Origin of the sequence: Exobacillus caeni (genome assembly GCF_005747095.1) — a bacterium.
GTDB lineage: Bacteria > Bacillota > Bacilli > Bacillales > Guptibacillaceae > Exobacillus > Exobacillus caeni.
Map to the genome: position 1 here is coordinate 344573 of NZ_SWLG01000001.1, position 115343 is coordinate 459915.

At 40.5% G+C, this 115343-nt stretch carries 110 protein-coding genes and 3 other annotated features (2 of these 113 running past the window's edge); of the genes, 88 read left to right on the top strand and 22 right to left on the bottom strand.

Annotated features, from left to right (window positions below):
• The 5 genes from FCL54_RS01740 to FCL54_RS01760 all read left to right on the top strand — a co-directional run.
• Positions 1–319 carry the 3' portion of a CidA/LrgA family protein gene (locus tag FCL54_RS01740; RefSeq protein WP_138122524.1) on the top strand. Its footprint begins 71 nt before the window's first position, so 319 of the gene's 390 nt are visible here — the last part of the coding sequence; its start codon lies off the left edge, out of view; it ends in the stop codon at positions 317–319.
• Positions 312–1001: an LrgB family protein gene (locus FCL54_RS01745; RefSeq protein ID WP_138122526.1), complete on the top strand. Its 690-nt coding sequence runs from the start codon at positions 312–314 to the stop codon at positions 999–1001. Before FCL54_RS01740 ends, FCL54_RS01745 begins: the two co-directional genes overlap by 8 nt.
• Before the next feature lie 44 nt (positions 1002–1045).
• Complete coding sequence (locus tag FCL54_RS01750; RefSeq protein WP_171016633.1) at positions 1046–1975, top strand: diacylglycerol/lipid kinase family protein; 930 nt, start codon at positions 1046–1048, stop codon at positions 1973–1975.
• Between the two features lie 116 nt (positions 1976–2091).
• Positions 2092–4278, top strand: coding sequence for a type I pullulanase (gene pulA, locus FCL54_RS01755; RefSeq protein ID WP_138122530.1), 2187 nt, complete (start codon positions 2092–2094; stop codon positions 4276–4278).
• A 179-nt stretch (positions 4279–4457) separates the two neighbouring features.
• A complete protein-coding gene (locus FCL54_RS01760; RefSeq protein WP_138122532.1) occupies positions 4458–5243 on the top strand; it encodes a phosphotransferase family protein in 786 nt (261 codons plus the stop codon).
• Between the two features lie 59 nt (positions 5244–5302).
• Here FCL54_RS01760 and FCL54_RS01765 read toward each other — a convergent pair whose 3' ends face one another.
• The 3 genes from FCL54_RS01765 to FCL54_RS23770 all read right to left on the bottom strand — a co-directional run bounded on the left by FCL54_RS01765 (position 5303) and on the right by FCL54_RS23770 (position 6184).
• On the bottom strand, positions 5303–5581 hold the full coding sequence (locus tag FCL54_RS01765; RefSeq protein WP_138122534.1) for a YtzH-like family protein: 279 nt from the start codon (positions 5579–5581) through the stop codon (positions 5303–5305).
• Positions 5582–5819: 238 nt separating this feature from the next.
• Positions 5820–5915, bottom strand: a complete 96-nt coding sequence (gene cydS / locus FCL54_RS24790; RefSeq protein WP_425467085.1) for a cytochrome bd oxidase small subunit CydS family protein — start codon at positions 5913–5915, stop codon at positions 5820–5822.
• A 101-nt stretch (positions 5916–6016) separates the two neighbouring features.
• On the bottom strand, positions 6017–6184 hold the full coding sequence (locus FCL54_RS23770; RefSeq protein ID WP_171016634.1) for a hypothetical protein: 168 nt from the start codon (positions 6182–6184) through the stop codon (positions 6017–6019).
• A gap of 266 nt (positions 6185–6450) precedes the next feature.
• On the opposite strand from FCL54_RS23770, the gene trmB reads away from it, so the two are divergent.
• The 7 genes from trmB to FCL54_RS01800 all read left to right on the top strand — a co-directional run bounded on the left by trmB (position 6451) and on the right by FCL54_RS01800 (position 14169).
• On the top strand, positions 6451–7101 hold the full coding sequence (trmB, locus tag FCL54_RS01770; protein WP_138122536.1) for a tRNA (guanosine(46)-N7)-methyltransferase TrmB: 651 nt from the start codon (positions 6451–6453) through the stop codon (positions 7099–7101).
• Between the two features lie 249 nt (positions 7102–7350).
• On the top strand, positions 7351–8199 hold the full coding sequence (locus FCL54_RS01775) for a YtnP family quorum-quenching lactonase (protein ID WP_138122538.1): 849 nt from the start codon (positions 7351–7353) through the stop codon (positions 8197–8199).
• 460 nt (positions 8200–8659) lie between these two features.
• Positions 8660–9412 (top strand): DeoR/GlpR family DNA-binding transcription regulator, encoded by a 753-nt coding sequence (locus FCL54_RS01780; protein ID WP_138123225.1) that lies wholly within the window; start codon positions 8660–8662, stop codon positions 9410–9412.
• Positions 9409–10320, top strand: coding sequence for a 1-phosphofructokinase (pfkB, locus tag FCL54_RS01785; protein WP_138122540.1), 912 nt, complete (start codon positions 9409–9411; stop codon positions 10318–10320). The genes FCL54_RS01780 and pfkB overlap by 4 nt, the downstream gene beginning before the upstream one ends.
• A 13-nt stretch (positions 10321–10333) precedes the next feature.
• Positions 10334–12217 (top strand): PTS fructose transporter subunit IIABC, encoded by a 1884-nt coding sequence (locus FCL54_RS01790; protein WP_138122543.1) that lies wholly within the window; start codon positions 10334–10336, stop codon positions 12215–12217.
• A 273-nt stretch (positions 12218–12490) separates the two neighbouring features.
• A complete protein-coding gene (gene proC, locus FCL54_RS01795) occupies positions 12491–13333 on the top strand; it encodes a pyrroline-5-carboxylate reductase (protein WP_138122545.1) in 843 nt (280 codons plus the stop codon).
• A 299-nt stretch (positions 13334–13632) separates the two neighbouring features.
• Positions 13633–14169, top strand: coding sequence for a hypothetical protein (locus FCL54_RS01800; protein ID WP_138122547.1), 537 nt, complete (start codon positions 13633–13635; stop codon positions 14167–14169).
• A 54-nt stretch (positions 14170–14223) separates the two neighbouring features.
• Here the strand turns inward: FCL54_RS01800 and FCL54_RS01805 are convergent, their stop codons facing one another.
• Positions 14224–14535, bottom strand: coding sequence for a PepSY domain-containing protein (locus tag FCL54_RS01805; RefSeq protein WP_138122549.1), 312 nt, complete (start codon positions 14533–14535; stop codon positions 14224–14226).
• Positions 14536–14758: 223 nt separating this feature from the next.
• Between FCL54_RS01805 and FCL54_RS01810 the strand changes: the two genes are divergently transcribed.
• Together FCL54_RS01810 and FCL54_RS01815 are read left to right on the top strand one after the other, a co-directional pair.
• Positions 14759–15832, top strand: a complete 1074-nt coding sequence (locus tag FCL54_RS01810; RefSeq protein WP_138122550.1) for a M42 family metallopeptidase — start codon at positions 14759–14761, stop codon at positions 15830–15832.
• 71 nt (positions 15833–15903) lie between these two features.
• Positions 15904–16416, top strand: a complete 513-nt coding sequence (locus FCL54_RS01815; RefSeq protein ID WP_138123227.1) for a DUF84 family protein — start codon at positions 15904–15906, stop codon at positions 16414–16416.
• Here FCL54_RS01815 and FCL54_RS01820 read toward each other — a convergent pair.
• Positions 16413–16859 (bottom strand): YtoQ family protein, encoded by a 447-nt coding sequence (locus tag FCL54_RS01820; protein WP_138122552.1) that lies wholly within the window; start codon positions 16857–16859, stop codon positions 16413–16415. The genes FCL54_RS01815 and FCL54_RS01820 overlap by 4 nt on opposite strands.
• A 131-nt stretch (positions 16860–16990) precedes the next feature.
• Between FCL54_RS01820 and FCL54_RS01825 the strand changes: the two genes are divergently transcribed.
• The 4 genes from FCL54_RS01825 to ytpR all read left to right on the top strand — a co-directional run bounded on the left by FCL54_RS01825 (position 16991) and on the right by ytpR (position 19909).
• Positions 16991–18025, top strand: a complete 1035-nt coding sequence (locus FCL54_RS01825) for a PTS sugar transporter subunit IIC (protein ID WP_138122554.1) — start codon at positions 16991–16993, stop codon at positions 18023–18025.
• A gap of 27 nt (positions 18026–18052) precedes the next feature.
• A complete protein-coding gene (locus FCL54_RS01830; protein WP_138122556.1) occupies positions 18053–18373 on the top strand; it encodes a thioredoxin family protein in 321 nt (106 codons plus the stop codon).
• 110 nt (positions 18374–18483) lie between these two features.
• Positions 18484–19284 (top strand): DUF1444 domain-containing protein, encoded by an 801-nt coding sequence (locus FCL54_RS01835; protein WP_138122558.1) that lies wholly within the window; start codon positions 18484–18486, stop codon positions 19282–19284.
• 16 nt (positions 19285–19300) lie between these two features.
• Entirely contained in the window at positions 19301–19909 is a 609-nt protein-coding gene (gene ytpR, locus FCL54_RS01840; RefSeq protein WP_138122560.1) for a YtpR family tRNA-binding protein, read from the top strand.
• Positions 19910–19915: 6 nt separating this feature from the next.
• Here the strand turns inward: ytpR and FCL54_RS23775 are convergent, their stop codons facing one another.
• Entirely contained in the window at positions 19916–20080 is a 165-nt protein-coding gene (locus tag FCL54_RS23775; RefSeq protein ID WP_171016635.1) for a hypothetical protein, read from the bottom strand.
• Between the two features lie 494 nt (positions 20081–20574).
• Between FCL54_RS23775 and FCL54_RS01845 the strand changes: the two genes are divergently transcribed.
• From FCL54_RS01845 to ccpA, 9 genes are all read left to right on the top strand, one after another.
• Positions 20575–23220: a DNA translocase FtsK gene (locus FCL54_RS01845; RefSeq protein WP_138122562.1), complete on the top strand. Its 2646-nt coding sequence runs from the start codon at positions 20575–20577 to the stop codon at positions 23218–23220.
• A gap of 219 nt (positions 23221–23439) precedes the next feature.
• Positions 23440–24537, top strand: coding sequence for a nicotinate phosphoribosyltransferase (locus FCL54_RS01850; RefSeq protein WP_138122564.1), 1098 nt, complete (start codon positions 23440–23442; stop codon positions 24535–24537).
• Between the two features lie 37 nt (positions 24538–24574).
• Positions 24575–25240 carry a hypothetical protein gene (locus FCL54_RS01855; protein WP_138122566.1) on the top strand — a complete coding sequence of 222 codons (666 nt, stop codon included), beginning with the start codon at positions 24575–24577 and terminating at the stop codon, positions 25238–25240.
• Positions 25241–25588: 348 nt separating this feature from the next.
• The gene (gene murC / locus FCL54_RS01860; RefSeq protein WP_138122568.1) at positions 25589–26893 is read left to right on the top strand and encodes a UDP-N-acetylmuramate--L-alanine ligase; all 1305 of its coding nucleotides are present in this window, start codon (positions 25589–25591) and stop codon (positions 26891–26893) included.
• A gap of 339 nt (positions 26894–27232) precedes the next feature.
• Positions 27233–27667, top strand: a complete 435-nt coding sequence (locus tag FCL54_RS01865) for a DUF948 domain-containing protein (protein WP_138122570.1) — start codon at positions 27233–27235, stop codon at positions 27665–27667.
• 19 nt (positions 27668–27686) lie between these two features.
• Positions 27687–28130 (top strand): YtxH domain-containing protein, encoded by a 444-nt coding sequence (locus tag FCL54_RS01870; protein WP_138122572.1) that lies wholly within the window; start codon positions 27687–27689, stop codon positions 28128–28130.
• Between the two features lie 117 nt (positions 28131–28247).
• The gene (gene ytxJ / locus FCL54_RS01875; RefSeq protein ID WP_138122574.1) at positions 28248–28580 is read left to right on the top strand and encodes a bacillithiol system redox-active protein YtxJ; all 333 of its coding nucleotides are present in this window, start codon (positions 28248–28250) and stop codon (positions 28578–28580) included.
• A gap of 188 nt (positions 28581–28768) precedes the next feature.
• Positions 28769–29875 (top strand): bifunctional 3-deoxy-7-phosphoheptulonate synthase/chorismate mutase, encoded by a 1107-nt coding sequence (locus FCL54_RS01880; protein ID WP_138122576.1) that lies wholly within the window; start codon positions 28769–28771, stop codon positions 29873–29875.
• A 306-nt stretch (positions 29876–30181) separates the two neighbouring features.
• The gene (gene ccpA / locus FCL54_RS01885; protein WP_138122578.1) at positions 30182–31183 is read left to right on the top strand and encodes a catabolite control protein A; all 1002 of its coding nucleotides are present in this window, start codon (positions 30182–30184) and stop codon (positions 31181–31183) included.
• Between the two features lie 135 nt (positions 31184–31318).
• Here ccpA and FCL54_RS01890 read toward each other — a convergent pair whose 3' ends face one another.
• From FCL54_RS01890 to FCL54_RS01900, 3 genes are read right to left on the bottom strand one after another with little or no spacing between them, the layout of a single operon-like run.
• The gene (locus FCL54_RS01890) at positions 31319–32491 is read right to left on the bottom strand and encodes an acetoin utilization protein AcuC (RefSeq protein WP_246055106.1); all 1173 of its coding nucleotides are present in this window, start codon (positions 32489–32491) and stop codon (positions 31319–31321) included.
• Positions 32488–33132 (bottom strand): acetoin utilization AcuB family protein, encoded by a 645-nt coding sequence (locus FCL54_RS01895; protein WP_138122582.1) that lies wholly within the window; start codon positions 33130–33132, stop codon positions 32488–32490. The genes FCL54_RS01890 and FCL54_RS01895 overlap by 4 nt, the downstream gene beginning before the upstream one ends.
• 36 nt (positions 33133–33168) lie before the next feature.
• A complete protein-coding gene (locus FCL54_RS01900) occupies positions 33169–33801 on the bottom strand; it encodes a GNAT family N-acetyltransferase (RefSeq protein WP_138122584.1) in 633 nt (210 codons plus the stop codon).
• 164 nt (positions 33802–33965) lie between these two features.
• Here FCL54_RS01900 and acsA point away from each other — a divergent pair, with 164 nt between their 5' ends.
• Positions 33966–35681, top strand: coding sequence for an acetate--CoA ligase (gene acsA, locus FCL54_RS01905; RefSeq protein WP_138122586.1), 1716 nt, complete (start codon positions 33966–33968; stop codon positions 35679–35681).
• Between the two features lie 140 nt (positions 35682–35821).
• On the opposite strand, the gene FCL54_RS01910 is transcribed toward acsA, so the two are convergent.
• Positions 35822–38836, bottom strand: coding sequence for a transglycosylase domain-containing protein (locus tag FCL54_RS01910; RefSeq protein WP_138122588.1), 3015 nt, complete (start codon positions 38834–38836; stop codon positions 35822–35824).
• A gap of 130 nt (positions 38837–38966) precedes the next feature.
• Positions 38967–39191 (top strand) — a binding site (T-box leader).
• A gap of 74 nt (positions 39192–39265) precedes the next feature.
• On the opposite strand from FCL54_RS01910, the gene tyrS reads away from it, so the two are divergent.
• Positions 39266–40525, top strand: a complete 1260-nt coding sequence (gene tyrS, locus FCL54_RS01915) for a tyrosine--tRNA ligase (RefSeq protein ID WP_138122590.1) — start codon at positions 39266–39268, stop codon at positions 40523–40525.
• A 433-nt stretch (positions 40526–40958) separates the two neighbouring features.
• Here the strand turns inward: tyrS and rpsD are convergent, their stop codons facing one another.
• On the bottom strand, positions 40959–41561 hold the full coding sequence (rpsD, locus tag FCL54_RS01920) for a 30S ribosomal protein S4 (protein ID WP_138122592.1): 603 nt from the start codon (positions 41559–41561) through the stop codon (positions 40959–40961).
• A 475-nt stretch (positions 41562–42036) separates the two neighbouring features.
• Between rpsD and megL the strand changes: the two genes are divergently transcribed.
• Positions 42037–43224, top strand: coding sequence for a methionine gamma-lyase (megL, locus tag FCL54_RS01925; protein ID WP_138122594.1), 1188 nt, complete (start codon positions 42037–42039; stop codon positions 43222–43224).
• A gap of 162 nt (positions 43225–43386) precedes the next feature.
• Here megL and FCL54_RS01930 read toward each other — a convergent pair whose 3' ends face one another.
• Positions 43387–43872, bottom strand: a complete 486-nt coding sequence (locus FCL54_RS01930; protein WP_138122596.1) for a GAF domain-containing protein — start codon at positions 43870–43872, stop codon at positions 43387–43389.
• Between the two features lie 149 nt (positions 43873–44021).
• Here FCL54_RS01930 and refZ point away from each other — a divergent pair, with 149 nt between their 5' ends.
• Positions 44022–44678 (top strand): forespore capture DNA-binding protein RefZ, encoded by a 657-nt coding sequence (gene refZ, locus FCL54_RS01935; RefSeq protein ID WP_138122598.1) that lies wholly within the window; start codon positions 44022–44024, stop codon positions 44676–44678.
• Here the strand turns inward: refZ and hisJ are convergent.
• Entirely contained in the window at positions 44668–45495 is an 828-nt protein-coding gene (gene hisJ, locus FCL54_RS01940; protein WP_171016636.1) for a histidinol-phosphatase HisJ, read from the bottom strand. The genes refZ and hisJ overlap by 11 nt on opposite strands.
• A 201-nt stretch (positions 45496–45696) precedes the next feature.
• On the opposite strand from hisJ, the gene ezrA reads away from it, so the two are divergent.
• Positions 45697–47394 carry a septation ring formation regulator EzrA gene (gene ezrA, locus FCL54_RS01945; protein ID WP_171016637.1) on the top strand — a complete coding sequence of 566 codons (1698 nt, stop codon included), beginning with the start codon at positions 45697–45699 and terminating at the stop codon, positions 47392–47394.
• A 196-nt stretch (positions 47395–47590) separates the two neighbouring features.
• Here the strand turns inward: ezrA and brnQ are convergent, their stop codons facing one another.
• Complete coding sequence (brnQ, locus tag FCL54_RS01950; RefSeq protein ID WP_138122604.1) at positions 47591–48934, bottom strand: branched-chain amino acid transport system II carrier protein; 1344 nt, start codon at positions 48932–48934, stop codon at positions 47591–47593.
• 339 nt (positions 48935–49273) lie between these two features.
• Between brnQ and FCL54_RS01955 the strand changes: the two genes are divergently transcribed.
• The 5 genes from FCL54_RS01955 (at position 49274) to FCL54_RS01975 (ending at position 56158) form a co-directional block, all read left to right on the top strand.
• The gene (locus tag FCL54_RS01955; RefSeq protein WP_138122606.1) at positions 49274–50416 is read left to right on the top strand and encodes a cysteine desulfurase family protein; all 1143 of its coding nucleotides are present in this window, start codon (positions 49274–49276) and stop codon (positions 50414–50416) included.
• A gap of 6 nt (positions 50417–50422) precedes the next feature.
• Positions 50423–51628 (top strand): tRNA uracil 4-sulfurtransferase ThiI, encoded by a 1206-nt coding sequence (gene thiI, locus FCL54_RS01960; RefSeq protein ID WP_138122608.1) that lies wholly within the window; start codon positions 50423–50425, stop codon positions 51626–51628.
• 138 nt (positions 51629–51766) lie between these two features.
• Positions 51767–51967 (top strand): alpha/beta-type small acid-soluble spore protein, encoded by a 201-nt coding sequence (locus FCL54_RS01965; RefSeq protein WP_138122610.1) that lies wholly within the window; start codon positions 51767–51769, stop codon positions 51965–51967.
• A gap of 211 nt (positions 51968–52178) precedes the next feature.
• Positions 52179–53768 (top strand): acyl-CoA synthetase MbcS, encoded by a 1590-nt coding sequence (mbcS, locus tag FCL54_RS01970; protein WP_138122612.1) that lies wholly within the window; start codon positions 52179–52181, stop codon positions 53766–53768.
• Between the two features lie 797 nt (positions 53769–54565).
• Positions 54566–56158, top strand: a complete 1593-nt coding sequence (locus FCL54_RS01975) for an amidohydrolase (protein ID WP_138122614.1) — start codon at positions 54566–54568, stop codon at positions 56156–56158.
• 61 nt (positions 56159–56219) lie between these two features.
• On the opposite strand, the gene FCL54_RS01980 is transcribed toward FCL54_RS01975, so the two are convergent.
• Positions 56220–57014, bottom strand: coding sequence for an NAD kinase (locus FCL54_RS01980; RefSeq protein ID WP_138122616.1), 795 nt, complete (start codon positions 57012–57014; stop codon positions 56220–56222).
• Positions 57015–57221: 207 nt separating this feature from the next.
• Here FCL54_RS01980 and sppA point away from each other — a divergent pair, with 207 nt between their 5' ends.
• The 9 genes from sppA (at position 57222) to FCL54_RS02025 (ending at position 64917) form a co-directional block, all read left to right on the top strand.
• Positions 57222–58226, top strand: a complete 1005-nt coding sequence (gene sppA / locus FCL54_RS01985; protein ID WP_138122618.1) for a signal peptide peptidase SppA — start codon at positions 57222–57224, stop codon at positions 58224–58226.
• A gap of 13 nt (positions 58227–58239) precedes the next feature.
• Complete coding sequence (locus FCL54_RS01990; RefSeq protein WP_138122620.1) at positions 58240–58764, top strand: RDD family protein; 525 nt, start codon at positions 58240–58242, stop codon at positions 58762–58764.
• A 57-nt stretch (positions 58765–58821) separates the two neighbouring features.
• Positions 58822–59445 (top strand): DUF2953 domain-containing protein, encoded by a 624-nt coding sequence (locus tag FCL54_RS01995; RefSeq protein WP_138122622.1) that lies wholly within the window; start codon positions 58822–58824, stop codon positions 59443–59445.
• Positions 59446–59471: 26 nt separating this feature from the next.
• Positions 59472–60005 carry a GerW family sporulation protein gene (gene ytfJ, locus FCL54_RS02000; protein ID WP_138122624.1) on the top strand — a complete coding sequence of 178 codons (534 nt, stop codon included), beginning with the start codon at positions 59472–59474 and terminating at the stop codon, positions 60003–60005.
• A gap of 182 nt (positions 60006–60187) precedes the next feature.
• Positions 60188–60682 carry a thiol peroxidase gene (gene tpx, locus FCL54_RS02005; RefSeq protein WP_138122626.1) on the top strand — a complete coding sequence of 165 codons (495 nt, stop codon included), beginning with the start codon at positions 60188–60190 and terminating at the stop codon, positions 60680–60682.
• 248 nt (positions 60683–60930) lie between these two features.
• Complete coding sequence (locus tag FCL54_RS02010) at positions 60931–61914, top strand: class I SAM-dependent methyltransferase (protein WP_138122628.1); 984 nt, start codon at positions 60931–60933, stop codon at positions 61912–61914.
• A 319-nt stretch (positions 61915–62233) separates the two neighbouring features.
• Positions 62234–63421, top strand: a complete 1188-nt coding sequence (locus tag FCL54_RS02015; protein WP_138122630.1) for an acetate kinase — start codon at positions 62234–62236, stop codon at positions 63419–63421.
• Between the two features lie 130 nt (positions 63422–63551).
• Positions 63552–64388, top strand: coding sequence for an EcsC family protein (locus FCL54_RS02020; protein ID WP_138122632.1), 837 nt, complete (start codon positions 63552–63554; stop codon positions 64386–64388).
• Between the two features lie 22 nt (positions 64389–64410).
• On the top strand, positions 64411–64917 hold the full coding sequence (locus tag FCL54_RS02025) for a MogA/MoaB family molybdenum cofactor biosynthesis protein (RefSeq protein ID WP_138122634.1): 507 nt from the start codon (positions 64411–64413) through the stop codon (positions 64915–64917).
• A 12-nt stretch (positions 64918–64929) separates the two neighbouring features.
• On the opposite strand, the gene FCL54_RS02030 is transcribed toward FCL54_RS02025, so the two are convergent.
• Both FCL54_RS02030 and FCL54_RS02035 read right to left on the bottom strand, forming a co-directional pair.
• A complete protein-coding gene (locus FCL54_RS02030) occupies positions 64930–65247 on the bottom strand; it encodes a hypothetical protein (RefSeq protein ID WP_138122636.1) in 318 nt (105 codons plus the stop codon).
• A gap of 179 nt (positions 65248–65426) precedes the next feature.
• A complete protein-coding gene (locus FCL54_RS02035; protein WP_138122638.1) occupies positions 65427–66758 on the bottom strand; it encodes a purine-cytosine permease family protein in 1332 nt (443 codons plus the stop codon).
• A gap of 158 nt (positions 66759–66916) precedes the next feature.
• Between FCL54_RS02035 and FCL54_RS02040 the strand changes: the two genes are divergently transcribed.
• The 11 genes from FCL54_RS02040 (at position 66917) to FCL54_RS02090 (ending at position 75951) form a co-directional block, all read left to right on the top strand.
• Positions 66917–67297: a hypothetical protein gene (locus FCL54_RS02040; protein WP_138122640.1), complete on the top strand. Its 381-nt coding sequence runs from the start codon at positions 66917–66919 to the stop codon at positions 67295–67297.
• Positions 67298–67610: 313 nt separating this feature from the next.
• Positions 67611–68726, top strand: a complete 1116-nt coding sequence (ald, locus tag FCL54_RS02045) for an alanine dehydrogenase (RefSeq protein WP_138122642.1) — start codon at positions 67611–67613, stop codon at positions 68724–68726.
• Between the two features lie 135 nt (positions 68727–68861).
• Positions 68862–69329, top strand: a complete 468-nt coding sequence (locus tag FCL54_RS02050; protein WP_138122644.1) for a DUF3939 domain-containing protein — start codon at positions 68862–68864, stop codon at positions 69327–69329.
• Positions 69330–69442: 113 nt separating this feature from the next.
• Positions 69443–69949, top strand: coding sequence for a DUF4178 domain-containing protein (locus FCL54_RS02055; RefSeq protein ID WP_138122646.1), 507 nt, complete (start codon positions 69443–69445; stop codon positions 69947–69949).
• A 61-nt stretch (positions 69950–70010) separates the two neighbouring features.
• Complete coding sequence (locus FCL54_RS02060; RefSeq protein WP_138122648.1) at positions 70011–70682, top strand: PspA/IM30 family protein; 672 nt, start codon at positions 70011–70013, stop codon at positions 70680–70682.
• Between the two features lie 27 nt (positions 70683–70709).
• On the top strand, positions 70710–71288 hold the full coding sequence (locus FCL54_RS02065; protein WP_138122650.1) for a DUF4247 domain-containing protein: 579 nt from the start codon (positions 70710–70712) through the stop codon (positions 71286–71288).
• 36 nt (positions 71289–71324) lie between these two features.
• Positions 71325–71720, top strand: coding sequence for a DUF350 domain-containing protein (locus tag FCL54_RS02070; RefSeq protein ID WP_138122652.1), 396 nt, complete (start codon positions 71325–71327; stop codon positions 71718–71720).
• An 82-nt stretch (positions 71721–71802) separates the two neighbouring features.
• Positions 71803–73356 carry a polyamine aminopropyltransferase gene (locus FCL54_RS02075; protein WP_138122654.1) on the top strand — a complete coding sequence of 518 codons (1554 nt, stop codon included), beginning with the start codon at positions 71803–71805 and terminating at the stop codon, positions 73354–73356.
• 79 nt (positions 73357–73435) lie between these two features.
• Complete coding sequence (locus FCL54_RS02080) at positions 73436–74119, top strand: metal-dependent hydrolase (protein ID WP_171016660.1); 684 nt, start codon at positions 73436–73438, stop codon at positions 74117–74119.
• Positions 74120–74292: 173 nt separating this feature from the next.
• A complete protein-coding gene (locus FCL54_RS02085; protein WP_138122658.1) occupies positions 74293–74532 on the top strand; it encodes a hypothetical protein in 240 nt (79 codons plus the stop codon).
• A gap of 108 nt (positions 74533–74640) precedes the next feature.
• Positions 74641–75951, top strand: coding sequence for a CBS domain-containing protein (locus FCL54_RS02090; protein ID WP_138122660.1), 1311 nt, complete (start codon positions 74641–74643; stop codon positions 75949–75951).
• A gap of 169 nt (positions 75952–76120) precedes the next feature.
• Here the strand turns inward: FCL54_RS02090 and FCL54_RS02095 are convergent, their stop codons facing one another.
• The gene (locus FCL54_RS02095; protein WP_138122662.1) at positions 76121–76423 is read right to left on the bottom strand and encodes a YtpI family protein; all 303 of its coding nucleotides are present in this window, start codon (positions 76421–76423) and stop codon (positions 76121–76123) included.
• A gap of 156 nt (positions 76424–76579) precedes the next feature.
• Between FCL54_RS02095 and FCL54_RS02100 the strand changes: the two genes are divergently transcribed.
• Positions 76580–77521, top strand: coding sequence for a DHH family phosphoesterase (locus FCL54_RS02100; protein ID WP_138122664.1), 942 nt, complete (start codon positions 76580–76582; stop codon positions 77519–77521).
• Positions 77522–77590: 69 nt separating this feature from the next.
• On the opposite strand, the gene FCL54_RS02105 is transcribed toward FCL54_RS02100, so the two are convergent.
• The 3 genes from FCL54_RS02105 to FCL54_RS02115 all read right to left on the bottom strand — a co-directional run bounded on the left by FCL54_RS02105 (position 77591) and on the right by FCL54_RS02115 (position 78728).
• Positions 77591–77782 (bottom strand): YtzJ family protein, encoded by a 192-nt coding sequence (locus tag FCL54_RS02105; RefSeq protein ID WP_138122666.1) that lies wholly within the window; start codon positions 77780–77782, stop codon positions 77591–77593.
• A 102-nt stretch (positions 77783–77884) separates the two neighbouring features.
• A complete protein-coding gene (ytrI, locus tag FCL54_RS02110; RefSeq protein ID WP_171016638.1) occupies positions 77885–78394 on the bottom strand; it encodes a sporulation membrane protein YtrI in 510 nt (169 codons plus the stop codon).
• Between the two features lies 1 nt (position 78395).
• Complete coding sequence (locus FCL54_RS02115; protein WP_138122670.1) at positions 78396–78728, bottom strand: YtrH family sporulation protein; 333 nt, start codon at positions 78726–78728, stop codon at positions 78396–78398.
• Positions 78729–78957: 229 nt separating this feature from the next.
• On the opposite strand from FCL54_RS02115, the gene FCL54_RS02120 reads away from it, so the two are divergent.
• The 9 genes from FCL54_RS02120 to FCL54_RS02160 all read left to right on the top strand — a co-directional run bounded on the left by FCL54_RS02120 (position 78958) and on the right by FCL54_RS02160 (position 90109).
• Entirely contained in the window at positions 78958–82347 is a 3390-nt protein-coding gene (locus FCL54_RS02120) for a DNA polymerase III subunit alpha (RefSeq protein ID WP_138123229.1), read from the top strand.
• A gap of 138 nt (positions 82348–82485) precedes the next feature.
• The gene (gene ystJ / locus FCL54_RS02125) at positions 82486–83730 is read left to right on the top strand and encodes an NADP-dependent malic enzyme (RefSeq protein WP_138122672.1); all 1245 of its coding nucleotides are present in this window, start codon (positions 82486–82488) and stop codon (positions 83728–83730) included.
• Positions 83731–83799: 69 nt separating this feature from the next.
• Positions 83800–84438 carry a FadR/GntR family transcriptional regulator gene (locus FCL54_RS02130; protein ID WP_138122674.1) on the top strand — a complete coding sequence of 213 codons (639 nt, stop codon included), beginning with the start codon at positions 83800–83802 and terminating at the stop codon, positions 84436–84438.
• Positions 84439–84476: 38 nt separating this feature from the next.
• On the top strand, positions 84477–85349 hold the full coding sequence (gene accD / locus FCL54_RS02135) for an acetyl-CoA carboxylase, carboxyltransferase subunit beta (RefSeq protein ID WP_138123231.1): 873 nt from the start codon (positions 84477–84479) through the stop codon (positions 85347–85349).
• Positions 85333–86310: an acetyl-CoA carboxylase carboxyl transferase subunit alpha gene (gene accA / locus FCL54_RS02140; RefSeq protein WP_138122676.1), complete on the top strand. Its 978-nt coding sequence runs from the start codon at positions 85333–85335 to the stop codon at positions 86308–86310. Before accD ends, accA begins: the two co-directional genes overlap by 17 nt.
• Positions 86311–86427: 117 nt before the next feature.
• Positions 86428–87387, top strand: a complete 960-nt coding sequence (gene pfkA, locus FCL54_RS02145; RefSeq protein WP_138122678.1) for a 6-phosphofructokinase — start codon at positions 86428–86430, stop codon at positions 87385–87387.
• 34 nt (positions 87388–87421) lie between these two features.
• Entirely contained in the window at positions 87422–89176 is a 1755-nt protein-coding gene (pyk, locus tag FCL54_RS02150; protein WP_138122680.1) for a pyruvate kinase, read from the top strand.
• Positions 89177–89301: 125 nt separating this feature from the next.
• Positions 89302–89712, top strand: coding sequence for an acyl-CoA thioesterase (locus FCL54_RS02155; protein ID WP_138122682.1), 411 nt, complete (start codon positions 89302–89304; stop codon positions 89710–89712).
• Position 89713: 1 nt separating this feature from the next.
• Positions 89714–90109, top strand: coding sequence for an FxsA family protein (locus tag FCL54_RS02160; protein WP_138122684.1), 396 nt, complete (start codon positions 89714–89716; stop codon positions 90107–90109).
• Between the two features lie 118 nt (positions 90110–90227).
• On the opposite strand, the gene ytvI is transcribed toward FCL54_RS02160, so the two are convergent.
• Entirely contained in the window at positions 90228–91346 is a 1119-nt protein-coding gene (gene ytvI, locus FCL54_RS02165; RefSeq protein WP_138122686.1) for a sporulation integral membrane protein YtvI, read from the bottom strand.
• A gap of 195 nt (positions 91347–91541) precedes the next feature.
• On the opposite strand from ytvI, the gene FCL54_RS02170 reads away from it, so the two are divergent.
• The 21 genes from FCL54_RS02170 to rpmI all read left to right on the top strand — a co-directional run.
• Positions 91542–92003, top strand: coding sequence for a DUF441 domain-containing protein (locus FCL54_RS02170; protein WP_138122688.1), 462 nt, complete (start codon positions 91542–91544; stop codon positions 92001–92003).
• A 162-nt stretch (positions 92004–92165) separates the two neighbouring features.
• On the top strand, positions 92166–93281 hold the full coding sequence (citZ, locus tag FCL54_RS02175) for a citrate synthase (RefSeq protein WP_138122690.1): 1116 nt from the start codon (positions 92166–92168) through the stop codon (positions 93279–93281).
• A gap of 65 nt (positions 93282–93346) precedes the next feature.
• Positions 93347–94660, top strand: coding sequence for an NADP-dependent isocitrate dehydrogenase (icd, locus tag FCL54_RS02180; RefSeq protein ID WP_138122692.1), 1314 nt, complete (start codon positions 93347–93349; stop codon positions 94658–94660).
• A 41-nt stretch (positions 94661–94701) separates the two neighbouring features.
• Positions 94702–95640, top strand: a complete 939-nt coding sequence (gene mdh, locus FCL54_RS02185; RefSeq protein ID WP_138122694.1) for a malate dehydrogenase — start codon at positions 94702–94704, stop codon at positions 95638–95640.
• A 159-nt stretch (positions 95641–95799) separates the two neighbouring features.
• The gene (locus FCL54_RS02190) at positions 95800–96279 is read left to right on the top strand and encodes a MaoC/PaaZ C-terminal domain-containing protein (RefSeq protein WP_138122696.1); all 480 of its coding nucleotides are present in this window, start codon (positions 95800–95802) and stop codon (positions 96277–96279) included.
• A gap of 556 nt (positions 96280–96835) precedes the next feature.
• Positions 96836–97552: a response regulator transcription factor gene (locus FCL54_RS02195; RefSeq protein WP_138122698.1), complete on the top strand. Its 717-nt coding sequence runs from the start codon at positions 96836–96838 to the stop codon at positions 97550–97552.
• A gap of 1 nt (position 97553) precedes the next feature.
• A complete protein-coding gene (gene pnpS, locus FCL54_RS02200; RefSeq protein ID WP_138122700.1) occupies positions 97554–98969 on the top strand; it encodes a two-component system histidine kinase PnpS in 1416 nt (471 codons plus the stop codon).
• A 298-nt stretch (positions 98970–99267) separates the two neighbouring features.
• Positions 99268–101901: a DNA polymerase I gene (gene polA, locus FCL54_RS02205; protein ID WP_138122702.1), complete on the top strand. Its 2634-nt coding sequence runs from the start codon at positions 99268–99270 to the stop codon at positions 101899–101901.
• Between the two features lie 28 nt (positions 101902–101929).
• A complete protein-coding gene (gene mutM / locus FCL54_RS02210) occupies positions 101930–102757 on the top strand; it encodes a DNA-formamidopyrimidine glycosylase (RefSeq protein WP_138122704.1) in 828 nt (275 codons plus the stop codon).
• A gap of 67 nt (positions 102758–102824) precedes the next feature.
• Positions 102825–103457, top strand: a complete 633-nt coding sequence (ytaF, locus tag FCL54_RS02215) for a sporulation membrane protein YtaF (protein WP_138122706.1) — start codon at positions 102825–102827, stop codon at positions 103455–103457.
• A gap of 78 nt (positions 103458–103535) precedes the next feature.
• On the top strand, positions 103536–104144 hold the full coding sequence (gene coaE / locus FCL54_RS02220) for a dephospho-CoA kinase (RefSeq protein WP_281281340.1): 609 nt from the start codon (positions 103536–103538) through the stop codon (positions 104142–104144).
• A gap of 500 nt (positions 104145–104644) precedes the next feature.
• Complete coding sequence (locus FCL54_RS02225; protein WP_138122710.1) at positions 104645–105673, top strand: glyceraldehyde-3-phosphate dehydrogenase; 1029 nt, start codon at positions 104645–104647, stop codon at positions 105671–105673.
• A gap of 467 nt (positions 105674–106140) precedes the next feature.
• A complete protein-coding gene (speD, locus tag FCL54_RS02230; protein ID WP_138122712.1) occupies positions 106141–106524 on the top strand; it encodes an adenosylmethionine decarboxylase in 384 nt (127 codons plus the stop codon).
• Between the two features lie 299 nt (positions 106525–106823).
• Positions 106824–107213 (top strand): cytosolic protein, encoded by a 390-nt coding sequence (locus FCL54_RS02235; protein WP_138122714.1) that lies wholly within the window; start codon positions 106824–106826, stop codon positions 107211–107213.
• A 192-nt stretch (positions 107214–107405) separates the two neighbouring features.
• Entirely contained in the window at positions 107406–107870 is a 465-nt protein-coding gene (nrdR, locus tag FCL54_RS02240; RefSeq protein ID WP_138122716.1) for a transcriptional regulator NrdR, read from the top strand.
• Between the two features lie 229 nt (positions 107871–108099).
• Entirely contained in the window at positions 108100–109491 is a 1392-nt protein-coding gene (locus tag FCL54_RS02245) for a replication initiation and membrane attachment family protein (RefSeq protein WP_138122718.1), read from the top strand.
• Positions 109492–109513: 22 nt separating this feature from the next.
• Positions 109514–110443 carry a primosomal protein DnaI gene (gene dnaI, locus FCL54_RS02250; protein ID WP_138122720.1) on the top strand — a complete coding sequence of 310 codons (930 nt, stop codon included), beginning with the start codon at positions 109514–109516 and terminating at the stop codon, positions 110441–110443.
• Between the two features lie 725 nt (positions 110444–111168).
• Positions 111169–112026 carry a putative sporulation protein YtxC gene (locus FCL54_RS02255; RefSeq protein WP_138122722.1) on the top strand — a complete coding sequence of 286 codons (858 nt, stop codon included), beginning with the start codon at positions 111169–111171 and terminating at the stop codon, positions 112024–112026.
• Positions 112027–112104: 78 nt separating this feature from the next.
• Positions 112105–112332: a binding site (T-box leader), on the top strand.
• 60 nt (positions 112333–112392) lie between these two features.
• Positions 112393–114330, top strand: a complete 1938-nt coding sequence (gene thrS / locus FCL54_RS02260; protein ID WP_138122724.1) for a threonine--tRNA ligase — start codon at positions 112393–112395, stop codon at positions 114328–114330.
• Between the two features lie 239 nt (positions 114331–114569).
• Positions 114570–114690 (top strand) — a sequence feature (ribosomal protein L20 leader region).
• 91 nt (positions 114691–114781) lie between these two features.
• Positions 114782–115285 carry a translation initiation factor IF-3 gene (infC, locus tag FCL54_RS02265; RefSeq protein WP_138122726.1) on the top strand — a complete coding sequence of 168 codons (504 nt, stop codon included), beginning with the start codon at positions 114782–114784 and terminating at the stop codon, positions 115283–115285.
• A gap of 23 nt (positions 115286–115308) precedes the next feature.
• Positions 115309–115343, top strand: the start of a protein-coding gene (gene rpmI / locus FCL54_RS02270) for a 50S ribosomal protein L35 (RefSeq protein ID WP_138122728.1). The gene runs 169 nt beyond the window's last position; 35 of the gene's 204 nt are visible here — the first part of the coding sequence; the start codon lies at positions 115309–115311; its stop codon lies beyond the right edge, outside the window.

The following is a 115343-nucleotide window of genomic DNA, read 5'->3' on the forward strand; positions in this document are numbered from 1 at the left end:
AATCGGATCGCTTATCCAAACATGGCTTGGCCTTTTTGTCCCGGGAAGTATTATTGGGATGATCCTTTTGTTTCTTTTGTTATATATTCGCATAATACCAGTAAAGTGGATCAGTACTGGTACGGAACTTTTATTAAACCATTTGCCTTTTTTGTTTATTCCTGTAACGGTTGGAATCATCCAACATCTTGGGCTGTTTGGGGGTCACAGCATTATTTTAATTCCTATTATAATGATAAGCACCATAATCGTGATGTTGGTATCAGGTGGAATCAGCCAGGCGGTTGCAGTCAGAAGGGAGAGAAGCCAGAGTGAATGAGTTTTTAACAGGTATTCTTTGGATTACCCTGACCGTTGCATCGTATGTTTTTTCTCGGAAATTATATCAAAGGTTTCCTTCTCCATTACTCGTACCTGTGTTTACATCCACATTTTTACTAGTCCTTTTGTTGCTTATTTTTAACATCGAGTATGAAACATTTATGATTGGTGCAGGTTATATTGATAAACTGCTTGGTCCTGCGATTGTAGCTCTTGCCCTGCCTCTCTATAAACAAAGAGAGATGGTCAAGAAGTACTTTGCTTCTATTGGAATCGGGGTTCTCGTAGGAACGATTACAGGGCTATGGTCAGGATTTACCCTTGTTTCTCTTTTGGGTTTTGAACCGTTAATAGCCCGATCAGCATTGCCAAAATCAGTAACGACTCCTGTCGCAATGGAAATAGCAAGGACAGTAAGCGGAGAGCCTTCCCTGGCTGTTGTGTTTGTTATGATTGCCGGCATCGGAGGAGTGATGGTAGGGCCTTTCTTAATGAGGGGATTGAAAATCGACCACTTTGTAGGGGTAGGAATTGGTTTAGGCTGTGCTTCTCATGCGATCGGCACCTCTAAAGCGTTAGAATTTGGAGAGAAGGCAGCGGCCGTGAGCTCTATCGCAATGACATTAAGCGCAGTTTGCGCATCGATATTGGCTCCGTTGATGATGACATGGTTGTTGTAGAAAGATTTAGATCACATAAAAAGCAAAACTGGGCGGGGAAAAGGATGAATATTAAAAAGTTTTACTTTATCGTTAACAAAAGTGCGGGGAATGGAAAGGCTGGTTCCTTCTGGTACCGATTGAGAAAAAGGCTAGACGAACGGGGCATAAACTATATTGCAGTTGATACACATTGTCCGGGTCATGCTGAAAAATTGGCAATCGACATTTGCCGTACTGAAAAAAACGATGAAATTGCACTTGTTGCTGTAGGAGGGGATGGAACGATTCACGAAGTCATTAACGGACTATCGGACTTTCCTGGAGTTCCTGTTGGCTTTTTGCCTGCTGGGAGTGGGAATGACTTCGCAAGGGGGTTTACCCATGAATCAGATCCTCTGATGGCGCTTGATAAAATCCTTTCTACTATTAATCTTGCAACCTACGATATGGGGGCTTACCGTTTAGCTGAATCGGTTGGACTACGGACGTTCGCAAGTACGTTTGGAATAGGGTTCGATGCTGAAGTTTCCAGAGTTACGAATGAATCATCCTATAAACGCTGGCTGAATAAAATAAAACTTGGTCGAGTTGCATATATCGTCTCTGTGGTAAGACTAGTTTTTTCTTATGTTCCACAAGATATCGAATTAGTTGTAGACGAAAGGAAGATGAGCTTTAATAGAACATGGCTTGTTGCAGTTTCGAATATCCCATTCATGGGAGGAGGAATGATGGTCAACCCGTCAGCCCGACCAAACGACGGCCTATTAGATGTTTGTGTTGTTCATAATATGAATCGGTTTAAATTACTTGTTCTATTTCCTCTTATTTATGGGGGGAAACATATCCGTTATAAAGAAGTGAAAATCCTAAGGGGAGAAAAAATCACAGTAACCAGCAGGCATCCGATTACGGCGCATGCTGACGGAGAGATCGTAGGCAGCACCCCGGTATCGATTACTGTTCAGCCGGGGATAAGAAAAGTTATATAAATAATAAAAACATCCTCCCGGCAAAAAAACGGCCATAAAAAGCATTGTAATGTATCGCAATTATAAATTTTGTAAATATGATATTAACAAACCATTCTATTCAATAGGACATTCGAATGAATAAGAGGGCGGGGATTTCCTTGAATGCTAGTTCTTCTACGTATGAAAAACAAAATAGTTTATTCACAGCTTATTGGGATGATTTTAATATAATCACGGTTATGATACATGAAACAGCAAGCGAATCTCTGTCCTTTCGCCTGACGGATGGCCAGGATTGGCTTCCTGTAAGCAATATAAGGGAACTAGAAAACGAACCTGTGAATCAAACGATCATACAGCTTCAGACAGTGGATCCCTTAAATGCGGGCCAGGAGTATTTTGTAGTTGATCAAAAAGGAAATAGTTGCTTGCTATTGACTGGAAAGGTAGTAAGAACAGAAGAATTTGACAGGAGATATGCTTACCAGAAAGACGATCTCGGCAGTATCTTGAACGGCGACCGAACAATATTTAAGATATGGGCTCCTACTGCGATACAGGTAAAGCTTAATCTCTATGATAAAAAACAAAATTTTTTGAGAGTGTTAGACCTTGTCCGAGAAGAGAATGGAACATGGGCACATGAAGAACCAGGAAGGTTAGAAGGGAATTACTACAGGTATCTTATAAACGTGAATGGCAGATGGAATAAAGCGGTTGATCCGTATGCAAAGGCTCTTTCGGTCAATGGAGAGTTTGGCGTTGTGTTAGATTTGGCCAAAACAAACCCGCCTGGTTGGAATCCTTTCCATAAGCCAGAGTTTAAAAATGCAACAGATGCTATCATATATGAACTCCATGTGAGAGATTTTTCGATTCAAAGCCAAAGCGGAATGGTTCATAAAGGCAAATACCGTGCTTTAACAGAAAAACACACAAAAGGACCTCTTAATACAACTTCAGGGATGGATTATTTGAAGGACCTTGGCGTTACACATGTAGAATTGCTGCCTATACAGGATTATGGCAGTGTGGATGAATCTGCTGCATTTCCGAACTATAACTGGGGTTATGATCCTACTCATTATTTTGTACCTGAAGGGAGTTACTCCACCGATCCTTTTGATCCTGTCCAAAGAATAAAAGAAGTAAAAGAAATGGTTGCTGCTTTCCATGAAAATGGGATCAGGGTTATTATGGATGTCGTTTTCAACCATATTTATATCATTGAAGATTCTTCATTAGAGAAAATTGTACCAGGTTATTATTTTCGATATGATAAAGGCGGAAAGCCGTCTAATGGAACAGGGGTAGGAAATGATACGGCCTCTGAACGGTTCATGATGAGAAAATTGATGGTCGACTCTGTTCGGTTTTGGATAAAAGAATACGGAATTGACGGATTCAGATTTGATTTAATGGGGATTCACGATATTGAAACAATGAATGTAATCCGAAGGGAAATAGATGAAATCGATCCTTCCATTCTGATGATTGGCGAAGGGTGGAATATGCATACAATACTGGCTGATGATCAGAAAGCAAAGATTGAACATGCATCAAAAATGCCCGGGATCTGCCATTTTAATGACCGTTTTAGAGATGCTGTAAAAGGAAAGTTATTCAATCAAAATGATCAGGGGTTTGCGACTGGAAATCTTTTCGTTAAAGATCAGATCGTTCAGTGTATAATGGGAAGTACAAACACACTCTTTTCCGCTCCGGGTCAATCAATCAATTATGTCGAGTGCCATGATAATCATACGTTGTGGGACAGGATGCTCATCAGCAATTCCTTTGAGGAGGAACTGATCAGGGAGAAAAGGCATTTGCTTGCATCAGCACTCGTTTTATTATCACAGGGAATTCCGTTTATCCATGCTGGCCAGGAATTCTTCCGGACAAAATATGGAGTGGAAAACAGCTACGCTTCTCCGGATGAGATCAATCAATTCGATTGGCAGAAAAAAGCCGGGGAAAGCCGGTCCGTTAACTATATAAAAGGGTTAATCCAGCTTAGAAGAGAACATCCGTGTTTCCGTTTACAGAGAAAAGACCAGATAAGAGAGCATCTAACCTTTTATGAGTACTGTCCTTCTCTTTTAATCTACAAACTTCATCATTTAAAAGAAATAGACAGTTGGAACGAAGTAGTTGTTGTTCATAACGCTGGTATTGATTTAAAGAAAATCCAGGTCGACCCTCTAAAAAATTGGCATGTTGTAGTCGATAATGATAAGGCAGGAGTTACTGCGCTTTACTCTCTTGAAATGAATGAGATAACTGTATCGCCATTAAGTACCCTGGTAATGTATAATTAAGATACTAATGACGAAAATAGGGTTTTTATGTTATAATTTCGTATTTGTAGGCACTTAAAATTTAAACACTGACTTGTTGTAATTTTAGTTTAAGTCAAACTTTCTTTCTTTTTCCACAAACGGGAAGCAAGAAGGTATAGGGGCTGCACTAGAATTATTGGAAATCGAAGGTGAAATTTTTGAAGAATATTTTAGGCGAAGGCTGGGAGGTAACACCTGCCGGCGGAGCGACAGGCGAAGCATATTTAGCAAAATACGGCGATGAGAAGTTGTTTCTAAAAAGGAATTCTTCACCATTTCTTGCTGTTTTATCAGCGGAAGGAATCGTTCCAAAATTACTATGGACGAAAAGGCTGGAGAACGGGGATGTGATAACAGCTCAGCGCTGGCTACAGGGCAGGGAGCTTAAATCCCATGAAATGAAGGGTCAGATGATTGCAGAACTATTGCGAAAGATCCATCGATCCGAAGAATTGGTCAAAATGCTGCATCGCCTTGGAAAAAAGCCGTTGACTCCTGACAATATTTTTGAAGATATCCATTATAAATATGATCAGGCAAGCATTCAGCATCCTGAAGTAGAAACGGCAATTTCTTATCTTCAGGACAATAAAAATCATTTGGCGTTCGCGGAGAAAGTAGTCTGCCATTGTGATGTAAATCATAACAACTGGCTATTAAGCGATGAGGGACACCTTTATTTAATCGATTGGGATGGCGCGATGGTCGCCGATCCAGCAGTTGATTTAGGGATGCTCCTCTACTGGTACGTTCCAAGAAACGAGTGGGAACAGTGGTTAACGTCCTATGGAACCAGTTATACAGAAGACCTGCATAAACGGATGTACTGGTATGTCGTTTGCCAGACTTTGTATGATATCTACTGGTATACCCTTAAAGGCCGAAACGAAGAAACAGCCTACTGGTTAAACTTTCTTACTGAGTTAAACCGTACAGCTGTTTAGAATGTTCTTCGCCGACAACACTTTTCGCATTTCCCTGGAGTTTAGTTCACTAAATAGAGCTATGACAACTGGTTTATCGAATCGACCCATTGAGTCAGTTGAGCCTGATTATCATTAATATATCGGTTAAAGTCAGGTTGCTTAGTACCATTTGAACTGTAGCTATCAATCTCTTGTAAGATCGCTTTTGCCTGATCGGACATTTGGTCGTTGTTCATCAATGCTTTAGCAAGGCGACTTAGCTGTTCATATTCTGAAGTGGAACCACAACAATCGATTTGATGATTTTGTAAAATATCGTGCAAAATCATTAGCTGATGTTTATGATCAATCGGCATACAATACACATCCTTTCTCTTCATCCATTTATAGGATGTGAAACAAATTTTAATTTTATCCGCATGGAGCGTTTAAATGCTTCATGCTTTTTTATCGTTTAACAAGGCGGCGGTGAAGTCGGTGAAAAGTTTAGGAAGAAAGCTAAGTGCAACTACGTCTCCGTCTTCCCTTAAACGCTGTCGTTTTTTTACTTCATACAAAAAACAGAGAGCCTTTGCCCTCTGTTTTGCTGTTCTTTCATTCTGTTTTACCGTATGTTCCCCAGGCAAAAACACTGGCGATTGCTAAAATGATGACAATCCATGGTGCCCACATTATTAAGAAGTGGCTCATTTGGAATTCAGCTCCCTTCAAAAGGATACAGGTTCATTATATCCAACATACCCTTTTTTCCAGCAACTAAAATGGTTATGACGGGCTTTAGACGGGGAAGGTTAGTTTGAGGCGGTATTTAACTGGGAACGGTTCACCTTTGAACTGAAGCGATGTCCCAGTTTTTCGGCAGGATATACTGTTACGGAATAGCCGGCAAACAAAACTGCCATTGTTGCGAATACTGTACTTTCTACCAGGAATTGTCCTGTTCTTTTTAATGGTTTCATTAAATCACTCCGTATCTTTTAATTTAGTCACTTTCTATACCTTAAAGTAGAAAACGCTTACAAATCGAATCTGCCTATCGGGGATATAAGTGGCTGTAAGAGTATGATGCGGGTTTAGCTATCAACATCTTTGTTTTCAAGCTAATTCCTTTGAATAACATCCAGTATCGATTGAAAGGCTTATGCTAAAGCTTTTTTCAAGGGGGTTTTCATGATAAAATGGCGATTAGGATTAGCATTAGAAAGTTGAAAGAGGAAGTGAAGGTATGCGCCAGCGGAACAAACCATGGGCAAAAGAAAAATTGCATGAATATAAAGATATTGTCATTTCTGAACCTGAAAACCAAAAAGGAAATTGGCATGAGATCTTTAATAATAACAATCCTATTTACATAGAGGTGGGAACAGGAAAAGGCCAGTTCATCAGCCAGATGGCAAAAAAGAATCCAGATGGGAACTTCATCGGAATTGAGCTATCGGCAAGTGTGATCGTAACAGCATTGGATAAAGTGCTTGAAACAGAGGTTGAGAATGTTCGCCTTTTAAATGTGAATGCTGAGAAGTTAACGGATTATTTTTCTGAAAGCGAAATTTCAAGAGTGTTTTTAAACTTTTCCGATCCATGGCCGAAAAACAGGCATGAAAAAAGAAGGCTGATGTATAGCGATTTTTTATCTGTTTATGAAACGATTTTAAAGCCTGAAGGAGAGGTCCATTTTAAGACGGATAACCAGGCTTTGTTTGAGTATTCGATATATAGCTTTTCAAACTACGGGATGATCATCAAGAATGTTAGCCTGGATTTGCATAAGAGTGATTTTGAAAATAATGTCATGACAGAATATGAAGAGAAGTTTTCGGAAAAAGGAAATAGGATTTACAGGTGTGAGGCGCAGTTTCGTAATAAGGCTCGTTGATAGCGGGTCTTTTTTTAGTCTGGGGAACGACAATTTTCCTCTTCCCTGCATCTCTTTTGTGATAATAGTTCTCCCATGTTGGCATGACGGATCTGACAAAAAACGAGCCATAGGAGAGCAAAGTAGTATCCTTTTTCTAAATGATTCATGATTCTTATAGGGCTAATTCACAATAGTTTGTTAACTTTTAATTTTAGGGGATAGTTATGGTAAGCTTAGGACGTTACTTATTTAGAAAGGAGCGGGATGATGGAGCAGTTTAAGGCAGGAGAGCTAACTTTTACGTGGTTGAATGGCGGCGTGACTCATATGGATGGCGGAGCGATGTTTGGAGTTGTGCCGAAACCTCTTTGGAGCAAAAAGTACCCTGTAAACGATAAGAATCAGATCGAATTGCGTACAGATCCTATTTTAATTCAATATAAAGGTAAAAACCTGCTTATTGAGTCTGGAATAGGAAATGGAAAATTAAATGAAAAGCAAAAGAGGAATTACGGCGTAACAGAGGAGTCTTCTATTGAGTCTTCTTTAAAACAAATGAATCTTTCTACTGAGGATATCGATATGGTATTGATGACTCATTTACATTTCGACCATGCTTGCGGTTTGACAAAATGGGATGGAAATGAATTAGTTCCCACTTTTGAAAACGCTGTTATTTATACATCAGCCATTGAATGGGATGAGATGAAGAACCCCAATATCCGTTCACAAAATACTTATTGGAAGGAGAATTGGGAGCCGATTACCGACCATGTAAGAACATTTGAAGAAGAAGTTGAAGTTTTGCCCGGGATCAAGATGCATCATACTGGTGGACATAGCAACGGCCATTCTATCATAACGATTGACCATAACGGTGAACACTTTATACATATGGCTGATATTATGCCAACGCACGCTCACTCAAATGTGTTATGGGTTCTGGCTTATGATGATTATCCAATGGATTCGATCCGTGCTAAGCAGAAGTGGATCAAGGAAGCTGTAGATAAAAACGCCTGGTTCTTGTTCTATCATGATGCGTTTTACAGGGCACTGAAATGGAATGAAAAGTATGAAGTTACGGAAAAAGTAGAACGTGAAACATCTATATAGAAGGCGATTTGAAGAACCGCGGGTTGGCGGTTCTTTTCTTTTGGAAGGAATGTTTTCGTAAACATTGCTAGATATCTATGACCTTATTTTTTCTAAAAGTTACGTTTTTTCACAGATAGAGGAATCGATGACCTATAATTTTAAATCCTGGGATTTTCAGGCATTCATGCATTGTCTGAGTTCCGTGCTCTTCAAGCTGGCTATTGATACCTTCGATAAGCTGAAGAGTCTCCCATCTTCCACTCCAATCAACCTCTTGAGTTTTTTAACAAAATATCAGAAAAAACAATTGATTAGTTGAACATTTTTGATTGATTTTGGTTAAAGTAAGAATTGAGAAATAGACTTTGATTGGCCAATAAAGATATTTTTTTGAATTAATTTAATCGTTTTTGAACATTTTTGATTGATTTTTGAAAAGGTTTTCATTAAAATAAGAAGTAAGAGAGAGGTGGATGGTTTGTTAACACCTGAGCGTCAGCAAATCATATTAGAGCTACTGAAAACAAAAAATGTTGTGACTGTCCATGAAATGTGCGAGGCGACTGATGCTTCTGTCTCTACGATTAGAAGAGATCTCGCACAGCTCGAAAGTGAAGAAAAGTTAAGAAGAGTCCATGGAGGAGCATCAAGGTTACATTCCAAAATAACGGAACCGACCGTAATGGAAAAGTCCGCTAAAAACATTAGCGAAAAGAAGGCTATCGCATCTTACGCAGCTTCGCTTGTAGAAAACGGAGATTGCGTTTATCTGGATGCCGGAACTTCTACAATGCAAATGGTCCCATTTTTAAGAGGAAAAGATATAGTGGTTGTGACAAACGGGTTCCACCTTATCGATCCATTGATCAAAAATGAAATCGAGACTTACATCTTAGGTGGAAAAATGAAGGTTAAAACTGGGGCTGTAGTTGGAGCGAAAGCGTTAGACAGCATAGAGACATACCGTTTTGATAAAAGCTTTATCGGTATTAACGGCATTCATGAAAAATATGGCTATACGACTCCGGATCCAGAAGAGGCGATTATGAAACGGAAGGCGATAGGTCTTTCACAGAAATCGTACATTTTGGCGGATCATAGCAAGTTAAAAGAAGTAACCTTTAGCAAAGTGGCTGAAATTAGCGAAGCATCGATTATCACGAGCTACCATGAGAAAGATGAGTTAAAGCAGTTAAAATCATTAACAACAGTAGAAGTGGTGAGAAAATGATTTATACTTGTACACTAAATCCATCTGTAGATTATATCGTTAAATTGGATGAATTAAAGCAGGGTGAAGTAAATCTTGCGGCCCAGGACAGTAAAATACCGGGGGGCAAGGGCGTAAATGTTTCCAAGGTTCTGAAGCGTTTAGGAATTGAGTCGAGGATACTGGGATTTGTTGGTGGTTTTACTGGATCCTTTATTGAAAATGTTCTTCAGGAAGAACAGCTTGGGACAGATTTTATAAAAGTTGACGGAGACACAAGGATTAACATTAAGCTTAAGTCTCAAGAAGAAACAGAAATAAACGGTTTATCACCGGACATCAATGAAAACCACTTAAACTTGCTGTTTGATAAATTATCAGTTATTGAGGAAGGCGATTTATTGGTACTTTCAGGGAGCGTTCCGGGGTGTATACGAAATTCTATATATAAAGAACTTATTGAATCAATAAGTTCAAAAGCAAGAGTCATCGTCGACTCAAAAGGGGAGCCGCTGAAAAAAGCTCTACAAGCTAATCCGTTTTTAGTTAAACCGAATCACCATGAACTTGGAGATTTGTTTGATGTGAGGGTCGATTCGATTGAAAAGGCGAAAGTTTACGGACAGAAACTTATTGAGATGGGAGCTCAAAATGCGATTGTTTCGATGGCAGGAGAGGGGGCGATCTTGTTTACTGGCGAAAAAGCATTTCGTTCAACTGTTCCAAAAGGAGAGGTGAAGAACTCCGTTGGTGCAGGCGACTCGGTTGTAGCAGGCTTTCTGTCTGCTATCGTAAAAGGCGAAGAAATTGTTGATGCTTTTCGATTCGGTGTAGCTTCCGGAAGTGCAACCGCATTTTCCGAAGGATTTTGTACAATTGAACAAGTTAATCGACTCATACCTCAAGTTCTGGTCAAAGAGTTAACATGAAGGGGGAAGGAAAATGAAAATATCTGACTTGTTAACAAAAGAGACAATGATATTAGATTTAGAATCATCAAGGAAAGAAGATGTTATTGATGAACTGGCGGAACAGCTTTACTCAGCAGGAAAACTTGATGATTTAAAGAAATTCAAGGAAGCGATCCTGGAGAGAGAAGCACAGAGTACAACTGGCATTGGCGAAGGGATTGCGATTCCCCATGCCAAAACGGCGGCAGTGAAAACACCTGCAATCGGATTCGGCCGTTCATCTGCCGGAATAGATTACGAATCTCTTGACAATCAGCCAGCCCATCTGTTCTTTATGATTGCTGCGACCGAAGGAGCAAATCAAACGCATCTAGAAACACTATCCAGATTGTCCACCTTCCTTATGGATCAAGAATTTCGAAAAGGACTGCTGGAAGCAAAGTCCAAAGAAGAGATTTTACAGGCAATCGATCAAAAGGAACAGGAAGAAGGTATCAGTGAAGAGGAGGATTCTTCTTCTGAAGGAAAAATCCTCGCTGTAACGGCATGTCCTACAGGTATCGCGCACACTTATATGGCAGCAGATGCTCTTAAAGCGAAAGCAAAAGAAATGGGATTGGACATTAAAGTAGAAACAAATGGTTCCGGCGGTGTTAAAAATCGCTTAACAGAAGAAGAGATAGATGGGGCGATCGGAATCATTGTTGCTGCTGATACCAATGTAGAAATGGATAGATTTGCAGGAAAAAAAGTAATCGAAGTTCCTGTTGCCGAAGCAATCCGAAATCCTAAATCACTGATCGATCGTGTTTCAAATGGAGATGCTCCTATTTATGGAGAAGGCGAATCAAACTACGAAGATCAGATCAAAGAAAAGAAAAATGAAAGAAAGAGCAAACAGCCAGCTTTTTATAAGCACTTGATGAGCGGTGTTTCCAACATGCTCCCCCTCGTTGTTGGCGGAGGTATTTTGATAGCGATTTCATTCATGTTCGGCATCCAGGCTGCTAATCCAGATGATCCAAGCTACAATCCTATCGCAGAAGCACTTATGACGATCGGAGGTGGAAACGCCTTTGCTCTCATGATTCCTGTGCTGGCAGGATTCATTGCATTCAGTATTGCTGATCGTCCTGGTCTCGCTCCTGGTTTAGTCGGCGGTTTTATGGCCGCAAACGGAGGCTCCGGATTCCTTGGTGGATTGATCGCCGGGTTCTTGGCCGGGTACCTTGTTCTAGGTTTGAAAAAGGTTTTCGCTGGCCTTCCACAGTCCCTTGAGGGATTAAAGCCTGTCTTGTTATATCCTTTATTCGGTATTTTACTAACAGGGCTTATTATGATGTATCTTGTAAATGATCCTGTTTCAGCGTTCAACAAGGCTCTAGAAGGCTGGTTATCAGGCATGGGAACAACTAACAAAGTATTACTAGGCCTTATTCTTGGCGGGATGATGGCTGTGGATATGGGTGGACCGATCAATAAGGCGGCTTACACATTCGGTATCGCGATGATCGATGCAGGAAATTATGCTCCGCATGCAGCGATAATGGCAGGAGGAATGGTTCCACCTTTAGGGCTCGCGATTGCTACAACGATATTTAAAAATCGCTTTAACAACCAGGAAAGAGAAGCTGGAAAAGCAGCTTATGTAATGGGAGCCTCATTTATTACGGAGGGTGCGATTCCGTTTGCAGCAGCAGACCCTGCAAGGGTTATACCATCCATTATTGTAGGATCAGCAGTTGCAGGAGCGCTTACAATGTGGTTCGGTATAGGATTGCCGGCACCGCATGGAGGAGTATTTGTCTTCCCGGTTGTTAACGGAAATCCTTTCTTATATCTTTTAGCTGTCTTAATCGGTTCTTTTATTACAGCTTTAATGGTTGGATTCTTAAAAAGATCAAAAGCAGAATAGAAAATAATCGTGCGCCCGGTGGATATCGGGTGCTTTTTTTTGAAGAAACTATACTTTTTCTGAAGTTTTAATAGTCGTGTAAGCTTATATACCTCCAAATACCCTGTTCTTCTCTATAAATGAGAAGTATAACCTTTGTTGTTAACGCTTACACTGCGTAATCTTCCCATATCCTTGTCTCTTTCCTTCATACTGTTGAACTCATAATTAATGGGTGTTAGTATTAGTGACCGTATGGATGAAACAGAACGGAACTACTTAAGGAGGCATTTGATGTTAGAGAATAAAACGGTATCTTTTATAGGAGCCGGATCAATGGCAGAAGCAATGGTCGCTGGGATCGTTGATTCTAAAATGATGGAAGCTCAGGATGTTATCGTTACCAATAGAAGCAATGAAGAAAGAAGAGAGGAATTAATGGCAAAATATGGCGTGATGGCTACAAAAAGTGTAGAATTTGCCGTTAAAGAAGCTGACATTGTTATTCTCGCGATGAAACCTAAAGATATTGAAGCAGCTTTATTGTCAATTAAAGAACACATGACAAAGGATCAAGTCTTACTAACTGTGTTAGCTGGAGTGCCATTAGAGTACTATCAAGATATTTTAGGAAATGAACAGCCTGTAATAAGAGTAATGCCAAATACTTCAAGCACGATCGGCCAATCAATTTCTGCACTTGCTCCCGGAGACCATGCGACCATGGATCACGTTTTGGCAGCGAAAAAATTGATTGAAAGTATCGGTGAAGCGGTCGTGATCAATGAAGATCAGATGGATGTATTTACTGGTGTAGCTGGAAGTGGACCGGCATACATTTATTATGTTATCGAACACCTCGAACAGGCTGCTGTAAACGGTGGGATCGAACAGGAAACAGCTAGAAAGATGGCCGTTCAGACAGTTCTTGGAGCCAGTATGATGGTTAATGAAACGAACGAAGCTCCGGCAGCCCTGCGGAAAAAAGTTACTTCGCCTAATGGGACGACACAGGCAGGACTTGAAGCACTTGATGAAAATGGCGGGGCAAAAGCTGTCAGAGCAGCAGTTAAAAATGCAGCCGATCGATCTAAGGAAATCAGCGAACAGTTCAGTAAAAAGCCTGAACTGGTTTAAAGATAACCCGTCCATGGCTGGGACGACATTACATTTATGCAAACAGCATAGGTTAATCATTTGTAATGTGCAGTGAAATGTTCTATTCAAATTTTTATCTTAAAGTAAAGAAAACCGGTGATGCTGGTTTTCTTTTTTTTCTACAGAAACAAATTTTTAGTTTTTATGAAAAAGGATTGTGGTAAAAATCTGTATTGGATGCCATAATTTTGCCATCACTTTTATAAAAAATATTAATAGAAAATTAGAAGAAATATGATATGATAGGAATGGGAATTTTGTAGAGGGAGGCAGAAAAAATGAAAAAGAGCATTTTTGCTGTATTTGCGGCATTGTTAATGGTTTTTCCATTTTTTAATACAAATGCAAATGCAGAGACAGTTGATACGGCTTTAAGGGAAAAAGCTCTGGCACACTTTCAAGACGAACATTATGATTTCCGGGAAGGCACTTTTAACATCTCTAAAGTAAGTAATTTTAAAGTGGACAGCTCAAAGGACAAAGACTTTTCAGAAGTAACGATGGCCCTTGCGCACTATGACACGATTCGTGACGGTATTTTTGTAACTTCACACACAGAAATCGTTTACTTCAATCCTGAAGATAACACGCTGCTATCAGAAACCGATGTTGCGGATCTACAGCCAGCAAAGCAATACAAGGAAGAGCATTCCGATGTAACTGGTGGGCATCTTGACTATGTTGTCATCATGCTGTTGCTTGCATTGATTCTTGTGATTCCTTTACTGCTTGCTACTTTCTGGGCGAAAACGCAGTATTCGACATTGCGCTGGAAAATCCCGAACAACGTTTACGAAACAAATTCAAATTTCTAATGTGAAAAAACCCTGCTCAGGCAGGGTTTTTTGCATCCTTATACGGATGGTGTTTTATGCTTGCTTTGTGAATTCCAAAATAGTACCGGTGTTTGCATCAACGGTAAAATTATAATGCTCCATTTCTTGCCCATTCTCACAAGACACTCCACCGTTATACACGTTGTATTTTACATTAGACCGGTTTATTGATTCTGGTATCATATGAATCCAGGATCCTTGAACCGTGTATTCAGGCTTTAATGCTCTTTTGACTGCCCCAAGTGCTTTTTCAGGTTGAAGTGGTGCCTGTTGCGTTTTTTTTGCGATTAACAGTCCGGCAGCCATTCCAATAGCTGCCCCTAATAAAAAACCACCGTTCTTCATTTGTGTTGCAAGCCCCTTTCTGCATCTTCATTCAGAATTAAAAATTACTTACTTTAAAGTATACTAGACAACAATTGGTTCACCAAATATTTCTGTTTCTTTAAAAGCGGTAAACTAGAAACGCTTTCAATGTTAATGTAAAATAAAAGAGGTACATACAATCGTTGGAAGGAACGTTCCTTTCGGATGGGTTTTCAGTAATTATTGTGAAAGGGGTTTACTAATGAATAAAGACACTCTCCAAATGTTTAAAACATTAACAGAATTACAAGGTGCTCCTGGATTCGAACATGATGTTAGAAAGTATATGAGAGGAGAGCTTGAGAAATATTCTGATGAGCTTATTCAGGATAACCTTGGTGGGATATTCGGAGTAAAAAAGGGGGATGAAAGCGGTCCTCGTGTAATGGTCGCCGGACATATGGACGAAGTAGGTTTTATGGTTACGCAGATCACTGATAACGGCATGCTTCGCTTCCAGACACTTGGCGGCTGGTGGAGCCAGGTTTTGCTTGCACAGCGAGTACAGGTTATGACTAATAACGGGCCTGTTACCGGTGTGATCGGATCTATTCCTCCGCATTTGCTTGATGAAGAAAAGCGGAAAAAACCAATGGATATAAAAAATATGTTGATCGATATCGGTGCTGATGACCGTGAAGATGCCGAAAGAATAGGTATCAAACCAGGACAGCAAATCGTTCCTATCTGCCCGTTCACCCCGATGGCCAATGAAAAGAAAATACTCGCCAAGGCATGGGATAACCGATATGGCTGCGGCCTTTCCATCGAACTTTTGAAAGAGCTCCAGGGAGAAAGCCTTCCAAATACACTATATTCTGGCGCGACTGTTCAGGAAGAAGTGGGGCTTCGTGGAGCTCAAACATCTGCAAACATGATTAATCCGGATATATTTTATGCGCTTGATGCCAGCCCGGCAAATGACATGAGCGGGGACAAAAAAGAATTTGGACAGATAGGAAAGGGTACCCTACTTCGAATTTTTGATCGCTCCATGGTCACTCATAAAGGAATGCGTGACTATGTACTTGATGTGGCAGAAAGCAATGATATTCCGTATCAGTATTTCATTTCCATGGGAGGAACGGATGCGGGTAGAGTACACCTTTCCAATAAAGGAGTACCATCCATTGTAGTTGGAATTTGTTCCCGTTATATCCACACTTCATCTTCTATCATACATGTAGATGATTATGCTGCAGCGAAAGAATTGCTTGTTAAGCTTGTTAAATCAACAGACCAATCAACCGTTGAAAGCATCCGAAAGAACGTTTGATCCAAAAGGGCCTCTCTGGGCCCTTTTTCACTGTTTGGGCTATTTTTGTATTTAGGAGTGGGTTACTGGTGATATACGTAGGAATCGGTTCGAAAAATCCCGTGAAAGTAAAAGCGGTTGAAGAAGTTATAGATGATGGGAAGGCAGTTTCTTTAAACGTCCCTTCAGGTGTATCCGAACAGCCTTTTTCTGATGAAGAAACGCGTCTTGGTGCAATCAACCGTGCGAAAGCAGTTGTCGAAAGAGGAAAAGTTGAGATTGGGATCGGTCTTGAAGGAGGCGTGGAAGAAATAGACGGACAGTTTTTTGTATGTAACTGGGGAGCTATAGCAGATAAGAATGGAACTGTACACCAGGCTGGAGGAGCCCGCTTTCCGCTTCCGGATGTAATAGGTGAAAAGCTGCGCAAAGGCGAAGAGCTGGGCCCAATTATGTCTGAGTATGCCCGGATAAAAGAGGTGAATAAAAAAGAAGGCGCCATCGGCATTTTTACTGACGGCGCATTGGATCGGAAAGAAATGTATGTCCATATTGTTAAAATTCTTATCGGGCAGTTTAAGTATTATTCAAAAGTAAAAGCTTAGTTTGTTTCGAAGATATAAGATAAGGCTTGCAAGGCCTGTTCAGGTGTTTCGACAACGACCTGCGCTTTGTTTGCAAGTTCTTTTAAAGGATGATGAAGGGACTCGGGGCGTACTAGTATAAGCGGTTTGTTTAGCGCGACTGCAGTCGCGGCATCCATCGCACTGTTCCATTGTTTGTATTTATCCCCAAAAAGTGCGACGACAACATCCGATTTATGCAGTAAAACCTCTGTTCTTAAGTTGTTGATCTGGGAAGCTGCTTCGTCTTTGAAAACTTTGTTCGGCTGTTCTCCCATAATCTCTTCTCCGATGTTATCGGAGCGTTCATGGTTTTCCATCGGCCCAACAAAATGAAGAGGGAGCCCTTTACTTTTCGCATTATCCTTTATTTCTTCTCTCCAATTGTCATGAATCTGTCCAGCTAAATAAACAGTAAGTTCCATTAGATCTCCTCCTTTTATTATGTATGGTTTCTATATGACCATTTTAGCATGGCGGAAACAGTGGATACCAATAATACAAACTTATAGTTTTTTCTATTAAACTTCATACTAAACCTAAAGCAAAGCCTATAATGGATGAAGGGCAGGAACTATTCGTGGATTTTTTGAAAAAGAAAGGCATTCATTTATCTTTTAAAACGTATTTTATAACGGCATTAAGCTATATGGCTCTCGGTTTGTTTTCTTCATTGATTATCGGATTAATCATAAAGACGATCGGGCAGCAGTTTCCGGTACCTATTCCCTTTTTCGTGAAAATGGGCGAACTTGCAATGAGTCTATATGGTCCGGCGATAGGAGCGGCTATCGCATTCGGATTAGGAGCCCCGCCGCTTGTTCTATTTGCTGCATTGATTAGCGGAGCAGCAGGAGCGGAGCTTGGTGGACCTGCAGGAAGCTATGTCGCGGCTATTCTGGCTACAGAGGTCGGTAAGTTGGTTTCAAAAGAGACAAAAGTCGATATCATTGTTACTCCCTTTACAACCATTTTAGTCGGCTTTACTGCGGCAAGTTTTATTGGTCCCGTCATCAATACGTTTATGAAGAATTTTGGTGAAATCATTATGTGGGCAACAGAGCAAAGGCCTTTTATAATGGGAATCTTAGTTGCTATATTGATGGGACTTGCGTTAACTGCTCCGATTTCGAGTGCGGCGATCGCGATAATGTTAGGGCTTGAGGGCTTAGCTGCCGGGGCAGCGACGGTTGGCTGTGCTGCACAGATGGTCGGTTTTGCAACGATTAGTTATCGAGAAAACGGATTAGGCGGCTGGATTGCACAGGGGATCGGTACCTCGATGCTCCAGGTATCGAACATAGTCCGAAATCCATTGATTTTAATCCCCCCGACCGTTGCTGGAGCCGTTTTAGCTCCTTTTGCTACAATATGGCTAAAGTTGGTGAACAACCCAGCTGGAGCAGGAATGGGGACCAGCGGTTTTGTCGGTCAAATCATGACATTTGAGTCAATGGGATTTTCGATAGAGATACTGATATGGATAATAAGTTTGCATTTTGTTGGACCTGCGGTTATCAGTCTGGTATTATCCGAATGGATGAGAAGAAAAGGCTGGATTAAGTTCGGTGATTTAAAGATCGAATATTAACCAACATATAAAGGGAGGAAAAACGTAATGCGAAAATTTGATTCAAAAGAAGAATATCAGAAAAAGATACAGGAAGGCGTTTCTGTTTTATTGTTTTCTGCTGATTGGTGTCCGGACTGCCGTGTGATTGAACCATTCTTGCCAGAACTAGAAGAAAAGTTTGATTCCTATGACTTTTACTACGTTGACAGAGATGAAATGATTGATTATTGCCAGGAACTTGATATCTTTGGAATTCCTAGCTTTGTTGTGTTTCAGGATGGAGAGGAAGTCGACCGTTTTGTAGGCAAACAGCGAAAATCGAGGCAAGAAATTGAATCTTTCCTGGAAAATCTTCCATTGAAATAGGTGCTGCCCCCTGTATGAGAAGGGGGTTTTATTGTTGGCGTTTTTGAAAAAGGAAATTTCATGATAAAATAAAAAAGTATGCCACTAGATCAGAAAGGGTGGTGAATAGCATGGACGTTAAAACATTGAAAAAGATGCTTGAAAGCAAACTGGGCCGTCCATCATGGACGTTAGCTTATGACAAAGAAAAAGAACAGATGCGCATTGAAGATAAAGAGACGAAAAAGGGAATAACGCTTTCTCTATCCGGACTCGCTGCAAAGTATGGAGAACGTAAAGATTCTTTGCTTGAAGAAGTTGTGCATCATGTAGAAGAAACGATGCAGGTCATGCATGAAGACCATCAATTGGTAGGCAAAGAAAGCCAGATCTATCCTGTGATCAGATCCACCTCTTTTCCTGAAGAATCAAAGGAAGGGACCCCTCTTATCTTCGAAGAACATACGGCAGAAACAAGAATTTATTTTGCCCTTGATCTTGGTGATTCTTACCGTTTAATTGATAAGGACTTGCTTGAAAGGGAGAATTGGACAAGAACAAGGCTGAAAGAAATGGCACTGTTTAATCTTCGTTCTTTAAAAGTAAAATTAAAAGAAGATACTGTCGCCGGAAATACATTTTATTTTTTAAATACGAATGATGGATATGATGCAAGTCGGATCTTAAATCAGTCACTGATCGAAAAAATGGCTGATGAAGCAAGAGGACAGCTGGCAGTTGCAGTTCCCCATCAGGACGTACTTATTTTTGGTGATATAAGAAACGACCAGGGATTTGATATCCTTGCGCAAATGACCATGCATTTTTTTACAAATGGACTAGTTCCGATAACTGCTCTTCCGTTCCTTTTTGAAAATAATAAACTAGAACCAGTCTTTATCATGGCAAAAAATAAACCTACAAAAGAATAGAAAGGAAGTATTAGAGATGAACGTATTTTATAATAAAGAGGGTATAGGTGATACATTAATTGTTTCATTAAAACCTGTTGATATGGAGAACCGTGCCGTGGAACGGAAAGGAAACGTTGCAAGGATCTTCGATAAATCGAATGATAATACTTCCGGTTATAATATTTTTGGGTTCTCCTCTATTCAAGAGATTGATGCAAACGGCCAGGTTGAATTAAATGAATCACTTGTGGAAACGATCAACAGTGCTTTAGATAATAGCGGTTTTGAAGGCAACCTTGAATTTGATGCTTCTCCGAAGTTTGTGGTCGGTTTTGTAGAATCGAAAGAAAAGCATCCCAACGCTGACAAACTAAACATATGCAAAGTTGATGTTGGTTCGGAAACATTACAGATTGTTTGTGGAGCTCCTAATGTCGAACAGGGGCAAAAAGTGGTAGTAGCAAAAGTTGGCGCAGTCATGCCGGGGGGAATGCTGATTAAAGAAGCAAACCTGAGAGGAATAGATTCTTTTGGCATGATTTGCTCAGCGAAAGAACTTGCACTTCCGGATGCTCCAACAGAGAAAGGAATCCTTATCTTGCCGGATGATTACCAAACAGGAAACGAGTTTAAAGGCCGCTAGATTATTCTAGTGGTTTTCTTTTGGCTCTTTTCGCATTTTTTGTTGCTTTATAAGCTTCACATTAGAGAAAAACTGCGATGCAATTGCAGCATTGATTTCCACTCCGGGCAGTTCGAGTTTCGCGGGCAACGCTTCAGCAGCGGACATACTACGATGGAAATGTGAATACATTTTCGAGGAGTCGCCTGCTCTCTGATCCAATCCATTGGAGTTTTTTAAAGATGTGGAACGTCAAAGCACAGCTCAGCACGAGCCCGCGGAAAGCGTTGTGTAATTCCGCAGCGGTCAGAAGTAACTTGCGTCGAACTTTATCCCTTTTGTTTAAAAACAACACTCTTTTAAAAAGAGCCATTCTTTTTATCAGGTTGTCATCGTTTTTTGTTCAGGTAATGCTTCACATTAATCGGTTTTATTTTTCTTAAGACGGGAATAGAAAAGGTTGGTAATATTACTATTTGTATTCAAACTAGTAGGAAAGAATCGTTTTTATATGAAGCTGCTATAAAAACGGCAGGTTATTTTAATAAACAGCGAATAATTTGTATAAAGCTCTTATCTTAAGGTGTTTTTTTCGGTAAAATAAGAAGAATACAATGTTAATATTTTCAATTGTTTCTATTATATAGTTCATTTATAGAAGACTGCTCAGAAAAGGTGATTCGGAAATGAGTAACTGGTTAAAAAAATTTATTAGTAACCTATTTTATGAAGAAATTGATGATGATATAGAAGAGTACGATGAAAAGGAAACAAAAGAAACCCCAAAGAAAGATGAAACCAGATCAAAAGAAAGAACTTACGACATAAAAACAAGAAAAAATGCAGGGAGAATGCCACAAAAGAAAGGCACAGGAAGAATCGAAGAAGGAAAGAGGAAGGCCGATGCAAAAGTCATACATCAGTATCCTCAGAATGGGAACTTCCGTTTCCCTCTAATCCCGGACCAGCAGCAAGAAGGTTTAAAACTAGAGAAAGAGCATCCCCGGCGCAATCAAAGAGAAGATCGAGTTCCCGGGAGAAAAGAGCAAAGAGAAGAAAAGAAAGTACAAAAGGCTACCAGGGTTAATAAGGAAAGTAACACTAGTTCCGGACCGGTCGAAAAGAAAAAATTTGCAGGGGAAAATTTCAAACCATCTGAAATCCCTTCACCAATCTATGGATTCGGGAAACGGCCGGTACGCCAGTTAACGTCTGATCCGGAAAGATTGCAACAAGACACTGTTTATAACTATACTCCTTTACCTGAAAGTAAAGCTCTAAAAAAGCTACTGGAGGAAGAAGTGATTCCTCAGGTAGATGACAGCAAAGCGGAACATGTATTTGATTCTGCGCAAGAAGATCATCCTGTAGAGCAAATAGCTACAGCAAACGATATGTTGATGGATGAAGAGGTCGTTATTACCCCTATGGATGATGTTGATCTAGAAGAAGTGAACCAATCAGAAGGTGAAAATGAGCTACAGACAATCGTTGAAAAAACAGATACATCCCCTGATGAAAAACATGAACTAAACTTACATACGATAGAGCATCAGACAAAGGATACCAAAACAGACACTCCTTTAAACATTGATGAAAATGTTACTGAACAAAAAGTGGAATACCATGAAGAAGTTGAGGAGACTGTCGTTTCTGAGAAACAGGAGCCTGCACCTGTTTCTAAACAAGATGAAAATGCCTCTGCCAACACGGAGGATAAACAGGGAACAAAGCAAAAAACATCAAACGTTTTTCCAATAGGTGAAAAACAAAAGAATGAATCTGCATCAAAAAAGAAGGTGGAACCAGGAGAATCTTCACATCAAAAACAGCCCAGTGTGCCGTATAATGTTATGATGCTGAACAGTGACCGAAGAAAGACAGGTATGGTCAAAAAGCCTGGAGCCTATCAGCTGCCTCCAATCCACTTGCTGGATGTACCTGAAAAAGAAGAAGAAGACGATTCACAATGGCTTGAAGAACAAAAACAGCTGCTTGAATTAACTCTAAAAAACTTTAATGTACAGGCCACTGTTATTGGTGCGACCAAAGGTCCGACTGTTACCAGGTTTGAAGTGCAGCCCAAACCCGGGGTGAAAGTCAATAAGATCACCAATCTAACGGATGACATTAAGCTAAGCCTTGCAGCAAAAGATATTCGAATGGAGGCGCCGATTCCAGGAAAAAATGCAATCGGAATCGAAGTCCCAAACAAAGTCAGCAAATCTGTTTATTTTCGGGAAATCGTTAGAAGTTCCCAATTCCAGAAAGACGACTCTCCTTTAACGGTAGCACTTGGACTTGATATCGCAGGAGAAGCGAGAGTGACCGATATCCAGAAAATGCCCCACGGATTGATTGCAGGAGCGACCGGATCGGGAAAAAGCGTATGCATCAATTCAATCCTTGCAAGTATTTTATTAAGGACAAATCCAGAGGAAGTTAGACTGTTATTGATCGATCCGAAAATGGTTGAACTTGCCCCTTATAACGGCCTTCCGCATCTTGTTACACCAGTCATTACTGATGTAAAAGAAGCAACGACTGCATTGAAGTGGGCCGTACAAGAAATGGAAGACCGTTACGAAGCTTTTGCTGCAGCAGGTGTAAGGGATATCAAACGGTTTAATGAAAGAGCTGTAAAGCATGGCCAGCCTGGCAAGAAAATGCCGTATATCGTTGTGGTGATAGACGAGCTGGCAGACCTGATGATGGTTTCCCCGCAGGATGTGGAGGATGCGATTTGTAGAATCGCACAAAAAGCACGTGCCTGTGGAATCCACCTGCTCGTAGCGACTCAGAGACCTTCTGTTGACGTTATTACCGGTTTGATTAAAGCAAATATTCCAACGAGAATTGCTTTTTCGGTTTCTTCACAGGTGGATTCAAGAACGATCCTTGATTCAAACGGAGCTGATAAATTGCTTGGAAAAGGAGACATGCTTCTTTTGGAAAACGGCTCTTCAAAGCCAGTCAGGCTGCAGGGGAACTTTGTTTCAGATGATGAGATCGATAGAGTGACTGAGTTTGTGAAAAAGCAAAGAAAGCCTAACTACTTGATCGAGCGGGAAGACCTCGTGAAGAAACAGCAATATGATGACCAGGAAGATGAACTGTTTGAAGAGGCTTGCTTTTACGTTATAGAACAGGGCCAGGCCTCTTCCTCCGCCCTTCAGAGAAGGTTCAGGATTGGCTTCAACCGGGCTGCCCGCCTCGTGGAGATGATGGAGGAGAGAGGGCTGATTTCTGAAGCGATGGGAAGCAAACCCCGGAATGTTTTACTATCAAAACAGGAATTTGAAGAACTGTTTATAAATGATATGCATGCTTAGTGCATATCATTTTTTTGTTAACTTAGTTTCATACTGCAGTCGATCTGCCGTTCTGTGCTAAATCTAGTTACGAAAACTACTAATCCTCTACAGGTCATTTTTGTCACTTGTTTTATATGACAGGGTTTTATATGATAGGTAATGTGTTAAACAGCGTAAAGTAAAGGTAGAAAGAGAAACAGCGCCTTTTGGCTACCACTGAGTTAAGGAGCAACATACATGAAAGAGATTGAGCTTAAAATGCAGGGGCAAATAAAACGATTAACAAATAAAACGTTCAAGTTTGATGAGCGCGTTGCTGAAGGATGGTTTTCAGCAGTATATTTTTTGAAAACATGTGAGATTGTCGAGGAGTTTAATCCTGATAACGTTGTTACTATGCAGTTTTTTCAAAAAAACAACGCAGTACTATGTGGCACTGATGAGGCGATCGCTCTTCTTAAGACGTTTGCCAGGGATCCTGAAGGACTTGAGATCTATTCATTGAAAGACGGAGATAAGATCTCTCCTTATGAAACAGTGATGACAATAACTGGACCATACCAGAACTTTGGTTTTCTTGAAGGGATCATCGATGGAATACTTGGTAGAAGAACTTCTGTTGCTACAAACGTGTATAACGTCGTAAAAGCAGCCAGAACATCAGGTATTCAAAAGCCTGTTATTTTTATGGGAGACCGTGACGATCATTTTACCCAGCAATCTGGCGATGGATATGCTGCATATATTGGAGGTTCTACCGCACAGGCGACGCATGCGATGAACGAGTGGTGGGGAAAACGAGGAATGGGTACGATGCCCCATGCCTTGATCCAGTTGTTCAGAGGGGACGTTGTAGCAGCTTCTAAAGCGTACCATGAAAAGTATCCAGAAGATGATTTAATCGCACTGGTAGACTTTAATAATGATGTCATTAATGATGCGTTAAGCGTTGCAAAAGAGTTTGGAGATACATTGAAGGGAGTGCGGGTCGATACTTCAAGAACAATGGTGGACCAATACTTTTGGCGCAACCCGGATCTGCTTGGTAGCTTTGATCCGCGCGGGGTTAACAGCGAGTTGATATTTGCTTTGCGGAAAGCACTTGATGAAAATGGGTACAAGCACGTAAAGATAGTTGCAAGCGGAGGATTTAATGAAGATCGGATTACAGAATTTGAAAACCAGAATGTTCCGGTCGATATCTATGGTGTTGGAAGCAGTTTATTAAAAATAAATATCGGATTTACTGGAGATAATGTTTACTTAAACGACGAGCCAGTTGCGAAAGCCGGACGGAAATATCGTCCGAATCCGCGACTTGAAAAAGTAGAATAGATTCATGATACTTTGAAAGCTGGTGGAGGTGACCGGTTTGGAGCAGCAAGATATTATAGACATCGAAAGTTTGCGCAGACAAAAACAAAGAGCTTTCGATAGTGCTCTCGAATCCCTTTACTCGCATTATTTTAGTTACTTAGAAAGAAATGCTAACATCAGAGAAAAAGTTAGAGCGAAGCATATTTTTAAAAGTGCGGTCGGGATTAAGGAAGAAGAGTTTGATAAAGAACTAGATGAACACTTTAATCATTGGTTTGCTTTCGATTACCGCAATATTCAGGGCACCAACATGTTTGATCTTTTCTTTAAACAAAAGAAAAATACACTTACTCAGCCAATGCTGGTTTTAAGCGCGTTGCTGATGGCGACGGTACTGGAACCTTTTAAAGTAAAAGAAAAGAAGTCATCAAGGGAAATAAAAGTCAAAAGCCTGATTACAGAGCAAGTGGAGACGATCGATTCTTTTTGTTATTCATTTAAGAACATCCAGAGAGACCAAATTGTTTTGTTACGAAAAATAAAATCCGGATTTCGATATGTAACGCTGAGTCCTCCTGTAGGTATTACCGAAGAAAAAAATCCTGATTTAGAAAGAATCATACAACAAGAATATGGTTCTTTTAAAGAACAGTATCCAACCGCAACTGCAGTAGGTTTTCTAAAATCAAATACGTTGAAATTTCTTTCTCAAGTATTCTGACAGGGCCATCTGTCAGTTTTTCTTTCTTTTAATAAGGGAAAGACTGATATTGCAAAAATAAATCTGTGGTACAATTTGGATAGAATAGCAAAAAAATCACATATTAGAAATAAGACTTTCGTTTTTACGGTGCTGGATTTGAAGGTTTAGCTGTCCTTATGCAAAAATCAAAATGAAGCAAGTATAAGTTCTTTATAGAGTGATTTCAGGATTTTTGCTATAATGGATGAATGAGTGATTTTGGATTCGGGTTTAAAAATGAGCACCGAAGAGAATTTATCATATAATGAGGTAAGAATAGGCTAAACATCGTATAGAACATAGAAATGAAACGTGGAGGTTCATCTTATGACAACATACCATTTTGTGGGGATAAAAGGTTCTGGAATGAGCGCGCTTGCGTTAATCCTTCATGACATGGATTATAACGTTCAGGGGTCAGATGTTGAAAAACGTTTTTTTACACAAGAAGCGCTTGAAAACAGAAGGATATCCATTTTCCCTTTTGATAAAAAGAACATCAACGAAAATCAAGTAGTTATCGCGGGAAATGCATTCAACGATGACAATGAAGAAATAGCATACGCAAGAGAAATAGGAGTCCCGGTCTATCGATACCATGAATTTTTGGGAAACTTTATTCAAAACTTTACTAGTATTGCTGTAACCGGTTCACACGGAAAAACATCAACCACAGGTCTTCTTGCGCACGTGCTAAGTGAAGCAGAACCAACTTCATTTTTAATTGGGGATGGTTCAGGTAAAGGAGAGAAAGGAAGCGAGTATTTCGTTTTTGAAGCGTGTGAATACCGCAGGCATTTCCTTGCATACAAGCCTGACTATGCGATCATGACGAATATTGATTTTGACCACCCTGATTACTTTAAAGATGTCGATGATGTTTTTTCGGCCTTTCAGGACATGGCAATGTTAGTGAAAAAAGGAATAATAGCCTATGGGGATGACCCTTACTTACAAAAGATCCAGGCAAATGTGCCTGTCGTATTTTACGGTCTTGATGACCAAAATGATTTTCAAGCTGCTAATATTAAGAAGGAAACGACTGGAACAACATTTGACGTATATGTAAGAAATACTTTTTATCGCACTTTTACTATTCCATCTTATGGACTGCATAACGTATTAAATGCTCTTTCAGTTGTAGCCCTTTGCCACTACGAAAATATTCCTGGGGAGATCATTGAAGAACATCTGGCTTCTTTTAATGGTGTAAAGCGGCGTTTTTCTGAAAAAACATTCGGTAGCCAGGTGTTGATTGATGATTATGCACACCATCCAACAGAAATCAAAGCAACCATTGAGGCTGCACAACAAAAGTATCCTGAACGGGAAGTGGTCGCGATTTTTCAGCCGCATACTTTCACAAGAACGAAGACATTCCTTGATGAGTTTGCAGAAAGCTTGAGGGAAGCGGATTCCGTATACTTATGTGATATCTTTGGTTCTGCAAGAGAAGCAGACGGGGCACTGAAGATCGATGATTTAATCAGCAAAATACCAAATGCAAAACTGATCACAGAGGATGCGATCAATGTGCTTGCCAAGCATTCAAAAGGCGTTCTCCTATTCATGGGAGCGGGTGATATACAGAAATTCCAGCAAGCGTATGAACAGCAAAAAAGCGTTTCATGAAAAAGGAGGAATGGAGTCTTTCCATTCCTTCTTTTTTGCCATATAGGAAGGTACCACTTCTTAGCAAAGGAGAATGCTGAACGTCGTTGAAAAGTTAAAGTTTTCTTTATATCCGTTATGTAATTGTGAAAGTTTTTAGAAAAGCACATTTTACAAAAGGAGTTTAAAGCAAATGTGTAGAATGAAATTAAGAGTGAATTTAATTTAGTAAAAAATACCTGTTGAGATTAGAAAAGTTTTCAATCAATGGATGAAAAGCATACTTGAGAGAAACACTAATTCATGGGTTTATTCAAGTTTTAACAGGGAAAAGAAGTGTTATAAGGAGGTGTTCGCAATTTGGAAATCATCTTGTATTTAAGCGTCGCTATTATTGCGGTGGCATTTGCAATTCTCGTCTATTTTGTTGCCCAAACACTCAACTCTTTGAGAGACACCCTTCAAAATACTGCACAGACGATGGATAGTTTAGAAAAGCAGTTAAATGGCATCACTGCCGAAACCACTGCCCTGCTACATAAAACCAATGTACTGGCTGAGGATGTCCAAAAGAAATCTGAAGCCCTAAACACCGTGTTTGATCAGGTTAAGGACGTTGGACAATCAGTCGGCAAAATGAATCAATCCATAAAAAACATTACTGAAAAAGTTTCTGTTGAAGCAGAACGGCAATCCGACCAGGTGACCCGTGTTGTTCAATGGGGAAATGCGGCAATGCAACTATGGCAAAAGTGGCAGGTTAAGAAAAAAGCCACTGACCAATATATTGACTAAACTTAAGGAGGTAATTTAGATGAGTGAAAACAACCAAAACAATATTAACACAAAGGATTTCTTAATCGGATCGTTAATCGGGGGAATTGTAGGGGCCGCTACTGCTCTGCTAATGGCTCCCAAATCTGGAAAAGAACTTAGAAGCGATATAAATGAACAAGCAAGCGTAGTAAAAGATAAGACCATGCAATTTAGGGAAACTGCTATGGAAAAAGGTACAGAGTTTGCAAACCGTGCAAAGGATAAGTCTTCTTCCGTTTATAAGCAAGTTTCAGATCAATCTTCTAATGTGATTAACAAAATTAAGGAAACTCGCGATAACATGAAAAATAATGCAGACAGTGAAGATTCATACGATGAGATGTTAGATCAGGCTGATCAGGATGTTGAAAAGTTTCAGGAAGATCTTGGCCGTGATTTAACAGAGGATAATAACGAATATGTAAATGCACCGGATAAATAGGAAGCAAAATTTTTGGCCTGATAGGAGGAGGGGAGGGAAACCTTTTCTTCTCCTATTTTTTTAATCCCAATTCTATTTAGAACTAAAAGGTATTAAACAAGGAACGGAGTTGATCGTATGTCATTAATAAAATTAGAGAACATGAATGAACTTGAAAATTTGCTCGATACGAATAAGATGTTTTTCTTTTTAAAAAATAGCTTAACATGTCCCATCAGTTCCAGTGCATATGAAGAGTTTCTTAAGTACGAAGCTGATCATGATGGGGACTTTTATTATTTAAATGTCCAGGAAGCGAGAGAATTTTCAAACAGTATTGCTGAAAAATACGGAATCAAGCATGAGAGCCCTCAAGTGCTTTTGTTTAAAGACAACGAGGTAGTCTGGAACGACTCCCACTGGGGAGTTACTTACAGTGCCTTATCAGATGCGGAAAAACAGTATCGGTAAAGTTAGATGTTGCATATGATAATAGAACCATTTTAATTAAGGCAGCTGAATAGCTGTCTTTTTTTCAGAGGATACTTTAACGCTTAAAAGCGTTTAATTATAAAAGAAAAAGTTCGTGACATTTATCTTTTTATCCGATATAATAGTCTGCAACAAAACTTTAAAGAATAAAAAAAGGGGTGGAGAGATTGGCAAACGTCCAGATAGAAGAGCTTAGAAAGAAGTTAGATGAGATTAATGATAATCTACTTGATTTGATCAATGAAAGAGCTGAGATTGTACAACAGATAGGAAGAGTGAAAAAGACACAGGGAATGAACCGGTTCGATCCTGTTAGAGAGAGAAAGATGCTGGATATGATTTCTGAAAAGAATGAAGGACCTTTTGAAACATCGACTCTGCAGCATATTTTCAAAGAAATTTTCAAAGCCAGCTTAGAACTTCAGGAAGACGATCACCGCAAAGCCTTATTAGTTTCAAGAAAAAGACAGCCTGAGAACACCGTTTTTGATATTAACGGGGAAACCATAGGAAGAAGCGGAACACAAACTTTCATTGCAGGGCCCTGTGCAGTTGAAAGCTATGAGCAGGTCGCAGAAGTAGCGAAGGCAGTGAAAAAACAGGGATTAAAGCTGTTAAGGGGCGGAGCGTTCAAGCCTCGTACTTCTCCATATGATTTCCAGGGACTCGGCGAAGAAGGATTGAAAATCTTGAAAAAAGTTGCAGATGAATATGATCTTGCTGTCATTAGTGAGATCGTAAATCCTGCAGACATAGAAAAAGCGGTCGATTATATTGATGTTATCCAGATCGGTGCACGTAATATGCAAAACTTTGAGCTGCTTAAAGCTGCTGGGTCTGTAGATAAGCCTGTATTGCTCAAACGAGGGCTTTCAGCAACCATCCAGGAATTTATTAATGCAGCCGAGTATATTGTCTCAAGAGGAAACAATCGAGTAATCCTTTGTGAACGCGGTATTAGGACTTATGAAAAAGCAACTAGAAACACCCTTGATATTACTTCCGTTCCGATTTTAAAGCAAGAAACACATCTTCCTGTCTTTGTAGATGTTACACATTCCACCGGCAGACGTGATTTATTGTTGCCTGCCGCAAAAGCAGGTCTTGCAATTGGAGCAGATGGCATCATGGTTGAAGTACATCCGGATCCTGCTGTAGCATTATCAGATTCGGCACAGCAACTTGATATCAATCAGTTCAACAAGTTTATGGATGAAATAAAAAACAGTGGATTATATAATAAAACAGATAAAACTTCACCTTCTACTATTTAAGTAGAAGGTTTTTTTCTGCTGTCATGTGTTTTACCTCTTTTCTGTCAGGAAACGGATTAAGGCATATTCTAGCCTGTTAGGGGTCTTAAGGTGGGTTTAAACATATAAATTATGTTATCTTATGGAAGGATGCCTTTTAAACAGGCTACATTAGGGGAATAATAGCAGCTAGTATAGAATTTGTATTTATTGTGAAGGATTAGAGCAATCATCTTCATTATTATTGCGTCTCAATTAAATGTATCGTATGATTAACATTAATATAAAGGTGCAACCACTTGCATAGACGGAAAAAGGAGGATTATGGTGAATACGACAATTTATGATGTTGCCAAAGAAGCGAGTGTTTCCATGGCTACGGTTTCTCGAGTCGTTAATGGAAATCCAAATGTTAAACCGGCAACAAGAAAAAAAGTATTAGAAGCAATCGAACGATTGGGTTATCGACCAAATGCTGTAGCAAGAGGACTGGCCAGCAAAAAAACAACGACAGTTGGTGTTATCATCCCCGATATTTCAAGCATCTTTTTTGCAGAACTTGCAAGGGGTATTGAGGATATCGCAACGATGTACAAGTATAACATCATTCTAAGCAATTCAGACCAGAATAAAGAAAAAGAAATCCATCTTTTAAATACACTTTTAGGCAAGCAGGTGGATGGAATTGTATTCATGGGAGGAAAAGTAACGGAGGAACACATTGAAGAATTTAAACGTGCTCCGGTGCCTATTGTTTTAGCAGCTACCATGGATGAAAACAGAGAAATTCCCTCTGTAAATATTGATTATGAACAAGCAGTCTACGATGCTATCTCACACCTTATCGAAAAGGGGCATAAAAAGATTGGTTTTGTTACTGGTCCACTGGAAGACCCGATTAACGGAGAACAAAAGTTTGTAGGTTATCGCAGGGCGCATGAGGATGCTGGCCTAAAGATTAATGAAAATTATGTCTCCGTTGCAGATTATACGTATGATTCCGGCATGGAGGCTATGGATAACTTCCTTGGATTAGATGACCGCCCGACCGCAGTATTTGTAGGGACAGATGAAATGGCCCTGGGAGTAATCCATGCTGTACAGGATAAAGGTTTAAGTGTACCTGAGGATTTCGAAGTGATTGGTTTTGACAATACACGCCTTGCAACAATGGTTCGCCCAACACTGTCAACGGTTGTACAGCCAATGTATGATATTGGGGCAGTTGCTATGCGACTGTTAACAAAGTATATGAACAAAGAAAGTGTAGAAGATTCAACGGTTGTTTTACCTCATCGTATCCAATTTAGGGATTCGACTAAGGAATAGCTTAACAGCCTGACTGCTTTTTCTCCTTGAATGCTGCCAGGCCATTTCTACATAGAGAAGATAACGGCAACAAAAAAATGATTTTAAATAAAAAACGAGCCGAAGGGCTCGTTTTTTTACGTCTCATAGAAAACGTTAAAATGAAGCATTTTTGTGTGAACGAATTTGATAAAGCGCTTTGGTTAAGGTCTGGTAGTTTTTTTCAGTGATTTCCTGCTTTCGCGGAATAGCTGGATAAAGGTTTTCAGGATCTTCCCATGAAGGAGACAGGGTAAGTGGTGCCTGCTTCTGCCAGCGGTCGAGCCAATTCTTCGGAAGATTCCCAGAGACATGCTTTTGTTTCATTTCGAGCCAGATTAAAGCCCATGCTCTTGGTACAACACGCCAGATATCATATCCTCCGCCGCCAACGGCTATCCATCTTCCATCACAATATTTATGGGCAAGCTCATGGGCAACTTTAGGCACAAAACGGTAGCTTTCCATCGATACTGACAGATGGGTCAGAGGATCATAATAGTGGGCATCAGCCCCATTTTGCGTAAGAATAACGTCTGGCTTAAAGTACTCTGCTACTTCATGTATAGCAGTTTCGTAAACTTTCATCCACGATTCATCTTCCGTAAAGGCATCTACGGGCACGTTAAATGAAAAACCGTAGCCTTTTCCCTGTCCTTTTTCTGTGATATTTCCTGTTCCTGGAAACAAATAACGCCCTGTTTCATGAATAGAAAGCGTACAAACATCCGGGTCTTCGTAAAATGCCCATTGAACGCCATCGCCATGATGTGCGTCTGTATCTACATAAAGCACCCTTGCACCATATTTCTTTCTCATATATTCAATAGCGATCGAGCTGTCATTATAGATGCAAAAACCGGAAGCCTTTCCTCTGAAGCCATGGTGCAGCCCCCCGCCAAGATTCAGCGCATGGTTTGCTTTTCCTTCCATCACATAATCTACGGCAGTGAGTGTTCCGCCAACCATCAGGGCACTTGCTTCATGCATATTAGAAAAAACAGGTGTATCTTCTGTTCCCAATCCATAATTTGATGCAATATGTTCGGGCAGTTCCCCTTGGCCAGCCTTTTTAACAGCTTCAATATAAGCGGTATCATGTATAAGAGCAATATCCTCATCTGACGCCAGACGAGGCGAAACGATTTCTTCATCATCCAAACAGTCGAGTTCCTTTAACAGCTCATAGGTAAGTTGTATTCTGATTTGGTTAAACGGATGCTGATCATGGAATTTATATTGTAATAATTCGGGTGAGTAAATAAAAACAGCATCTTGTTTCTTAGTCATTCTGTCACACCTGGCATGTTCGGCCATAGCACTTTATGGCCGTGATCCGTTATATCCTGGATAATGCCCATTGGATTCATCGTCTGCACCCGAAAGACAAGATTCTTATATTTATCATCATTGTTTGGATAAACTAAAACACTTATAATGTTTACCTTTCTTTTGCTGATAATGGAAGTTATTTCAGCCAGCTTCCCTGAAACATTTTCGACCTGTATTTCAATATGTGAACTCGGTTGATGGGCGCCTGTCAAAAGGATCAGGGTATGAAGCATATCTGATTCCGTGACGATCCCTACTACTCTTCCTTTTTCAACGATCGGCACACACCCGATTCGCTGCTCATAAAAAACAGCTGAAATTTCTTCAACAAAGTCAAGAGGATGTGCAGTTATAACGTCTGGTTCCATGATAGAAGATACCGGAGAATCTAAAAGGGCTTTATCGGGATCGAGATCCAGGGTGGAAGGACTGGCATCTCGTACATCCCGGTCTGAAATAATGCCGACAAGTTCTTCTTCTTTATTCACAATGGGAATATGCCTGATTTTTTGCCTGTTCAGTAATGTTAGTGCATCAGCAATCGTTTGGTCAGCATACATAGTATGGACATTTCGGTTCATTATTTCTTCGATTATCATAAAAGTACCTCCTTGAAAAAGGTTGCTTCCTGGGCATTAATACATAAAACGGTTTTGAAAACGAAGCCGATCAAAAGCCTGGATCGAATCATTGCCTACTCTTTTGCCGATTCGGGCCATCAAACAGTTAGCGGGATGGGAACTGATCTCGGGGTCATCGGTCGCATACCATTCAAGACCGCCTGCATTCATCATCTTCTCCATCACTTTCCGGTAATCCCACACTGAAAGTCTTGTTCCTTTTAAATCCCAGTGCCAATAATATTCAGTTGTTATGACGATATAATCCTCCATAGCGTCATCCATGAAGGAAACTTTTAAAAGATTTTTGCCAACCTTAAAGTTTCTGTATTTTGGAATGACTTCTATCGCTCCTAGTTCAAGAAGGTCTTCCATGTTACCCTGAGACCAGCGCTCAAGAGGGTCAGGATAAAGAAAGGTGACATATCCCACGATAGTTTCTCTTTCTCGTGCAACAATAATTCTTCCTTCCGGCAGGCCTGCGATGCCTACAAGCGCTTTATGTTGTTGTTCTGGCGGACGAAAAGCCACCAGGTCTTTATGTAAAGTGTAGTTTGATAAACGATCTTGTGATATAGGACCTTCAATAATTAAATTCCCATGTGGAGTCTTTAGTTCAATCGCATTATATATTTTTTTATGTTCCATTAAGCCACCACCTTTAATAGTCTTTCATTCCTATTATACATTAAGAAAGCATAATGTAAGGGGTTACATTTTAAAAATTCTAGTCTTTTGCGAGTTGTTTTAAAATTGAGAATAGATGCAAATATGTTATAATAATTTTAACAAATGAAGAAGGAGGAGTACTAATGGATGTGAAACCGCTTCCTGTATTACAAGGTAACCATAATCTTCAAGACTATAATTCTACATATGAAAATTTTGACTGGTCTGAAGTAGAAAAGAATTTCAGCTGGTATAACACCGGTCGAGTTAATATGGCATATGAAGCTATTGACCGTCATGCTGAATCTGAGAGGAAAAATAAAGTAGCATTATATTTTTCAGACAAGGAAAGAAATGAAAAGTATACGTATAAAGAAATGAAAGAATGCACGAACAAAGCAGGTAACGTATTTAAGAACATTAATGTTGAAAAAGGGGACAGAGTCTTTATCTTTATGCCTCGTTCTCCTGAACTTTATTTCGTCCTTCTTGGAGCTATTAAGCTTGGCGCAATCGTCGGCCCATTATTCGAAGCATTCATGGAAGGAGCAGTCCGTGACCGTCTCGAAGACAGCGAGGCAAAGGTTCTTGTTACAACTCCTGAACTGCTGGAAAGGGTTCCTGTTGATGAACTTCCTGCTTTGGAGCATGTTGTTCTGGTCGGTGATGATGTAAAAGAAGAAGGTCCGTATATCGATTTCTATAAGCATTATGAAAATGCCAGCAAAAAGCTCGAGATTGAATGGGTAGACCGGGAAGATGGAATGATTCTTCATTATACTTCTGGATCAACAGGCAAGCCAAAAGGCGTTTTGCATGTGCATAACGCAATGATACAGCACTATCAAACTGCTAAATGGGTGTTAGATTTAAAAGAGGATGATGTTTACTGGTGTACGGCTGACCCTGGGTGGGTAACAGGTACTTCTTATGGTGTATTCGCTCCATTGCTCGTTGGAGCATCCAATGTCATCAGGGGAGGGCGCTTCAGTCCGGAAGACTGGTACCAGACGATTGAAGATTATGCCGTGACCGTATGGTACAGTGCTCCTACAGCATTCCGCATGCTGATGGGTGCTGGTGATGAAATCATCAAGAAGTATGATTTATCTTCCCTTAGACATGTTTTAAGTGTAGGTGAACCTCTTAACCCTGAAGTTATCCGCTGGGGAATGAAAGTCCTTAACCTGCGTATCCATGACAACTGGTGGATGACTGAGACAGGTGCCCAGCTGATCAGTAACTATCCTTCTATGGAAATCAAGCCTGGATCAATGGGGAAACCTATTCCTGGAGTTAAAGCGGCTATTGTAGATGATCAGGGAAATGAGCTTCCTCCTAACAGAATGGGGAACCTTGCGATTAAAAAAGGCTGGCCATCTATGATGAGAGCAATCTGGAACCGGCCTGAAAAATACGAATCATACTTTATGCCTGGAGAGTGGTATGTATCTGGTGATTCTGCATATATGGACGAAGAAGGGTACTTCTGGTTCCAGGGCCGTGTAGACGATGTTATCATGACATCCGGTGAAAGAGTGGGGCCATTCGAAGTGGAAAGTAAGCTAGTAGAACATCCCGCTGTGGCAGAAGCCGGGGTTATTGGAAAGCCAGACCCGGTACGAGGTGAAATCATTAAGGCGTTCGTAGCATTGCGTGAAGGTTATGAACCGAATGATGATCTTCGTGATGAAATTCGGACGTTTGTTAAGAAGGGGCTTGCTGCACATGCCGCTCCAAGAGAAATTGAGTTTAGAGATAAACTTCCGAAAACAAGAAGTGGTAAGATCATGAGAAGGGTGTTAAAAGCATGGGAGCTTGACCTTCCAACTGGAGACCTATCCACAATGGAAGATTAATAGAAAGAGGGGACTGGCGTTGTAACGCCAGTCCCCATTATTATACTGAAAGCAAAAACTCAGTTTCGCTTAAGCTGTAAGATTAACCAAAGATAGACATCAAAAAGGGCTGGCACTTTTGTGTCAGCCCTTTACTAATTTTATTCTGTACTGCTGTCACCGTTTCCCTGCGAGGTTCCTGTGCTATCTCCGGATCCGTCTCCGTTATTGCCTCCATCACCTGGATTTTCAGGATCAGGTTCATCAGGTTTAGGTTCGTCAGGTTTATCAGGTTTAGGTTTGTCTGGTTTATCAGGTTTATTTGGTTTTGGTTCCGGTTTATCGGACCAATCACCTGTCACTACTTTAGCCGAAGGACTTGATTCATTGCCGGCAACATCAACTGCTGTTACATAGTAAGCATAAGCGCCTGAAGGAATATTGAAGGACACTGCATCAGATCCTTTAACACTTCCTATCTTAGAAAACTTATTGCTGCCGTTAGGTGCCCGATAAATGCGATATCCAACTATGTCGCTTTCTCGATGATTACTCCATGTCAGAGCTGATCCGGAAGCAGAAACACCTGTCACTGCCCCAGGCTTCTTGCCGTTCTCCTTCGCTTTGTCACCCTGGGCTGCAATATTCAGGCCATCAAGCTTTCCTTTCAATAGCTTTCCTAAGTCTACTCCATCAAAGAAATCTTCTTTAATCATAACGCCCCTGGTTACGAACTCATCAGGAGTCGACTCGAGGGCTTCATATGTTTTGCCATTCATAAGAACATAGCGACCCTTTGTTAAGCTGTCATCGACTTTAGAAGGTACATATTTTACATTGAATAGATCTGTTTCGACAAGGCCTGCTTCCTGGCAAAGCTGGGATGGCAGCTGTCCTGAAATACCACAGAATGAGCGCCTCACGATTCCTTTTGGCATTGCAAAACGTTCTTCAGGATCCATTAACTCCGGTCTTTTATCGTATGCTGCATTAGCAAACAAAGCCCAGAGATTTTGGTTTCGAGTCGAATAGGAGTGGTCCATACTCATTTGTTTATCATAACCAGTCCAGACTCCCAATGACACATTTGGATTCACAGCAACGAACCATGCATCACGATATTGCTGCCCCGTACCGGTTTTTCCTGCCCAGTCAGCGGAAAATTTCAGCTTTCCTGGAACACGTGCAGCTGTACCGCTGTTCACTACGTCCCTCATCATATCGATGGTCAAGTAAGCAGTTTGCGGTGAAAAGACGTCCACTGGCTTGGGTTTCTGCCCAACTACAACATTTCCATCTTTATCAACAATCTTCTCGATCATATACGCATCGACGAATTTACCGCCGTTTGCAAAAGTGCCAAAGGCGTTCGTGTTTTCCTCTATGGTTACACCACGCTGCAGGGCTCCTATTGCCATTGAAGCATTCGTACGGTCTTCAAGAGTCAGGGAACTAAAACCCATCTTTAATAAATAGTTAGTTGCCTGTACATGATCAAGCTTTGAATATACCCTTACAGCAGGTACGTTATACGAATATTTCAGTGCTCTTCTTGCTGTTACTAATCCATGATAAGACTGGGTGTAGTTCCCCGGATTGTACCCGTTTTCGATGGGAACATCCGGAATAATGTATCCTGGCTGGACTTTTCCTAGCTCCATAGCAGGTGCATAATCCAGTAACGGCTTCATTGTGGAACCATTTGAACGGTAGGCCTGGGTAGCATGGTTCAAAGCTTGTTCCTTATAATCCCGTCCACCAATAAAACTGATAATCTTTCCAGTTTTATTCTCGATTAAAATACTCCCTACCTGCATTGGGAATTCTTTTTGTTCCATTTCACCGGTTTCATAGTTCTTAACCTGTGCGGTTTTGGGACTTTGGAAATAAGAGTTATCCTCGAGGACCTTATCTTTAGCTGCATTCATTGCATCATAAACGCCCTGGTCGATCGTAGTATAAATTTTATATCCATTTTTTCTAAGCTCTACTTCAGCATTTGAGAGAAACTCACTGAATAAGCTCGAGTTCTTTTCGATTTCATCCCAGTTAAGATCCATTTTTTCTGCGATTTCATACGGCGTTTTCCCATGGATATTTGCATCGTAAGAGATTCTATTGTACTGGTTAATACTATCTGCTAGTTTTTTGCCATCGTAACCGGCTTTATTAGCCAGTTCTGTTGCAAGAAGGGTTTTGGCTCTGTCTTCGATTTCAAATGTTAAATAAGGATACTTTTCTGTCGGTGCCTGTGTAGGCTTTGCCAGATTTTTACGTATATCATATTTTATGGCTGTGTTGTATTCTTCCTCTGTAATGGAGCCTTCTGTATACATTCGGTATAATACAAACTTCATCCGGTTAATGCCCGGTTCAAGCTCTTCCTTTACTTCACCGCTGTTTGTAAAAGGAGTGTAAGAATACGGGTTCTTTGGAAGACCAGCAATAAATGCTGCCTGCGGCAGGCTTAAGTCTTTTGCATCTACTCCGAATATGCCCTTTGCAGCTGTTTGGACTCCTGCTATATTTCTTCCACCAGCATTACGCCCGAACGGAACAACATTTAAATAAGCTTCAAGTATTTCATCTTTTTTAAAGAAATTTTCAAGTCTCATCGCCAGCAAAATTTCTTTTGCTTTACGTTCAAAAGATACCTCACGAGTCAGAATCTGGTTTTTAACTAATTGTTGTGTTAATGTACTTCCACCAGAACGATCATCAGAGTTTGCGAGCTCCTGCAAAATGGCCCTTGCGATAGCTTTCGGCACAACTCCATCATGCTCGTAAAAATACTCATCTTCAGTAGAAACAACAGCTTGAACAAGATAAGGTGAAACGTCCTTAAGATCTACTTCTTTCCGTTCAAGATCAGACCGAAAGTTTCCAAGAAGTTTATTGTCTGCGAAATAAATCTCACTTGTCTCTTCATAGTTGTATACATCTTTTTTCATTTCTGCGTAAGTTCTGATCGGTTCATCTTTAACGAGAGAAGCAAAATATCCTGCACCTACTCCTCCTGCAAAAAAGCCGCCCATTAAACCGAATATAAGAAAGATAAGAAAAAGATTCCAGACCACTTTGGAACTTATACGGAACCCTTTAAAGATTCCATATTCTTCTAATCTATTGGTGAGCGCTTTCCATTTTTCAGAAACGGCAGTTAAAAATTCACGCATTCATGATACCCCCTAAATTTATCTTATATATTATAGCACATCTTGTAGATTTATGTATAAACCTTCCATAGTACGTTGACACTATTGGATAGGTGTGTTAATAATCTATTATAGATTTCTATATATAAGATTAACTGCAAAGATAGGATTCAGTAATGTTTTTCTCCCTGTTATAGAGAGCTGATGGCTGGTGGAAATCAGTACAAAGAGAAGCATGAATTACCTCCTTGAGCTTCTGTCGAGAACAGCCTTTGTGCTAAGTAGCGGCAGACGGTAACTGGACCGTTATTCCGATAAGTGGGAGAATGAAACATGTTCTTCAACAAGGGTGGTACCGCGATATCTCGTCCCTTTTTATGGGAGGGGATTTTTTTAATTTTGCAATGAAATCAGGTTTAATGACAAATGATTGGAAAAGGAGAAGAAGAGATGGATGTTTTGAAGGATCTTGAACAAAGAGGGCTTATTCATCAAGTTACCGATCGTCAAGGGTTGGAAAAAGAACTTGCGAAGGAGCCGATGACATTATATGTCGGATTTGATCCAACAGCTGATAGTTTACACATTGGAAACTTGTTAGCAGTTTTAGGGCTTCGCAGATTTCAAAATGCCGGACATCGCCCGCTTGCGTTAGTTGGGGGAGGCACCGGATTAATTGGTGATCCGAGTGGAAAAAAAGACGAAAGAACTTTAAATACAGAAGATGTTGTACGTGAATGGAGTGATCGGGTCAAAGATCAGTTATCCCGTTTTCTTGATTTTGAGGCAAGAGAAAACGCAGCTCAAGTAGTAAATAACTATGATTGGCTCGGGGAGCTAAACGTCATCCCATTTTTGAGGGACGTCGGAAAGAACTTTGGGCTGAATTATATGCTCGCAAAAGAATCTGTCTCTGCACGTCTTGAAGCAGGTATCTCGTTTACTGAATTTACTTATATGATACTGCAGTCTTATGACTTCCTTCAGTTGTATAAGACAGAGAACTGCCGATTGCAGGTAGGGGGAAGCGATCAGTGGGGAAATATTACTGCCGGGATGGAATTGATCCGAAAGGAAGGCCATGAAAAAGGAGCGTTCGGATTAACCTTCCCGCTTGTAACAAAGAGTGATGGTACTAAATTCGGAAAAACAGAATCCGGAACAATCTGGCTCGATGCGGAAAAAACAAGTCCTTATGAGTTTTACCAATTCTGGATCAATACAGATGACAGAGATGTGATCAGATTCTTGAAATATTTTACGTTCCTTTCTTTAGAAGAAATCGAACGATTGGAAAAGCTTCATAGTGAAGCTCCTGAAAAAAGAGAGGCGCATCGAAAACTTGCTGAAGAAGTTACAAAGCTCGTACACGGAGAAGAGGCACTTCAACAGTCGATCAAAATCTCAGAAGCGCTCTTTAGCGGCGATGTAAAGGAATTGAGTGCGGACGAGATCATACAGGGATTCAAAGACGTTCCTTCCTTTACGGTAGAAAACAATGAAGACATCGGATTAATAGACTTGCTCGTAAATGCTAAAATCTCTCCATCTAAACGCCAGGCAAGAGAAGACATCAAAAACGGGGCAATTTACATTAATGGAGAAAGAAATCAGGAGCTAGATAAAGTCATCACACAAGAAGACCGAATCGAAAATCAATTCACCGTCATCCGTCGCGGTAAAAAGAAATACTATCTGATTAAATACTAAAAAGAGGAGAGCCATGTCCTGATGATCGGGACATGGCTCTTTTACAGTTTCGTGTATTCCTGGTATAACAGCTTTAACAGTTGGTTATTTGACCGGGAAGAAAGAGAGGTTATTTGGTCAAATAGAGGAACAGATGCCCTCAAAGGGTTTGACTGATCATATGGCATGCAACATTAAATTCTTTACTTTGTTTCAATGTTTTTATAAAGACCACAAAGTGAAGCATCTATTTTCTCCCCCCTACAAAAAAGATGACCACATCTTTTTTATAGGAGTTTAAGCAACAAGACTGAAATGGTCTCAGGCAGGCGTCATGCTCGTATGTAAGAATGGGCTTGAGACATTCCAGTAGACAGGGGGAGCAATATTGCTACACTCCGGAAACACAAGAAAACCCCCTAGCATAAATGCTAAAGGGTTAACTGTATCTCTATTAACGAGAGTAGAACTCAACGATTAGAGCTTCAGTGATTTCAGCTGGAAGCTCAGAACGTTCAGGAAGGCGAGTATACTTACCTTCTAATGCTTCTGCATTGAACTCCACGTATTCAGGTACAAAGTTATTAACTTCGATTGCTTCCTTAACGATGTCAAGGTTACGAGATTTCTCACGAAGACCGATTACTTGACCAGGAGCAACGCGATAAGACGCAATGTCAACACGCTTTCCATCAACAGTAACATGTCCGTGGTTAACCAACTGGCGAGCTTGACGGCGAGTGCGTGCAAGACCCAGACGGTAAACAAGGTTATCAAGACGAGATTCAAGAAGGATCATGAAGTTCTCACCATGAACGCCTGCCATTCTACCTGCATCGTCAAAAATGCGGCGGAATTGACGTTCGTTAATTCCGTACATGTGACGAAGTTTTTGTTTTTCTTGCAACTGCAATCCGTATTCGGAAAGCTTTCTGCGTTGGTTAGGTCCATGTTGCCCTGGAGCGTAAGGACGCTTTTCCAATTCTTTACCTGTTCCACTTAATGAGATGCCCAGACGACGGGATATTTTCCAGCTTGGTCCAGTATAACGAGCCATAATTAGCTCCTCCTTCACTATTTTTTGTTGTATAAAACAAAAACAGTGTCGTGATTGCTTCACATGACCATTTTGTTTTCACACACCCTCACTTCAGACAGCAGAAGTTACTCGGTGCACCTCCATCAGCCAAACAAGGAGGAACAAAATGCCAATATCATATGATCTCACGATGGCTGCCCTGTCTTATTTTACACAAAGGATATTGTATAACCTTCAGCGCCAGAAGTCAAGGTTTGAAGGTAAAAAGGATTTCTTGTGACTATCACTATTTTAACACACACGTTAGAACCATGGATTTCGAGCAATATCTCTTCAACGCAGCATTATTTTTAACAGCTACTAAACACTCTACCTGGAAGCTTTCCGGTTGGATGTTATCTTTAATGGTTTAAACCTTTAGTGTAAACGCTTACATAAATGTGATGTCCTGTATTATAATTAAATGGAGATATTATAGGAGAGAGGGAGAATCATGGCGAAAAAGAGAAAATTTGCAACAGAGGCTATACATTCAGGTTATGAGGCGGTTGAACATAAGAACAGCCTGGCATCACCCCTATATCAGACCTCTACCTTTGTATTTGAAACAGCGGAGGCAGGGGAGAGGAGATTTGCAGGAGAAGAAGAAGGGTTTATTTACTCCAGGCTAGGAAATCCAACTGTCAAAGTGCTTGAAGAAAGGATAGCCAGTCTTGAAGGAGCAGAAGCGGGGCTTGCATTTGGTTCGGGGATGGCAGCAGTATCCGCTGTCCTGTTCGGCCTTGTGAAGGCAGGGGATCATATTTTATGTTCACAGGGAGTTTACGGATGTACGTTTGGATTGCTGCACATGATGAAGGAAAAGTTTCAGGTTGATCATGATCTCGTCAGTCTTGATACAAAAGAACAGGTGGAGAGCTGTTTGAAAGAAAATACAGCTCTAATATACATTGAAACACCGATAAATCCTACATTGAAGATTATTGACCTGGATATGATTGTACAGGTTGCGAAGGACAGAGGGATTCCGGTTGTCGTCGATAACACCTTCTGTACGCCCTATCTTCAGAGGCCGCTTGAATTAGGCTGCGATATTGTTATCCATAGTGCTACAAAGTATATCGGCGGGCACGGAGATGTTATTGCAGGATTAGTGGCTGGAAAGCAAGAAATGATTTCTTATCTTGCAAAGACAACCCAAAAAGATATTGGCGGAGTTATTTCCCCTTTTGATGCATGGTTGCTTATAAGAGGATTAAAAACACTGCCGATCAGAATGGAAAGGCATTGTGAAAATGCAGGGAAAATCGCTTCACTCTTAAAAGAACACCCGAAGGTAGAACGTGTCTTTTATCCAGGGGATGAAGCTTACCCTGACTATCAGATAGCACAGAGGCAAATGAAAATGCCCGGAGGTTTGATTAGTTTTGAAATAAAAGGAAACAAAAAATCAGCTCAGCGATTTCTCAATGATTTATCTTTAATAAAAATAGCCGTAAGCCTGGGAGATGCAGAAACATTAATCCAGCATCCAGCAACAATGACACATGCAGTAGTGCCAGAAGAGAATCGGGCCAAAATGGGAATAACGGAAAACATGATTCGATTATCACTGGGTCTTGAAGAATGGGAAGATATTTGGGATGACTTAAAAGAAGCATTGGATAAAGTAGCGGAATGAACATGAAAAAGCGGGCGATAGCCCGCTTTTACTACGTATAAGAAAGTATAACTTTTTTAACGGAAGGCATGCTCGATGTTATTGGAAAGTTTAAGAATAATAGATAACCCAACTACGGTTCCCTCTCCCCCTATAGGCTGGGCGATCGGCGAGTTTTTCTTCTTAAAGGTATTTTGAAAGCGCGTGTGTAAATTTATCGATATATTGCTCGTCAACTTCATCAAACCGGTTTTTGATCGGGCTATCTATGTCAAGGACGCCTATTAGCTGGCCGTTTTTCACAATCGGCACCACGATCTCTGACTGGGAAGCAGCATCGCAGGCGATATGTCCCGGAAATTCGTGGACATCCTCTATTCTTACTGTTTCTTGTTTTTCGGCTGCTGTTCCGCAAACTCCTTTGCCAAGCGGTATTCTTACGCAAGCAGGCAAACCCTGGAACGGGCCGAGTACAAGCTGGTTTGTTTGTTCTTCGTATAAATAAAACCCAACCCAATTTACATCGCTTAAAAATTGATTTAATAGTGCTGATGCATTCGATAGATTGGCGATCGCATTCTTCTCTCCTTCTAACAGTGCATGTAGTTGTTTAATAACCAATTCATAGTCTGAAGAACGGGAGCCCGAATAAGATTCGACTTTAAACATGTCTAATTCCTCCTGTGCTTATCGAAATTAAACTTATCATATCAAATCTTGTGGAGAGAAACATCACTTTTGTCGTAGAGTTTTCAAAGGAAAAAGAGGAAACAAAAAGAAAACATAGTTAAGACAGTAAAAACAGGGGTGAATCTCAAATGGCAGGAAGTACCGAATCGGAGACAAAGCAGAAAATTCTGAGGTCTGCAGTAATGCTTTTTAACACGAAAGGATACAATGGAACATCAGTTAGAGATATTGCGAAAAAGGCAGATGTTAACGTATCGTTGATTTCCTATTACTTTGGCGGAAAGCAGGGACTTGCTGAACACTTAATGACTTCGTTTCTGGAAGGGTATGTAGGCATTATTGAAACAGCTTATATGAAGCTTGACTACCGTACGGCAAGGGAATGTTTCTTTGAAGCTGTCAAAGGGATACTGGATTACCAGCAAGAAAACCGCCAGTTGGCCAGGTTCGTCCATAGAGAAATTACTTTTGATACTGTTCTTGTCAGGGAAATCATGACTACCTATTTGATGAAAGAGAAGTTTTATTTAGCAAGGATAATAGAAAACGGTTTTGCCAGGCAGGAGTTTATTCCTCAATCGATCGACTATTTGATCATGCAGTTGAGAGGAATGCTGACGATGCCGTTTCTGCATCCGCAATATATCCTTGAAGTACACCACATTCAACCGAACGAGGAGTACTTCAAGGAGAAATATTACAGACAGCTAAAGCAGTGGATCGAGCTATCTCTTTGTCAGACATCGCCTTCATGGAGCAAAAAGCCAGTTGCTATTAACGTGTAGACGGCATTTTAAAAGCCTCCTTGCCGATAAGTTCCTTATAGCCCTGTTTTAACCCCTTCGCAGTATGGGCGTCAGATCCGTATACGAGGGGGATATTGCGTTTTAGCGCTTCCCGGGCGATCCATGCAGGCGGATAGGGTTCCCTGCAAAATTCCTTCATCATGCCGGCGCCGTTATAGTCAAGTTCCAGGCCTTTCTTAGCTATTTCGTCAAGGACCTTAACGATTTCTTCTTCGTAACTAAAGTCAGGCGGGAACTTTGTGTGGAACTTACGTACAAGGGTTATGTGACCTATACGGGAAGGTTTGAACTGCCCCAGGTCGCTTTTTATCGAATGTAATAGGGCTTGAAAGTAATTGCGGTATACTTCTTCTAGACTACCTGTAGCCTCTACTAACTCTCCAAAGACATCAGGACTATAATCCAGGCAGTACCACTTTTCTTTCTGTTTTAAAAAATGGACGGAAAGAATAGCATCATCGAGCTCTTCTCCCACTTCATTTAAAAACGTCCGTATCTCTTCCTCATACCCTTCAATATAATCTACTTCAAGGCCGGTTCGAATCGTTAAATGGGAATGATAATACCTTTTTAAAGCATTAAGTTCCTGAAAATAACCAGAGAGCTGGCCCTGTTGCATCCCGCTATCCTTAAAAGGAGTAGGGTCTACGAAACTCTTGGGAAGGGGAGCATGCTCTGTGAAGGTTAATCCGCTATATCCTTTTTGGATTGCAGCCTCTGCATAAGCTGAAAAAGAGTCAGCGCTCCCGTGGGGACAATATGGTGTGTGGACATGTCCATCATAGACCAATTTCATTTCTCCTTTACATTTGATCTTGTGAGTTGAAAAAATAGATTAAGAAAAAAGTGTATTAAAAAACAAGGATTTTTTTGTCGAATATTGAATTTATTTAGTCAAAGACTCTTTTACATGGTATCATAAAAACAAAGAATCTATTAAAAAGCCAATTACATTTATTATACATAGAAACGAAGTGAGGAAGAAAGGGTGCTTCCGTTGGAGTACATTGTCATTGCAATAATATTATTAGCGATTTTTTTTATAATAAGTTCGTTTGCACGCAGGAAAATTTATAAAGAGATAGACCGTCTGGAAGAGTGGAAAATCGATATTCTTAACAGGCCTGTTACGGAAGAAATTGCCAAAGTAAAAGGGTTGAAAATGCAGGGGCAGACTGAAGAAAAATTTGAAAAGTGGCGTGCAGAGTGGGATGAAATCGTGACAGTCATTCTCCCAAATCTTGAAGAACAGTTGATGGATACCGAGGAAGCCGCAGAAAAGTATCGCTTTAAAAAGGCGAAATCCTACCTCGATGAAACGGAAAATCGCCTGAACGCGATCGAGGAACGGATTAAGCAGATTTTGAGTGAAATCAATGAGCTTGTTTCCAGCGAGGAACAGAACCGCAAAGATATAGTAGAAGTGTCAGAGCTTTATCGTGAAACACGCCAGCGAATGCTTTCCCATAATCGTTCACTCGGAAATGCCTTGCCTAAATTGGAGACGGAATTAAATGAACTTAAAGAAAAGCTTCAATTATACGAGCAAAGCACTGAAGAGGGCAACTATATCCAGGCAAGAGAAGTTCTTGTCGAGGTACATGACAGGCTTGAAAAGGCAAAAGAAAAAATTCAATTGATTCCCGATATTCTTATGCAGCTCCAGAATCATCTACCATCACAAATAAAAGAGCTTAAGGATGGCTCTGATGTGATGCGAAAGGATGGTTATGTTTTAGACCATTTAATGCTCAATGAACAGCTCGAGGAAATGGAAAATCAAATTAAAACATGGCTTGCAAGGACGGAAGAAACGGATATTGATGAGATTAAAGAAGAGGTCGACCGTACCTTTGAAAAGATTGATGAAGTATATGATCTGTTGGAAAAAGAGGTTTCATCAAGGCAGTTTGTTACTGAAGAATCAGAAGAAATGGAACTTCGGCTTGTCAAAACTGAAAGTGATTTAAACCATCTAAAAGAAGAAACAAACGTTGTTCAACTGAGCTACAGAATAGAACAGCAAGAGTTAAAGACGCTTCAAAAGCTTGAAAAGAAATTTGAAGATCTTACAAAACGCTATGAAGTTGTTTCCGATGCGATTCAAGGTGATCAACAGGCATACACCAGCCTGGCTGAAACAGTCTCAGAATTAAAAGAAGCATTAGACAAGCTGCAACAAGAAAGCCAGGATTATAAGCTAAAGCTTCAAGAACTTAGAAAAGATGAACTGAATGCCATAGAATCGATCAAAGACTTAAAAGTGAAGTTGTTTGAAGCAAAAAGAATGATCAGATTATACAATCTTCCGGGAATTCCGGAAGATCAGCTAGAAGGCTTCGAGCATGCGGAAGAAAAAATCATAGAGCTTAGTGAAAGATTAAGTGATACGCCTCTTGATATGTCTGAAATTAATGAAGTGTTAAGTGACGCTCTAAGTACAGTGACAGCAAGTTATGAAAAAACGAAGGAACTTGTTGAACAGGCACTGCTTGCTGAACGGTTAATCCAGTATGGAAACAGATATCGAAGCAGGTACAGAACGATAGATGAGATGCTGAGGCAGGCTGAAACGCTTTTTAGAAATTATCAATACAGCGAAGCGCTGGAACTTGCAGGAGAGGCAATTGAAAAGGTGGAGCCTGGCGCCTTAAAAGAAATGGAATTTAAAGTGGAAGAAGTAGTAAACACTTAAAAAAAGTATTTTAGCCAAAGAATAATCCGAACTATGATTCAAAATTCTTTCATCAGAATTTGAATAGTTCGGATTTTTTTTACCGTTTTCGTAAGCTTTATTGTTCTTTACATGTAGAATAGCCATTACCCTAGGGTTCCTAAACCCGCTATGAAAATACACTTCGCTTTCCACGGGCGGCTGTTGAGCCCCAAAGTCAGGCTTTGTTCATCGCGTGGCCGTTAACATCTTCTCGTTTTTTTGCCATTAGATATCCAATAAGTCCGCCAAGGACCGCTGGAACTAACCACCCTATTCCTTTCTCGTATAACGGAAGAAGTTCTAAACTTGATGATATAGCTTCCAACTCAATTCCTGTAGAAAGAATAGCATCTGGAATGCTGATCAACATCGCGCCAATGATTGCACCCCGGTAAACGTAGGAATAACCGTTAAAAAGATCATTCATAAACGATAAAACGATTAATACGATAGCAATTGGATAAATTGCGATTAAAACAGGGAGTGTTAAACCAATAAGCTGAGTAAGTCCTACATTTGCAATAAGGGCACTAAAGATTGTAACGATTGTAACGACGAGTTTATAGGATAGCCGCGGGAATGCGGCTGAAAAATACTCGCCGCAGGCGGTCACAAGGCCAACGGATGTGGTAAGGCATGCGAAAGTAATGGCTAAACCTAACAGAAGTGCACCAGTTGATCCAAACAAATAGTCGGCAAGACCGGATAAAATGATGCCCCCGTTTTCAACCGGGCCTATCACTTTAAAGCTAGTAGCTCCGAGATATGCCAGGGAAAGATAAATTAAGGCTAATCCCGTTGCTGCAATCACACCTGCTTTTATGACAGATGAAGCAAGAGCTTTCCTGCTTTTAACTCCCTTTTCTTTAACGGCGTTTACGACAACCATCCCAAACACAAGAGAAGCTATAGCGTCCATTGTTAAATATCCTTTAATAAACCCTTCAAAAAGAGGGCCTTCCGAGTATGCTTCTGTCGGGTTACTGGCTGATCCTATTGGATTAGAAACTCCTGCTATTATAATGATTCCTAAAACGGCAATAAGAATTGGTGTAAGTATCTTTCCGACTCGGTCAACCAGTTTAGTTGGATTTATGGATAACCATAAAGTAATTCCGAAGAAAACGATGGTGTAAAGCATTAATGGAAGTGTATTAGCATTTATGCTTTCTGGTAAAAAAGGCGTCACACCAATCTCAAAAGCAACAGTCCCTGTCCTCGGGATTCCAAAAAAAGGTCCGATCGCAAGATATAGAACTGCAGTAAAGATTCCAGCGAATAAAGGATGGACTCTGCTGGATAAGTCATATAAGCTCCCGCCAGTAATGGCGATCGAAGCTACTCCTAAGAGAGGAAGCCCTACTCCTGTGATAAGGAAACCAGTGATTGCACTCCATAAATTTTCACCGGCCTGTTGTCCTAAAAGAGGTGGAAAGATCATGTTTCCAGCCCCGAGGAATAATGCAAAGAGCATAAGGCCTATCGTCAATGTTTGCCTGCTTTTTAGTTTATTTTCCATATAGGCTTGTCCTCCTGTCATTCTATGTTGTCTTTGTTTTCTGAATTTTAGACGGTCTCATATTACCATAAGGTAAAAGAAAATAATTATTTTAATAAAAAATTCTAAAATTCGCTTTTTTGTTAATATTTACTCAGCTCCATGTTGCAGCTTATTTCTTGCTTGAAGTGCCGCTGGCTTTGTTATTCTATACTTACCAGTAAGCTGGGATAGCTGGCGTGAACTGGAAACGTGGATAAGGTTCCCAAATTAGAAACTTTAAAAAAGGGTATTTTGAATATTAAAAGGGTTATGATATGATTTTTATTTGGATAATAAAGTTTTGATAAGGGGTCTGTTATGATTTATTTAGATAATAGTGCGACAACAAAGCCATACCCTGAAGTTTTAGATACATTTCGTAAAGTTGCAGAAAGCCATTTTGCAAATCCTTCTTCGATTCATGGAAAGGGAAGTGAGGCAGAACGCCTTTTGTTGCAGGCACGTTCTATTGTTGCCGATTTACTTCATGTTCATTCGAAGGAGATTGTGTTCACATCCGGAGGAACGGAGGGGAACAACCTTGCTATTAAAGGGACGGCTTTTCAACATCAATCAAGAGGAAAGCATCTAATTACGACTGCAGTTGAACATGCTTCTACGCTTGAATCATTTAAGCAGTTAGAAGATATCGGTTTTGAGGTTACTTATTTGCCGGTTGATGCTGCAGGGCGGATTTCAATGGAAGATCTTCGAAAAGAAGTAAGAAAAGATACTATTCTAGTTTCGATGATCCATGTAAATAATGAGATTGGAACAATACAGCCAATTGAGGAAGCGGGAGAATATCTGCGGAATTTTCCAAAGGCGGTATTTCATGTTGATCATGTGCAGGGGCTTTCAAAAGTTCCCCTTAATTTTAAAAAGGCCAAGGTCGACTTATGTACGATGTCTGCCCACAAAGTTCATGGCCTGAAAGGTTCTGGAATTTTATATGTACGAAGCGGAGTTAAGTTATTTCCGCTGTTTACCGGAGGAGAGCAGGAAGGAACAGTTAGAGCAGGTACTGAAAACGTTCCGGGTGTAGTTGCGATGGCAAAAGCTCTTCGTGTGGTACTCGAGAAATCTAAAAGCGGAATAAAACAATTACGTCATTTACAAGAAACAGCGAGAAAAGAACTCTGTGAAATTGATGGTATTTTGATCAATACACCTGAACAGAATTCCGCTCCGCATATTCTCAACTTTTCTGTCCCCCGGATTAAGCCCGAAGTGTTGATTCATACCCTGGAGGAAGAAGGGATCTACATCTCGACCAAATCTGCTTGCTCTTCAAAGGCACAGGGCGGAAGCAGGATACTTGAAGCTGCCGGATACGGACCAGAACGAAGCGAACATGCACTGAGAGTTAGTTTTTCATTTGAGAATCGACAAGACGATATCGAGCGCCTTGTTGAGGCATTAGAAGAAGTATTACCAAAACTAAAAAGCGTAATGGGGTAGTTTAATATGTATGATCAAATTATTATTCGTTATGGCGAAATTGCATTAAAAGGTAAAAACCAAAAAGAATTTGTAGACCTATTAAGGAACAGAGTAAAACAAAAAGTGTCACATTTTACCGGTGTGGAAATTAACATGACATTTGACCGGATGTATATAAAGCTTAATGGAAATGATCATGAGGAAGTCATCCCTAAATTGCAGGAAGTGTTTGGGATCCATTCAATGAGCCTTGCCCTGAAAACAGAGCATGATATCGAGGCCATGAAGGATGGTGCGCTCAGGGCTGTTAAAGATGCAGGAGGAGATGCTCCAAGAACATTTAAAGTGACGAGTAAGCGGCCATATAAAAACTTTCCGATCTCTTCCCAGGAACTTAACCAGATAATCGGCGCCCATATTCTTAAGAATACTGAAAATATTACAGTGGATGTTCATAATCCAGACACGGAAGTTAGAGTGGAAGTGAAAAGAAATGGAACATTTATCAGCTGTAATCATTTTGAAGGAGCCGGGGGCCTTCCGATCAGCAGAAATAACAGAGTAATGTTGATGTTGTCTGGAGGCATCGACAGTCCTGTGGCTGGGTATTTAACGATGAAAAGGGGAGTTAAAATTGAAATGGTCCATTTTCACAGCCCTCCTTTTACCAGTGAAAGATCCCGCCAAAAAGTAGAAGATCTTGCAAAAATTTTGACTAAATTCGGTGGAGACTTGCTTTTGCATGTTGTTCACTTTACCGAGGTACAAAAAGCGATCCAAAGCAACATTCCTTCTAACTATTCGATGACAATCATGAGAAGGATGATGATGAGGATTACAGAGAGGCTTGCAGAAAAAAATGAAGCACTTGGAATTGCTACTGGTGAAAGCCTGGGGCAGGTCGCAAGCCAAACATTGCACAGCATGAATACGATCAATGAAGTTACAAATTATCCAATTATCAGGCCGTTGATTGCGATGGATAAGGTAGAAATAATGAAAATAGCACATAAAATCGGTACTTACGATGTATCGATCCGTCCTTACGAAGACTGTTGTACAGTATTTCTTCCTGATGCCCCTAAAACGAGGCCGAAGCGAAAAAATGCTCAGAAGTTTGAACAAAGCCTTGACATTGAATCGCTCATTGAAGAGGCGATTTCAAAAACAGAGACTGTAACTTTAAGGGAAAAAGAGCTGATAAATAAAGGCTTTGAAGACTTATTTTAAGAAGTTCCTTTTTGTTACTATCCCCTGCAGATGCAGGGTTCTTTTTTTTCCATACAGTTAATTTTACATCAATTACCAGAGTATATGACGAATGGTTTCGCGGGAGATACACATGATAAGTACAAGGAGGTGATTTAAATGGGAAGAACAAATAATTCTAATAAACTTCTCGTTCCGGGTGTGGGAAAATTTATTGATGAAATGAAATATGAGATCGCCCAGGAATTCGGTGTGAATCTAGGTTCTGATACAACCTCCAGAGCAAATGGATCAGTTGGCGGAGAAATTACAAAGCGCCTTGTACAGCAATCTCAACAGCAAATGAACGGTCAAAAATAAATAAGATGATGGATTGAAGAGGAGCTGCGGCTGCTCTTCTTTTTCCTTTTTATTAATGAAATTCAATTCTTTTGTGAATCCAGCTTCCATACAAACCAACACCTGTAATTATAAGCAACATCCAATGTAAGCGTATACATAATTAATGTTCAAAAACTTTTGATTTTTCGTTATAATAAAAGGGATAACTATTAAAAGAGGAGGAATCACAATGGATGTCGCAAATCTCATTGCTCCAGAAGTTTATAATCTTACTTCAGATATGGAACAGTATGCTGTTTCTGAGGATAAGCTTGCATTGAAATGGAAGAACGAAAATGGAGAATCACGTGAAATTACATACAAGGAATTATTTCAAAAAGCAAACAGGGCTGCAAATGCGCTAACAAAGTTGGGATTAAAAAAGCAGGACAGAGTATTGATCATGATGCCTAGATTAATCGATACATATGCAATCTATATTGCTTGTTTGAAAGCCGGGCTGGTCGTAATTCCATCATCAGAAATGCTGAGGAAAAAAGACCTTGTCTATCGTCTTAATCATGGTGAAGCAAAAGCGGTTATTTCTTATCATCAATTCATTGATCAGCTCGATGGTGTTGAAGAAGAGGCACCAGGGTTAAATGCTAAATTAATTGTTGGGGGAGAAGCGGAAGGTTGGAAATCCCTCGATCAGATGATGGACCAGGAAAGTGATTCATTTGATGCTTCCCAAACTAACCGGGAAGACATGGCGTTTATGTCGTATACTTCTGGAACTACTGGACAGCCAAAAGGAGTTGTTCATAGCCATGGGTGGGCGTATGCTCACTTGAGAACTTCTGCGAAAAGCTGGATGGATATTGAAGAAGGAGATACAGTATGGGCTACTGCAGGGCCAGGATGGCAAAAGTGGATCTGGAGCCCGTTTATTTCTACTCTTGGACGAGGGGCGACCGGTTTTGTTTATAACGGAAAGTTTGAGCCGACATCTTATCTGCAGCTTCTTCAAGAAAATGAAGTAAACGTTCTTTGCTGTACACCTACTGAATACCGCCTGATGGCTAAGGTCGATAACCTCGATAAATATAAACTTCCGCACCTTCGAAGTGCTGTTTCGGCCGGAGAACCTCTAAATAGAGAGGTGATCGATACTTTTAAAAGGCACTTTAATATCGATGTACGTGATGGCTATGGCCAAACGGAAAATACGTTGCTTGTAGGCGTTGTTAAAGGGATGGAGATCAAGGCAGGTTCGATGGGAAAACCAACACCCGGAAACAAAGTGGAAATCATCAACGAAGACGGAGAACCTGTTAAGCCAGGTGAAGTTGGAGATATTGCTGTCCATAAGGATGTACCGGCATTGTTCAAATATTATTATAAAGATGATGAACGTACGAAGATGGCATTCCGCGGGGACTATTATCTTACGGGGGATAAAGCTTCAAAAGATGAAGATGGTTATTTCTGGTTTGAAGGCCGCGGGGACGACATCATTATAAGCTCCGGCTATACGATTGGACCGTTTGAAGTGGAAGATGCGCTTGTTAAGCATCCTGTTGTAAAAGAGTGTGCCGTTGTTGCAAGCCCTGATGAAATAAGAGGGAATGTAGTAAAAGCATTTATTGTGTTAAAGGATACTGTGGATTCTTCAAACCCGGACCTGATACCTGAACTGCAGGACCATGTAAAGAAACTTACAGCACCTTATAAATACCCGCGGAAAATTGAATTTGTAGAAGAACTTCCAAAAACAACTTCCGGAAAAATCCGTAGAATCGAACTAAGGAAACAAGAATTAAAAACACAGCCTTCCTGAAAAAATGAATAGGGAGAGGCTGGGACAAAAGTATTTTAGCCAAAGGAAAATCCGAACGATGATTCTAAATTCTTTCATCAGAATTTATATCAGTTCGGATTTTTCTTTTGGTTGTTTAAGTAATTTTTCCTGTTCATTATATATCGGCTACATATATCTTTTAAAACGATACTGGGGTACCTCAACCCGCTACGAAAATACACTACGCTTTCCACGGGCGGCTGGTGAGCCTCCTCATGCTAACGCATTCCGGGGTCTCACCGATGCCATTGCTCCCGTAGGAGTCTTCGTGTATTTTCTCCGCTTGAGGAGGAGTAATAAAGTTCCTTTAGTAGGAAATCACTTTCAGCGTAGGCAAAATACGTAGACTCCTCGAAAATGAACTTCATATTTTCTTCGTGCGATGTCTTGCTGCTGTAGCGTTCCTTATCCTGCGGGAACAGCACGAGTCCGAAGACCCCGCAGCGATGGTTTTTCCGCGAGGAGGCTGAGACCGTGCCCGCGGAAAGCGAAGTATTCTGCCGAAGCGGTTTGCATCACTCCTACTAGCAATAAAGGAACATAAATCTATTGGAAATTAACATTCTATAATTGTTGATTCTGAATCATTTGTTTTTTAACTTGAACGTCTTATTTATGTTCCAGCCTCTTTTTTTTTGACTTTAGCTGTAAAAAATCTTTAGTTGAAAAAACTTCATCAAGAAAAAGCTTTACATTAAATGGAACAAAGTTTTTGTTAAGTAAAGCGTTAAATGATAAGATATTGACAATGTAAGCGATAAAAGGAGAGAAGAAAGATGGCAACGTTATGGCATGGGGGGACCATCTACACGATGGCTAAGGAGAATGAGACAGTTAACTCAGTTCTCGTAGAGCAGGGGAAAATTATCAAGACTGGAAAAAAAGAAGAGCTTGAAAAGCTTTTTGCAGATAAGATAGAGCATGTGATCGATTTGGGAAATAAAGTGATGTACCCGGGCTTTGTTGATAGCCACCTTCATGTTATTGGGCATGGGGAAAAACTGCTTCGTTTAAATTTATCAGAAGTTTCAACAGCTGAGAGAATGAAAGAGCTTTTAAAAGAAAAGATTGCTGACCTACAACCGGGAGATTGGATCATCGGTGAAGGATGGAACGAAAATAACTTTCCTGATCGTAAAATCTTTCACCTTGATGAACTGGATGAAATTGCTCCAGAAAATCCGATGATGCTGACAAGGGTATGCAGACACGCTATTCTAGCCAATTCTTTTGCCCTTGAACTTGCTGGAATTACAGAGGAAACCTCTGACCCTTCAGGAGGTGTCATTTTAAGAGACTATAACGGAAAAGCAACAGGATATCTCTTAGATACTGCCCAGGATATTGTAAAACAGGCTATTCCTGAAGTAAGTGAATCTTATATCAAGCATGCACTCCAAACATCCGTAGACGATTTGTTAAAGATGGGCCTTGTAGGAGGACATACTGAAGACCTGAATTATTACGGCGGTTTCAAAAGAACCTATGATGCCTTTACAGATGTTTTGAACGGTTCCAAAAAGTTTCGGGCACACTTGCTTGTCCATCATGAAGTTGTAGACGATATGGTGGCAGAAAGTCTTGGATATGGGTCTGGAACGGAAACGGTCGAATTGGGAGCAATGAAAATATTTGCTGACGGAGCACTTGGAGGAAGAACTGCCCTTCTTAGCAAGCCGTATAATGATTCGCCCGAGACTTCAGGAGTTGCGATTCACTCTCTGGATGAATTAAAGGGACTTGTTAAGAAAGCCAGAAAAAATGGAATGCCTGTTGCGATTCATACAATTGGAGATTTGGCGATGGAATATGCACTTGATGCTATTGAAGCTTACCCTATCACCGAAGACAAACGAGACAGAGTAATTCACGGACAAATATTGCGAGAAGATCTTATTGAGCGTTTGTCAAAACTTCCAGTCGTTGTGGATATTCAACCCCGGTTTGTTCCATCAGATTTTCCGTGGGTGGTAGAACGACTGGGGACATGGCGGATGGATTATTCTTATGCCTGGAAAACAATGATACAAAATAATGTTCATTGTGCTGGCGGTTCGGACGCACCGATTGAGCCTGCTGACCCATTGCTTGGAATCCATGCAGCTATTACTAGAAAAAGCCCTGGAGAAACCCATGAAGGATATTATCCAGAGGAAAAGTTAACAGCATATGAAGCGATTGAGCTCTTTACAAAGGGAAGTGCTTTTGCTATTTGCAAAGAACATGAGCGCGGAATAATAAAAGAGGGTTTTGATGCCGATTTCACTGTGCTTGATCAGGATCTATTCAAAATTGAACCCGACGAAATCTTAGACACAAACGTAGAGATGACTATCGTTGATGGTACCATTCAATATAAAAGGAATTAACAAAAATCGGACACCGTTAGGGGTCCGATTTTTGTTCGTATAGAGGCATTGCAGCTGATGATCATAAAAAACTGCGTTGAACTTTATGCCAGAAGGAATTGTTTTTTAACTTCACTGTTTTAATCCTTCTATCTGCTACTTTGATATCAAGTTGTTTACAATGACGGCTACTTAGAGCCTCGTTATCGAACCCGATCACAGGATAGTCATTGCCATCCTGGACCACTTTTAACGTCAGGGAACGTTCATCACTTAAAACAAAAGGAGAACCGAGTGTCCGATACCGGTTATTATTAAGAGAAGCGAGCTCCGAAACTTGCAAACAAGGGATTTTTGGATCAACTACTGCTCCGTGTACCGATTTGTTATAAGCGGTACTGCCGGTCGGAGTTGCAACGATTAAACCGTCTCCTCTAAATGTTTCAAAATGAAAATCATCTATGAAGACATCCATTACAAATGTTTTTATAAGTGAAGAACGGATGGAGCATTCATTTAAACAATAAAAGGCCGATTCGTTGTTCACCTTCACTTCAATCGCAGGGTAACGGCGAACTTCGATCTGGGAATTCATCGTTGCTTCTACCATGCCTTCCTTATCATTGATAGCAAAATCGCAATAAAATCCAAGTTGGCCGGTACTGATTCCTACATAAAGGCAATCATCCCGAAATCCTGTTTTGCGTACCGCCTGAAGAAATTCTCCATCCCCTCCGATGCTTGCGATAATGTTCGCATCTTTATCATCAGAAACAAGCTTAAATCCGTTTTTTTCAGCTAAATCGAATAAAGTTTCAATTTCATCAGATTCGATTGTGTCATTTCTATAAAAAAAGTACAGGTTACGGCGGTCCATATTGTTCCTCCTCTATTTTCTTAACGTCTATACATATATTTTTACTTTATCATTTTTTCTGTTTAAATCGAAACCCATTCATCTAATCGTTGTAGGTTTTTGGGATTTCATGTGATATTCTTATGGAAAAAAGAAAAATACTTGAAACAATCTCATCATTGCTTCGTAGTTATAGAATAGAATCTTTTAAACCGCAGGAGGGCTTATATGAATGGAAAGCGTTGGGCTGCTTTAGGAATCGCAGCTGGTCTGTTTGTTATTTCAATTGTAATTAATATGTTATCATCTTTTGCTTTTTCAAATGTGGCAGATTGGGAGACACAGTTTAATGAACCTTCTTTGTTTGAGGAAAAAGTTGTGGAAGAAGGAAAAGGACCGAACAAGATTGTTATTTTGACTGTTGAAGGAGCGATCCAGGATACACCGGATACGTCTAATTTCTTTTCTTCACCCGGTTATAACCACAGGCTCTTTATCCAAAGGCTGGAGCATGCAGGTGAAGATCGTTCAGTAAAAGGGGTTATTTTGAGAGTTAATTCTCCTGGCGGAGGCGTTGTAGAAAGCGCCGAGATACATGAAAAAATCGTAGAGATACAGAAGAAATATAAGAAACCTGTCTACGTGTCAATGGGAAGCATTGCTGCTTCAGGCGGTTATTACATATCAGCTCCGGCCGACAAAATTTTTGCGAACCCTTCTACGATAACCGGTTCTCTTGGCGTGATTATGCAATCTGTGAATTATGCAGAGTTAGCAGAAAAACTTGGGGTTAAATGGGAAACCATCAAAAGCGGTCCTCACAAGGATATCCTTTCCCCAACCCGTGATTTGACGGATGAAGAAAGGAAGATCCTACAGGAAATGATCGATAACTCTTATGATCAATTTGTAAAAGTAATCAGTGAAGGAAGGGAACTTGAAGAGAGCAAAGTTCGTAAACTTGCTGACGGACGTATTTATGATGGAAGGCAGGCAAAAGACAATGATTTAATTGACGAGCTTGGGAATTTAGAAGATACGATCCAAACGATGAAAAAATCGCTCGGGGATAAAAATTTATCCGTAATTAAATATGAACAAAACTTTGGATTTGGTTCCCTGTTCGATATGAGTGTTCAAAAGCTCTTTGGACCGAGCGAAGACTTGCTTGGTATCAAGCAACTGATGTCTACGCCTCAATCACCCAGGTTAATGTATTTATATTCTGAGTAGGGAGTGAGTCTGTATGAAAAAGAATGAAACAATTCAAACTGATCATGCTGAATCAGACTACTCCCCTTCGATAACTGGGGAATCAACTTTTCATTATCGTTATGCAGGATTTTGGATGCGCTTTTGGGCATACCTGCTTGATCTCATTGTTATCGGAAGCATCAATCGAATCATTATTAATCCCTTTATAAAAGGGCTTGATTTTCCATGGGGAGAACCTGATTTCTTACCGATTCAAGCAATCTTAACAGGTATCGTGTTTTATGGGTATTTTGTGTTGATGACAAAGTTCTTTCAACAGACGCTTGGTAAAATGGCGTTTGGTTTGAAGGTTGTAGGGAAAAACAACACGCCGCTAGACTGGCCGACTGTTCTGTTTCGTGAGTTCATCGGCCGCTTTATCAGCAAATTTATCCTGTTCGTAGGATATATAGTCACTGCATTTACAAGTGAAAAACAGGGATTGCACGATATTTTTGCTGACACGCTTGTTATCCATGAAAACGAAATAAAGCTGGCCGCACAACCTGCCTCTTAAAGGGCAGGTTTATTTTATTTTATCGATGGCGATAATGGAATGTTAGAGGTGAAGTAGATGCTCCTTTTATCGCTGATTGTATTAATACTCTTTTTGTTCATATTGTTAAGTTTGCTTCGTCTGACGATAACGATCAATTTGATGCATGCTGAAAATGATGACTCCTTATCTATAAGGGTTACAGCGCTTTTTGGTATCATTCGTTATACATTTACCATGCCCTTGCTCAGCTTTTCTGAAGAGGAAGCATCGGTGGATGTGGAATCTGAGGGATCATTAAATAATAACACCGTTGAGAAAGCGAATAACAAAATATCATTGAAAACTCTTTTTAAAAACATGGAAGAGTTTCAATTGAAAATCAAGCAGATTGCCGACTTCCATTCAATTGTTAGAAGGTTCCTCAATCATATCACAGTCCACCAGCTGCACTGGCAAACAGCTTTTGGGTTGGGTGATGCTGCAGCGACGGGAACTGCCGCTGGTATCGTATGGACAATAAAAGGTGGTATCGTTACATTTGTATCCACCTATATGCGTTTAAAGGATGAACCTTTGTTAGAGGTGAGGCCTATCTTCCAGGGCGTTACATCATTTACTCATTTGGAATGCATGATTTCTTTTCGGCTGGGGCATGCTATGGGAGCGGCTTTAAAGATCGTTAGGTCAATGCGAACTTAATCCCTGCTATTTAAGGAGGAATCGAAATGTCAGGGCATCCAATTGAAGGTTTAATGCAAACAGCGATGGAAAATCTAAAAGAAATGATCGATGTTAATACGATCATCGGTGATCCTGTAGAAACACCTGACGGAAGTGTCATCTTAACTGTTTCTAAAGTAGGATTTGGATTTGCTGCAGGTGGAAGTGAATTTATGTTCAAAGGAAAGAAGAAGGATAGTCAGGATGGCGGCAGCGATCAGGGTTCAGGACAGCCTTTTGGCGGCGGAAGCGGCGGGGGTGTCTCGATTACGCCAATTGCCTTTTTGATTGTAAATGCTGATGATGTCAAAATGGTGCATCTCGACAATACTACCCATCTATATGAAAAGCTATTAGACTTTGCTCCTCAAGCGATCGATAAAGTCCAACAAATGATGGGTAGCATGAAAAGCACAAATGGAAACAACAACGGAAACAGTAACGAGAAATCTAGAGCTAAACCGCATTTTAAGAGTGCCAGACGGCAAACAAGCCAAAATGATGACCGAAACAGTAATAAGCAATCCCTGGATTTTTAATCGACTTTGATTCGATTGTTCAAAATTCAAGTTATGGATATGACGGACTGTACTTCTTATAAGGCAGTCCTTTTTTCCATGAATCAATCCCATGTTTTGAGCGTTACCAGAAAGGGAATAACAATCTAATGTTGAATCTCTTAATAGTAGGTTATACATAACTTTATAAAGGAGGATGTTTTGTGTCTGATATTACATTTAAAGGTGAAAAAGTTAATTTAATGGGAGACAGAGTAAAAGAGGGGCAGAAAGCACCTGATTTTACAGTTCTAGGAAATGATATGTCTAAAAAATCCTTGAACGATTTCGATGGAGTTTTATTGATAAGCGTTGTTCCTTCACTAGATACAGGTGTTTGCGATTCCCAAACACGTCGTTTTAATGAAGAAGCAGAAACATTAAACGCAAAGGTGCTGACAATCAGTGTTGACTTGCCGTTTGCACAAAAACGCTGGTGTGGCGCAGCGGGTGTTGATAATGTGGAAACATTATCGGACCATTATGATTTATCATTCGGGAAAGCGTTTGGTGTAGCGATTGAAGAGTTAAGACTTCTTGCGCGTTCTGTATTTGTAATCGATAGCAACAAAAATGTCACGTATTGCGAGTACGTAAAAGAAGTAACTGACTATCCCGATTTTGAAGCTGCATTAGAAGCAGCATCCAAAGCCGAATAAACATCTAAGGGGCTGACTCATAAGTGTCTGACACTTTGCATTTGAGTCGGCCTCTTTTTATATGTCAGAAAGTTATACATCAGAAAGATTTTCTCCTGGCAAACTTAAAATCCAGATTAAGAGCAGAAACCGGTTCCTTGCCTAAGGGATTGGCAGGCCAGGACTGTTTCTTTCATACGATTAATTTTCCCTTGCGCCTGCAGTCTGATACAATGATAAACGGAAAGTACATAGCGGGAGGAAAAGTTATGAGCGAAACTACGGTTGATAAACTATACGAACTTTTGGATGAATCAGCCTCTATTATAGAAAATCATCTTCAAATAACCTATTTAGAAGCGCTTGTAAAGACCGGTGAGAACATCTTTCAAAAAACGAACCTGCAAGACTTAGATGTAGTTACCGGAAGAAGACTAAAGGAAATTTATGAGAAGATTACCATTGAAGAAATTCAGCCGGAAACGATCCGAAAAGCGTTGCAGCTTGCCATTTTAAAAGGGATGCAATCCGGAGTTCAATCTCACCATACGATGACCCCTGACAGCGTCGCATTGTTTGTCAGCTACCTTGTAAATAAATGGTCTGATAAAAAGCAGGAATATTCCCTGTTAGACCCGGCGGTCGGTACAGGTAATTTATTAACTGCTGTATTAAATCATACCCAGAAGAAAGTAACATCCTTTGGGTTGGATCCGGATGAAATATTGCTTAAACTGGCTTTTATCAATTCTAATCTACAGCAGCATCAATTGGAATTATATCATCAAGATAGTGTCCGCCCTATCTATTTGAACCCGGTTGATATGGTTGTGTCGGACTTGCCTGTCGGATATTATCCGAATGAGGATGTAGCTGAACTTTATAAGTTGAAAGCTAAAGAAGGACTTTCTTATGTTCATCACTTATTGATGGAACAAAGCCTGAACCTTACAAGAGAAGCAGGTGTATTGATTTTTCTTATTCCGAATTTCCTCTTTCAGAGCGATGAAGCGGAAAACCTAAACCGTTATTTAAAGGAAGAAGCCATCATTCAAGGGATCATTCAGCTACCTATGTCTCTGTTTAAAAATGAATCTCATGCTAAGAGCATTTTGATTTTACAGAAAAAAGGCGGAAATGCAAAACCTCCAAAGCAGGTTTTGATGGCGAAGTTGCCATCATTCTCAAATAAAGAAAGCATGAGCAGAATGATACAGCGGATCGATCTCTGGTTTAAAGAACAAAATAAGTAACGGTGAAACGGCAGAGAAGCAGGTCTTCTTTGCCGTTCTTATGCTTAAAACTATATTTCGTTTTATCCCTGCTTCTGTGAGCTGTTAGAAATACTCTTCACTCCAAATGATAGAAAGTGGAGAGAAAGGGCAAAGTACTAATAAACAAACGTTTACATTTCTGAATTGGCGGAATAATTGCTGTAAGCGGTTTTACTGTGGGTTTACCCTTGAATAAAAGAGAAGCCGGTGTTTAAATTAAAAGAGTCAAAAATAATCGGAAGTCTATAAGAGCTTAAAAGACTCGCTAAATAATTGTGCCATAAAGGAGATGTCTTGATTGGCTAAAATGATCGCCATAAATGCCGGCAGTTCCTCACTTAAGTTTCAACTGCTTGAAATGCCGGAAGAAAAAGTAATTACGAAAGGTCTTGTTGAAAGAATAGGAATGGATGATGCAATATTTACTATTGAAGTAGAGGGAGAAAAAAAGAAGGATGTTACCAGCATTCCTGATCACTCCGTTGCAGTAAAGCTCCTGTTGGAAAAGCTTACCGAATATAACATCATTCAATCTTATGACGAGATAGAAGGAATTGGCCACCGTGTTGTTCATGGTGGAGAGAAGTTTAATGATTCTGTTTTAATCACGGATGAAGTACTAAAAGGGATCGAAGAAGTTTCTGAGCTTGCTCCACTTCATAATCCTGCTAATATTGTTGGTATTGAGGCGTTTAGAGAGATTCTTCCCGATGTACCTGCTGTAGCTGTTTTCGATACAGCTTTCCATCAAACAATGCCAGAACAATCTTATTTATATAGTCTGCCTTATGAGTATTATGAGAAATACGGCATTCGGAAATACGGTTTCCATGGGACTTCCCATAAGTATGTTTCCCAGAGGGCGGCTCAATTGCTTGGTCGCCCGATCGAACAATTGCGCCTTTTAAGTTGCCACCTCGGAAACGGGGCGAGTATAGCAGCTATTGAAGGTGGAAAATCAATCGATACTTCCATGGGCTTTACACCACTCGCCGGTGTTACGATGGGAACTCGCTCAGGCAATATTGATCCTGCACTTATTCCTTACATTATGGAAAAAACAGGCCAGACTGCAGAAGAAGTTATTCAGATTTTAAATAAGAAAAGCGGACTTCTCGGAGTGTCTGGATTTTCAAGTGACTTGAGAGATATCGAACAGGAGGCCGCAGCTGGAAATCAGCGTGCCGAGTTAGCTCTGGAGGTGTTTGCTTCTAAAATCCATAAATATATTGGATCCTATGCAGCAAGAATGGCAGGCCTGGATGCTATTATTTTCACTGCAGGAATAGGAGAGAATAGTGATGTCGTCCGGTCACGTGTTCTTCGTGGTCTTGAATTTATGGGAGTATATTGGGATCCTAGTTTAAATAAGGTAAGAGGAAAAGAAGCATTTATTAATTATCCGCATTCACCTGTAAAGGTTATTGTAATTCCAACGAATGAAGAAGTAATGATCGCGAGAGATGTAATGCGTATAACGAAATAAGATAAAAGTGGGCCAGCACTGCTGAATTCCTATTCAGCGGGGGCTGGCCCTGTTTTATTTTGAAAAGTGGAACTTCTTTAGCTAACAAGCTAAAATAGAAACAGACATGCAGTAAGGGGAGGTAGCTTATATGAGATGGACGGAACGGGACGAACAAGTATTTGAAGCGATTGAACAATGGGAAAATGAAGCACTGAATCACGAAACAACTGATATTCAAAAAACATTTGATAAATGGTTTGAGAACCAACTTAACCGATTGGACCCGAAGCTTCAGGATAAAGTCTACACAACTATTGATTCATTGCTGTTTCATTTCCATGCTCTTATTCAAAATTCACAGTTTCAACTTGATTCCACAAGGCGTTTGCTTACAGAAGCACGATTATTCAATAGTGAAATAAAGGATTTATCAGATATGAAACTCCTAACCGTTGATCAGCTTATTTACATAGCAGAACATCAGCTTGCAAGGCAGCGCCTTGTTTCTTTCGCCCAGGGAGGGCTGGCAGGTACGGGGAGCCTTTTGCTGCTGGGGTTAGATATTCCTGCCCTATTAGCAATTAATTTAAGAACCGTCCAGTCCATTGCCATGACCTATGGATATCAAGTCAGTATGCCTGCAGAGATGATGATTTCATTAAAAGTTTTTCATATGGCAACATTGCCAAAACAGCTTCAAAAACAGGAGTGGGATAAGCTTGAAGAGGAAATAAGAGAAGGAGATGATTTTCATCCCTATTTTTATGAGGGCGGCGATGAACTAACGGATGGAACATGGCTTCACAGTCCTTTGAAGCAGTTGGGGAAAGGGTTAGCGATCATAATGCTCCGGAAAAAGCTTATACAGGGTATCCCGCTGTTCGGAATCGCATTTGGAGCAGGAATGAATTATCGCTTCTCTAAATCTGTGAGTGAAGTTGCCCATAAATTTTATCAAAAAAGATTTTTAATGGAAAAACAATAAACTGCTAAGGAGGCCAAATTTTTTGAGTGTATCAGATCATAAAGAACAAGCTCCGGATTCAGTAAGATGCCATGTTATAACTGTTAGTGATACGAGGGATGAAGAAACAGATAAAAGCGGTAATCTTATAAAACGCTATCTGAAAGAAGCGGGACATGCTGTTTCCAGATATGAAATTGTTAAAGACGAGCAGAACGAAATACAACAGGCAATTGAAAGTGGAATCGATAACAGGGAAGTAGATGTTATTTTGTTAAACGGGGGGACAGGAATCTCTAAAAGGGATGTCACTTATGAAGTTGTGCAACGGATTATAGCCAGGGAACTACCCGGTTTTGGAGAAATATTTCGAATGTTAAGCTATACGGAAGATATCGGTTCGGCAGCTATTTTAAGCAGAGCAATTGCTGGAACTGTTGAGGAAACAGCTCTGTTTTCAATGCCCGGTTCTTCAGGTGCAGTAAAGCTTGCAATGGAAAAACTGATTATCCCGGAAATGGGACATATTATACGTGAATTGGTAAAGTAATCCAGGTTGGTCTTATAGACCAGCCTGCTTTTCTTTCGTGATAATAGGCTCAGAACGATACAAGAGCCAGAGATCGTTGATGGCAGATGCTAGCTCTGCGATCTCTTCGTTTAACCGGCAGGAATGAGAAAAGTTTTCTTCTTCTCCAAGCATGCTTTGTTTCGTGTTGATCACTTTTTCTATCTCAGCTATGCGATCTGGAATTTCACCTCTGATTTTCTCCCATTCGAACAAAATTTTCTCCTTCTGTTCAGACGGAATCTCGTTCCATTTTCCATGGAGTACAGGGACTTTGATTCCGAGCTTCGGATTATAAACGAATTCCACCATTTATTTTTTCTCCTTTATCTTCTGGCATTGGTGTGGCTTAAAAAAAGCGGTTGCCGTTTGCATATTTCGAATCCAGTCCAATCAAAGCGAAGGTTATGTATAGTGAAAAAGAGACGGGACTAATTATATACGTATGGGCTTGAAGGAGAAAGGGAAGTTCATAAGCAGGTGCTTCAGTCCTACTGGCCTCTTTTTGTATGGCAAAAATAATATATTACTCCTGTAAGGACAAATGTAAGGAAACCCGGAGAATAAGAATCGGGCAAAAAGAAATAGACGACGGTACCCAGTGCTAATGAACAGAATCCCCGTGTGTTATATGACCAATTGTTTTCATTTAGCAAAGCAAGATCCTCATGATAGAAGCGGCATTTTTTAATAACAATAAAATCAGTTGCTATGATCGCTGAAAGAGGAATAATAAATCCTCCGAGCAAGGTGATGAAGGATCTTGCTTCATTTACAAGGGAGGGAACTGTACTTAACAAAACAGCAAACACGCCCAATAATATGGCGCTTTTGACTCTTCCGAGTATGGGAAAGGTATTCAACAAACTGTATCCTCCAGTGTAGGCGTTGCTAATATTTATAGTTATCATGGAAGCGATCGCTGCAGTAAATATGAAAAACAATAAAATTGCAGATTCTGTTTCCCTGCTCGTAATGAGAAAAGGATTCCAGTGTTGTGCCGCAGCAGCAGTATATGCCCCTAAAATAGAAGTGATCAAAAAACCGATAACATTTCCTGCATATAATCCAATGAAACCTTGCCTGGCAGTTTTAGCATAACGTGCCATATCAGAAGCACTACTGACGCCAGAAACGTATTGAACAAATGCAAGGCTTGCAAAAAAGCTCATTGTCGATATGGAAGGTCTGGAATCCACCTGGATAACTTCCGCAAAAGAGTTTCCGTTTATCGGCTGGCGTATATAAATAGCAATCATTGCTATCCCGCCAAGTAATAACACAGGCAAGAAATAACGGGTTATTCGTTTTACTGCATTAAAGCCAACCAATGCTAATCCTGCCATAACAGTTGCAAGGACCAACGCAGTTGCTGTAAACGAAAGTGATTTATTAAACAATCTTTCTGCCAATTCTATGACGATATAAGCACCACCGATTGTTTGTACTGCGAACCAGTATAAAGAGGTGATCGTCCTTACGGGGGAAGCAAAGTATCTTGCCCCTTTAACTCCTACAAATAGCCTGATTGCATACTGGGATGGTATTCCCTGTTTGGCACCTGGAATGGATAAAAAGGAAACGAACAAAAATGCTGCCGCAGCGCCTATTACGGTACTAACAACGGCCCAAAAGAAAGATAATCCCCCTTCAAGGACCGCTGTTGCGGGCACAAGAAAGTTACCAGCATTCACCGAAATGGCGATCTGAATAACGGCATACTCTAACCAGGATGTATTTCGTAAATGTTCAGGAATAGACTCCAGGCCAAACCTTTCTATCCCGATTTTCTTTTTCTGTATATCTTCTTTGGCCAATCCCATATGCTCCCACCTTTATAAAACGACGTGCTAAAATCACTAAGATTAGATTAACAGAGTTATTTTAAAAATAGAACAATATTGTAAAACGCTTAGCTCCTTTAAAGAAATCATGCATAATTCTATAGCCGCCAACTCAACATAAGGATGAGGTGATGCGAATGATAAGAAGAATAGTTTTGTCTGCGACATTAGCATGTATTTTACTATCGGGAGCTTCAACGGGCTATGCAACTGACTTGAAGAATAGTTTTTCTTTTAAGATGTCGGTAGTTAATAACGGAAAAGAACATGAATGGGAATATAACAGCCCGGTGGATTACGAATATGAAAACGGAGATCGTGTCATAAAAGACCAACGTGCGTTGAAAGAGATAGAAAACCTCTATCAAAGGCTAAACATTAACGAAATGACAAAGGTGGAAGAAGTAGTTTCAATATTACAGAGGGATGGCTTTAACCAGTTGGAAAGAGTAGAGATCAGATGGATAAACAGCGAGGGAAGGCTCTTTACCTGGAACTGGGTGGATAATGGTAGATAGTATAAATCTTACATTAAAACGGAATGCCCGATTGTTTTCAAAAAACTGAACAGAATCGAATTCATTAAATCTCTTACAAAATTTTTAATATTTGGTTACCGGTTGGATAAAAAAGGCCTTAAGGTACTCGTTTCTTTTGCCCTTTTTTGTAAGGAAATTCAATGGCTGTCAAAGAATGCAAAGTTTATGTAAGGGCTTTCAAATAAATTTATTTTTGTTGTTTCGAAATTTGTCCATTGGTGTTATGATAGTATAGGTTTTTAAAGTTGTTAGCGTTATTGTAATGCTTTATATAGTAAGGGAGGAAATAAAAGTGCGTATTGGAGTACCTACAGAAATAAAGAATAATGAGAACCGTGTTGCGATGACTCCTGGTGGAGTTCTTACTCTTGTTAACAATAACCATGAGGTATATATCCAAAAGGGTGCAGGGCTTGGTTCTGGCTTTACAGATGAGCAGTATCAGGAAGCCGGTGCTCATCTTGTAGAAACAGCTCAAGAAGCCTGGTCACAGGAAATGGTTATGAAAGTAAAAGAACCGCTTGCGGAGGAATACCAGTATTTCCATGAAGGTCTTATCTTATTTACATATCTTCACCTGGCTCCAGAACCGGAATTAACAAAAGCGCTAATCGACAATAAAGTGGTCGGGATTGCTTATGAAACTGTTCAGCTTCCAAACCGTTCATTGCCATTGTTAACACCTATGAGTGAAGTTGCGGGCCGTATGGCAGCGCAAATCGGCGCCCAGTTCCTTGAGAAGCCAAAAGGCGGAATGGGAATCCTGTTAAGTGGAGTTCCGGGAGTGAAACGAGGAAAAGTAACAGTAATCGGCGGAGGAGTAGTTGGAACAAATGCTGCGAAGATCGCGATGGGCCTTGGGGCAGATGTGACCATTATCGATCTAAGCCCAGAGCGACTTCGCCAGCTTGACGATATTTTTGGCAGTGAAATCAATACGATAATGTCCAACCCAATGAACATTGCGGATTGTATTAAAGAATCAGACCTTGTAATCGGCGCAGTGTTGATTCCAGGAGCAAAAGCACCTAAGCTGGTTACAGAAGACATGATCAAAGAAATGAAGCAGGGTTCTGTAATCGTCGACGTTGCGATTGATCAGGGCGGAATTTTTGAAACGACTGACCGTATTACGACCCATGATAACCCTACTTATGAAAAGCATGGCGTACAGCATTATGCGGTAGCGAATATGCCTGGTGCGGTTCCGAGGACTTCAACAATTGCTTTAACAAACGTAACAGTACCTTACGCTGTTCAATTAGCAAACAAAGGTTATGTGAAGGCTTGCCAGGATAACGAAGCACTGTTAAAAGGAATCAACACTCTCGATGGGTATGTGACTTATGAAGCAGTAGCAGAAGCGCACGGTTTAGAATATAGAGATGTCCACAATTTATTGGGGTGATTTTCAAGGCAGCTGTTTTTAACAGCCGCCTTTTTTTCTTTGCAGTATACAGTTGAAGAAACATTTGCAGGAAAAAGGAAAGGCTAAAAAGAACTAGTAGATGATAAGAATAACTATGATTAGGAGATATATGTAATGAGATTCTGGGGGAACAAAAAAGGGAAGAATAAGAGAGAAGAAGATAAAAGTTACCCATTGATAAAGGCTTCACTGACCGATGTTAGAAAAGCGATCGGCGAGTTTTCTGACAACAAACGCGAAGGTGTCTCGCTTAAGGTGCTAGTCAAAGACAACCATGAAATCGATTATCATCTGCTCGCTCCTTACCTTGGGGGTATACCCGAACAGCAGTTTTTTATGTCGAAAGAAACATTTGAAATTTTTCCGGCAGAAGAGAGAGACATGCCGGTTTGGATTGATGTTGTACAAATTGCTGTCGATCAGTATATTAAATCTGAGAATGAATTGCCATTAATAGACGGTGACCCCTTTTATAAAGTAAGCTATTATAAACTGGAGAAAAAAAGTTTTCTAAAGCAAAGACCGCCTCTAGATTTTTATTTAACTGAGCAGGAGAATATGATAACACATCAAAAGCCTTGATCACGGTTTGCTTCTCCGAATTTAGAAATGGAAAATAAAACATTTTAAAAAAATGAAACCTATAAAAGGTTATTTCGTATGTAATTGTGTAAGGTAAGTTAGGAGGTGTCCGGGTGAGCCTATTTTCCAAACTCTTTAAAAAGAAACAAAGTAAACCGGAAATTAAAGAAAGAAACCTGTTTAATATGAAGGTGAACGACATCGTTACTTATGAGCTTGAAGATTTTCAGGTCGTTGGAAAACTTCGGTACAATGACCATGGCTATGAATGGATCGCTTACCAATTACTGGGCAGCGATGAAACGTTATGGTTGAGTGTGGAGATGGACGATGAACTTGAACTCGCAATGTACAAATCCATAAAACACAAACTGTCTGAACCGATACCAGAAAAGCTCGATGTGAATGGGACGGAGTATTTTTTGGATGAAAAAGGGCAGGCTCGCGTTCAGGGGGAAGGAAGAGGAAAGAATGTCGACGGCAGGGAAGTAAAATATTATGACTTTGCAAACGAGGAAGAAGACAAGTTTCTTTCGATCGAAGTCTGGGGAAGTGAAGTTGAAGTCAGCGAAGGTTACGAAATCGACGATTATGAGATTAAGATTCTTGCTGCAAGCTAGTTTGCACTCAAGTGTATAAGAACGACGGAAAAAAGTGATAAAATATCAGGGAGGAATTATTATGTTCAAGCTTTTCAAGCGTGTAAGTACAGTAATGTCTTCAGAGTTAAATGCATTGATCGACAAAGCGGAAGATCCGGTGAAAATGCTGGAACAGTTTATGAGAGACATGGAAGCCGATATTCGTGAAGCAGAAACGGCTGTAGCCAAGCAAATCGCAAATGAGAAAATGCTTAAGAAGAAGTACGATGACTCTCAAGGGCTGGTGCAAAAACGTGAAGCACAGGCTATAAAAGCTCTTGAAGCAGGTGATGAAAGCCTTGCAAGAAGGGCACTAGAAGATAAAAAGGAACAGCAAAGGCAGGCTGAGACGCTAAAAGAAGCTTATGAACGGGCAAAGGCTGATGCTGACAGCCTCAGAAACAAGCTGAACGAGATGAAAGATGAGTATCACCAGATGAAGCTTAAAAAAGATTCTCTTAAAGCAAGAGCTGAATCTGCGAAAACGAAGACGAAAATCAACCGCGCGATGTCAGGGATCGGCAGTGACGAATCGAAAAAAGGCTTTGAAAGAATGGAAGAGAAGGTGCTTCGTTACGAAGCAGAAGCAGAAACAAGCGAAGATTTGCGATCTTCTAACCGCAGCCTTGATGATGAGTTTGAAGCACTTGGGAAAAATGATGAAATTGATGACGAATTAGCAGAACTGAAGAAAAAAATGGGGAAAGAATAATCTTTCCCCTTTTAATGGGGTGTAAGAATGAAAGGGCAGCGATTGGGAATTGCCTTATTGGTTGCGTTCGTTCTTCTGCTTGCAGGCTGTGGCATCACACAGGATATAAGAGAAATTATTGCCGATCGATACACACTGGAAGACACAGTGAAAAGCAGCGTTGATTCGAATGATGCCGCTCGCATCTATGCGGCCGAGGGAAAAACGATCGACGATGTATCAACTTACTTGCAGGAACAGATTAAACCGAACAATGCCAGTGAGAAAAAAGATGGAAAACAAATACTTGTTTACGATGAAACTTTCGTAACTCTAACAGAAGATGAAGAAAATCCGGATGATACGTTGATCGAAGTTGCCTCGACAGGATTTGTAAGGGACAATTATCAACCCGGCTTTTTTAACGGATTCATCGCATACTACATACTTGATGAAATTTTAGACGTGGATGACTGGGGAAAGCGCCAGAAACAACGCTGTTTACAATCTGGCGGGAATTGTTACAAAGGATATAATAGCTCTAGAGGAGCATATAAGGGGCCTTCTGTACCCCCATCCTTTCGTGGCTCGGGTTCCAGGGGCGGTGGCCCGGGAACAGGAAAATAGGATTTTAGAAAAATTACGTTTAAGGAGTGAAAAGAAGTGGGGCCCTATTTGCTGACATTTGTTTATTTTATAGTAGCTGTCATTACTGTTCTAATTGGACTTTATATCTTTGAATTAATAACGAGTAAATATAAAGACTGGGATGAAATTGAAAATGGCAATACGGCAGTGGCATTGTCGATAGGCGGTAAAATCATTGGGATTTGCATCATTCTTTCTTTTTCCATCTATCATAGTTCTGATGTGTTAGATACGATAATCTGGGGAGCTTACGGAGTCCTTTTACAGCTGATTGCTTATTATCTGTTCGATTTTATGACAAGGAAATTTTCAGTAGAAGAAAAGCTTAAGCAGGGAAACATTGCGGTTGGAATCGCATCGATGAGCGTTTCGATCGGGCTTGCTTTTGTCGTTGGCGCTTCTATTACATAGTGGTTCTGATTATCCCTCGAAACGATGGTTTTGAGGGTTTTTTCTCGAAATGATTGTTAAAATATGAGTTTATGAAGGTGAAATGATGACTGAGTTGGAGAGAAGGAAAAGCAGCAGGATTTACTGGGCTTCCGGGATAGTATCGATTTGCGGAATAATATTTGAAGTTTTATTCGGTGCACTGGGATCCTATATTTTAGGGGATGGAGTTAAGCAATACACGATCACCATCTCTCTGTTTTTAACCGGGATGGGCATCGGTGCTTCATTGAGCGAAAAAGTGATGAAGCGCCTTATCCTTACGTTTATTGTGATTGAGTTTATGATTGCACTTGTAGGGGGATTGTCCAGTTTCTTTATCTTTGGTCTAACTGCGTTTGTTGGTGATACTGCCACGGCTGTATTCTTATATTCGGTCATTCTATTGGTCGGCGGATTAACGGGACTGGAACTTCCCATCTTGATCAGGAAAGCAAATGAAATTGGGGTTGAAATAAATAAAAGTACGGCAAGAGTTTTATTTTCCGATTATGCGGGCGGGTTGATCGGCGGGCTCTTGTTTGCCTTCCTGTTACGGCCGGAATTCGGCCTTGTGACCACCGCTTTTCTGGTTGCTATTGTAAATGTGGCCATAGGGATATGGATTTTGATAACCTTTCGAGCTGAAATTCCTTTTTTTAGAATTCTTTCGATATCTGCAGCACTGTTATTTAGCCTTATGATAGGAGGAGCGCTATTCGGGGAAGAAATTGCTTTTTCGTTTGAACAAAAAATGTATAAGGATCCGGTGATTTTATCTGAAGATACGAATTATCAGCGAATCGTTGTAACAAAAGAACAGGGAGACACCCGGCTCTATCTGGACGGGCAGCTGCAGTTCAGCTCCAGCGATGAGTACCGATACCATGAAACACTAGTGCATATTCCGATGGCTGTGGCAGAGCACCCATCCGATGTTTTAGTTCTTGGAGGAGGGGACGGCCTTGCCGTAAGAGAGCTGCTTAAATACGATTCTCTAAACAGTGTCACATTGGTGGACCTTGATCCTAGAGTCACTGAGCTGGCAAGTACAAACCATCATTTTTTAGAGCTGAACAAGGGTTCATTGAAGGATAAAAAAGTAACTATCGTTAACGATGATGCCTTTAAATATTTAAAGAAGGCAAAGAATAAATTCGATGTTATTCTCGTCGATCTTCCTGACCCGAATAACGAATCTTTGAACAAGCTTTATACGTGGGAGTTTTACTCTCTGATTAGAAATCACCTCAAGGAAGATGGAGCGGTTATGGTTCAGGCTACAAGCCCTGTATTTGCTACGGAAGTTTATTGGACAATCAATGAAACGATCGAGAAGACCGGCCTTGTTACAAAGAATTTCCATGTTGATATACCGAGCTTCGGCAACTGGGGCTTCGTGCTCGGAACCAGACATCCTGTCGATATGAGTGATGTAAGTATTTCAGTAGAAACAAGGTTTTTATCAGATAGACTGCTGACCTCCCTTACAGATTTTGGAAAAGATGAAGATGAGGTCATTACAGATCAAGATGGCAATGTTGTCAAGATGGAACCTAATACACTGATACGGCCCAATTTAATTGAAAAGTATGAAAAAGCATGGCAGAATTATTAATAGTAACACAGAAGATGTTTTGTTTATTGTTTTTCAGGAAAAAAACATTGAGACGCTATTATGAAAAAAGGAGTTGAGGATTGTGAAAGTTACTTACCATGGCCATTCTGTTGTAGAGATTCAAACCAATGGCAAGACGATTTTGATCGACCCTTTTATTTCTGGAAATGGACAATGCAATCATGAAGCGAGTGAGATGAAATGTGATGTCATCCTGTTGACACACGGCCATAATGATCACGTAGGAGACACTGTGGAGCTCGCTAAGAAAAATGAAGCACTCGTAGTTGCGCCGTTTGAACTTGCTACATATTTGGGGTGGCAGGGCCTTAATGTTCATCCGATGCATATCGGAGGTGCCCATGAATTTGAATTTGGCACAGTAAAGCTTACACAGGCTTTCCACGGCTCAAGCTATACAGATGAGGAAAATCAGCAGATCATTTATACAGGCATGCCTGCTGGTATTCTCTTTAAAGCGGAAGGAAAGACGATTTATCATGCTGGTGACACGGCGCTGTATTCTGATATGAAACTGCTTGCAGAGCATCAGATAGACGTTGCTTTCCTTCCGATAGGCGATAACTTTACGATGGGCCCTGAAGACGCCGCAACTGCTTCAAAGTGGATTGATGCCAAGACAACCGTGCCGATGCACTATAATACGTTCCCTGTGATTGAACAGGACCCGCATAAGTTTGTAGAAAAACTGGAAGAAGGAAAGGGAAAGGTTCTTGAATCAGGAGAATCAATAGAGCTATAATTTTGCAGAACCGATGCTTTGATGGGCATCGGTTATTCTTTTTGTCTAGTTTTTTCTAAAATGCTGTTTTTTTATCAATGTTTATATAAGGGCCCCATACAGTTCTAGTGGATTTGGAGAAGGCATAAAGTAGTATGACAAGTCCAAAGAGTAATACAGGAGGCGAATGTATAATGAAACAACGTTTGTTTTTATCTGTATTAGGAATCCTGTTTTTAATGTATGACGCAATGCCCAGATTCGAGTTCAGTTTTGATTTGGAAGGGGCATTTTTCGGTCTTTGGGTCCTCTTCGCTTTAATCGCTCTAGGCGGTAATCTGGCTGGACTGGTGTATAGTTCAAAGCTTAAAAAGCTGCCTTATCCTACAAGCTCCACACCAAAAAACTCGGAGCGCAGACAATACAGCCGTTGAAGTTATTTCCTTTCATTTGTATAATTAAAAAACTACCTAATGCAGCAGGTGTTTCTTTTATCCAAATAGAACTGTTATACAGAGGAAAGGAAAGTATGGTGAATAGCCTTGACGACGAAACATGAACAAATACTAAATTATATTGAATCCCTTGATGTGGGGAATAAAATTTCTGTAAGGCAAATTGCTAAAGAACTGTCAGTAAGTGAAGGGACTGCTTACAGAGCAATAAAAGATGCTGAAAACAAAGGCATCGTCAGCACCATTGAACGTGTCGGAACAATTAGAATCACCAAAAAAGAAAAAGGAAACATCGAAAAGCTTACGTATGCAGAAGTAGTTAATATCGTAGACGGACAGGTATTGGGAGGAAGAGAAGGACTTCATAAAACATTGAACAAGTTTGTTATCGGTGCGATGAAAATGGAAGCGATGATGCGCTATGTCGACCCTGGCAGCCTTCTGATTGTCGGAAACCGGGACAAGGTCCATAAAATTGCCCTTGAGGAAGGTGCTGCAGTACTTATTACCGGCGGCTTTGATGCTACCGATGATGTAAAAAGAATGGCTGATGAAACGAAACTGCCCCTAATTTCAAGCAGTTATGATTCATTCACGGTGGCTACTTTAATAAACCGTGCTATTTACGATAGATTAATCAAAAAGGATATCGTCCTTGTCAGCGATATTTTAACTCCGCTTGAAAGCACAAGCTATATTTATTCTACTGATAAAGTAAGCAGATGGCATGAATTGAATGAACAAACAAAACATAGCCGCTATCCGATTGTAGATGAACAAATGAAAGTGAGAGGAATCGTCACATCAAAAGATATCCTCGGAGCAAATCCGGACATCCCGGTCTCGAAGGTTATGACAAAGAATCCATTGACCGTAAGTGATACGACTTCCGTTGCGGCAGCTGCACATATGATGATCTGGGAAGGAATAGAAATGCTCCCTGTACTGGACCAGTACCAGAGATTAATCGGGATCATCAGCAGACAGGATGTTCTTAAAGCTCTTCAAATGGTTCAGAAGCAGCCGCAGATCGGCGAAACATTCGATGACCTGATCACAAGCAGGCTTGAAGATGTTTCTGTTGGAAATGATCACATTTTCCGCTGTGAGGTTACTCCGCAAATGGCTAATCAACTTGGCACCTTATCATATGGGGTTGCAACCACTTTAATAACGGAAGCGGGAAGCAGATCGTTAAGAAAATATAAGAAAGGCGATCTTGTTGTGGAAAATATGACGTTATACTTTTTAAAGCCTGTACAGATTGAGAAGATGATCGAAGTGAGGCCAAAGGTATTAGAGGTTTCCAGGAAATTCGGCAAGGTGGACATTGAACTGTACCACGAAGGAACAATTGTAGGCAAAGCCCTCATGATGGCCCAGTTGATCGACCGATAAAGGCTTTTCGGGGGAAGGAAAAATTAGCAAGCTGTTAAAATAATAAAATAGAGGCTGGCTCAGCAGGGCAGGCTCTCCTGTAACCTGGCGCTAACTGCTAAAACAAATTATGCCGGTTCAGTGGAGATCTCATCCTTTGAGACAACCTCTTGTTCTTTCAATCCATAAGCTAATTGTTGCTTTCTGCTTCTTTTAAAACATAAGGCAAGTATTCGCGATATTGTTTATATCCAAAGATAACATTGGCAAGTCCAAGCGCAATAAATATTACTGCAACTACGTAAACAAGTGCCTTTCCAGGGAGTACATAAACCTGGTTTAGCGCAAAAAGGATGAGGAATGAACCAAGGGCAATGTTTGCTTTTGTTCCAATCCAGCGCTTTTCCATCGGCAGTTTGGATCTGTATGACTTAACTCTATAGAATAAGTAAAAAACAAGTGAGAACAGGATGAACAAAACTAAAACAGGCATCGTTTTTACCTCCAGATATAGGAATTGTAAATAGAATCTTCAAGGAGCATATTACATAAGCTATCTTATATTGTAAAGGGATTTCAGCTAGAAATCTATGTCTGAAGTTTAACAATCGCAGCAACTAAAGAAATTATCGAAAGGGAGCATTATAGAATGAAAGCCAAAATACTAGACAGCATCGAAACATATGAAACCATTATCATTCATAGACACGTAAGGCCTGATCCTGATGCAATGGGGTCTCAGGGCGGGCTTGCAGAAATCATCAAAGCAACTTTTCCGGAAAAAAGGGTTTATACGGTAGGTGAAGAAGAGCCGTCATTGACTTTTTTAAATAGAATGGATATCATCGATGACAACACTTATGACAATGCGCTTGTAATAGTTTGTGATACTGCGAACCAGCCGAGGATTAGCGATAATAGATATACGAACGGGGATCTTCTGATTAAAATCGATCACCATCCAAATGAGGACCAGTACGGCGATATCATTTGGGTAGATACAGATGCAAGCTCAGTCAGCGAAATGATTGTGGACTTATATGAACTTGGGGAAAAAAGAGGGTATGTTTTAAATAAAAATGCGGCTACATTGCTTTTTGCAGGAATAGTTGGGGACACAGGGCGGTTTTTGTTTTCCAATACCACTGAAAAGACATTCGAAGTCGCTTCAAAATTAATTTCGATCGGTATCGACACGAATCAGTTATTTAATGAACTTTATAAAGTGAAGCGTGAGGTTGCCCGATTAAACGGCTATGTATTGGAAAACTTTAAAACACTTCCCTCAGGTGTTGGATACATGAAAATAACAAGGGAAACAATAGAGAGATTCCAGGTCAGTACGAGTGAAGCTTCCCTCCTGGTAAATGCCTTTTCAAATGTTGAAGGCCTTAAATCATGGGTGTTTTTTATTGAAGAAAAAGATCAAATACGGGTACGCCTTCGTTCAAAAGGCCCTGTTGTAAATACGATAGCGGCCAAGTATAACGGTGGGGGCCATCCGATGGCTGCCGGTGCTACGATTTACTCGTGGGATAAAATGGATGATATTTTAGAAGATCTGGACCAGGCGTGTATCGCTTACGAATAATTAACGTATAAAATTAGACCGACTATCTCCAGATGAGAGTGTCGGTCTTTTCACATTCTCTTTTCAGTTTTACACTTGTTCGTTAGATACAGGTATAAACCAAGATCCAATATTAGTCACGTCCTCGTGTACATCAATATTTAGCGATTGCAGTTCTTTCTTGATTAGTCTTGCGAGTTCTTTTGATTCACAGTAAGCTGATTGTCCGTTCATGATCAAAGAAACTTTTTCTTTTGCAATTTTTTTTCGGCTGATGAGCATTGAACCACCTCCTATATATTTTAGTAATCTTATCATATACGAAATTGGGTTATTTTGCGACAGTTAACATCTGATTGTCACGGAATATTCAAAAAATTTAACTCAAGAGACTTCTTCGATCAAAAGATGGATCTCTGTTTTTGTATGAAGGATAAATAACTGTTTTACTTTCACTTTGAAAGCCAGGTCATCGACGGTGAACGTTTTGTTTTCGATTGTCCGTACGACAAAGTTTCTGGTTTCAGCAACAGAATTGACATCCTTCTTTAGCAAATCGTTAACTTCTTCCAAAACTAATTTTCTAAGTTCGGAAATAGTTAACTGTTTCAACTCCAATTTTTCGGCATTTTCAAATGTGATCTCGATTTCTTTTATGCGTGGGGTTTTTTCTGATGGGGTATCTTCGTCTTCTTCATTTTCTTCTATCAGCAGCTTGTTTTGCTGTTTTAACTCGCTGATCTTAATTTGTTGTTCTTTGATGGTTGAAATTTGTTTTTCATACATGGTGCCGTAAAGAGATAAAAAAAAAGCCCATCCAAAGATTGTTCCTATAGCAAAGCCGGAGAGGAAGCGCTGCCAGCCTTTTCTTGTATAAAGAGGGGGGATCCGCATTCTAGATCGACTTCTCCTGTGTCAGCCATCGTATTACCTCCATTCCAGCCTGTGCCCCGCCTAAGGCAAAGAATATCCACATGAACTGCTTCATTATCTGATCCGGTGTTCCGCTTAGGAAGCTTTTTTCCATATTCGTAATCGTATCGAACGTTCCGCCGATCGCAGCTACGATCGCCCAGATCTTTAATCTTACTGCTAGCGTTGCAATGGTATGAAGCGGGGGTTCTCCAACCATAAATGCACCGATTCCGCCAATGACAGCACCTCCGACAATGACACCAAAAGAAACAAAAAAGGCAATGATAATTTCGATCAATCTGACGCCTTCCATTACACCCCTTCTTCCTTCTTAAAGATATTTTTGATTAACATCTAGATCCTTTCTGTGGAAAGCTTTTTTTATTTCGCAATAGAATGTTAAAAGTTATTGGAATAGAAATCCTTATTAAAACTTTATGCAGGAGGCAGGACAGGGTATGACAAATCGTACGGATTTGTTGTTAGTCTGTTTGAACTCGCTTTATAATAGAGAAGGAGGAAAACCAAAAGGATGTGTTTTCATGAGTTTTGTGCATCTGCATGTACATAGTGAATACAGCTTGCTGGACAGTGCATGCCGCATTGATTCTCTCGTTGAAGCAGCGCGTATGCTTGAATACCCGGCACTCGCTTTGACGGACAAAGGGGTCATGTACGGAACAGTGCCATTTTATAAAAAGTGCAGGCAAGCTGGAATAAAGCCGATTATCGGTCTGGAAGTTAAGGTTTTAAAAGAAGGATTTCATAATCCTAAAATCACTGCGAAGGATATTCATACACTTGTGCTTCTTGCAAAAAATGAAGCGGGATATAAAAATTTGCTGCAAATAAGCTCTGCCATTCAACTGTCAGGACATTATGAACCTCATATAGCAAAAAGGAAGCTGTTCAGGCACACGGAAGGCCTTATAGCTCTGTCGGGTGGCCCTGATGGAGAAATATCTTCTCTTTTGATGGAAGGCAAGAACGAACAAGCCATGAAAGAAGCACAAGCTTTTTATAAGGCTTTTTCAGGCAGCTTTTATCTTGAACTTCAAGACCATCATTTAGTAAAGGAAAGAGAGCTTAACATCAAGTTAAGGCAGCTGGCGAAAGAAACCGGCATTCCTGTAGCTGCCTCAAACGCAGTCCACTATATAAAACGAAGCGATGCGGTTGCGCATGATTGTTTGAGATGCATTAAGCATGGGCAAAAGTTTTCTGAAAAAGAAGAAGTAACATTGCCTAACGATGAATTTTATTTAAAGTCAAGGGAAGAAATGGAAGAGCTCTTTCGAGGTAACGAGGAAGCGATAATGAATACAAAGAGGATCGCTGAGGAATGTGAGTTTGAGCTTGAAATGGGCCAAACGGTTCTTCCAGAATATCCGGTACCTGATGGGACCAGTTCTTTTGAGTACTTGAGAAAACGGTGTGAACAGGGGCTTTTGAAAAGGTATGACACGATTACGGACGAGGTACGAAACCGTTTAGAGTACGAGTTGGATATTATTAACCGGATGCAGTTTAACGATTATTTCTTAATTGTCTGGGATTTTATGGAGTACGCCCATTCACAGAACATGATTACCGGGCCAGGAAGGGGCTCTGCGGCAGGCTCCCTTGTTGCGTATTTATTAAATATAACTAATGTAGATCCGATTGAGCACGATCTGTTGTTCGAAAGATTTCTTAATCCGGAGCGGGTAAGTATGCCAGATATCGATATCGACTTTCCAGATACGGGCAGAGATGAGATTATCCAATATGTGCAACAGAAATATGGGGAGGACCATGTTGCTCAGATCGTAACGTTTGGAACACTGGCTGCAAGGGCAGCTGTCCGTGATGTCGGTCGAGTAATGTCTGGAGACCAGCAAGTGATCAATTCACTTTCTAAAGCGATCCCTTCCCGTCCCGGTGTTACGCTTAAGAAGGCTCCTGAGGAGTCGCTCCAGCTGAAGAATCTTCTGGATAAGTCATCGCAGGCAAGAGAGATTTTTTCTATTGCAAGGTTAATCGAGGGACTTCCCAGACATACTTCTACGCATGCTGCTGGAGTGGTGATCAGCGCTGCTCCGTTAACGGATAACGTACCTTTACAAGAAGGGCATGATAGTGTCTCCCTGACCCAGTATCCGATGGAAGATTTAGAAGAAATCGGCCTATTGAAAATGGACTTTCTTGGTTTGAGGAATCTGAGTTTGATTCAGTCCATTCTCTCATTGATTGAAAAAGGAAGTGGTTCAAGAATAGACCTCAACGCGATTCCTTATGATGATCCCAAGACGTTTCAAGAGCTGGGAAAGGGCGATACAACAGGAGTTTTTCAATTAGAATCAGACGGCATGCGACAGGTATTAAAGCGGTTAAAGCCTACGGAGTTTGAAGATATTGTTGCTGTTAATGCACTTTATAGACCAGGGCCGATGGAAAACATTCCAGTCTATATTGAAGGAAAGCATGGAAAGCGGAAAGTTTCATATCCCCATCCTGCTTTAAAGCCGATATTAGAGAATACTTATGGAGTTATTGTATATCAGGAGCAAATCATGCAAATCGCCTCAAAAATGGCCGGTTTTTCCCTGGGAGAGGCTGATTTGTTAAGAAGAGCGGTAAGCAAAAAGAAACGGGACGTGCTTGAAGAAGAAAGGCAACACTTTGTGAAGGGATGCTTGACTAACGGATATACCGAAAATACAGCTCTGGAAGTATATGAGTATATTGTTCGCTTCGCTAACTATGGATTTAACAGAAGCCATGCGGTCGCATACAGTGTCATAGCCTATCAGCTTGCTTACTTAAAGGCAAATTATCCCCTGTACTTTTTCGCTGCAATCCTGTCCAGCGCCATTGGCAGCCAGGGGCGTCTTGAATTGTACATGAAAGAATGCAGACTGAGAGGGATCGATGTTTTGCGTCCGTCGATTAATAATAGTTTTGCAACGTTTAGTGTGGAAGGGCAAGGTATCAGATTCGGCTTACTTGCTATTAAAAATGCAGGTATAAATGCCATACAGGAAATAGTCAATAAGAGGAAGAATGGTCCTTATCGAAGTTTATTTGACTTTTGTTCCAGGGTCTCTTTGAAAATCGTCAATAAAAGAGCCATTGAGTCTTTCGTTTTTGCAGGCTGTTTTGATGTCCTGAACGTGGATCGTGCCGTTTTGCTTGCTTCTCTTGAATCTGCTTTAAACTATGGCAGCTTGAAAGGGGAAGAAGCTCTTGATAAACAAATGGGATTTTTCATTGACACCGATCAAGAACCTAATTATGAGTATGTTCCTCCTTTCGAAGAATCAGAAAGGCTGCATTTTGAAAAAGAAGCGATCGGATTTTACCTTTCCGGCCATCCATTAGACCCGTATGATTCTGTGTTAAAGCAATATAAAAGAGAATCGCTGGGAATGATCGGGGACAAAAACAACCAGACTGTGAGAGCTGCAGGAGCTGTCTTGAAAGCAAGAACGATTCGGACAAAAAAAGGAGATTTGATGGCTTTTCTAACATTAAGCGATGAAACGGGAGAGATGGAAGCTGTCGTCTTCCCTAAGGTATATCAAACCAACCCCGAATTGTATTCTAAAGGGCATTTCCTGTTTGCAGAAGGAAAAATCCAGGCAGAAAATGAGGAATCAAAGCTAATCGTCTCAAAAGCGATCGATTTAAATGATTTGAAAGCAAAAGAGAAACAGGAACGAACCGTTCTTTATTTAAAAATTGAAAAGGATCGCAAGGAAGAGGGTATCCTTTACAGTTTAAAAGAAATCCTGTCTGAATTCCCCGGGAATATACAGGTTATCCTATATTACGAAAAAGATAAAAAGGTTATCAGGCTTGAAAACAAATGGGCGGTAGACCCGACTGAAACTTGCATCAGCCGTCTTAAGTCACTGCTTGGCGAAAATAATGTCGTTCAAAAAAACGAGTGAAATTCTTTACAGGAATAGCTCTTTTGTTATAATGGATGAAGGCAGAGGTGGTCTGACCACCTCTGAAACTATATATATGACACTAGAATTAGTGATTGCATTAGTGATTGCTTTGTTGGAAAAAGGAGAGTGAATGGATTGCCCACTACACGCGAAGAAGCGCTACATATTCACCGTATAAATCAGGGGAAGTTAGAATCAAAATCCAAGGTACCCGTAAGAAATGCAAGGGACCTGAGCCTCGCTTATTCCCCGGGGGTGGCAGAACCATGTAAAGAAATTTATGACGATAAAAACAAAGTTTATGAATATACAATGAAAGGCAATACAGTTGCTGTAGTTTCAGATGGCACCGCAGTACTTGGGCTTGGCAATATCGGACCTGAAGCTTCCCTTCCGGTTATGGAAGGGAAAGCTGTACTCTTTAAAAGCTTTGCTGGAGTTGATGCCTTTCCTATCTGTCTGAATACGACAAACGTTGACAAGATTGTGGAAACTGTTAAACTTCTTGAACCTACATTTGGCGGAATCAATCTTGAAGATATCGCGGCCCCAAGCTGCTTTTTAATTGAAGAGCGCCTGAAAAAAGAAACAAACATCCCGGTATTCCACGATGACCAGCATGGAACAGCGATCGTAACAGTGGCAGGTCTTGTGAATGCTCTTAAATTAGTGGACAAGTCTATGTCTTCCATCCGAGTGGTCATTAATGGAGCTGGCGCCGCAGGAATTGCAATCATCAAACTGTTGAACAGGTTTGGTGTAAAAGATATTATAATGTGTGATTCAAAAGGGGCTATTTACGAAGGGCGTCCATACGGAATGAATGATGTGAAAGCTGAGGTTGCTAAATTTACAAATCGTGACAAGATTGAAGGCAACTTGAAAGAAGTTTGCGATGGAATGGATGTTTTTATTGGCGTATCCGTAGAAGGAGCACTAACGAAAGAAATGGTACAGAGCATGAATGATGATCCGATCATATTTGCAATGGCGAATCCTGTACCGGAAATAATGCCTGATGAAGCTAAAGCAGCTGGAGCTAAAGTAATCGGCACCGGCCGCTCTGACTTCCCGAACCAGGTAAACAATGTACTGGCTTTTCCCGGGATTTTTAGAGGAGCCCTTGATGTTCAAGCTACACATATCAATGAAGAAATGAAGGTAGCTGCGGTAAATGCGATAGCTGAGCTTGTAACGGAGGATGAGCTTACCACTGATTATGTTATCCCGGCGCCATTCGATGCAAGGGTTGCCCCTGCAGTAGCTGCAAGTGTTGCCAGGTCAGCTATGGAGACCGGGGTTGCAAGGAAGAAAGTAGACCCGGAACAGGTTGCCGATAAAACACGCAATCTTGCTATTATCGGAGACAATAAAAATTAAAAGTGGGGAAGTTTGGTCTTTCTCACTTTCTTTTATGTTTTTTTCGAAATAAAGGAGAGGTGATCGTAGTTGCTCTCATCGCAGCAGGATAAAGTTTATCAGGCAATACTCCACCAAATTAAAGCGATCATTTATAATGACGGACTGCAAACCGGAGACAAACTTCCTTCTGAAAGAGAGCTGTCAGAAAGGCTGAAAGTGGGGCGTTCTTCGGTTAGAGAAGCGCTTCGATCCCTTGAATTGCTGGGATTGATCGAAACGAGGCGTGGAGAAGGAACGTTCATTTCTGAAGCAAAGGATCATCGGCTTGTAGAAATTCTCGCATCGTTCATTTTGAAAGATACAAAATCAAAACATGATTTATTGGAAACAAAAATGATGATTGAAGCGGATATTATTCGCCTTGCAATCCATAGAATAACAAAAGAAGATATAAAAGCTTTATCATCTGTTGTAAAAGCAAGTGATTCTTCTTTTTTAAAAACAGAGGAAGATTACAAATTTTTTCGTATAATTGTTGAATCAACTGAGAATTATTTACTTTATCGATTATGGCTTGAGCTTGCCGAATTTTACTTGTCTGTTTGGAAGCCGAACATGAGCCGCCATGCTTCACATTATGAAAAGATAATAGAAAGCCTTTTACATAAAGATGAGCATGGAACGATCGATGCTCTTCAAAGCTTATATAAAAAAATCAGTAGTTAGCCCGAAAATGCATGAATATGGGAAAGGGATGGTATGCCTTGTTAAAGGATCTTTTTACCAAAAAGAAAAAATATGCAACGATACCCTCGGAGAAGTTAAAGCAGGATGTTCCTGAAGGGATTATGACGAAATGTCCAAATTGCAAAAGCATCCTTTATACGAAAGAATTAATGAAATCATTAAAGGTCTGTCCAAAATGCGGGTTCCATCTTCAAATGTTTGCGTTGGAACGGATAGACAGCCTTATCGATCCTGGATCCTTTATCGAGTATGACAAAGGCATGATGTCTGAAAATCCGCTTGAGTTTTCAGGATACCTGGAAAGGCTTGAAAAGGATCGTAAGAAATCTTCTTTAAATGAAGCAGTTGTTACCGGTGAGGGAACAATAGATGGAATGAAGACCGTGATCGGGGTTATGGATGCACGTTTTAGAATGGGAAGCATGGGATCTGTTGTAGGAGAAAAGATCACCCGTGCGATTGAAAAAGCAACAGAAAAAGGATACCCGTTTATTATTTTTACAGCTTCAGGCGGTGCAAGAATGCAAGAAGGTGTATTAAGCTTGATGCAAATGGCAAAAACAAGTGTTGCCTTGAGACGTTTCAGTGATGAAGGCGGTTTGTTTATTTCAGTGATGACCCACCCAACTACTGGTGGTGTATCAGCAAGTTTCGCATCAGTAGGCGATTACAATTTCGCTGAGCCAAAGGCATTGATCGGTTTTGCCGGCAGGCGGATAATCGAACAGACAATTCGTGAGGAACTTCCCGAGGATTTCCAAACAGCAGAATTTTTGCTTAAACACGGACAGTTAGATAAAGTAATTCATCGTCATGATATGAAAAAGGTCTTGTCGCAGGTACTGGATATTCATGGAGCAGGAGGTGAAGAAGATGAGCAACAGGCTTGAGTTTGAACGTCCCGTTAAAGATCTGGAAGAAAAAATTGCAGAACTAAAAACATTTATGAAAGATAAAGGGATCGACCTGTCTGATGAAGTGAATAGGCTTGAAGAAAGGCTGGAAACGATTGAAAAGGAGATATACGGCAACATGAGTGCCTGGAACCGTGTACAGCTTGCAAGGCATCCCCAGCGTCCTACAACGCTAGATTACATTGATATTCTTTTTACAGATTTTCTAGAATGCCATGGTGACAGGCTATATGGAGATGATGAAGCGATTGTAAGCGGAATCGCTAAATTCCATGGGACTCCTGTAACTGTCATCGGCCATCAGCGCGGAAAAGATACAAAAGAAAATCTTCGTCGCAATTTCGGCATGCCTCATCCGGAAGGATACCGAAAAGCGATCAGGTTAATGAAACAGGCTGAAAAATTTAACCGTCCGGTCATTTGCTTGCTTGATACGAAAGGGGCTTTTCCAGGAAAATCTGCTGAAGAACGTGGACAGAGTGAAGCGATCGCTAGAAATTTAATTGAAATGGCCGGTTTAACTGTACCTATTATTTGTGTTGTAATCGGTGAAGGAGCAAGTGGCGGCGCACTTGCAATAGGAGTTGGAAACCATGTCCATATGCTTGAAAACTCATGGTACTCTGTTATTTCCCCAGAAGGAGCGGCAGCCTTATTATGGAAAGATGCCTCGCTGGCACAACAGGCTGCTGATACGATGAAAATAACTGCCCGGGATCTAAAGGAAATGGATATTATTGATAAAATTATTCCTGAACCTCAAGGTGGTGCCCATCGAGATATTAAACAGCAGGCAAAAAACATTGAGGAAGTAATTAAAAACTCAATTGATGAGCTTACAAATCTTTCTAAATCTGAACTCGTTCAACAGAGGTATGAAAAATACAAAAAAATGGGACAATTTACGTTTGTAAACGATTCCATTAGCGTAAAATAAAGAATATGCTTTCCCGCAGGAGGGAAAGCATATTTTAGTGTAAGAGGTTCTTTGTTGTGTTAGGTTGATGGATTTGATATTTTAATAACACAAATACTCTAATGAGGTGAAAGTGTGATGAAACGAATAGGTGTGCTTACCAGCGGAGGAGACTCCCCTGGAATGAACGCGGCCGTTCGGGCAGTTGTCCGAAAGGCGATTTATCATGAAATAGAAGTATACGGAATTTACCATGGTTATTCCGGTTTAATAAATGGGGAAATCAAAAAGCTCGAAGTAGGCTCAGTTGGAGATATAATACATAAGGGCGGGACAATGCTGTATACTGCTCGCTGTCCTGAATTCCGAACGCCGGAAGGACAAAAAAAGGGAGTGGAAAATTTAAAGAAGTTTGGTATTGAAGGACTGGTTGTTATAGGTGGGGATGGCTCTTACAGAGGTGCCCAAAAGTTGACGGAGCATGGTTTCCCTACAATTGGAGTACCGGGAACGATCGATAATGATATCCCGGGTACCGACTTTACGATCGGATTTGATACTGCTTTAAATACAGTGATCCAGGCAATCGATAAAATCAGGGATACAGCAACCTCACATGAGCGTACTTACGTGGTAGAAGTTATGGGACGTGATGCGGGAGATATCGCTCTATGGTCCGGGCTTGCTGACGGTGCGGAATCTATTCTTATACCGGAAGCTGGCTTTGATATGGATCAGATTATTTCGCGATTAAAGAGAGGACATCAGCGTGGAAAGCGCCATAGTATTATTATTGTTGCAGAGGGTGTTGGAAGCGGTGTTGAAATTGGGAAAGCTATTCAAGAGAAGGCTAAAATGGAAACACGTGTAACCGTCCTGGGACATGTTCAGCGCGGAGGTTCTCCGACTGCATTTGACAGAGTTCTTGCGAGTCGTCTTGGAGCTCGGGCAGTAGAGCTTTTACTAGAAGGGAAAGAAGCACGTACAGTCGGAATACAAAGCAACAAAATAATTGATTTTGACATTGATGAAGCATTATCCCAGAAACATACGATCGATTCTGAAATGTATAAACTGTCACAAGAGTTGTCTATCTAACGGTATTCTTGATTTTAAATTGGGGAGGATTAAGATGCGTAAAACTAAAATCGTTTGTACGATTGGACCTGCGAGTGAGTCAGAGTCCACACTTGAGAGCCTGATGAAGGCAGGCATGAACGTAGCAAGGCTAAACTTTTCTCATGGTGATTTTGAAGAACACGGAAAAAGGATTAAAAACATCCGTGCTGCTTCTGAAAAGGTTGGGAAAAGTGTTGCAATTTTGCTAGATACGAAAGGTCCTGAAATTCGAACTGGAGATATGGAAAATGGTGCGATCGAATTAACAGCCGGCCAGAACCTGGTTGTTTCGATGGAACCGGTTACCGGGACCCCGGAAAAAATTTCGATTACCTACACAGACCTTGTTAACGATGTGCATAACGGATCCAAAATATTGCTGGACGATGGACTTATCGAACTTGAGGTTACGGAAGTACATGAAACTGAACTTGTTACAAAAGTTTTAAACAGCGGCACATTGAAAAACAAAAAAGGCGTTAACGTTCCAAACGTAAGCGTAAATCTACCGGGAATTACAGAAAAAGACGCAAAAGATATTTTGTTCGGGATCGAGCAGGGGGTCGACTTTATAGCTGCATCTTTTGTTCGCAGACCTTCTGATGTATTAGAGATCCGTGAGCTGTTAGAAAAGCATAATTCAAATGATATTCAAATCATCCCGAAGATTGAAAACAGGGAAGGCGTAGAAAACATTGATGCTATTCTAGAGGTGTCTGATGGATTGATGGTTGCCCGGGGAGATTTAGGTGTGGAAATACCAGCGGAAGAAGTTCCATTGGTACAAAAGGATTTAATTAAAAAGTGCAATGCACTTGGTAAACCAGTCATCACTGCAACCCAGATGCTTGATTCTATGCAGCGAAATCCAAGGCCGACAAGAGCCGAGGCGAGTGACGTAGCCAATGCGATTCTTGATGGCACGGACGCCATCATGCTTTCTGGTGAAACTGCTGCTGGTGTTTATCCGGTGGAAGCTGTGGAGACAATGCATCGTATTGCCTTTACAACAGAACATGCCCTTGATTATCGTGCGCTCCTTTCTATTAGAAGTAAAGAGCTTGAGACTACGACAACAAATGCGATTAGTGAGTCGGTAGCACATACAGCTTATAACCTTGATGTTCCAGCGATTATTACACCAACAGAAAGCGGACATACTGCAAGGATGATTTCTAAATACCGTCCAAAAGCTCCGATTATCGCTGTACCGAGTAAACCTGGTGTTTGCAGAAAGCTTGCACTCGTTTGGGGAGTACAACCACTTCTTGGCAGAAAGGCGAAGTCTACAGATGAAGTGCTGGAGATCGCTGTAGAAACATCACTTCGCTCCAACATGGTAGAGCATGGAGATTTAGTGATCATTACTGCGGGTGTTCCAGTTGGACAAGCCGGAACTACCAATTTGATGAAAGTCCATGTTATTGGAGACGTAATCGGAAAAGGCCAGGGAATAGGCAAGAAATCAATTTCAGGTAAAGTAGTTATCGCAAAAGATGCGAAAGAAGCAGATGAAAAAGCTGAAGAAGGTTCTATTCTTGTTACTATAGGGACAGACAAAGAAATGGTTCCGGCGATGGAAAAGGCTGCAGGGATTATTACACAGGAAGGCGGGCTTACAAGCCATGCTGCAGTAGTTGGGTTAAGCCTTGGTAAACCTGTTGTAGTCGGCCTTGACAACGCTATGGAGCTGTTTGAAGAGGGACAGGAAATAACGCTTGATTCAGCAACCGGAGTTATTTACAACGGAAGAGCAAGTATTCTATAATGTTAGGTAAAAGAGAAGGGATCTCCCTTCTCTTTTTTTGAAAGGTCTTTACTATTTGAAACAAAGTTGACATAAACGCTCTTTTTGAAAAAACAATTAAACATCACCTGACGGGGGGAAGAAGCATGAATGAAACTGAAATTGTTGTCAGGTATCATGAAACAGACCAGATGGGGATTGTTCACCATGGAAATTATGTGAACTGGTTTGAGGTCGGCCGGACTAATTTTATAAAAGATCTAGGGGTCTCATACAGGAAGCTTGAAGAAAGCGGAGTACTTTTGCCAGTCCTTGAAGTTAATGTTGTGTATCACTCTCCTGCCAGGTATGAGGATATTGTTACAGTCAGGACTATGCTTGAAGAATACAACGGAATAAGATTGAAATTAGGGTATGAAGTATATCGAAATGAAGATCAAAAAAGGATTGTGAGCGGAACAACCGAACATTGCTGGACAAGCATAGAGATGAAGCCTGTTTCGATCAAGAGGAAACGGCCTGAACTTCATGAATTATTCCTTAAGGAGATAAATTAATATGCTGCGAATTTTTATACTTCTTCTCATCCTGGTTCCTGCCATGGAAGTGGGATTGCTCATATTGTCGGGAAAAACATTCGGTGTCCCGATTACTGTTCTTCTTATTATTTTGACAGGTTTGCTTGGTGCATGGCTTGCGAAGAAACAGGGAACAGAAGCGCTTAGATTAGCCCAAATCCAAATGGCTAACGGAGAGATGCCGGGGGAAGCCATTCTGGATGGATTATGTATTCTTGTAGGCGGTGTGGTTTTATTGACACCCGGATTTATTACAGATGCCCTGGGATTCATTTTGTTATTTCCAGGTTCGAGAGCGATTGTAAAAGTCTGGTTAAGAAAGATGATCGATCGAATGATCAAAAACGGTAATTTTGTGTTTATACGTAAGTTTTAGTTGCTCTGGTTGATAATTCCACGGAGTGGAGCATAAAAATATTTGCTTAGTAGCACTTTTAAAAATATTTTTAACACCAAAAAACTGGCATTGGCCAGTTTTTTTGGTTCTGCGTGTTTTATTCCACTTTAATACCAATAATAAAGTTCCAGAGATCTCTGAATACATTTGCATGAAAGAGCGTTTTAATAACAACTAGTGAAACCGGTCCGATGATCAGTCCAAGAAAACCAAACAACTGAAAACCAACGAACAGGGCAATCAACGTTGCAAGTGGATCAAGGCCGATACTTGAGGAAAGTACTTTTGGCTCCATGATCTGCCTCTGGATGACGACGACGCCATATAAAATAGCTAATCCGATAGTTAGTGAATAATTGCCTGTTATAAAGGAATATGCAATCCAGGGAACGAACACCGCTCCAGTCCCAAGATAAGGGAGAAGATCTACCAATCCAATTATAAGAGCAATCGTGATCGCGTATTTTACTTTAAGAATGAGCAATCCTATTAATACGATAACTGCTGTTATGGAAATCAAGGTAAGTTGTGCTTTCACAAAGCCAAAAAGCGCTTTTTGCAAATCCCGGTAAACGTTGCCTGCACTGTCTTGAACTCGTTCAGGAACCTTGCTTTTAATCCAATTTCCAAGTCTGTACCAGTCTTTGCTGATAAAGAAAGTAGCCAGGAGTGAAAAGATTAATACAGTCAAAATTGTAGGAAGGCTTACAAAGAAATTTCTGAGACCTTCGGCAATTGCCTGCAAAAAGTCTGTAAAGGTCGCAGTTACAGAAGTTCCGATAGATTGGACATTTTCAAGCACGGTAGTTCGTTGCTCTGCATCCAGATTTTTAAAAATATCTTCCAGCTGGTTATAAATAGGCATGATCTGGGCCATGAAAAAAGTCTCCATGTAATTTACAAGCTCAGTAAAATGCTCCGGCAAGACGTTTGCAAGATATACGACTCCCTGGACGATTTCATTTATTAAAAGCGTCAGCAAAGTTGAAATGATTCCGATAAGTAAAAGTAATGCAAGCGTTACAGAAAGCGCACGATGCATTTTTCCTTTTCTTTGCAATAAATCAACAAGAGGATTTATTAAAAAGGCAAGTAATAAAGCGATCAAAAAGGGATAGGCTAAATGCCATATATAATACAGGGCAAAAAATCCTACTGCTATCGCTCCTACAACGATAAAAAATCGGATAGCGCTATAAACATACTGCAGGTTCAAAGGCATCTCACCTTTCAAAATGGTAACATTCTATATATTCATTTTATCGTGTTATGCACCTTTGTTCAATTTCGTACATTGTCGTTTTAGAATTAATTTTTGTCGGAGAGTACCCGTTACAGTCCTTACTTTTGTATAAAGCACTTGTCATATGATAAGATAGATGACGACTAATCATGAGGAAGGAAAGACATCATGTTTTCACAGCCAAGCCTTTTTTTGCTTATTTTACTCGCTGTTGGACTGATGGCGAAGAACCAGTCACTCATTGTGTCTGTCATTGTTTTGCTTGGCATTAAATGGCTGGGACTTGGTGACAAGATTTTCCCGGCGGTTCAGTCTAAAGGAATATCCTGGGGCGTGACCCTGATTACGATAGCAGTACTTGTTCCGATCGCTACCGGTGATATTGGGTTTAAACAATTAACAGAAGCATTAAAATCCTATTATGCATGGATTGCTCTCGGTTCTGGAATATTTGTTGCAGTTATCGCCTCCAAAGGGATCACCCTTCTTCAGGAGGACCCCCATATTACTACTGCGCTTGTGTTCGGCACTATTCTCGCCGTTGCCCTCTTTAAAGGAATAGCAGTCGGTCCTTTGATCGGTGCTGGTATTGCATATGTAGCCATGAAGATTGTTGGGTTATTTACGTAAACCCATGCCTTTGTATAAAAAAGGAAGCATGAAATCATGCATATTCATTCACAAATATCAGATAATTGTATATAATGGGAAATGATGCAACAACATTCTACATATTTTATTTTAATTTAGGATATTCTCAAAAGAGATTAAATTTGGAAAGGGAGATAAGAGATGACCACTACACGCGGATTAGAAGGCGTAGTTGCCACTACTTCATCTATTAGTTCAATTGTTGACGATGTATTAACATACAGAGGATATAACATCGATGATCTCGCGGAAAATGCCAGTTTTGAAGAAGTGATTTACCTTTTATGGAACGGGAAGCTTCCTACGAAAGAGGAGCTTAACGAATTAAAGAGCAGTCTTTCAAAGAATGCACAGATTCCAAAGGAAATCATTGACCAAATGAAGTCCTATTCAATTGAAAGCGTTAACCCGATGGCTGCCGTTCGTACAGCTGTTTCAACTCTAGCGCTTTATGATGAAGCAGCAGACGATATGAGCGATGAAGCTAACTACTTGAAGGCGATTAAGCTTCAGGCGAAATTGCCAACCATCGTGACAGCGTTTTCTAGAATTCGTGATGGAAAAGAACCTGTAGCTCCAAAAGAAGAGCTTTCTTTTGCTGCCAATTTCTTATATATGTTAACTGGTGAAGAGCCGGAAGATATTGCTATTGAAGCATTTAACAAAGCGCTCGTACTCCATGCAGACCATGAATTAAATGCGTCTACATTTACAGCTCGTGTTTGTGTAGCTACTCTTTCTGATATGTATTCTGGCGTAACTGCTGCGATCGGCGCCCTAAAAGGACCACTTCACGGTGGCGCGAATGAACGTGTTATGAGAATGCTTAGCGAAATTGATACTGTTGAAAACGTGGAGCCTTATCTTGAGCGAGCGTTCGCTAATAAAGAAAAAATCATGGGCTTCGGTCACCGTGTATACAAACAGGGTGATCCTCGTGCGAAGCATCTAAGAGAGATGTCCAGGCAGCTTACAAGCGTTACTGGAGAAAGCAAATGGTACGAGATGTCTACTAAAATGGAAGGAATCGTGACAAGCGAAAAAGGCCTTCCGCCAAACGTAGACTTTTATTCTGCGTCTGTTTATCACAGCCTTGGCATTGACCATGACCTGTTCACACCGATTTTTGCAGTAAGCCGTGTTTCCGGATGGATCGCTCATATTCTTGAGCAGTACAGCAACAATCGCTTGATTCGTCCACGTGCTGAATATACTGGTGATACTCATCAGACTTATGTACCGATTGACCAGCGCTAATTTTTTTGAGTTAATGGATACGGAATACCACATGATGGAGGGGCGTGATTCCCCCTCCATTATGTATGGTTCTAAACTACAACTATCTATATAGGAGGATTACTGTTATGGCAAATGGAGAGAAAATTACAGTAAATAATGGAGTTTTAAATGTACCTGATCAACCAATTATCCCTTATATCGAAGGTGACGGTACCGGACCTGATATTTGGGCTGCTGCTTCCCGTGTTCTAGAGGCTGCTGTAGAAAAAGCGTATAACGGTGAAAAAGCAATTGTCTGGAAAGAAGTTCTTGCTGGAGAAAAAGCTTATAACAAAACAGGTGAGTGGCTTCCAGAAGAAACTCTTGATGCAATCAGGGAATACATAATTGCAATCAAAGGTCCTTTAACAACCCCTGTCGGAGGAGGAATCCGTTCTCTTAACGTGGCCCTTCGCCAGGAACTTGATCTGTTCACTTGTCTTCGCCCTGTACGTTACTTTAAAGGTGTTCCTTCTCCTGTAAAACGCCCTGAAGACACTGACATGGTTATATTCCGTGAAAACACAGAAGATATCTATGCTGGTATCGAGTACAAAAGCGGCTCTGATGAAGTGAAGAAAGTCATTAACTTCCTTCAAGAAGAAATGGGAGCTAAAAACATCCGTTTCCCTGAAACATCAGGTATTGGAATCAAGCCGGTTTCTGAAGAGGGTACAAAGCGTCTTGTGCGTGCTGCGATCCAGTATGCGATCGATGAAAACCGTAAGAGCGTTACCCTTGTACACAAAGGAAACATCATGAAGTTTACCGAAGGCGCATTTAAGAACTGGGGTTATGAAGTTGCTGAGCAGGAATTCGGAGACAAAGTGTTCACATGGGCTGAATATGACCGCATTGTTGAAAGAGATGGCAAGGATGCTGCGAACGAAGCTCAAAGCAAAGCAGAAGCAGAAGGCAAGATCATCGTAAAAGATGCGATCGCAGACATCTTCCTGCAACAAATTTTAACTCGCCCGGCAGAGTTTGATGTTGTAGCTACAATGAACTTGAACGGAGACTACATTTCTGATGCGCTTGCAGCACAGGTTGGCGGAATCGGAATCGCACCAGGGGCAAACATCAACTACGAGACTGGCCATGCGATCTTTGAAGCAACACACGGTACCGCTCCTAAATATGCAGGACTTGATAAAGTGAATCCTTCTTCTGTGATCCTTTCAGGTGTGTTGATGCTTGAGCACCTTGGATGGTATGAAGCGGCTAAACTAATCATCGAATCAATGGAAGAAACAATCGCTAGCAAAGAAGTAACATATGATTTCGCTCGCTTGATGGAAGGTGCTACTGAAGTGAAAACTTCTGGGTTTGCTGATGCTTTAATCAAGAACATGGGCTAATAGCTGTTCTATTTAAAACTTGCTAAAAGGAGTGGCAACACATGGCGATTAAAAGAAGAAAAGTTTCCGTTATCGGTGCTGGCTTTACAGGTGCAACTACTGCTTTTATCCTTGGACAAAAGGAGCTTGCAGATGTTGTTTTAGTGGATATTCCGAATCAAGAAGGCCCTACCAAAGGAAAAGCGCTAGATATGCTTGAGGCTAGTCCTGTTCAAGGCTTTGATGCAAACATTACGGGTACTTCAAATTATGAAGATACTGCTGATTCTGACATCGTTGTGATCACTGCAGGGATTGCGCGCAAGCCTGGCATGAGCCGTGATGATCTTGTTAATACAAATGCTAAAATAATGAAAAACGTTACACAGGAGATAGTCAAATTTTCTCCGGAGTGTACGATTATTGTATTAACAAATCCAGTTGATGCGATGACTTATACAGTTTTCAAAGAATCGGGATTCCCTAAACACCGTGTAATCGGCCAATCAGGCGTTCTTGATACTGCTAGATTCCGTACTTTCGTAGCACAGGAATTAAACCTTTCTGTAAAAGACATCACTGGTTTCGTTCTTGGCGGACACGGAGACGACATGGTGCCATTAGTACGCTACTCTTACGCTGGAGGCATTCCGCTCGAGAAGTTGATTTCCAGCGATCGTCTTGAAGCTATCGTGGAACGCACTAGAAAAGGCGGCGGCGAAATTGTAAACTTGCTTGGAAACGGAAGTGCTTATTATGCACCTGCAGCTTCACTTGTTGAAATGGTAGAGGCGATCCTTAAGGATCAGCGCCGTGTTCTTCCTACGATCGCTTACCTTGAAGGCGAGTACGGCTATCAAGGTTTATACCTTGGTGTACCGACGATTCTTGGCGGTAATGGCCTTGAAGAAATAATTGAACTAGAGCTAACTGACGAAGAAAAGCAGCAGCTGGATAAATCTGCTGAGTCTGTACGAAGTGTGATGAAAGTGTTAGAATAGAAAGTATAGGAAGTAGAGATTTGGTTCGTTCCAAATCTCTTTCTTCTACCTCTGACATGAAAACGCTTACTTAAACATTTTCCGAATCTTTCGGAAAGGCAGAAGGTTTAGGGGGGCGTGACCATCATAAGATACAGCTTAGCTAAAGGGGGAGAAAAGATGTTGTTAGGAAAAAAGAGAAAAATCGGCAGAAAGATAGATGAAATTAGTGTAGGGGAAAAGCTGGAGATCTCAGAAAAAATAGAAGATAAGGATTTGCTGCTTTACCTCGGTTTATCCAATGATAATAATCCTTTATTTATTCAGCATGACTATGCTTCACTCACTCCATATAAAAAACCGATTGTTCCACAAATCATGCTTCTGGGCCTCATTACAGGTGCGATTTCAAAGTATTTGCCCGGACCGGGAAGCTGTATAACACATCAGGAAGTTTCCTTTTTAAACCCTGTCTATCATTATGCGACAGTGCAATTTAAGTTTGAAGTAACAGATGTTGACCATGAAGGTCATTGTGTAGAAATAAATGTTGAGGGTTTTGACGAAGAGGAAAACAAGGTTTTACAAGGGACTTTTAAAGTATGTCCTCCTTATCCTACGAAACCGCTTACTGCGACTACAGCCTTTGAGAACTTTTAATAACAAATGAAAAGATTTTTGCACAAAAGGAATAAACTGCGATGGAATATCAGCATTGATTTTCACTACGGGCAGTTCGCTTTCCGCGGGCAACGCTTCAGCAGTGTAACATCGCGAAGAAAATGTGAATACATTTTCGAGGAGTCACTGCACTCTGCTCGAATCAATTGACGTTTTTCAAAGATGTGGAACCTCAAAGCATAGCTTAGCGAAGTGTATTTCCGAAGCGACAAGCCTTTTTATTACGTCGCAGTTAATCTCTAATGAGAACCTTATTAAACAAAGTTTGCGAGAATAACCAAAGATTAAAAGCGCCTTTGTGCGCTTTTTTTGTTTTGAGGGAGATAGGAACAAATCCACAACAGTGGAAACATATTGATTGTGCCTGCTCTTTTTTACGGAGTGGGAAAATAATGAACAACTATTTTGGAAAGGTTAAGAAGAGATAAGACTTTTGTGCTAAAACAAAAAGTAGTATGATGAAATTAGATAGATAATAAATGTTTTGGCTGGTTGTCACGATGAATAGGGGAAAAAGCGTACTAGGGGGACCATTATGAGCCAAAAGATATTAGTAGTAGACGATGAATTATCCATTGTAACGCTCCTTCAATTCAATCTGGAGAAAGCGGGTTACGAAGTAGTGACGGCAATGGATGGCAGAGAGGCGTTAGAAGTTGCAGAAAAGGAAAGTCCAGACCTTATCGTACTTGATTTAATGCTTCCAGAATTAGATGGCCTTGAAGTATGTAAAGAAATGCGTCAGAGGCATATCCATACACCAATCCTAATGCTTACAGCAAAAGACGATGAGTTCGATAAGGTGCTTGGTTTGGAATTAGGTGCTGATGACTATATGACAAAGCCTTTCAGCCCAAGAGAAGTAGTGGCGAGAGTGAAAGCACATTTGCGTCGAATTAAGCGCATGGAAGAAGTTGAACGGCAGAACGCAGGTGGGCAAACAGAAAAAATCCAAATTGGCGAACTTGAGGTCTACCCAGACAATTATGAAGCATATTTCCAGGGAGAAACGATGGAGGTTACTCCAAAAGAGTTTGAACTTCTCGTCTATCTTGCCAGGCATAAAGGTAGAGTGCTCACGAGGGAGCAATTGCTGAGCGCAGTCTGGAACTATGACTTTGTAGGGGACACGAGGATCGTTGACGTCCATGTCAGCCATTTAAGAGAAAAAATCGAACAAAACACGAGAAGGCCAGTGTATATTAAAACGATCAGAGGTTTGGGATACAAGCTAGAGGAGCCTTCACAGTAAAATGAGGAAATTTCGATTTCGCTTCCTGAATTCCTTGTTTATCCTCCTCTTTTTCGTTTTTATCGCTTTGATCGTCATAATAGGCAACCTATTTGAAAGCTTCGTTTTTAAAGGAAGTTCGGAGAATACGCTGCAGACAATGTGGAGCACGCTGGTGGTTACGTTTTTAATCGGGTTCTTATTTACGGTATATATGAGCAGCCGGGTCTCCACACAGTTAACCAGACCGCTTGAAGGGGCATTAAAAGTGGCGAATGAACTGGCGAATGGAAATTTTAAAGCAAGAACTTACGAATATCAAATGGATGAAACTGGGCAGTTGAGCCATGCCCTGAATATTCTTGCCCGAAACCTTCAAAATATGACCTCATCATATGAAATGCAACAGAACCGATTGATGACGCTGATCGAAAACATGGATAGCGGGCTTATTTTAATCGATGCTAAAGGCTATATTAATCTCGTTAATAAGCATTTTAAAGAAACTTTCGAGGTAGAAGCCGATCAGTGGTTGAATAAAGTCTACCATGAAGCTATTCCTTTTACGGAGCTATCATCTATTATTGAAGAAACGTTTATGATCGAAAAGACAGTTCGAAAGCAAATAAGCCTGCCGATTGGGATTGAGATCAAGCACTTTGACGTTTCAGGTGCGCCTATTCTAGTAAATGGTGACAAATTAACGGGAGTCGTGTTTGTTTTCCATGATATATCTGAAATAAAAAAGCTTGAGCAAATGAGAAAAGACTTCGTCGCAAATGTCTCACATGAACTGAAGACACCAGTAACGTCGCTAAAAGGGTTTGCTGAAACATTGTTGGATGGAGCGATGGAAAACAAAGCGTTTCGAGAACACTTTTTGAAAATTATCTTAGAGGAAAGTGATCGGCTTCAAAGCTTAATCCAGGACCTGCTCGATTTGTCGAAACTGGAACAGGCTCATTTTTCACTAGACTGGCAGAAGGTAGATGTATGCCAGCTCGCGGAGAATAGCATCTTGATCATGAAAAAACGGGCGGACGAAAAAAATATTACGATTGATTTTTCATCAGATGAAAATGCTGTCATATCAGCTGATGCTAACCGACTGAAGCAGGTTTTTCTGAACTTGATTTCTAATAGTATTAATTATACGCCTCCCGGAGGAAAGATTCGGATTACCGTAACAAAGCAAGGTGAAACGGTGAAATTCAAAATTGCTGATACTGGAATTGGAATTGATAAAGAAGAGCTTCCAAGAATTTTCGAACGCTTTTATCGTGTTGATAAAGCGAGGAGCCGAAATTCAGGTGGAACAGGACTGGGGCTCGCGATTGTAAAACATATTATTGAAGCTCATCATGCTAGCATTAAAGTTGAAAGCGAGCCGGGAGAAGGTACGTCATTCATCATTACTTTTTTGAAAGAGAGAAAATAAGATTTACTTAAAATTAACAATACCTTTATATGCCCTTTAAAGTGATGAGGTAAAGTAATAATTGACCCCTTCATCATGACGAGAGCATACTTATCTTTTTAGGCGAGAATCGATCTCGTCTCTTTTTTTTGCCTGCTTATGTGTGAATCCATTTATAAGCAGATGTATAAAAAGGTCCGTTGAATTTTCTTTCGATTTGCCATCATGGTAAAATGAAGAAGGTTCGACGTTTTTTTTACATAACAACTTTTTTAGCAATTAAAATATAGCAGTTTATGACTTGATGGGAGGAAAGAGTGTGAAAAAGAAATTGGTTTTAATCGATGGAAACAGTATTGCTTACCGTGCATTTTTTGCGCTGCCGTTGTTAAATAATGAAAAAGGTGTATATACGAACGCTGTTTACGGTTTTGCAACGATGTTGTTTAAAATATTAGAAAATGAAAAACCAACCCATATTCTGGTGGCATTCGATGCGGGTAAGACCACATTCCGCCATAAAACATACACAGAATACAAAGGCGGAAGACAAAAGACTCCACCAGAACTAAGCGAACAATTCTATTTTATTCGTGAGATGCTCGATGCGTTTAACATTTCTCGTTATGAAATTGAAAATTACGAAGCGGATGACATCATTGGAACTGTTTCCAAACAGGCTGCCAAAGAAGGCTATGAGGTAAATGTTTTTTCTGGAGACAAAGACTTGCTACAGCTTGTTTCTGATAAGATAACGATTTCTTTGACAAGAAAAGGCATTACGGATATCGATACGTACAATCCTGAATTCCTCCATGAGAAATATGGTATATCTGCTGAGCAAATAATCGATATGAAAGCTTTGATGGGAGATAACTCTGACAATATTCCTGGTGTGCCTGGAGTCGGAGAAAAAACGGCTTTGAAGCTTTTAAAGCAATTTGGAACTGTAGAAAACATTTATGAAAGTATTGAGGAAGTGTCAGGAAAGAAGCTGAAGGAAAAGCTTCAGGATAATCATGAACTGGCGGTTATGAGCAAGGATCTTGTAACGATCTTCTGCGATACTCCGATCGATTTTAGCCTGGATTCTATTTCGTATTCGGGATACGACGCCAAAAAAGTGTCTGCCTTATTCAAGGATTTAGATTTTAAGTCGTTGTTGTCTCGTATTGAAGGAGAGGGCACTGAAGAACCTGATGCAGATATAGAAGAATTGGAATTCGAAAGGTTAACAGAAGTGAAAGACGAGGCCCTTCATTCCCCGGCTGCGCTGATGGTAGAGGTAATGGATGAAAACTATCATAATGCTGATATCCAGGGAATAGCGATTGTAAATGAAAAAGGAAAGTTTTATGTCCCGACAGATGTTGCGCTATCTTCGGAACCCTTCAGAGAGTGGGCGGCAAATGAAGATAAGAAGAAATGGGTTTTTGATGCGAAAAGTGCGGTCGTGAGTCTCGGCTGGAAGGAAGTTCCCCTTGAGGGAGTTGACTTTGACCTTGTCATCGCATCTTATTTGCTAAATCCTTCCGAATCAAATCACGATATTTCAGCAATCGCAGCAAGGCAGGGGAAGAACCTTGTCCAATCGGATGAAGTGGTATATGGAAAGGGAGCAAAAAGAAAAGTACCCGAAGAGGATGTTTTGTCAGCACACTTAGTCAATAAAGCATATGCGATATATGAATTAAAAGATAAGTTAGAAGAAGAGCTTCGAGAAAACAATCAATATGAACTTTTCTATGAACTTGAAATGCCTTTAACACTGGTACTTGGGAAAATGGAAACGACCGGAGTGAAAGTGGATTTAAAACGACTGGAGAAAATGGGGAAAGATTTAAACAAAAAGCTCCAGCAAATAGAAAAAGAAATATATGAGCTTGCCGGGACAGAGTTTAACATTAACTCTCCAAAGCAGTTAGGAGAAGTTTTATTTGATAAACTCGGACTGCCTGTCATCAAAAAGACAAAGACTGGATATTCCACTTCTGCGGATGTTCTGGAAAAGTTGGAAAGCAAACATGAGATTATCTCAAAAATTCTACACTATCGCCAGCTCGGGAAGTTGAATTCTACCTATATCGAGGGACTGCTGAAAGTTATATACAGAGATACAAATAAAATCCATACACGCTTTCAGCAGGCGCTTACACAAACAGGAAGGTTAAGTTCTACTGACCCGAACCTTCAAAATATTCCGATCAGGCTGGAAGAAGGAAAGAAAATCCGTGAAGCTTTTATTCCTTCAGAAAAGGATTGGCTGATATTTGCAGCAGATTATTCCCAGATTGAATTACGGGTACTCGCTCATATTGCGGATGACGATAACCTTGTAGAAGCGTTCCGGAACGACCAGGATATTCATACAAAAACAGCTATGAACGTTTTCGGAGTAGAGGCAGATGAAGTAACAGGCAATATGCGCCGCCATGCAAAAGCCGTGAACTTTGGGATCGTGTATGGTATCAGTGATTTTGGTTTGTCGCAAAGCCTTGGCATCACAAGAAAAGAAGCAGGACAATTTATTGATCGCTACCTGGAGAGCTTTCCAGGTGTTAAACAATACATGGATGATATCGTACAGCATGCAAAGCAGGAAGGGTTCGTTTCTACACTTATGCATCGTAGAAGATACCTGCCGGAGATTAACAGCCGCAATTTTAATCAGCGGAGCTTTGCAGAAAGAACCGCAATGAACACCCCTATTCAGGGCACTGCTGCTGATATCATTAAGAAAGCAATGGTGGAAATGGCGGAGCGGCTTGAAACAGAAGGTCTTCAGGCACGGATGCTACTTCAAGTACATGATGAATTGATATTTGAAGCTCCTGAGGAAGAAATTGAAGACTTAAAGCGAATCGTGCCGGAAGTTATGGAAAATGCAATTGAACTTAAAGTGCCGTTAAAGGTGGATTATTCCTACGGTTCAACATGGTATGACGCTAAATAGGATAAAGGATTTTTGAGGAGAGACTGATATGCCCGAATTACCGGAAGTAGAAACAGTTAGACGAACATTGCAAAACCTTGTGGTCGGCAAGAAAATAGCCGATGTAAAGGTACACTGGCCTAAAATCGTCAAGCTGCCTGATGATACAGAAGAATTCCGCATGAGGCTAGTTGGACAAACCATTCATGATATACAGAGAAGAGGAAAGTTTTTAAAGTTTATTTTAGATTTCGATGTTCTTGTATCCCATCTTAGGATGGAAGGCCGTTATGTTCTCGCTGACCAAACAGATGACTATGATAAGCATACCCATGTTTTTTTTACATTCACAGATGGAACAGAGCTTCGCTATCGGGATGTACGAAAATTTGGAACGATGCATGTATTTCCAAGAGGTGAAGAAGAGAAGCATTTGCCGCTATCTCAATTAGGTTTTGAACCATTGTCAGATGAGTTCACTGCTGAAATACTTGCCGAAAAAGTGCGTAAAACAAAACGGAAAATAAAGGTAGCGCTTCTCGATCAGACACATATTGTTGGTCTCGGTAACATTTATGTGGATGAAGCGCTTTTTAAAGCGAAAATACATCCTGAAAAAATAGCCGACCAGCTTTCAGAAGAGGAAATCTCCCTTCTCCATAAAGCGATTATCGGCACGCTTTCTGAAGCTGTAGAACAGGGTGGCAGTACAATCCGTTCTTATGTGAACGGACAGGGGCAGATGGGAATGTTCCAGCAAAGCCTTTATGTTTATGGAAGAAATAAAGAAGCTTGCCGTATTTGCGGGAGCGAGATTGAGAAAAACGTTGTAGGCGGCAGAGGTACCCATTATTGCCCTGATTGCCAAAAACGATAGGATAACGTACATCGAATAAGCTCCCTCCATATACTATTCTAGGGTTGAATGGAGGGAGTAAAAGACAATGCAATGGATTTCCCTTTTCTTATTAGCCTTTGCTGTAAGTATCGATGGATTTAGTGTGGGATTAACATATGGACTTAGAAAAATGAAGATTCCATTTAAGTCTATCGTGATTATTTCTTGTTGTTCAGCAATTACTCTTTTGGTTGCGATGAGTGCGGGCTATTTAATCCAGGGATGGCTTTCCCCGGTTGCTGCAGAAAAAATAGGCGGTCTTATTTTGATTGTTATCGGTTCATGGGTTCTCTATCAAGTAATGAGACCGTCAAAGGAAGATAAGAAGGAATCGGTCCAAAGGACATTGATCAAGCTTGAAATTAAATCGCTTGGTGTTGTTATCCAAATTTTACGAAAGCCCACTGTAGCAGATTTTGATGATTCAGGTACGATTACTGGCATTGAGGCTATCCTGCTTGGAACTGCCCTTTCTTTAGATGCATTCGGGGCAGGAATCGGTGCGTCGCTTGTGGGATACTCCCCTTTATGGACGGCCGTATGCATAGCGATAATGAGCTCTGCCTTCGTTATGCTCGGTTTAAAATTTGGAAATGCTGCCTCAAGGTTTAAATGGGTAGAGAAACTTTCCTTCTTACCGGGATTCCTATTGATCGTTATCGGTGTTTTTAAAATCTAGCTTTGCCAGTAGTAAATATTAGTATGGTTAAATGAACAGCCGCTTTTTTATGGAAAGCGGCCTTACATAGTAAGGAGGTTGGTTGTTTTGATCATCGGGCTTACAGGCGGTATTTCGAGTGGAAAGAGCACTGTGTCAAAGATGTTTAAGGAGTTAAATATCCCGGTAGTAGATGCAGATGCAGCAGCAAGAGAAGTAGTGGAACCAGGGGAGAATGCTTATCAGGATATTGTCGAGTACTTCGGTGGGGACATCTTGCTCGAAACAGGATATATCGACCGGAAAAAACTTGGTTCGATTGTCTTTAAGGACGAAGAGAAGCGCAAGGTGCTAAATAAAATCGTTCATCCGGCAGTGCGGGAAAAAATGCGAAAAGATACGAAAGAACACTTTCAAAGCGGCAGCGAAACTGTTGTAATGGATATCCCTCTTCTATTCGAAAGCGATCTAACCCACATGGTTGATAAGACGCTGCTCGTTTATGTGAGTGATGATATACAACTTCAAAGGTTAATCGAACGCGATAAAAACGGTGAGGAAGATGCCAGGCAACGAATAGGCTCTCAAATGCCTTTAGAGGAAAAGCGTTTGTTGGCTGATGAAATAATTGACAACAATGGAACAATCGAAGAAACTAGAAGCCAGCTTCTAATAGTGTTGGAACGCTGGAAGGTTATTCACACATAAAAAGGCCGGAGAGCGGTCTTTTTGTTTTATGATTTTTAGTAAGGAATACTGATACATAAGAATTTGGTGGAGTGGCAGCTTTGGGGTGTTGAAAACAACAGTGTTAGCTTGCAGAGCAGGACAATTCTTGAATGCCCTGGTATCCAGGGGTTAGATTTTCTTTTAGAAGAAATCGATTATGATGGGAGCTGACACGTTAGTCAGCTCCCTGATGCTTTGCACCTGGGAGGCTCTCCGCCCTCCTGCCGGACGGAAATCAACCATTCTCTCAATTGAGAAAACAAGCATTTTTTGTCTCTTTGTTATGTGTCCTACCACGGCAACAAAGCTAAAATGACAGTAGTTGTTACAATATATTCACTGGTCATTTGCCTTTTTCTAAATAAAACCTAATTAATCGTAAAATTAGCTTTCCTTTTGCATATTATATGTTATACTAATTTTGAAAAAGGGTAAGAAAAGTATAACATATATAAGATGATGGGTAGGAGGAACTTTACATGAAGGCCAAAATTGCGATTAATGGGTTTGGAAGAATTGGACGTATGGTTTTTCGCAAAGCCATTTTAGATAATGAATTAGAAGTGGTAGCAATCAACGCAAGCTATCCTGCAGAAACGTTGAGCCACCTTATTAAGTATGACAGTGTACACGGTACTTTTGAAGGAGAGGTAGAAGCTACTGAAGACAGCATTATCGTAGACGGAAAAAAAGTAAAATTATTAAATAACCGCGACCCTAAACAGCTTCCATGGGAAGAGATGGAAGTAGATATCGTGATCGAAGCAACTGGTAAGTTCAGATCAAAAGAGACAGCTGGCTACCATATCGAAGCAGGAGCGAAAAAAGTAATCATTACAGCGCCTGGTAAAGATGAAGATCTTACGATTGTGATGGGCATAAATGAAAGCGAATACAACCCTGATGTACACCATGTGCTTTCAAATGCATCTTGTACAACAAATTGCCTTGCTCCTGTCGCGAAAGTAATCGATGAAGAGTTTGGAATCGAGTCAGGGATGATGACAACGGTTCACGCTTACACAAATGACCAGAAAAACATTGATAATCCGCATAAGGACCTGCGCCGTGCGCGTGCATGCGGCCAATCGATTATCCCTACTTCTACGGGTGCTGCAAAGGCAATTTCTAAAGTGCTTCCTCAACTGACAGGAAAGCTAAACGGGATGGCACTTCGTGTTCCAACACCAAACGTTTCACTGGTAGATCTAGTTGTAGACGTAAGAAAAGATGTGACAATTGATGAAGTGAACGATGCGCTAAAGCGTGCTTCAGAAGGGCCCTTAAGAGGAATCCTTGGTTTCACAGATGAACCTTTAGTGTCAATAGATTTTAACGGAAATGAAAATTCCTCGATCGTAGATGGCCTTTCCACGATGGTTGTCGAAGACCGCAAAGTTAAAGTACTTGCCTGGTACGACAACGAATGGGGCTATTCCTGCCGTGTAGTAGACATGGCGAAGTATGTGGGAAAAGAAATTAAAAGCCGTACGGGCGTTGGTGTGTAATAAAATAAATAAAGCAATAACAAAGGCCGGGTCCTAAACCCGGCCTTTAATATGTATTTTTAAACAGCTTTTAAAACAAGACAACAAAGCGATTCATCTTTGCTGCCCCTCAAAAAGAGATTAAAAAATCTCTTTTGTAAAAGCGTAAGCGATCGGCGTTCCTGGGTTTAAAGATTCGTCATGCTCGCATGTAAGAAGCTTTGGACCCTGGAGCGTCGTGGGGGAGCAAACTTGTCAGATAATTGCATAAACCACAATCGAAACTTATTCTAAAAAAATTAATATTTATTTATTGCAAAACAATACTAAAACCTTTATACTTTGTTTCGTGAACTTCAAAATAGCAATTAGGCATTGGAAACTACTTAAAGGGTTAGGACCTCATCGGACTAACTTTCCCCCGTGGTAGTATTTCAATTCCGCATGCTTACGAAGGCATGAGAATTTAGTTAAAGGGGGACTTTGCTATGGACACAATGGGACGTCACGTAATCGCTGAGTTATGGGGTTGCGATGTTGCAAAGTTAAATGACATGAAGTTGATCGAAGAAATTTTTGTTGAGGCTGCATTAAAGTCAGGTGCCGAAGTACGTGAAGTTGCATTTCATAAATTTGCTCCTCACGGTGTAAGTGGTGTGGTAATTATTTCAGAATCACACTTAACGATCCACAGCTTCCCTGAACACGGTTATGCAAGTATTGATGTTTATACATGTGGAGATTTAGACCCGAATGTTGCAGCAAACTACATTGCTGAAGCACTTGAAGCTGAAACTCGTGAAAATATTGAATTGCCAAGAGGTATGGGACCGGTAAAAGTACCACAAAATGTACAAACGGCGGTTAGATAACCTTTTCAAAAGTAGAGATGCTCAAAGCATCTCTTTTTTTGTCCCAGGATTTATTTATAGAGAAAATTACTGTTTAAAACTATTTTTTGTGTTGTAATATGAATTCCCACGCGATGTCTCTTTGCTCCCCTAAATGCTGCATCATACTCGCAGGTACGAATCTAAGAAAACAGAAGAACCGACATTGAGAGCGATCCGTGTAGTTTTACCTAAAGGCTAACAAATCCTTTTGGCCGATTAAATTGAATTCCTTCCCGATTATTGCTATGCTGAAAAAAATAACAAGGGGGAAACAACATTTGTCTATCAAAAGCCTTTTGACAAACCGAGCTGAAACAAGTGAAAACCATCCTGAAGAAAAATTGAAGACCCATTATTTCAAAGTTCCTAAAGACAGGGCAATGAAACAATGTGCTGAAACCCTCCTGAAGAACGGAAACTGTGAGCTTCTTTCCGAATCGCCTGAACGAGGAGAAATGGTCTTTAAATTAACCAAACCGAAAAAAGCTTTGATCGTTGTGACGGTTATTTCTGTTCAAGCATTCCGGACAGCCATTGATTTTTCTGTTTCTACAGAAACCCCGCTGCCGGTGGATTTTGGTTTTAGCCGCAAGTTTATCACTAACACGTATGATGAGTTGAAAAAGCAATTGCCATATATCGGAACAGGTATTGCAGAACAAATTTAATTAACATCCTTACTTACGACTTAAGATGTGATAAAATGAAACTATTATAAGCAAGGTGTGCCGCCTCAAGGCACTTGACGAAGATTACGCTTATTAGCGAGTTCTTAACAACAAGAGTTGATTAGTTTGTTTGTTGTCGCTGGCTATTAACATCTTCGAAAATAGAATTTTCTAATTAGTGGAGATGATGGTATGCGATGTCCTAACTGTCAGCATAACGGTACTAGAGTATTAGATTCGAGGCCGGTACATGACGGACGATCAATAAGAAGAAGAAGAGAATGTGAAAGCTGCAATTACCGTTTCACAACATTTGAGACCATTGAAGAAATTCCTCTTGTTGTCGTAAAGAAAGAAGGAACAAGGGAAGAGTTCAGCCGTGATAAAATTCTTCGTGGTTTAATCAAAGCCTGTGAAAAGCGGCCGGTTCCCCTTGAAAAGCTAGAGACAATCGTCAATGAAATAGAAAAAGAGCTTCGCAATCAAGGTTTCTCAGAAGTGAGCAGTGACGATATTGGCGAGATGGTCATGGACGAGCTTGCTAAGGTTGATGAAGTTGCTTATGTAAGGTTTGCTTCTGTTTATCGCCAGTTTAAGGATATTAATGTGTTTATACAGGAACTAAAAGACTTAATAAATCGTGCAGACAAATCATAGGAGCTTAAGACAAGTTGGCTTAAAGCTCTTTTTTCGTTAGGTGTTTTTGGCTAAAGGTTGGAGGATTGCTTTTTTGCTCTCCCGGGCCTCTTTTTGTGTTCCTGTAAAATAGATCCCTTATTTTATTTTTAGGGAGAACAAAGATGATAATCCTGATAGTCCCTATTATTAGCAACTAATTAATCCTTTATGGAATAGAAAGATAATTTAACTTTTAGTGGTGAGAAAAATGCATTGGAAAGAATTATTGCCGGTTGACCGGCTTCAGGTTCGTTCGAGAGGTTTGCTTCATGAGTATGACCGGAAAGTACTTACAATGCTTTACCAGCCTCTTGTTGGAGCCGTTGCTTACAGCTTGTACATGACGATGTGGAGCATAATGGAAGAAAGAAGCCTTTCTTCTGAAACATCCACCCATCATCAATTGATGAATATGATGCAAATGGGCTTAAAACAAATATATGAAGAACGGAAAAAGCTTGAAGGAATCGGATTATTGAACACCTATGTAAAAAAAGAGGAAGACAATAAAGTCTTCCTATATGAATTGCAATCTCCTCTTACTCCAGAACGTTTCTTTAACGATGGCGTTTTAAATGTATATCTATATAATCGGCTGGGAAAAACAAAGTTTCATTCGATCAAATCCTATTTTGAAATTCCTTCCGTTAATGTTGATGGATTTGAGGCTGTAACGTCTTCCTTTAACGAAGTATTTACTTCGCTGCACCCTTCTGAAATGGTTCCCGAACGTAACTCTGAGACAGAGGATATTCTTCAGCAAACAGATAATAAATCTTACATAGGACGGAACGAGTCTAAGGGAGTTGAATTTACCCAACGGACAGATTTTGATTTTGACCTGATGCTTCAAGACCTTTCTGACTTTATTGTTCCGAAACAACTGTTGACGCAGAGTGTAAAAGAAACGATACTAAAGCTTGCGTTTGTTTATAAGATCGAGCCTCTTGAAATGAGCAGGATTGTACAGCAGGCATATATTCATCATGAAGTTATTGATGGAGAAATGCTCAGGAAAGAAGTGAGCAAGTGGTATACGTTTGAACATGGAAAAGAACTGCCTTCCCTTTCCTATCGAAAACAGCCGGTTACGCTGCAGGAGTTCCATCAGAAGGTGCCTGTGACGGAAGAAGAAAAGACTATTAAAGCTTTCGAGATTCTCTCGCCTTACGAAGTTCTTGAAAAAGTATCAGGAGGAGGAAGGCCAGCTTCAGCAGATTTAAAGCTTGTGGAAGGGATACTTTTTGAACAAAAGCTGAATCCAGGTGTAGTAAATGTACTGATCGATTATGTGATGACGACTAACGATATGAAACTAGTAAAATCATATGTAGAAAAGATTGCCAGTCATTGGGCGAGAAAAAAAGTTAGTACTGTAAAGGAAGCGATAGCCCTGGCACGATCAGAACATAAAAAATATCAAGAATGGCACTCTTCTAAAGATAAAGGAAAACCCCGGAAATCAACAGGAAGCGTAAGACAGGATAAACTGCCTAAGTGGATGAATAATAAAAAAGACCAAACTGAAAAGATTTCAGAAGATGAATGGAATGCAAAACAAAAACAATTAGAAGCAATGTTGAGCAAATACAAAAAATAGGGTAGTGGGATGAGGTGATACGATGGAATCAATTCAAGAGTCTTTAAAAAAGATGCCTCAAAGTGAAACGTTTAATAAACAATATCGGGAATTAAGGCAAAGAATTTTTTCTGATAAAGGAGTAGCAGGATTCTTCGAAAAACATCCGGAAATTACAGAGGACATGGTGAAAAGAAGTCTTGCAAAACTCTACGAATATACGAACCAGTCCCACTCCTGTGACGGATGCGATTCGTTGTCTGCCTGCAAAAATATGATGCAGGGCTATGAACCACATTTATTTATAAACGGGAATTCGATTGATCTGGAATATAAAAGATGCCCTTCTAAGCTTAAAGATGACGAAAAGAAATCAAAAGAAAGATTGATTCAGAGCTACTACATTCCAAAAGATATATTAAGTGCAACTTTTTCCACGCTTGATACAGATCCTACCCGCATGGAAGCGATCCAGTATGCCGTCGATTTTGTAGAAAGTTTTGAACCGGGAAAAACCTTTAAGGGTATCTACCTTTATGGAGATTTCGGGGTTGGAAAAACCTACTTGATGGGCGCGATTGCAAACCAGTTGGCAGAAGAAAAAGGAGTCAAGTCATTATTTGTCTATACACCGGACTTTTTCCGTGAAATGAAGAGTGCAATCCAAACCCAATCGATTGATGAGAAACTAGACTTTATTCGATCGGTACCATTACTGATCCTTGATGATATTGGTTCGGAAAATATCTCAGGATGGATTCGAGACGATATTCTTGGATCGATCCTACAATACCGTATGATGGAGAGGCTGCCGACGTTATATACTTCAAACTATGATTTTAACGAATTAGAAGAACACCTGGCTTATTCCCAAAAAGGCGGGATCGAAGAGATGAAAGCTAAGAGAATAATGGAGAGAATCCGGCATTTTGCAGATCCGATCTATCTTGGCGGCAAAAATCGGAGAGTATAATAAATTAAGATAAACGCCCGTCTAAAAAAGACAGGGTGTTTATTTTTGGCTCTTTTCTAAAAGATTGTTGGTTTTGCACAAAAGAGATAAACTGCGAATCAATTGCAGCATTGATTTCCACTCCGGGGCAGTTCGCTTTTCGCGGGCAACGCTTCAGCTGTGGCTTTTCCCGCAGTACAAGGAAGGCTTCGGCAGCGTTACATTTTCGAGGAGTCGACTGCCCGCTGTTCCAATCAATAGACGTTTTTCAAAGATGTTGAACGTCAAAGTACAACTCAGCGGAGGAAACACACGTAGACTCCTTGAAAATGAACATCATATTTTCTTCGTGCGATGTCTTGCTCTCGTTGCCTTCCTTATCCTGCGGGACAGCGAAGACGTTGAGACCCCGCAAGGAGCGTTTTGTGCGAGTGAAGAGGCTCAGCGCGAGCCCGCGGAAAGCGTAGTGTATTTCCGTAGCGGTCAGCAGTAACTTACGTCGCAGTACATCTCTAATGTGAAGCTTATTAAGCAACAAAGCATATGAAAAAAAGCCTTATCTTTACGATTTAAAAAGGCCTGTTATTTATTCAGGCCAACCAATTTTATAAGAGGGCGGTTAGTTTAATCTTCAATATTATTAGCTGACATTTAAAAATAACAGAAAAAAATCACCAATTAATCATGTTTCCCTTACTGTTGCCATATAGTTTTACAAGATACGTGTGGGACAGGGAGGGACTTTTGTGATCGCAATTTCATTTCGCCATCAAAGTGATGCTGTATTTGTACATACACGCTTAAATCAAAAACTTTCTGGAAAAGGGTTGCTGAAATCTGTAAGTGCAGCTATAGAGAAAACGTGTATTATCGTAATCAAGACAACCCCTCTTATTTATAAAAGACAGGTGCTTCCATGCCTTGCTAAAGCTTTAACGGAATGTGTCCTAGAAAAATATGAAATGAACTGGTATGAACAAATGATCGAACATCAGTTTTATTTTAAAGAAAAAGAAGAGCAGAGGGAAATTATCTCTTTAGCGATGGCTATTTCAGCAAGGGAACGGCCAGATATTCCGGAAACTGCAAAAATACCTGCTGGAAAGGATCTGTTATTTAATGCTTTTTATGCTTTTTTAAAAGAAGAATGCTCATTTTCTTTTGATTCGTTAATCCGTTTTAGGCTTAAGGACTATTTCTTAACATTAAAGGAACTGGTAGGAATAGCGATCGATGAATATAAGCTTGAGCAAGAATATCAGAATTTTATTGACCATTTAAGGCACTCGGTTCAAAAGCGCCATCCTGTAAAAGTGGAAATCAATCTTTTGTACGATAAATATTTTTTATTTTATGATGAACATTTTCGCCTGCTTGGCAACAATTATTTGAAAAGCTTTATTGATGAAGAGATTAGACACTTTAACGGCTTTGAAATAGATCCGTGTGTACTTGGGCCACTCATTGGGCTCGCGCCAAGAAGAATTTGCGTTTATACGAATGAAATCGATCTTGGTCTTTTACAAACAATCCAAAATGTGTTCCAGGAAAGAGTAGAAATTAGGAAGAAAGTTGATTTTTATAACATTAGAACGCTGGGATAGGAAAAAAAGAAAAAAATATTCCACTGCACTTGATTTTCTTCCTTAAAATTTTTATAATACGTACATACATTATCGAAATTAACAGTGATGACGAGGACAAGAGTTATTTTTTACGGTTCACAGAGAGGGAAGGCTTGCTGGAATCTTCCTAACACGAATGAATAACTTACCGCCTCTGAGCTCCAACGATGAACCGATTTAGTAATCGTTGGCGTAGATGCTACGATACAGCGCACTGAAGCCGATTTGCAGTTTTTGCTTATCGGGAAGCAGGGTGGAACCACGAGAATAACACTCGTCCCTTTTTGGGCACGGGTGTTTTTTATTTGCTCGTAATATCAAAAAAAAGAAAAGGAAGTGTTCACAATGGCTGACCAACTGAAAATAACATTTCCAGATGGCTCGATCAAAGAATTTGAAAAAGGTACAACAGCAGAAGAAATCGCATCCTCTATCAGCCCCGGACTAAAGAAGAAATCGCTGGGTGCTAAACTAAATGGGAAATTGGTAGATCTGAGAAGACCGATTCAAGAGGACGCAAAAATTGAACTTATTACGTATGATAACGAGGAAGGTCTGGAAATGCTCCGTCACAGTACTGCGCATCTGTTAGCTCAGGCTGTAAAACGCCTATATCCTGATGTGAAGCTTGGAGTAGGCCCTGTAATTGAAAGCGGCTTTTATTATGACATCGATACTGCTGAATCAATTTCAGTTGAAGATTTTCCTAAGATTGAAAAGGAAATGAAAAAGATTGTAGATGAAAACCTTGAGATCGAATGCCTGGAAGTAACCCGTGAAGAGGCAAAAGAAATGTATGAAGAAATAGGCGATGACCTAAAGCTGGAATTGCTGGAAGACATTCCTGCAGGAGAAAAGATCACGATTTACAGACAGGGTGAGTTTTTTGACTTATGCCGTGGCCCTCATGTTCCGTCCACAGGGAAAATTAAAGCCTTTAAACTTTTAAGTGTAGCTGGTGCTTACTGGAGAGGTGACAGTGAAAACAAAATGTTGCAAAGGATTTACGGAACAGCTTTCCCTAAGCAGTCACAGGTAGAGGAATACTTGAAACTTCTTGAAGAAGCGAAAGAAAGAGACCACCGGAAGCTTGGCAAAGAGTTGAAACTTTTCACCATTTCTCAGGAAGTGGGACAGGGATTGCCGATCTGGCTTCCAAAAGGTGCAACAATCAGACGTACGATCGAGCGATATATCGTTGACCTGGAGGAAAAGCTTGGCTATAACCATGTTTATACTCCTCACCTTGCAAGCGTTGAACTGTATAAAACAAGCGGTCACTGGGAGCACTATCATGAAGATATGTATCCTCCAATGAAAATGGATGAAACAGAAGAGCTAGTGCTTCGTCCGATGAACTGTCCGCATCATATGATGATTTATAAAAATGAGCTTAAAAGCTATCGGAACCTTCCATATCGAGTAGCTGAGCTTGGCACGATGCATCGTTATGAAATGTCAGGTGCGCTCGCAGGTTTGCAGCGGGTACGTTCTATGACTCTCAATGACGCGCATATTTTCTGCCGTCCAGATCAAATTAAAGAAGAGTTTATCCGTGTTGTTAAGTTAATCCAGAAGGTATATGAAGACTTTCAGATCGACGATTATTACTTCCGTCTTTCATACCGTGATCCCGAAGATAAGAAAAAATATGTGGATAATGATGAAATGTGGGAAAAAGCTCAGGATATGCTGAAAGCAGCGATGGATGACTTAGGTGTGGATTATGTGGAAGCTGAAGGAGAAGCGGCGTTCTATGGTCCGAAGCTTGACGTTCAGGTGAAAACTGCTCTTGGCAAAGATGAAACGTTATCAACTGTCCAGTTGGACTTCCATCTGCCTGAACGCTTTGATCTCACTTATATTGGCGAAGATGGAAAAGAACACCGTCCTGTCGTAATCCACCGTGGGGTGGTGTCAACAATGGAACGGTTCGTTGCCTTCTTGATCGAAGAATATAAGGGAGCGTTCCCAACATGGCTTGCACCGGTTCAAGCGGAAGTAATTCCTGTATCTGAAGTACATCTTGATTATGCGAAGAAAGTAGAAGAAGCATTGCAGCTTGCCGGTGTCAGGGTGGATGTTGATGAAAGAAACGAAAAGATCGGCTATAAGATCCGAGAAGCGCAAATTCAGAAAATCCCTTATATGCTTGTAGTAGGAGACAAGGAAATCGAAGCGGATGCTGTTAACGTTAGAAAATATGGCGAACAAAAATCAGAAACAATCAGCTTAAACGATTTTATCTCTTCTATTAATGAAGAAATTAAAAATCGCCAATAATATGGGAAAAGACTGGCTCTAAACTGTGAGCCAGTCTTTTTTTGTGCGAACTCTTTGGAGAACTGAACAAGGAATAACATTAAAATGATTTTTATTGGTCATCGGATGATTTTAAAAAAAATATTGCATTTTCATAATATGTCAGTTATTATTAAGTGGTATGTTTCTGAAAGGCCAGTTTTCCCTTGACGAAAAATCACAGCCATGATATACTGGTTTAGGTAAATGAATATAGGAGACAAAGCAAGCAGAAGCGCCCGCTTCTCACCTGATCGACGCATCAACTGTAGTTGCCAGGTTGGAAATTTCCTGTTCGGAGAATAGTGTGGGCGAAGTATGCGCCGACGCTTTTTTTAATTGCTTTGATCGACTTAAGTTATGTTCGACTTGCAACCATGATCGAGCGAACGCATTTAACAATCCATGGAGGTGGCTGATTATTAGTAAGGACATGATGGTCAATGAGGGCATCCGTGCCCGGGAAGTACGTCTTATCGGACAGGACGGAAGCCAAATCGGTGTAAAATCAAAAAATGAAGCATTAGATATGGCTCGTAATGCAAATCTTGACCTTGTTATGGTTGCTCCTAATGCAAAACCGCCTGTATGCCGAATAATGGACTACGGAAAGTATCGTTATGAGCAGCAGAAGAAGGAAAAGGAAGCACGCAAAAAGCAAAAAATCATTAACGTTAAGGAAGTGCGCTTAAGCCCGAACATTGAGGAGCATGATTTTAATACTAAGCTTCGAAATGCGAAGAAGTTCCTTGAAAAAGGAGATAAGGTTAAAGCATCCATTCGCTTCCGCGGACGTATGATTACTCACTCTGAAATTGGGAAGAAAGTTCTTGAACGCCTTGCAGAAGAGTGTAAAGATATCGCTTCGGTTGAGTCCAAGCCTAAAATGGAAGGCCGCAGCATGTTCCTGATTTTAGCACCAAATACAGAAAAGTAAGACTTTGAAGGAGGACTACTACCATGCCAAAAATGAAATCTCACAGCGGTGCGTCTAA

Excerpts from the sequence above, each read along its gene's own strand:
- mbcS (WP_138122612.1), top strand. The coding sequence starts at position 52,179 with ATGGATGTCGCAAATCTCATTGCTCCAGAAGTTTATAATCTTACTTCA.
- FCL54_RS02065 (WP_138122650.1), top strand. The coding sequence starts at position 70,710 with ATGAAAGGGCAGCGATTGGGAATTGCCTTATTGGTTGCGTTCGTTCTT.
- FCL54_RS01980 (WP_138122616.1), bottom strand. The coding sequence starts at position 57,014 with ATGGACCGCCGTAACCTGTACTTTTTTTATAGAAATGACACAATCGAA.
- megL (WP_138122594.1), top strand. The coding sequence starts at position 42,037 with ATGGCGAAAAAGAGAAAATTTGCAACAGAGGCTATACATTCAGGTTAT.
- FCL54_RS02160 (WP_138122684.1), top strand. The coding sequence starts at position 89,714 with ATGCTGCGAATTTTTATACTTCTTCTCATCCTGGTTCCTGCCATGGAA.
- FCL54_RS23775 (WP_171016635.1), bottom strand. The coding sequence starts at position 20,080 with ATGTATTCACATTTCCATCGTAGTATGTCCGCTGCTGAAGCGTTGCCC.
- FCL54_RS02245 (WP_138122718.1), top strand. The coding sequence starts at position 108,100 with ATGCATTGGAAAGAATTATTGCCGGTTGACCGGCTTCAGGTTCGTTCG.
- FCL54_RS02060 (WP_138122648.1), top strand. The coding sequence starts at position 70,011 with ATGTTCAAGCTTTTCAAGCGTGTAAGTACAGTAATGTCTTCAGAGTTA.
- FCL54_RS01820 (WP_138122552.1), bottom strand. The coding sequence starts at position 16,859 with ATGGAACTTACTGTTTATTTAGCTGGACAGATTCATGACAATTGGAGA.
- FCL54_RS02195 (WP_138122698.1), top strand. The coding sequence starts at position 96,836 with ATGAGCCAAAAGATATTAGTAGTAGACGATGAATTATCCATTGTAACG.
- rpsD (WP_138122592.1), bottom strand. The coding sequence starts at position 41,561 with ATGGCTCGTTATACTGGACCAAGCTGGAAAATATCCCGTCGTCTGGGC.
- FCL54_RS02190 (WP_138122696.1), top strand. The coding sequence starts at position 95,800 with ATGTTGTTAGGAAAAAAGAGAAAAATCGGCAGAAAGATAGATGAAATT.
- FCL54_RS02035 (WP_138122638.1), bottom strand. The coding sequence starts at position 66,758 with ATGGGATTGGCCAAAGAAGATATACAGAAAAAGAAAATCGGGATAGAA.
- FCL54_RS01870 (WP_138122572.1), top strand. The coding sequence starts at position 27,687 with ATGAGTGAAAACAACCAAAACAATATTAACACAAAGGATTTCTTAATC.
- infC (WP_138122726.1), top strand. The coding sequence starts at position 114,782 with ATGATGGTCAATGAGGGCATCCGTGCCCGGGAAGTACGTCTTATCGGA.
- FCL54_RS02100 (WP_138122664.1), top strand. The coding sequence starts at position 76,580 with ATGAAAGCCAAAATACTAGACAGCATCGAAACATATGAAACCATTATC.
- FCL54_RS01765 (WP_138122534.1), bottom strand. The coding sequence starts at position 5,581 with ATGCCGATTGATCATAAACATCAGCTAATGATTTTGCACGATATTTTA.
- accA (WP_138122676.1), top strand. The coding sequence starts at position 85,333 with ATGAGCAACAGGCTTGAGTTTGAACGTCCCGTTAAAGATCTGGAAGAA.
- dnaI (WP_138122720.1), top strand. The coding sequence starts at position 109,514 with ATGGAATCAATTCAAGAGTCTTTAAAAAAGATGCCTCAAAGTGAAACG.
- FCL54_RS01750 (WP_171016633.1), top strand. The coding sequence starts at position 1,046 with ATGAATATTAAAAAGTTTTACTTTATCGTTAACAAAAGTGCGGGGAAT.
- icd (WP_138122692.1), top strand. The coding sequence starts at position 93,347 with ATGGTTCTAAACTACAACTATCTATATAGGAGGATTACTGTTATGGCA.
- FCL54_RS01825 (WP_138122554.1), top strand. The coding sequence starts at position 16,991 with ATGGATGAAGGGCAGGAACTATTCGTGGATTTTTTGAAAAAGAAAGGC.
- FCL54_RS02170 (WP_138122688.1), top strand. The coding sequence starts at position 91,542 with ATGTTTTCACAGCCAAGCCTTTTTTTGCTTATTTTACTCGCTGTTGGA.
- mutM (WP_138122704.1), top strand. The coding sequence starts at position 101,930 with ATGCCCGAATTACCGGAAGTAGAAACAGTTAGACGAACATTGCAAAAC.
- pnpS (WP_138122700.1), top strand. The coding sequence starts at position 97,554 with ATGAGGAAATTTCGATTTCGCTTCCTGAATTCCTTGTTTATCCTCCTC.
- FCL54_RS01930 (WP_138122596.1), bottom strand. The coding sequence starts at position 43,872 with ATGTTTAAAGTCGAATCTTATTCGGGCTCCCGTTCTTCAGACTATGAA.
- FCL54_RS01910 (WP_138122588.1), bottom strand. The coding sequence starts at position 38,836 with ATGCGTGAATTTTTAACTGCCGTTTCTGAAAAATGGAAAGCGCTCACC.
- cydS (WP_425467085.1), bottom strand. The coding sequence starts at position 5,915 with ATGAGCCACTTCTTAATAATGTGGGCACCATGGATTGTCATCATTTTA.
- FCL54_RS01990 (WP_138122620.1), top strand. The coding sequence starts at position 58,240 with ATGAAAAAGAATGAAACAATTCAAACTGATCATGCTGAATCAGACTAC.
- FCL54_RS02225 (WP_138122710.1), top strand. The coding sequence starts at position 104,645 with ATGAAGGCCAAAATTGCGATTAATGGGTTTGGAAGAATTGGACGTATG.
- FCL54_RS01895 (WP_138122582.1), bottom strand. The coding sequence starts at position 33,132 with ATGATAATCGAAGAAATAATGAACCGAAATGTCCATACTATGTATGCT.
- pfkA (WP_138122678.1), top strand. The coding sequence starts at position 86,428 with ATGAAACGAATAGGTGTGCTTACCAGCGGAGGAGACTCCCCTGGAATG.
- FCL54_RS01810 (WP_138122550.1), top strand. The coding sequence starts at position 14,759 with ATGAATAAAGACACTCTCCAAATGTTTAAAACATTAACAGAATTACAA.
- nrdR (WP_138122716.1), top strand. The coding sequence starts at position 107,406 with ATGCGATGTCCTAACTGTCAGCATAACGGTACTAGAGTATTAGATTCG.
- FCL54_RS01800 (WP_138122547.1), top strand. The coding sequence starts at position 13,633 with ATGAAAAAGAGCATTTTTGCTGTATTTGCGGCATTGTTAATGGTTTTT.
- citZ (WP_138122690.1), top strand. The coding sequence starts at position 92,166 with ATGACCACTACACGCGGATTAGAAGGCGTAGTTGCCACTACTTCATCT.
- brnQ (WP_138122604.1), bottom strand. The coding sequence starts at position 48,934 with ATGGAAAATAAACTAAAAAGCAGGCAAACATTGACGATAGGCCTTATG.
- tyrS (WP_138122590.1), top strand. The coding sequence starts at position 39,266 with ATGGATGTTTTGAAGGATCTTGAACAAAGAGGGCTTATTCATCAAGTT.
- FCL54_RS01805 (WP_138122549.1), bottom strand. The coding sequence starts at position 14,535 with ATGAAGAACGGTGGTTTTTTATTAGGGGCAGCTATTGGAATGGCTGCC.
- pulA (WP_138122530.1), top strand. The coding sequence starts at position 2,092 with ATGAATAAGAGGGCGGGGATTTCCTTGAATGCTAGTTCTTCTACGTAT.
- FCL54_RS01965 (WP_138122610.1), top strand. The coding sequence starts at position 51,767 with ATGGGAAGAACAAATAATTCTAATAAACTTCTCGTTCCGGGTGTGGGA.
- proC (WP_138122545.1), top strand. The coding sequence starts at position 12,491 with ATGTTAGAGAATAAAACGGTATCTTTTATAGGAGCCGGATCAATGGCA.
- FCL54_RS02030 (WP_138122636.1), bottom strand. The coding sequence starts at position 65,247 with ATGGTGGAATTCGTTTATAATCCGAAGCTCGGAATCAAAGTCCCTGTA.
- FCL54_RS01775 (WP_138122538.1), top strand. The coding sequence starts at position 7,351 with ATGGAGCAGTTTAAGGCAGGAGAGCTAACTTTTACGTGGTTGAATGGC.
- thiI (WP_138122608.1), top strand. The coding sequence starts at position 50,423 with ATGTATGATCAAATTATTATTCGTTATGGCGAAATTGCATTAAAAGGT.
- ytrI (WP_171016638.1), bottom strand. The coding sequence starts at position 78,394 with ATGCGGATCCCCCCTCTTTATACAAGAAAAGGCTGGCAGCGCTTCCTC.
- trmB (WP_138122536.1), top strand. The coding sequence starts at position 6,451 with ATGCGCCAGCGGAACAAACCATGGGCAAAAGAAAAATTGCATGAATAT.
- FCL54_RS23770 (WP_171016634.1), bottom strand. The coding sequence starts at position 6,184 with ATGAAACCATTAAAAAGAACAGGACAATTCCTGGTAGAAAGTACAGTA.
- FCL54_RS01850 (WP_138122564.1), top strand. The coding sequence starts at position 23,440 with ATGAAAGAGATTGAGCTTAAAATGCAGGGGCAAATAAAACGATTAACA.
- FCL54_RS02040 (WP_138122640.1), top strand. The coding sequence starts at position 66,917 with ATGATAAGAAGAATAGTTTTGTCTGCGACATTAGCATGTATTTTACTA.
- FCL54_RS01830 (WP_138122556.1), top strand. The coding sequence starts at position 18,053 with ATGCGAAAATTTGATTCAAAAGAAGAATATCAGAAAAAGATACAGGAA.
- ytpR (WP_138122560.1), top strand. The coding sequence starts at position 19,301 with ATGAACGTATTTTATAATAAAGAGGGTATAGGTGATACATTAATTGTT.
- FCL54_RS01955 (WP_138122606.1), top strand. The coding sequence starts at position 49,274 with ATGATTTATTTAGATAATAGTGCGACAACAAAGCCATACCCTGAAGTT.
- FCL54_RS01890 (WP_246055106.1), bottom strand. The coding sequence starts at position 32,491 with ATGACTAAGAAACAAGATGCTGTTTTTATTTACTCACCCGAATTATTA.
- ytfJ (WP_138122624.1), top strand. The coding sequence starts at position 59,472 with ATGTCAGGGCATCCAATTGAAGGTTTAATGCAAACAGCGATGGAAAAT.
- FCL54_RS01790 (WP_138122543.1), top strand. The coding sequence starts at position 10,334 with ATGAAAATATCTGACTTGTTAACAAAAGAGACAATGATATTAGATTTA.
- pyk (WP_138122680.1), top strand. The coding sequence starts at position 87,422 with ATGCGTAAAACTAAAATCGTTTGTACGATTGGACCTGCGAGTGAGTCA.
- ytaF (WP_138122706.1), top strand. The coding sequence starts at position 102,825 with ATGCAATGGATTTCCCTTTTCTTATTAGCCTTTGCTGTAAGTATCGAT.
- FCL54_RS02010 (WP_138122628.1), top strand. The coding sequence starts at position 60,931 with ATGAGCGAAACTACGGTTGATAAACTATACGAACTTTTGGATGAATCA.
- mdh (WP_138122694.1), top strand. The coding sequence starts at position 94,702 with ATGGCGATTAAAAGAAGAAAAGTTTCCGTTATCGGTGCTGGCTTTACA.
- FCL54_RS02115 (WP_138122670.1), bottom strand. The coding sequence starts at position 78,728 with ATGGAAGGCGTCAGATTGATCGAAATTATCATTGCCTTTTTTGTTTCT.
- FCL54_RS01900 (WP_138122584.1), bottom strand. The coding sequence starts at position 33,801 with ATGGAACATAAAAAAATATATAATGCGATTGAACTAAAGACTCCACAT.
- murC (WP_138122568.1), top strand. The coding sequence starts at position 25,589 with ATGACAACATACCATTTTGTGGGGATAAAAGGTTCTGGAATGAGCGCG.
- FCL54_RS01975 (WP_138122614.1), top strand. The coding sequence starts at position 54,566 with ATGGCAACGTTATGGCATGGGGGGACCATCTACACGATGGCTAAGGAG.
- hisJ (WP_171016636.1), bottom strand. The coding sequence starts at position 45,495 with ATGAAATTGGTCTATGATGGACATGTCCACACACCATATTGTCCCCAC.
- FCL54_RS02020 (WP_138122632.1), top strand. The coding sequence starts at position 63,552 with ATGAGATGGACGGAACGGGACGAACAAGTATTTGAAGCGATTGAACAA.
- FCL54_RS02105 (WP_138122666.1), bottom strand. The coding sequence starts at position 77,782 with ATGCTCATCAGCCGAAAAAAAATTGCAAAAGAAAAAGTTTCTTTGATC.
- FCL54_RS02120 (WP_138123229.1), top strand. The coding sequence starts at position 78,958 with ATGAGTTTTGTGCATCTGCATGTACATAGTGAATACAGCTTGCTGGAC.
- FCL54_RS02155 (WP_138122682.1), top strand. The coding sequence starts at position 89,302 with ATGAATGAAACTGAAATTGTTGTCAGGTATCATGAAACAGACCAGATG.
- FCL54_RS02095 (WP_138122662.1), bottom strand. The coding sequence starts at position 76,423 with ATGCCTGTTTTAGTTTTGTTCATCCTGTTCTCACTTGTTTTTTACTTA.
- ytxJ (WP_138122574.1), top strand. The coding sequence starts at position 28,248 with ATGTCATTAATAAAATTAGAGAACATGAATGAACTTGAAAATTTGCTC.
- FCL54_RS02075 (WP_138122654.1), top strand. The coding sequence starts at position 71,803 with ATGATGACTGAGTTGGAGAGAAGGAAAAGCAGCAGGATTTACTGGGCT.
- acsA (WP_138122586.1), top strand. The coding sequence starts at position 33,966 with ATGGATGTGAAACCGCTTCCTGTATTACAAGGTAACCATAATCTTCAA.
- FCL54_RS01845 (WP_138122562.1), top strand. The coding sequence starts at position 20,575 with ATGAGTAACTGGTTAAAAAAATTTATTAGTAACCTATTTTATGAAGAA.
- sppA (WP_138122618.1), top strand. The coding sequence starts at position 57,222 with ATGAATGGAAAGCGTTGGGCTGCTTTAGGAATCGCAGCTGGTCTGTTT.
- thrS (WP_138122724.1), top strand. The coding sequence starts at position 112,393 with ATGGCTGACCAACTGAAAATAACATTTCCAGATGGCTCGATCAAAGAA.
- FCL54_RS01995 (WP_138122622.1), top strand. The coding sequence starts at position 58,822 with ATGCTCCTTTTATCGCTGATTGTATTAATACTCTTTTTGTTCATATTG.
- FCL54_RS02050 (WP_138122644.1), top strand. The coding sequence starts at position 68,862 with ATGAGATTCTGGGGGAACAAAAAAGGGAAGAATAAGAGAGAAGAAGAT.
- refZ (WP_138122598.1), top strand. The coding sequence starts at position 44,022 with ATGGCAGGAAGTACCGAATCGGAGACAAAGCAGAAAATTCTGAGGTCT.
- FCL54_RS01835 (WP_138122558.1), top strand. The coding sequence starts at position 18,484 with ATGGACGTTAAAACATTGAAAAAGATGCTTGAAAGCAAACTGGGCCGT.
- FCL54_RS02085 (WP_138122658.1), top strand. The coding sequence starts at position 74,293 with ATGAAACAACGTTTGTTTTTATCTGTATTAGGAATCCTGTTTTTAATG.
- pfkB (WP_138122540.1), top strand. The coding sequence starts at position 9,409 with ATGATTTATACTTGTACACTAAATCCATCTGTAGATTATATCGTTAAA.
- speD (WP_138122712.1), top strand. The coding sequence starts at position 106,141 with ATGGACACAATGGGACGTCACGTAATCGCTGAGTTATGGGGTTGCGAT.